The organism is Methanovulcanius yangii, from assembly GCF_018687785.1.
GTDB classification, from domain to species: Archaea; Halobacteriota; Methanomicrobia; order Methanomicrobiales; family Methanomicrobiaceae; genus Methanovulcanius; species Methanovulcanius yangii.
In genome coordinates this window covers 57277-172619 of sequence record NZ_LTBL01000001.1, presented here as the reverse complement: position 1 = coordinate 172619, position 115343 = coordinate 57277, and the positions used below count along the sequence as shown (strand labels likewise).

Annotated in this window: 116 protein-coding genes and 1 tRNA gene (2 of these 117 only partly in view); 70 read left to right on the top strand and 47 right to left on the bottom strand. The window is 56.0% G+C overall.

The features are described 5' to 3' along the window. Together AZH53_RS00885 and AZH53_RS00880 are read right to left on the bottom strand one after the other, a co-directional pair. Window positions 1–1060 carry the 5' portion of a phenylacetate--CoA ligase family protein gene (locus tag AZH53_RS00885; RefSeq protein ID WP_319641673.1) on the bottom strand. 242 nt of this gene lie to the left of the window's left edge, so only the first 1060 of its 1302 coding nucleotides appear in the window; the start codon lies at window positions 1058–1060; the stop codon falls past the left edge of the window. Window positions 1061–1262: 202 nt separating this feature from the next. After that, the gene (locus AZH53_RS00880; RefSeq protein WP_319641672.1) at window positions 1263–1853 is read right to left on the bottom strand and encodes an HdeD family acid-resistance protein; all 591 of its coding nucleotides are present in this window, start codon (window positions 1851–1853) and stop codon (window positions 1263–1265) included. 206 nt (window positions 1854–2059) lie between these two features. On the opposite strand from AZH53_RS00880, the gene cas1 reads away from it, so the two are divergent. Next, window positions 2060–2992, top strand: a complete 933-nt coding sequence (gene cas1 / locus AZH53_RS00875; RefSeq protein ID WP_319641671.1) for a CRISPR-associated endonuclease Cas1 — start codon at window positions 2060–2062, stop codon at window positions 2990–2992. 1 nt (window position 2993) lies between these two features. Here cas1 and AZH53_RS00870 read toward each other — a convergent pair whose 3' ends face one another. Then, entirely contained in the window at window positions 2994–3311 is a 318-nt protein-coding gene (locus AZH53_RS00870; protein WP_319641670.1) for an acylphosphatase, read from the bottom strand. A 68-nt stretch (window positions 3312–3379) separates the two neighbouring features. Next, entirely contained in the window at window positions 3380–3565 is a 186-nt protein-coding gene (locus AZH53_RS00865) for a hypothetical protein (protein WP_319641669.1), read from the bottom strand. A gap of 182 nt (window positions 3566–3747) precedes the next feature. Here AZH53_RS00865 and AZH53_RS00860 point away from each other — a divergent pair, with 182 nt between their 5' ends. Then, window positions 3748–4254, top strand: coding sequence for a HEAT repeat domain-containing protein (locus AZH53_RS00860; protein ID WP_319641668.1), 507 nt, complete (start codon window positions 3748–3750; stop codon window positions 4252–4254). A gap of 6 nt (window positions 4255–4260) precedes the next feature. On the opposite strand, the gene AZH53_RS00855 is transcribed toward AZH53_RS00860, so the two are convergent. After that, window positions 4261–4989 carry a thymidylate synthase gene (locus AZH53_RS00855; RefSeq protein ID WP_319641667.1) on the bottom strand — a complete coding sequence of 243 codons (729 nt, stop codon included), beginning with the start codon at window positions 4987–4989 and terminating at the stop codon, window positions 4261–4263. A gap of 165 nt (window positions 4990–5154) precedes the next feature. Here AZH53_RS00855 and AZH53_RS00850 point away from each other — a divergent pair, with 165 nt between their 5' ends. Beyond that, window positions 5155–9030, top strand: coding sequence for a DNA-directed DNA polymerase II large subunit (locus tag AZH53_RS00850; RefSeq protein WP_319641666.1), 3876 nt, complete (start codon window positions 5155–5157; stop codon window positions 9028–9030). 37 nt (window positions 9031–9067) lie between these two features. On the opposite strand, the gene AZH53_RS00845 is transcribed toward AZH53_RS00850, so the two are convergent. Continuing rightward, window positions 9068–10291, bottom strand: coding sequence for a hypothetical protein (locus AZH53_RS00845; RefSeq protein ID WP_319641665.1), 1224 nt, complete (start codon window positions 10289–10291; stop codon window positions 9068–9070). A gap of 62 nt (window positions 10292–10353) precedes the next feature. Then, window positions 10354–11256 (bottom strand): hypothetical protein, encoded by a 903-nt coding sequence (locus tag AZH53_RS00840; RefSeq protein ID WP_319641664.1) that lies wholly within the window; start codon window positions 11254–11256, stop codon window positions 10354–10356. Window positions 11257–11352: 96 nt separating this feature from the next. On the opposite strand from AZH53_RS00840, the gene AZH53_RS00835 reads away from it, so the two are divergent. The 3 genes from AZH53_RS00835 (at window position 11353) to AZH53_RS00825 (ending at window position 13745) form a co-directional block, all read left to right on the top strand. Continuing rightward, entirely contained in the window at window positions 11353–12642 is a 1290-nt protein-coding gene (locus AZH53_RS00835) for an APC family permease (protein WP_319641663.1), read from the top strand. 155 nt (window positions 12643–12797) lie between these two features. Then, window positions 12798–13550, top strand: a complete 753-nt coding sequence (locus AZH53_RS00830) for a class I SAM-dependent methyltransferase (RefSeq protein WP_319641662.1) — start codon at window positions 12798–12800, stop codon at window positions 13548–13550. Between the two features lie 112 nt (window positions 13551–13662). After that, window positions 13663–13745, top strand: a tRNA-Leu gene (locus AZH53_RS00825). A gap of 89 nt (window positions 13746–13834) precedes the next feature. Here AZH53_RS00825 and AZH53_RS00820 read toward each other — a convergent pair. Continuing rightward, entirely contained in the window at window positions 13835–15037 is a 1203-nt protein-coding gene (locus AZH53_RS00820) for an NYN domain-containing protein (protein ID WP_319641661.1), read from the bottom strand. 215 nt (window positions 15038–15252) lie between these two features. Here AZH53_RS00820 and AZH53_RS00815 point away from each other — a divergent pair, with 215 nt between their 5' ends. From AZH53_RS00815 to AZH53_RS00800, 4 genes are all read left to right on the top strand, one after another. Next, on the top strand, window positions 15253–16863 hold the full coding sequence (locus AZH53_RS00815) for a class I SAM-dependent DNA methyltransferase (RefSeq protein WP_319641660.1): 1611 nt from the start codon (window positions 15253–15255) through the stop codon (window positions 16861–16863). Between the two features lie 85 nt (window positions 16864–16948). Then, on the top strand, window positions 16949–18226 hold the full coding sequence (locus AZH53_RS00810; RefSeq protein WP_319641659.1) for a restriction endonuclease subunit S: 1278 nt from the start codon (window positions 16949–16951) through the stop codon (window positions 18224–18226). A 26-nt stretch (window positions 18227–18252) separates the two neighbouring features. Further along, window positions 18253–19344 carry a DUF6236 family protein gene (locus AZH53_RS00805; RefSeq protein ID WP_319641658.1) on the top strand — a complete coding sequence of 364 codons (1092 nt, stop codon included), beginning with the start codon at window positions 18253–18255 and terminating at the stop codon, window positions 19342–19344. 3 nt (window positions 19345–19347) lie between these two features. Then, a complete protein-coding gene (locus AZH53_RS00800) occupies window positions 19348–22458 on the top strand; it encodes a type I restriction endonuclease subunit R (protein ID WP_319641657.1) in 3111 nt (1036 codons plus the stop codon). A gap of 58 nt (window positions 22459–22516) precedes the next feature. Here the strand turns inward: AZH53_RS00800 and AZH53_RS00795 are convergent, their stop codons facing one another. Continuing rightward, complete coding sequence (locus AZH53_RS00795; RefSeq protein ID WP_319641656.1) at window positions 22517–24802, bottom strand: hypothetical protein; 2286 nt, start codon at window positions 24800–24802, stop codon at window positions 22517–22519. A gap of 1256 nt (window positions 24803–26058) precedes the next feature. On the opposite strand from AZH53_RS00795, the gene AZH53_RS00790 reads away from it, so the two are divergent. Then, window positions 26059–26490, top strand: coding sequence for an Ig-like domain-containing protein (locus AZH53_RS00790; RefSeq protein ID WP_319641655.1), 432 nt, complete (start codon window positions 26059–26061; stop codon window positions 26488–26490). 203 nt (window positions 26491–26693) lie between these two features. On the opposite strand, the gene AZH53_RS00785 is transcribed toward AZH53_RS00790, so the two are convergent. Next, window positions 26694–27137, bottom strand: a complete 444-nt coding sequence (locus AZH53_RS00785) for a carboxypeptidase-like regulatory domain-containing protein (RefSeq protein WP_319641654.1) — start codon at window positions 27135–27137, stop codon at window positions 26694–26696. A gap of 109 nt (window positions 27138–27246) precedes the next feature. Between AZH53_RS00785 and AZH53_RS00780 the strand changes: the two genes are divergently transcribed. Both AZH53_RS00780 and AZH53_RS00775 read left to right on the top strand, forming a co-directional pair. Further along, the gene (locus tag AZH53_RS00780) at window positions 27247–27981 is read left to right on the top strand and encodes a hypothetical protein (RefSeq protein WP_319641653.1); all 735 of its coding nucleotides are present in this window, start codon (window positions 27247–27249) and stop codon (window positions 27979–27981) included. Continuing rightward, on the top strand, window positions 27978–28637 hold the full coding sequence (locus AZH53_RS00775; protein WP_319641652.1) for a PrsW family glutamic-type intramembrane protease: 660 nt from the start codon (window positions 27978–27980) through the stop codon (window positions 28635–28637). Before AZH53_RS00780 ends, AZH53_RS00775 begins: the two co-directional genes overlap by 4 nt. A gap of 325 nt (window positions 28638–28962) precedes the next feature. Here the strand turns inward: AZH53_RS00775 and AZH53_RS00770 are convergent, their stop codons facing one another. Continuing rightward, window positions 28963–31707, bottom strand: a complete 2745-nt coding sequence (locus AZH53_RS00770) for an NHL repeat-containing protein (protein WP_319641651.1) — start codon at window positions 31705–31707, stop codon at window positions 28963–28965. Window positions 31708–32131: 424 nt separating this feature from the next. On the opposite strand from AZH53_RS00770, the gene AZH53_RS00765 reads away from it, so the two are divergent. Together AZH53_RS00765 and AZH53_RS00760 are read left to right on the top strand one after the other, a co-directional pair. Then, window positions 32132–32458: a hypothetical protein gene (locus AZH53_RS00765; protein ID WP_319641650.1), complete on the top strand. Its 327-nt coding sequence runs from the start codon at window positions 32132–32134 to the stop codon at window positions 32456–32458. 213 nt (window positions 32459–32671) lie between these two features. Further along, on the top strand, window positions 32672–33454 hold the full coding sequence (locus tag AZH53_RS00760) for an HD domain-containing protein (protein ID WP_406600363.1): 783 nt from the start codon (window positions 32672–32674) through the stop codon (window positions 33452–33454). Between the two features lie 75 nt (window positions 33455–33529). On the opposite strand, the gene AZH53_RS00755 is transcribed toward AZH53_RS00760, so the two are convergent. After that, complete coding sequence (locus AZH53_RS00755) at window positions 33530–34843, bottom strand: ATP-binding protein (RefSeq protein ID WP_319641649.1); 1314 nt, start codon at window positions 34841–34843, stop codon at window positions 33530–33532. A 272-nt stretch (window positions 34844–35115) separates the two neighbouring features. On the opposite strand from AZH53_RS00755, the gene AZH53_RS00750 reads away from it, so the two are divergent. Continuing rightward, on the top strand, window positions 35116–35715 hold the full coding sequence (locus AZH53_RS00750; RefSeq protein ID WP_319641648.1) for a hypothetical protein: 600 nt from the start codon (window positions 35116–35118) through the stop codon (window positions 35713–35715). Window positions 35716–35806: 91 nt separating this feature from the next. Here the strand turns inward: AZH53_RS00750 and AZH53_RS00745 are convergent, their stop codons facing one another. After that, entirely contained in the window at window positions 35807–36388 is a 582-nt protein-coding gene (locus AZH53_RS00745) for a pentapeptide repeat-containing protein (protein WP_319641647.1), read from the bottom strand. A 27-nt stretch (window positions 36389–36415) separates the two neighbouring features. Next, window positions 36416–36598 carry a hypothetical protein gene (locus tag AZH53_RS00740; protein WP_319641646.1) on the bottom strand — a complete coding sequence of 61 codons (183 nt, stop codon included), beginning with the start codon at window positions 36596–36598 and terminating at the stop codon, window positions 36416–36418. A 122-nt stretch (window positions 36599–36720) separates the two neighbouring features. On the opposite strand from AZH53_RS00740, the gene AZH53_RS00735 reads away from it, so the two are divergent. Next, window positions 36721–37047, top strand: a complete 327-nt coding sequence (locus tag AZH53_RS00735; RefSeq protein ID WP_319641645.1) for a TfoX/Sxy family protein — start codon at window positions 36721–36723, stop codon at window positions 37045–37047. 117 nt (window positions 37048–37164) lie between these two features. Further along, a complete protein-coding gene (locus AZH53_RS00730; protein WP_319641644.1) occupies window positions 37165–37296 on the top strand; it encodes a hypothetical protein in 132 nt (43 codons plus the stop codon). Between the two features lie 100 nt (window positions 37297–37396). On the opposite strand, the gene AZH53_RS00725 is transcribed toward AZH53_RS00730, so the two are convergent. The 3 genes from AZH53_RS00725 to AZH53_RS00715 form a co-directional block, all read right to left on the bottom strand. Next, on the bottom strand, window positions 37397–37807 hold the full coding sequence (locus tag AZH53_RS00725; protein ID WP_319641643.1) for a cupin domain-containing protein: 411 nt from the start codon (window positions 37805–37807) through the stop codon (window positions 37397–37399). 286 nt (window positions 37808–38093) lie between these two features. Next, window positions 38094–39068 carry an alpha/beta hydrolase gene (locus AZH53_RS00720; protein WP_319641642.1) on the bottom strand — a complete coding sequence of 325 codons (975 nt, stop codon included), beginning with the start codon at window positions 39066–39068 and terminating at the stop codon, window positions 38094–38096. Window positions 39069–39070: 2 nt separating this feature from the next. Continuing rightward, window positions 39071–39616 (bottom strand): flavodoxin, encoded by a 546-nt coding sequence (locus AZH53_RS00715; RefSeq protein WP_319641641.1) that lies wholly within the window; start codon window positions 39614–39616, stop codon window positions 39071–39073. A gap of 117 nt (window positions 39617–39733) precedes the next feature. Between AZH53_RS00715 and AZH53_RS00710 the strand changes: the two genes are divergently transcribed. The 3 genes from AZH53_RS00710 to AZH53_RS00700 all read left to right on the top strand — a co-directional run bounded on the left by AZH53_RS00710 (window position 39734) and on the right by AZH53_RS00700 (window position 41597). Further along, complete coding sequence (locus AZH53_RS00710; RefSeq protein WP_319641640.1) at window positions 39734–40087, top strand: winged helix-turn-helix transcriptional regulator; 354 nt, start codon at window positions 39734–39736, stop codon at window positions 40085–40087. 434 nt (window positions 40088–40521) lie between these two features. Continuing rightward, entirely contained in the window at window positions 40522–41106 is a 585-nt protein-coding gene (locus AZH53_RS00705) for a nucleotidyltransferase domain-containing protein (protein WP_319641639.1), read from the top strand. Further along, window positions 41103–41597: a HEPN domain-containing protein gene (locus AZH53_RS00700; protein ID WP_319641638.1), complete on the top strand. Its 495-nt coding sequence runs from the start codon at window positions 41103–41105 to the stop codon at window positions 41595–41597. Before AZH53_RS00705 ends, AZH53_RS00700 begins: the two co-directional genes overlap by 4 nt. A 128-nt stretch (window positions 41598–41725) precedes the next feature. Here the strand turns inward: AZH53_RS00700 and AZH53_RS00695 are convergent, their stop codons facing one another. The 3 genes from AZH53_RS00695 to ligD (AZH53_RS00685) all read right to left on the bottom strand — a co-directional run bounded on the left by AZH53_RS00695 (window position 41726) and on the right by ligD (AZH53_RS00685) (window position 43981). Continuing rightward, window positions 41726–42187 carry a DNA polymerase ligase N-terminal domain-containing protein gene (locus AZH53_RS00695; RefSeq protein WP_319641637.1) on the bottom strand — a complete coding sequence of 154 codons (462 nt, stop codon included), beginning with the start codon at window positions 42185–42187 and terminating at the stop codon, window positions 41726–41728. A gap of 113 nt (window positions 42188–42300) precedes the next feature. Further along, window positions 42301–43110, bottom strand: coding sequence for a non-homologous end joining protein Ku (gene ku, locus AZH53_RS00690; RefSeq protein WP_319641636.1), 810 nt, complete (start codon window positions 43108–43110; stop codon window positions 42301–42303). Continuing rightward, on the bottom strand, window positions 43103–43981 hold the full coding sequence (gene ligD / locus AZH53_RS00685; RefSeq protein ID WP_319641635.1) for a non-homologous end-joining DNA ligase: 879 nt from the start codon (window positions 43979–43981) through the stop codon (window positions 43103–43105). Before ligD (AZH53_RS00685) ends, ku begins: the two co-directional genes overlap by 8 nt. A 123-nt stretch (window positions 43982–44104) precedes the next feature. Between ligD (AZH53_RS00685) and AZH53_RS00680 the strand changes: the two genes are divergently transcribed. From AZH53_RS00680 to AZH53_RS00665, 4 genes are all read left to right on the top strand, one after another. Beyond that, on the top strand, window positions 44105–44488 hold the full coding sequence (locus AZH53_RS00680; protein ID WP_319641634.1) for a hypothetical protein: 384 nt from the start codon (window positions 44105–44107) through the stop codon (window positions 44486–44488). Window positions 44489–44629: 141 nt separating this feature from the next. After that, window positions 44630–45634 carry a non-homologous end-joining DNA ligase gene (gene ligD, locus AZH53_RS00675; protein WP_319641633.1) on the top strand — a complete coding sequence of 335 codons (1005 nt, stop codon included), beginning with the start codon at window positions 44630–44632 and terminating at the stop codon, window positions 45632–45634. Window positions 45635–45702: 68 nt separating this feature from the next. Next, window positions 45703–46059 (top strand): Rieske (2Fe-2S) protein, encoded by a 357-nt coding sequence (locus AZH53_RS00670; RefSeq protein ID WP_319641632.1) that lies wholly within the window; start codon window positions 45703–45705, stop codon window positions 46057–46059. A gap of 204 nt (window positions 46060–46263) precedes the next feature. Further along, on the top strand, window positions 46264–47322 hold the full coding sequence (locus tag AZH53_RS00665; RefSeq protein ID WP_319641631.1) for an NAD(P)/FAD-dependent oxidoreductase: 1059 nt from the start codon (window positions 46264–46266) through the stop codon (window positions 47320–47322). A gap of 131 nt (window positions 47323–47453) precedes the next feature. Here AZH53_RS00665 and AZH53_RS00660 read toward each other — a convergent pair whose 3' ends face one another. Next, complete coding sequence (locus AZH53_RS00660; protein ID WP_319641630.1) at window positions 47454–48197, bottom strand: class I SAM-dependent methyltransferase; 744 nt, start codon at window positions 48195–48197, stop codon at window positions 47454–47456. A gap of 390 nt (window positions 48198–48587) precedes the next feature. On the opposite strand from AZH53_RS00660, the gene AZH53_RS00655 reads away from it, so the two are divergent. The 3 genes from AZH53_RS00655 (at window position 48588) to AZH53_RS00645 (ending at window position 52609) form a co-directional block, all read left to right on the top strand. Beyond that, window positions 48588–51569 carry a carboxypeptidase-like regulatory domain-containing protein gene (locus AZH53_RS00655; protein ID WP_319641629.1) on the top strand — a complete coding sequence of 994 codons (2982 nt, stop codon included), beginning with the start codon at window positions 48588–48590 and terminating at the stop codon, window positions 51567–51569. Between the two features lie 167 nt (window positions 51570–51736). Next, complete coding sequence (locus AZH53_RS00650) at window positions 51737–52012, top strand: hypothetical protein (RefSeq protein ID WP_319641628.1); 276 nt, start codon at window positions 51737–51739, stop codon at window positions 52010–52012. Between the two features lie 204 nt (window positions 52013–52216). Continuing rightward, window positions 52217–52609 carry a hypothetical protein gene (locus tag AZH53_RS00645; RefSeq protein WP_319641627.1) on the top strand — a complete coding sequence of 131 codons (393 nt, stop codon included), beginning with the start codon at window positions 52217–52219 and terminating at the stop codon, window positions 52607–52609. Between the two features lie 127 nt (window positions 52610–52736). Here AZH53_RS00645 and AZH53_RS00640 read toward each other — a convergent pair whose 3' ends face one another. Together AZH53_RS00640 and AZH53_RS00635 are read right to left on the bottom strand one after the other, a co-directional pair. After that, window positions 52737–53255, bottom strand: a complete 519-nt coding sequence (locus tag AZH53_RS00640; RefSeq protein WP_319641626.1) for an SOUL family heme-binding protein — start codon at window positions 53253–53255, stop codon at window positions 52737–52739. A 126-nt stretch (window positions 53256–53381) separates the two neighbouring features. Next, window positions 53382–54980, bottom strand: a complete 1599-nt coding sequence (locus AZH53_RS00635; protein ID WP_319641625.1) for a DUF7507 domain-containing protein — start codon at window positions 54978–54980, stop codon at window positions 53382–53384. Window positions 54981–55864: 884 nt separating this feature from the next. Here AZH53_RS00635 and mcrB point away from each other — a divergent pair. The 5 genes from mcrB to AZH53_RS00610 all read left to right on the top strand — a co-directional run bounded on the left by mcrB (window position 55865) and on the right by AZH53_RS00610 (window position 60724). Beyond that, the gene (gene mcrB / locus AZH53_RS00630) at window positions 55865–57169 is read left to right on the top strand and encodes a coenzyme-B sulfoethylthiotransferase subunit beta (protein WP_319641624.1); all 1305 of its coding nucleotides are present in this window, start codon (window positions 55865–55867) and stop codon (window positions 57167–57169) included. Window positions 57170–57189: 20 nt separating this feature from the next. Next, on the top strand, window positions 57190–57660 hold the full coding sequence (gene mcrD / locus AZH53_RS00625) for a methyl-coenzyme M reductase operon protein D (protein ID WP_319641623.1): 471 nt from the start codon (window positions 57190–57192) through the stop codon (window positions 57658–57660). A 67-nt stretch (window positions 57661–57727) separates the two neighbouring features. Further along, on the top strand, window positions 57728–58492 hold the full coding sequence (gene mcrG / locus AZH53_RS00620; protein WP_319641622.1) for a coenzyme-B sulfoethylthiotransferase subunit gamma: 765 nt from the start codon (window positions 57728–57730) through the stop codon (window positions 58490–58492). Window positions 58493–58497: 5 nt separating this feature from the next. Continuing rightward, on the top strand, window positions 58498–60204 hold the full coding sequence (gene mcrA, locus AZH53_RS00615) for a coenzyme-B sulfoethylthiotransferase subunit alpha (protein ID WP_319641621.1): 1707 nt from the start codon (window positions 58498–58500) through the stop codon (window positions 60202–60204). A 340-nt stretch (window positions 60205–60544) separates the two neighbouring features. Beyond that, window positions 60545–60724, top strand: coding sequence for a hypothetical protein (locus AZH53_RS00610; RefSeq protein ID WP_319641620.1), 180 nt, complete (start codon window positions 60545–60547; stop codon window positions 60722–60724). 457 nt (window positions 60725–61181) lie between these two features. Here AZH53_RS00610 and AZH53_RS00605 read toward each other — a convergent pair whose 3' ends face one another. Then, window positions 61182–61532, bottom strand: coding sequence for a hypothetical protein (locus tag AZH53_RS00605; protein ID WP_319641619.1), 351 nt, complete (start codon window positions 61530–61532; stop codon window positions 61182–61184). Window positions 61533–61792: 260 nt separating this feature from the next. On the opposite strand from AZH53_RS00605, the gene AZH53_RS00600 reads away from it, so the two are divergent. Next, window positions 61793–62563 carry a DUF169 domain-containing protein gene (locus AZH53_RS00600; protein WP_319641618.1) on the top strand — a complete coding sequence of 257 codons (771 nt, stop codon included), beginning with the start codon at window positions 61793–61795 and terminating at the stop codon, window positions 62561–62563. Between the two features lie 142 nt (window positions 62564–62705). Here the strand turns inward: AZH53_RS00600 and AZH53_RS00595 are convergent, their stop codons facing one another. From AZH53_RS00595 to AZH53_RS00580, 4 genes are all read right to left on the bottom strand, one after another. Further along, entirely contained in the window at window positions 62706–63890 is a 1185-nt protein-coding gene (locus tag AZH53_RS00595; RefSeq protein WP_319641617.1) for a cation:proton antiporter, read from the bottom strand. A gap of 99 nt (window positions 63891–63989) precedes the next feature. Next, entirely contained in the window at window positions 63990–64268 is a 279-nt protein-coding gene (locus AZH53_RS00590) for a DUF5661 family protein (RefSeq protein WP_319641616.1), read from the bottom strand. Window positions 64269–64512: 244 nt separating this feature from the next. Next, window positions 64513–64824, bottom strand: a complete 312-nt coding sequence (locus AZH53_RS00585; protein ID WP_319641615.1) for a heavy metal-binding domain-containing protein — start codon at window positions 64822–64824, stop codon at window positions 64513–64515. Between the two features lie 11 nt (window positions 64825–64835). Continuing rightward, window positions 64836–65015 (bottom strand): hypothetical protein, encoded by a 180-nt coding sequence (locus AZH53_RS00580; protein ID WP_319641614.1) that lies wholly within the window; start codon window positions 65013–65015, stop codon window positions 64836–64838. A gap of 105 nt (window positions 65016–65120) precedes the next feature. Here AZH53_RS00580 and AZH53_RS00575 point away from each other — a divergent pair, with 105 nt between their 5' ends. After that, the gene (locus tag AZH53_RS00575; protein WP_319641613.1) at window positions 65121–65600 is read left to right on the top strand and encodes a redoxin domain-containing protein; all 480 of its coding nucleotides are present in this window, start codon (window positions 65121–65123) and stop codon (window positions 65598–65600) included. A gap of 183 nt (window positions 65601–65783) precedes the next feature. Here AZH53_RS00575 and AZH53_RS00570 read toward each other — a convergent pair whose 3' ends face one another. After that, window positions 65784–66947: a hypothetical protein gene (locus tag AZH53_RS00570; RefSeq protein WP_319641612.1), complete on the bottom strand. Its 1164-nt coding sequence runs from the start codon at window positions 66945–66947 to the stop codon at window positions 65784–65786. 269 nt (window positions 66948–67216) lie between these two features. Here AZH53_RS00570 and AZH53_RS00565 point away from each other — a divergent pair, with 269 nt between their 5' ends. Further along, a complete protein-coding gene (locus AZH53_RS00565) occupies window positions 67217–67819 on the top strand; it encodes a hypothetical protein (RefSeq protein ID WP_319641611.1) in 603 nt (200 codons plus the stop codon). A 247-nt stretch (window positions 67820–68066) separates the two neighbouring features. Here the strand turns inward: AZH53_RS00565 and AZH53_RS00560 are convergent, their stop codons facing one another. The 4 genes from AZH53_RS00560 to AZH53_RS00545 form a co-directional block, all read right to left on the bottom strand. Beyond that, entirely contained in the window at window positions 68067–68765 is a 699-nt protein-coding gene (locus AZH53_RS00560; RefSeq protein WP_319641610.1) for a mechanosensitive ion channel family protein, read from the bottom strand. 189 nt (window positions 68766–68954) lie between these two features. Then, a complete protein-coding gene (locus AZH53_RS00555) occupies window positions 68955–69176 on the bottom strand; it encodes a hypothetical protein (RefSeq protein WP_319641609.1) in 222 nt (73 codons plus the stop codon). A gap of 90 nt (window positions 69177–69266) precedes the next feature. Continuing rightward, window positions 69267–69668, bottom strand: a complete 402-nt coding sequence (locus AZH53_RS00550) for a PaaI family thioesterase (RefSeq protein WP_319641608.1) — start codon at window positions 69666–69668, stop codon at window positions 69267–69269. A gap of 101 nt (window positions 69669–69769) precedes the next feature. Continuing rightward, window positions 69770–72040: a HEAT repeat domain-containing protein gene (locus tag AZH53_RS00545; RefSeq protein WP_319641607.1), complete on the bottom strand. Its 2271-nt coding sequence runs from the start codon at window positions 72038–72040 to the stop codon at window positions 69770–69772. A 253-nt stretch (window positions 72041–72293) separates the two neighbouring features. Between AZH53_RS00545 and AZH53_RS00540 the strand changes: the two genes are divergently transcribed. The 3 genes from AZH53_RS00540 (at window position 72294) to AZH53_RS00530 (ending at window position 75058) form a co-directional block, all read left to right on the top strand. Continuing rightward, on the top strand, window positions 72294–72491 hold the full coding sequence (locus AZH53_RS00540) for a hypothetical protein (RefSeq protein ID WP_319641606.1): 198 nt from the start codon (window positions 72294–72296) through the stop codon (window positions 72489–72491). A 587-nt stretch (window positions 72492–73078) separates the two neighbouring features. After that, window positions 73079–74296, top strand: a complete 1218-nt coding sequence (locus AZH53_RS00535; protein WP_319641605.1) for a transcriptional regulator FilR1 domain-containing protein — start codon at window positions 73079–73081, stop codon at window positions 74294–74296. Window positions 74297–74395: 99 nt separating this feature from the next. Then, window positions 74396–75058 (top strand): RibD family protein, encoded by a 663-nt coding sequence (locus AZH53_RS00530; protein ID WP_319641604.1) that lies wholly within the window; start codon window positions 74396–74398, stop codon window positions 75056–75058. Window positions 75059–75085: 27 nt separating this feature from the next. Here the strand turns inward: AZH53_RS00530 and AZH53_RS00525 are convergent, their stop codons facing one another. Further along, entirely contained in the window at window positions 75086–75457 is a 372-nt protein-coding gene (locus AZH53_RS00525; protein WP_319641603.1) for a DUF2769 domain-containing protein, read from the bottom strand. A gap of 213 nt (window positions 75458–75670) precedes the next feature. Between AZH53_RS00525 and AZH53_RS00520 the strand changes: the two genes are divergently transcribed. The 4 genes from AZH53_RS00520 to AZH53_RS00505 all read left to right on the top strand — a co-directional run bounded on the left by AZH53_RS00520 (window position 75671) and on the right by AZH53_RS00505 (window position 78893). Beyond that, window positions 75671–76975: an SLC13 family permease gene (locus AZH53_RS00520; protein WP_319641602.1), complete on the top strand. Its 1305-nt coding sequence runs from the start codon at window positions 75671–75673 to the stop codon at window positions 76973–76975. Between the two features lie 22 nt (window positions 76976–76997). After that, window positions 76998–77183 carry a hypothetical protein gene (locus tag AZH53_RS00515; RefSeq protein ID WP_319641601.1) on the top strand — a complete coding sequence of 62 codons (186 nt, stop codon included), beginning with the start codon at window positions 76998–77000 and terminating at the stop codon, window positions 77181–77183. Window positions 77184–77273: 90 nt separating this feature from the next. Next, a complete protein-coding gene (locus AZH53_RS00510; RefSeq protein WP_319641600.1) occupies window positions 77274–78518 on the top strand; it encodes a PAS domain-containing response regulator in 1245 nt (414 codons plus the stop codon). Between the two features lie 105 nt (window positions 78519–78623). Further along, window positions 78624–78893, top strand: coding sequence for a hypothetical protein (locus tag AZH53_RS00505; RefSeq protein WP_319641599.1), 270 nt, complete (start codon window positions 78624–78626; stop codon window positions 78891–78893). Window positions 78894–78954: 61 nt separating this feature from the next. On the opposite strand, the gene AZH53_RS00500 is transcribed toward AZH53_RS00505, so the two are convergent. The 3 genes from AZH53_RS00500 to AZH53_RS00490 form a co-directional block, all read right to left on the bottom strand. After that, a complete protein-coding gene (locus AZH53_RS00500) occupies window positions 78955–79530 on the bottom strand; it encodes a flavodoxin family protein (protein ID WP_319643610.1) in 576 nt (191 codons plus the stop codon). 8 nt (window positions 79531–79538) lie between these two features. Further along, window positions 79539–80141: a uracil-DNA glycosylase gene (locus tag AZH53_RS00495; RefSeq protein ID WP_319641598.1), complete on the bottom strand. Its 603-nt coding sequence runs from the start codon at window positions 80139–80141 to the stop codon at window positions 79539–79541. Between the two features lie 68 nt (window positions 80142–80209). After that, window positions 80210–82882: a UPF0182 family membrane protein gene (locus AZH53_RS00490; protein ID WP_319641597.1), complete on the bottom strand. Its 2673-nt coding sequence runs from the start codon at window positions 82880–82882 to the stop codon at window positions 80210–80212. Between the two features lie 450 nt (window positions 82883–83332). On the opposite strand from AZH53_RS00490, the gene AZH53_RS00485 reads away from it, so the two are divergent. The 4 genes from AZH53_RS00485 to AZH53_RS00470 all read left to right on the top strand — a co-directional run bounded on the left by AZH53_RS00485 (window position 83333) and on the right by AZH53_RS00470 (window position 90130). Next, window positions 83333–87127, top strand: a complete 3795-nt coding sequence (locus AZH53_RS00485) for a PEGA domain-containing protein (RefSeq protein ID WP_319641596.1) — start codon at window positions 83333–83335, stop codon at window positions 87125–87127. 208 nt (window positions 87128–87335) lie between these two features. After that, complete coding sequence (locus AZH53_RS00480) at window positions 87336–89000, top strand: ABC1 kinase family protein (protein ID WP_319641595.1); 1665 nt, start codon at window positions 87336–87338, stop codon at window positions 88998–89000. Beyond that, on the top strand, window positions 88954–89919 hold the full coding sequence (locus AZH53_RS00475) for a prenyltransferase (protein WP_319641594.1): 966 nt from the start codon (window positions 88954–88956) through the stop codon (window positions 89917–89919). The genes AZH53_RS00480 and AZH53_RS00475 overlap by 47 nt, the downstream gene beginning before the upstream one ends. A gap of 52 nt (window positions 89920–89971) precedes the next feature. Beyond that, entirely contained in the window at window positions 89972–90130 is a 159-nt protein-coding gene (locus tag AZH53_RS00470) for a hypothetical protein (protein ID WP_319641593.1), read from the top strand. A gap of 125 nt (window positions 90131–90255) precedes the next feature. Here AZH53_RS00470 and AZH53_RS00465 read toward each other — a convergent pair whose 3' ends face one another. After that, a complete protein-coding gene (locus tag AZH53_RS00465; RefSeq protein WP_319641592.1) occupies window positions 90256–90951 on the bottom strand; it encodes a class I SAM-dependent methyltransferase in 696 nt (231 codons plus the stop codon). A 228-nt stretch (window positions 90952–91179) separates the two neighbouring features. Between AZH53_RS00465 and AZH53_RS00460 the strand changes: the two genes are divergently transcribed. The 5 genes from AZH53_RS00460 to dnaJ all read left to right on the top strand — a co-directional run bounded on the left by AZH53_RS00460 (window position 91180) and on the right by dnaJ (window position 95642). Further along, window positions 91180–91725, top strand: coding sequence for a GNAT family N-acetyltransferase (locus tag AZH53_RS00460; protein ID WP_319641591.1), 546 nt, complete (start codon window positions 91180–91182; stop codon window positions 91723–91725). A 51-nt stretch (window positions 91726–91776) separates the two neighbouring features. After that, entirely contained in the window at window positions 91777–91935 is a 159-nt protein-coding gene (locus AZH53_RS00455) for a hypothetical protein (RefSeq protein ID WP_319641590.1), read from the top strand. Between the two features lie 242 nt (window positions 91936–92177). Then, window positions 92178–92726: a nucleotide exchange factor GrpE gene (locus AZH53_RS00450; protein WP_319641589.1), complete on the top strand. Its 549-nt coding sequence runs from the start codon at window positions 92178–92180 to the stop codon at window positions 92724–92726. Continuing rightward, window positions 92698–94563 (top strand): molecular chaperone DnaK, encoded by a 1866-nt coding sequence (gene dnaK / locus AZH53_RS00445; protein WP_319641588.1) that lies wholly within the window; start codon window positions 92698–92700, stop codon window positions 94561–94563. The genes AZH53_RS00450 and dnaK overlap by 29 nt, the downstream gene beginning before the upstream one ends. 17 nt (window positions 94564–94580) lie before the next feature. Further along, complete coding sequence (dnaJ, locus tag AZH53_RS00440; protein WP_319641587.1) at window positions 94581–95642, top strand: molecular chaperone DnaJ; 1062 nt, start codon at window positions 94581–94583, stop codon at window positions 95640–95642. A gap of 224 nt (window positions 95643–95866) precedes the next feature. On the opposite strand, the gene AZH53_RS00435 is transcribed toward dnaJ, so the two are convergent. Then, complete coding sequence (locus AZH53_RS00435) at window positions 95867–97642, bottom strand: SLC13 family permease (RefSeq protein ID WP_319641586.1); 1776 nt, start codon at window positions 97640–97642, stop codon at window positions 95867–95869. A 318-nt stretch (window positions 97643–97960) separates the two neighbouring features. Then, the gene (locus tag AZH53_RS00430; protein WP_319641585.1) at window positions 97961–98779 is read right to left on the bottom strand and encodes an ABC transporter ATP-binding protein; all 819 of its coding nucleotides are present in this window, start codon (window positions 98777–98779) and stop codon (window positions 97961–97963) included. 125 nt (window positions 98780–98904) lie between these two features. On the opposite strand from AZH53_RS00430, the gene AZH53_RS00425 reads away from it, so the two are divergent. The 14 genes from AZH53_RS00425 to AZH53_RS00360 all read left to right on the top strand — a co-directional run bounded on the left by AZH53_RS00425 (window position 98905) and on the right by AZH53_RS00360 (window position 105983). After that, window positions 98905–99594, top strand: coding sequence for an aspartate/glutamate racemase family protein (locus tag AZH53_RS00425; protein ID WP_319641584.1), 690 nt, complete (start codon window positions 98905–98907; stop codon window positions 99592–99594). Between the two features lie 101 nt (window positions 99595–99695). Beyond that, the gene (locus AZH53_RS00420) at window positions 99696–99863 is read left to right on the top strand and encodes a hypothetical protein (protein ID WP_319641583.1); all 168 of its coding nucleotides are present in this window, start codon (window positions 99696–99698) and stop codon (window positions 99861–99863) included. A gap of 124 nt (window positions 99864–99987) precedes the next feature. Further along, a complete protein-coding gene (locus AZH53_RS00415) occupies window positions 99988–100161 on the top strand; it encodes a hypothetical protein (protein ID WP_319641582.1) in 174 nt (57 codons plus the stop codon). Between the two features lie 92 nt (window positions 100162–100253). Next, window positions 100254–100469 carry a hypothetical protein gene (locus AZH53_RS00410; RefSeq protein WP_319641581.1) on the top strand — a complete coding sequence of 72 codons (216 nt, stop codon included), beginning with the start codon at window positions 100254–100256 and terminating at the stop codon, window positions 100467–100469. A 117-nt stretch (window positions 100470–100586) separates the two neighbouring features. Next, window positions 100587–101912: a cation:proton antiporter gene (locus AZH53_RS00405; RefSeq protein ID WP_319641580.1), complete on the top strand. Its 1326-nt coding sequence runs from the start codon at window positions 100587–100589 to the stop codon at window positions 101910–101912. A 130-nt stretch (window positions 101913–102042) separates the two neighbouring features. Next, window positions 102043–102612, top strand: coding sequence for a hypothetical protein (locus tag AZH53_RS00400; protein WP_319641579.1), 570 nt, complete (start codon window positions 102043–102045; stop codon window positions 102610–102612). Window positions 102613–103108: 496 nt separating this feature from the next. Continuing rightward, window positions 103109–103531: a hypothetical protein gene (locus AZH53_RS00395; protein ID WP_319641578.1), complete on the top strand. Its 423-nt coding sequence runs from the start codon at window positions 103109–103111 to the stop codon at window positions 103529–103531. 15 nt (window positions 103532–103546) lie between these two features. Further along, window positions 103547–103948: a hypothetical protein gene (locus AZH53_RS00390; RefSeq protein ID WP_319641577.1), complete on the top strand. Its 402-nt coding sequence runs from the start codon at window positions 103547–103549 to the stop codon at window positions 103946–103948. Window positions 103949–103953: 5 nt separating this feature from the next. After that, window positions 103954–104271 (top strand): hypothetical protein, encoded by a 318-nt coding sequence (locus AZH53_RS00385; RefSeq protein ID WP_319641576.1) that lies wholly within the window; start codon window positions 103954–103956, stop codon window positions 104269–104271. After that, window positions 104268–104492 carry a hypothetical protein gene (locus AZH53_RS00380; protein ID WP_319641575.1) on the top strand — a complete coding sequence of 75 codons (225 nt, stop codon included), beginning with the start codon at window positions 104268–104270 and terminating at the stop codon, window positions 104490–104492. The genes AZH53_RS00385 and AZH53_RS00380 overlap by 4 nt, the downstream gene beginning before the upstream one ends. Next, window positions 104489–104830 carry a hypothetical protein gene (locus AZH53_RS00375; RefSeq protein ID WP_319641574.1) on the top strand — a complete coding sequence of 114 codons (342 nt, stop codon included), beginning with the start codon at window positions 104489–104491 and terminating at the stop codon, window positions 104828–104830. Before AZH53_RS00380 ends, AZH53_RS00375 begins: the two co-directional genes overlap by 4 nt. Before the next feature lie 55 nt (window positions 104831–104885). Then, window positions 104886–105140 (top strand): hypothetical protein, encoded by a 255-nt coding sequence (locus tag AZH53_RS00370; RefSeq protein WP_319643609.1) that lies wholly within the window; start codon window positions 104886–104888, stop codon window positions 105138–105140. A gap of 176 nt (window positions 105141–105316) precedes the next feature. After that, window positions 105317–105568 (top strand): DUF504 domain-containing protein, encoded by a 252-nt coding sequence (locus AZH53_RS00365; RefSeq protein ID WP_319641573.1) that lies wholly within the window; start codon window positions 105317–105319, stop codon window positions 105566–105568. A 145-nt stretch (window positions 105569–105713) separates the two neighbouring features. Further along, on the top strand, window positions 105714–105983 hold the full coding sequence (locus tag AZH53_RS00360; protein WP_319641572.1) for an RNA recognition motif domain-containing protein: 270 nt from the start codon (window positions 105714–105716) through the stop codon (window positions 105981–105983). 152 nt (window positions 105984–106135) lie between these two features. Here AZH53_RS00360 and AZH53_RS00355 read toward each other — a convergent pair whose 3' ends face one another. The 7 genes from AZH53_RS00355 to AZH53_RS00325 all read right to left on the bottom strand — a co-directional run bounded on the left by AZH53_RS00355 (window position 106136) and on the right by AZH53_RS00325 (window position 112332). After that, a complete protein-coding gene (locus tag AZH53_RS00355; protein ID WP_319641571.1) occupies window positions 106136–106654 on the bottom strand; it encodes a flavodoxin domain-containing protein in 519 nt (172 codons plus the stop codon). A 274-nt stretch (window positions 106655–106928) separates the two neighbouring features. Further along, complete coding sequence (locus tag AZH53_RS00350) at window positions 106929–107690, bottom strand: hypothetical protein (RefSeq protein WP_319641570.1); 762 nt, start codon at window positions 107688–107690, stop codon at window positions 106929–106931. A 383-nt stretch (window positions 107691–108073) separates the two neighbouring features. After that, complete coding sequence (nifU, locus tag AZH53_RS00345; RefSeq protein ID WP_319641569.1) at window positions 108074–108499, bottom strand: Fe-S cluster assembly scaffold protein NifU; 426 nt, start codon at window positions 108497–108499, stop codon at window positions 108074–108076. 13 nt (window positions 108500–108512) lie between these two features. Further along, window positions 108513–109661, bottom strand: a complete 1149-nt coding sequence (locus tag AZH53_RS00340) for a cysteine desulfurase family protein (RefSeq protein WP_319641568.1) — start codon at window positions 109659–109661, stop codon at window positions 108513–108515. A 13-nt stretch (window positions 109662–109674) separates the two neighbouring features. Continuing rightward, a complete protein-coding gene (locus AZH53_RS00335) occupies window positions 109675–110034 on the bottom strand; it encodes a DsrE family protein (RefSeq protein ID WP_319641567.1) in 360 nt (119 codons plus the stop codon). Then, window positions 110035–110277 (bottom strand): sulfurtransferase TusA family protein, encoded by a 243-nt coding sequence (locus AZH53_RS00330; protein ID WP_319641566.1) that lies wholly within the window; start codon window positions 110275–110277, stop codon window positions 110035–110037. 339 nt (window positions 110278–110616) lie between these two features. Then, window positions 110617–112332: a PAS domain S-box protein gene (locus AZH53_RS00325; RefSeq protein ID WP_319641565.1), complete on the bottom strand. Its 1716-nt coding sequence runs from the start codon at window positions 112330–112332 to the stop codon at window positions 110617–110619. A 274-nt stretch (window positions 112333–112606) separates the two neighbouring features. Between AZH53_RS00325 and AZH53_RS00320 the strand changes: the two genes are divergently transcribed. From AZH53_RS00320 to AZH53_RS00305, 4 genes are all read left to right on the top strand, one after another. Beyond that, window positions 112607–113191, top strand: a complete 585-nt coding sequence (locus AZH53_RS00320; protein WP_319641564.1) for a TetR/AcrR family transcriptional regulator — start codon at window positions 112607–112609, stop codon at window positions 113189–113191. A 137-nt stretch (window positions 113192–113328) separates the two neighbouring features. After that, on the top strand, window positions 113329–114168 hold the full coding sequence (locus tag AZH53_RS00315) for a UbiA prenyltransferase family protein (protein ID WP_319641563.1): 840 nt from the start codon (window positions 113329–113331) through the stop codon (window positions 114166–114168). Window positions 114169–114173: 5 nt separating this feature from the next. Further along, complete coding sequence (locus tag AZH53_RS00310) at window positions 114174–114995, top strand: glycosyltransferase (protein WP_319641562.1); 822 nt, start codon at window positions 114174–114176, stop codon at window positions 114993–114995. A 176-nt stretch (window positions 114996–115171) separates the two neighbouring features. Continuing rightward, window positions 115172–115343, top strand: the beginning of a protein-coding gene (locus AZH53_RS00305) for a KamA family radical SAM protein (protein WP_319641561.1). Its footprint extends 953 nt past the window's final position; the window shows 172 of its 1125 coding nt (coding positions 1–172); the start codon lies at window positions 115172–115174; the stop codon falls past the right edge of the window.

Here is a 115343-nt window from a genome sequence, read left to right as displayed (position 1 = left end):
CGTCGCCCACCTCGGGGATGGAGCGCAGCACGTGTTCGATCTGGGACGGGAAGACGTTGATGCCGCGGATGACGAGCATGTCGTCGCTTCTCCCGGTGAGCCGGGCGAGCTTCGGGCCGCGACCGCAGGGGCACTCGTCCTCCATGATCATCGTGATATCGCCGGTCCGGTACCGGAGAAGCGGCATCGCCTCTTTCACAAGCGGGGTGACGACGAGTTCGCCGCGCTCCCCCGGCCCCAGCACTTCGCCGGTCTCGGGGTCGATGATCTCGACATAATACATGTCGTGCCAGATGTGCAGTCCGTTTCGCTCCGGGCACTCGAAGGCCGCACCGGGGCCGTACATCTCGCTCATCCCGTACGAGTCGTAGGCGGTGACACCCAGTTTCTCCTCGAGGATGGCCCGCATATTGTCCGACCACGGCTCGGCACCGAACATCCCGGTCTTCAGGCTCGGGAGGGTGGTCCCCTCCTTCTCGGCAACTTCTGCAATGTGCATCGCGTAGGACGGGGTGCAGTGCAGGGCGGTGACGCCGAAGTCGTCGATCATCTCGATCTGGCGTTTCGTGTTGCCGGTCGCCGACGGGATGACCGTCATGCCGCACTTCTCCGCCCCGTAATGGAAACCGAGGCCCCCGGTGAAGAGCCCGTAGTTGACGGCGTTCTGGAAGATGTCCTCGTCGGTGAGGCCCACCATCGTCAGGTTGCGGGCGATGAGCTCCGACCAGTTGTCGAGGTCGCGGCGGGTGTACCCGACGACGGTCGGCTTTCCCGTGGTCCCGGAGGTGGTGTGGATGCGGACCACCTTTTTGAGAGGGACCGCGAGAAACCCGAACGGATAGCCCTGCTGGAGGTCTTTTTTGGTCGTAAACGGGATTTTTTCGATGTCCCGCACCGACTGAATGTCGCCGGGGGCAATACCCGCTTTTTTAAAGAGATCACGGTAGAACGGCACCTCCGCCGCCTGCCGTACCGTCCATTTCAGTCGTTTGCTCTGGAGCGTCTCCAGTGCGTCGCCCGTAAGGGTCTCCTTCTCCCTGTCCCAGTATGCCGTCTCCATATTGTCTCCGACCCGTCCTGTCCGATAGAGCGCCGCGGCCTGACAGCACTGCTGTCATCTGCAGGGACGGCACCCTCCGTACAATCGTAGCACTATTTATGCACCGGAGACCGGAAAAAACATTGCTATGTGTTAGCATGGCACAGCCGTGAACTCCTCTTTCGGGGACAAACGGAGGATGGAGAGTAAAAAAAAAGAGGGGTTATTTGTCGTCTGCCAGTTTTTTGATCTGGGCCTGCATTATCAGCCCGAGGATGATCAGCACGACCCCAAAGGCCACGCCGAAGATACCGAGCGTCCAGATGAGGGCCGCGGTTGCCATCAGGGGCGTCATCACGAGGAAGAACCCAAGGATGATGAAGATGATGCCCGAGAGGAAGAGGAGGATCCGGTACCACTTGAACTCCGTTGCCGTCAGCGCCAGCCAGAGGTGACTGAACCCCGTGACAAAGGCCCAGAGTGCAAGGAGAATGGCGATGGTCAGCCCCAACACCTCGATGTTCATCAGGGCGAGAATCCCGATGATGATCCCGATACTACCGAGAATCACCATCAGTGCCTTCGTCGACCCCTTGTCGTTGCCGACAAATCCCTGGATTACCACCGACAGACTGTAGAGGATAATGATGCCTCCAAGGAAGAATGCCAGAAACCCGAGGACGAACCCCGGGAAGAAAACCGCAATCAGCCCGAAGATGATGCCCAACAGCCCCTGCAGGACGAAGACCCACCAGGCGGCATGAATCAGCTCATCTTCCGTGACCACGATTAAATCGTCATCAATAGATTCCATGGCGCCAATTATAGACATCAAGATATATAAATCCCCCTACAATTTTCTGAATTACTGGATGATACTGCCCGATATTCCCTATTATTCCATATTTTTGCCCCTATGAGTTTTCCAACGACATATCAGGGAAATGAAGTATTCCGGGCGGCAAACGATGAATTAATGTACTCATGAAGGGAGAACTTAATCAGGAGAGTTTTTTAAGCGTGCAGGAGGAGGTTTCATGGCATATGGTCGCCGGATTCGGCGGCCACATCAAGGCAACGGGAACGACGCTCTCGGTGCTCCTGAAGGGTGAATACCAGGAGTATCCTCTCGAGAGTGTACGGCACCTCCTCCTCGTAGGGGGGCACAATATCCATACCGCCGCCATCACCCGCCTGCTCCGGCAGGGCTCGTCCATATCGTTCTTCGACATGGACGGGACCCCGGTGGGCATCCTGAATCCCTTCGGGGAGGACCCCATTTCCCACGTGAGAAAACTGCAGCATGAACGGCCGCCGCACGGCTTCGCCCGTGACATTGCGGTTGCCACGCTGCGTTCACGGCTCCTCATGATCGAGCGGACGAGCGAAGCACTGGGGACAGACCTCTTTTACGAGGGCGAACAGGCGCTTCTCATCGGCATCCTTGAGGACCTCGACTACCTGATCAAGATGGACGAACTGCGCCGTATCCACCGGCTCGCGGGTGACATGTACTACGAGATCATGTCCCGGAGTCTGCGGCCGGAACTTGGATTCCGTCGTCGGACATCCCGGCCCCACCAGGACCCGGTCAATGCGATGCTCTCGCTGGGGTATGCGATGCTCTTCGGCAACACGATCATTCCGCTCATCGGCGCCCGGCTCGACCCGGACCACGGGTTCCTCCGCGAGGGGGAGCGGTCGCTTGTCATTGACATGATCGACCCCCTGAAGGCCGGGATGATCGATGAAGTCGTCTTCTCGATTGCCCGGGAGGGGCTCATCGACGGGCGGTTCGAGGTGAGCACCCGTCGCTGCCACCTGAACGATGAGGTGATCCGTGCATTGGGCAGTGCAATCAAGGAGTCCATCGAACAGGAACTCATCGACCAGAACGTGCTTGCCCTCTGCCGTGCCATCCGGGGAGAACAGAACCTCAGAATTCTCTATTAATTTATATTCCGCCCCGCTCGACGGAGAATGTGGCATACTCGACATACTCCCGGGGAGTGACCACCACATCGCGGACGACGGCGCGTGGACAGCCGTACAGGGACGAGATGAATTTTTCCAGAATAATGTCTTCGCCGGAGGCCACGATCCGGACCCTGCCGTCCGGAAGGTTCATCACCTCCCCTCCGACCGTCAGCGAGACGGCAAGTTTCCTGACGCATGCCCGAAACCCGACTCTCTGCACCTGTCCGGATACAATGACTTCGACGGTCTTCATGACGGGCTCTTCGGGTGACTTGTCGGGTGCAGGCGCCTCCATATAACCAAACGTTGTGTGATCGCTTCTATAAATATGCCATGATTTTCATGGCGGAAAAAAAGTGGCCCTTACCGGTAGGCAATGAGAATTACGCCGAGTTCCTTTTCAAGGGCCTGGATCTTTGCAATCGATGCATCCGTCAGCTCTGCAATGGGGTGATCCTTTGCATAGGCCACCATGATCACGCCAAGATTCTGCTCGCAGTCCTTTACCTGCCGAAGCTGGGTATCCGTCAGATGTGCTATCTCCGTCATTTCGTCACCTTCAGCGCCCTATTGGAAACAGGGATATTTAATGGTAATCGCCCCGGACCATCGGGGAGGAGGAAAACCGGTTGCCTGATGATCGGCAGGAAAAGCCGCCGGGCGGCCTCTTCCCTCCCCGAACCCCAAACGAACAACTAATCACGTTGGGTACCCTACCTCCTGATAGTACCATGGCTGAACGTGAGGAGACAGACCGTCTGTTACAGGTCATACAAACCGGCAATGTCCACGAACGCCGCAGTGCCTCGGACGCACTTGCGGCAATGGGGAAGGATGCCGTCGAACCGATCGTCCGTGCGCTCCTGCGGGAGACGAACAACGATATCCGCTGGTACCTCTCCCGGGCACTCGCGAAAATCGGCGAACCGGCGGTCGACGACCTCGTCGCGGTCCTGACTGCAGAGGATGATCGCGACACCAGGCGATACGTGGCGGCGGCCCTCGGCGCCATCGGGGAGCCGGCAATGGATCCGCTGATTGGTCTTCTCGCCGATGACGACCCGGAATTGCGGGGATATGCGGCCCTTGCCATCGGGCGCATCGGCGAACCGGCAATCCCGAAACTCCTTGAGCTGATCAAAAACTCGGAGGGGATCGTCAACCGCTGTGCGGTAATGACCCTCTACAAAATGGGCGAAGTCGGCCCCGAGGCCCTCGCCGAATACCTGAACGAATAATTTTTTTTAGAGGCCGATGAGGGCTCCGGCCGGATATTTTTTCACCACATCCGCAATCCCGAGGCCCCCCACATACTTCATCAGCTCCTCGTGATCGCGTTCGTAGTACATGTGCGCCGAGACGGAGGTGTGCGAATACCACCCGACGGGAAGGCCGAGGGCGTCTGCGATGTGTTTCTGGAGGTGCACGAGGGCATACATGTTCGCCCCCAGTGCGGAGAGCATGTCGTTGGAGCGGAACTCGACGTGCATGTTGAGGCCGCCGTCGCGGACGAAGCACTGCAGGCGCTGGAGGCAGGGGGGATTTGCCGAGGGCTCGTCGAGTTCAGGGTGCCAGGTGATCGCAAGGGCACGCCTTGAGGAGGGTTCGTCCCGGAGCTTTTCCACGATCCATGCGATCTGATCGAGGCCCTTCCCGTCGCCGTTCCCCCGCAGGACCCCGTCGTCGCCCCGTACGGGATAGTCGAAGAGGCGGTCGTGGTAGGTGTAGACGAACTCATTCTCCGTGCCGAAAAGGAGGTCGTGGACATACTGCCCCATCATCTTCTCCCCGAACATGTTGCAGGGGCTGATCATGTAGTCGGCAAAGGGCTCGTTCACCTGGATGGAGAAGGGTTCGGGGAGTTCGAGCGTCTTCTCCCCGTCCTCGGTCACCACTTCGACACCATATCTGAGAATTGCCTTAATCACTTCCTCATGCGCCTTACCCAGGCAGTATGCACGGACATTCAACATCGCTTTTCACCTCTCCGGTCGCTTCCCGGGCAGTGCATCCGGCCATTGCTGGCGGTCGCATCCCCGGGCGTCATACCAAAGTTCTCACCCTGAAGAATGATTAATGATGTGATGTGGGTGCACTCCTGACAAGGGTTAATGCCTCGTACGCGAGATTATTGAACCATGCAGGCGTCACCGGAGATGGAGGCCTATTTTGCCTCACTGAATGAGGAGCTGGAACGCGCCATCAGGGTCGCCGGGGCCGCCCGCACGAAGGGGGTCGACCCGCGGTGCGAGGTGGAGATCCCGGTCGCATCCGACCTTGCCGACCGCGTGGAGGCGCTCCTCGGTTACGAGGGGGTGGCCGCCCGGCTGCGTGAGCTGGGGGAGCAGATGTCCCGGGAAGAGGTGGCACTGCGCATCGGTGACGACTTTATCGCGAAGATGTTCGGGGAGGAGACGCGGGAGGAGATCCTCGATCATGCCATCCGCACCTCGATGGCGCTCCTGACCGAAGGGGTGGTGGCGGCGCCGACCGAGGGCATCGGGCGCGTCGGCGTCGGGAGAAACGACGACGGCACGGAGTACCTGAAGATCTACTATGCAGGGCCCATCCGGAGTGCGGGCGGAACGGCGCAGGCGCTCTCCGTTCTCGTGGGCGACTACGTGAGAAAGGGACTGGGGATGAACCGGTACATCCCCCGCGACGACGAGGTCGAACGCTACGTGGAGGAGGTCAAGAAATACAACAATATCATGAGCCTCCAGTACCTCCCGAGCGATGCCGAACTCCGGACGATCATCCGGGAGTGCCCGGTCTGTATCGAGGGGGAGCCGACCGAGCAGGTGGAGGTGTCGGCCTACCGGAACCTCGAGCGGATCGAGACGAACACGGTCCGGGGCGGCATGGCCCTCGTCGTCGCGGAGGGTCTCGCCCTCAAGGCCCCGAAGATCCAGAAGAACGTGCGCAAGGTGGGCATCGAGGGCTGGGACTGGCTCGATGACCTCATCGCAGGGGTCTCATCCAAGTCCTCCGACGACGACGAGGAGGAGGAGAAGGAGAAGAAGCCCGGCGTCAAGCCGAAGGACAAGTACATCCGTGACCTCATCGGCGGGCGTCCGGTCTTCTCGTACCCGATGCGGCCGGGGGGCTTTCGGCTCCGCTACGGCCGCTCCCGGAACACAGGATTTGCATCCGCAGGGTTCAACCCCGCGACGCTGCACCTGCTGGGGGACTTTCTCGCCGTCGGAACCCAGATGAAGGTGGAGCGGCCCGGAAAGGCCGCAGGCGTCGTGCCGGTCGACACGATCGAGGGGCCGACGGTGAAGCTCCTGAATGGCGACGTCCTCCGGGCGGACACGATCGAAGAGGCCCTGCCTCTCATGGGGAAGGTGGACGAGATCCTCGACGTCGGCGAGATGCTCGTTTCGTACGGCGAATTTCTCGAGAACAACCACGTGCTGATGCCCGGCTCCTACTGCGAAGAGTGGTGGCTCCTCGAAGGGGGCACCCATACGCCCGCGGACGAGATGGAGGCGATCGCGATGGCGCTTGACGGCGCCTACCTCCACCCGCAGTACATGTACATGTGGGACGACCTGCCGGTGGCGGACATAAAGGAGCTCGCCAAGTTCGTGGCCAAGCACGGGACCTTTGCGGACGGGGCCCTCACCATACCTGCCGAGGGACGGGGCAAGGAGATCCTCGAGACCCTCCTCGTCCCGCATACGGTCAGGGATGGCAGGGTGGCGGTGGCAACACCCCGCGTCGTCCTCGCCTGTCTCGGACTCACGCAGGATTTGTCCTTCTCGAGCCGGTGGGAGGATGCGCCGAAGGATGATGCGTTCGCCCTTGTCCAGTACCTCGCCGGGATGAAGATGCGCTCGAAGGGCGGCATCCGCATCGGCGGGCGGATGGGTCGGCCGGGCAAGTCGAAGGCACGGGAGATGCGGCCCCCGCCCCACGCCCTCTTTCCGGTCGGTGATGAGGGGGGCTCCCGGCGGTCGTTCCAGGAGGTCGCCAAGGCGAAGGGGAATTCCGCGGGAGGCACGATCACGGCGGATATCGGGCGCCGCCGGTGCCCCTCATGCGGCGAGGAGACCTACAAGAACGCCTGTCCGGCCTGCGGGACGCACACGACGGCCGTCTTTACCTGCCCGCGGTGCAACCGGACGCTTGAGACCGACACCTGCCCGGCCTGCGGGGCGGAGGGGGTCTGCCTCCAGACGATCACAATCCCGGTCAAGGAGGAGTATGCGGCCGCCTGCGCCTCCATCGGGATGCGGGAGAACGAGCTCAAGCTGGTGAAGGGCGTCAAGGGCCTCATCTCGAAGGAGCGGACGATAGAGCCGCTGGAGAAGGGCCTCCTCCGGGCGAAAAACGAACTCTACGTCTTCAAGGACGGGACCATCCGGTACGACATGATCGATCTCCCGCTCACCCACTTCCGCCCCCGTGAGGTGGGCACCCCGGTCGAACGGCTCCTCGAGCTCGGGTATCTCCGCGACGTCTACGGGGCGCCGCTGGAGTCCGCGGATCAGGTACTCGAACTGAAGGCACAGGACATCCTCGTCTCGGAAGACTGCGGCAACTGGCTCGTCCGGGTGGCGAAGTTCGTCGACGAGTCATTGGAGAAGATCTACGGCCTTCCGCCATATTATCAGGTGGAGCGCCCGTCTGACCTCGTGGGGCAATTGTTGATGGGCCTTGCCCCGCACACCTCGGCGGGGGTCTTGGCCCGGCTGATCGGGTATTCGAAGGCCCATGTGGGCTACGCCCATCCCTTCTTCCACGCAGCAAAACGGCGCAACTGCTTTGCGGCCGACACGATGATTCAGGTCTACGACGGCTCGGAGTGGCGGGAGCTTCCCATCGGCCACTTCGTCGTCGAGAACTTCGACCTCGACCGGCCGGAACTCGACCGGGTGGGGACCTACTACTCGGACCCGAAGGCGCCCTTCTGGGTGCACGCGATCGACACGACGGGGCGGGTGCGGCTGCGCCGGGTGACGTCGGTCTCGGTTCACCGGGCGCCCGCGACCCTCATCCGGTTCGAGACGACGCGGGGGAAGTCGTTGACGGTGACGGCGGACCACGCGATGGTGGTGACCGAGCTTGCGTACCTGAGAAAGATCACGGCGATGGAGGTGAAGGAGGGCGACTGCGTCCCGACCTTCGACGGCCGGATGGTGATCAACGATACGATAGCGAAGCGTGAGGTGGTAGAGAACCTCGGGGAGTATGTCTACTGCCTGACGGTGGACGAGGACCATACGCTTGCGGCGAACGGGATCTTCACCGGCCAGTGCGACGGGGACGAGGACTGCGTGATGCTCCTGATGGACGGCCTTCTGAACTTCTCGAAGTCCTTCCTGCCGGAGACCCGCGGCGGGTCGATGGACGCCCCGCTGGTCTTGACCTCCACCCTCGACCCGTCGGAGGTCGACAAGGAGTCGCACAACGTGGATGCCTGCCCCTCGTACCCGCTGGAGTTCTACCTCGCAACGCTCACCTACACCCACCCCAAAGATCTCGACAAGCTCATCGACCACGTGGAAAACCGCCTCGGGACGCCGGCGCAGTACGAGGGGATCATGTTCACGCACGACACCTCCGACATCTCGGCGGGGCCGCTGGAGTCGACCTACACGAAACTCACCACGATGCTCGAGAAGCTCGACGCGGAGCTCGACCTCGCAAAGTCCATCCGGGCGGTCGACGAGTCGGACGTGGCCGAGCGGGTGCTCAATACGCACTTCATCCGCGACCTGCAGGGCAACCTGAACGCGTTTTCCAAACAGAAGATGCGGTGCACGAAGTGCAACACGAAGTACCGCCGCATGACGATGTCGGGCAAGTGCAACAAGTGCGGCGGCAACATCATCCAGACCGTCCACGAGGGGTCGGTGAAGAAGTATCTCGAGATGTCGCTGAATATCTGCGAGGAGTACGACATCTCCGAGTATACCCGGCAGCGGGTGGAGATGCTCGACATGTACATCCTCTCGACCTTCGGCAAGGAGAAGGAAACCCAGCTGGGGCTCGCGGACTTTATGTGAATGGTGCCGGGTTTCCCCACCCGTTCACCAAAAAAATTTATTCTGTTTTTCCTCTTCGAAGGGCGAGTGCCGCAAGGGCACCGAGTGCCGCGATCCCAAAGCCGGGCGTGGGGGTCGGTTCGGGGGTGTCGGTCATGGTGACGGTATTCTCCTCTGTTGCGAGGACGACGTGGGAGTTTTGGAAGAGTTTGGATTCGACCCAGACGACGCGGTTTCCGTCAACTGCCGGGAAGGCGACATCGCCGTCGATGGCAAGAAGGGTCGGGTCGTCACCTCCGGGCGTCGTGATGATGACATCCGAGGTGGAGATGCCGGTTGCGAGCACCCAGCCGATGGTGGTGCCGTCGGTGAAGGGGGAGTCGAAGGTCGCGGCAAGCTCGGTTTTTGTTTCTGTCTCTTCGACGAGGCCCTTCGTCGGGCTGAGAAGTTCGGTGGTGTTCGTCGATATGGTGTAGAGGGAGAGGGTGGTGGTTTCATCTCTCTTCTTTCCGTCTTCGGTCAGGGTGCGGGTGGTATAGAGGACATAGTCGCCGCCCATCGCGAAGTCGTCGACCATCGCGTGGGCGGTGTTCGTCTGGACAGCCGGTGCGATGACCGTCGTTACGTTTGCGATGATGTCGTAGAGGGTGAGGTCGCCGGTGTCCGCGTCCTGGTAGGCGATGGTGTCGCCGTCGAGGACGACCGCGGCGGCGTCGAGGACGCGGAGATGGAGGAGGTCCTTTGCGGCCCCTTCGCTGATGTCATAGAGGACGAGGGAAGCGGTCCAGGAGTCTTCCGGGTATTCGCCCCAGACGATGGTGTCCCCGGAGACCTTGGGCCACTCGGCGGTGGGTGACGAGTAGACCTCTTTCGTGGTGCCTTCGCTCACGGAGGAGAGGTAGATGGTGTTGAGGAGGTTTGCTGTCTCGTTCTCATCGAGGAGGAGCTGCGGTTCGTCGAACCAGACGACGTGGTCGCCGTCGAGGTTTGCGCCGGTGAGGGTCATCTTCTCGGTCGAATTCGCGATGACGGTGGTCTTTCCGGTATAGGCATCGCAGAGGAGGATGCCCCGCGGCGTGGAGGAGTTGATTGCGTCGCCCCATGCGACGGAATAGACGATGGTCCTCTCGGAGACGTCCGCCGCGATGGGTTCCGGCGTGGTGCCGGAGATGGTTTCGACGGTCCAGTTCCCCGCTGCCGCCGCAGGGGCGCAGAGGAGAAGGCAGACGGCGAGGATGAGCCATCCGCTTCTACGGGATATTTTGGGTATGGTGACCTGCATGGTGAAGTATCGCCGTAGCCTCCTTTAAAGGAAGCGATAAATTCGAACTATTTCGCAGTTATTTACGGAAATGCGGAGGAGGGAGGTGCGAGCCGTTCGCGGCAGAAGGCGATGATGTCAGCGACGCCGTCGCCTGCGCCCGTGTCGGGATAGATGCAGGCGTCATGCGGGAGGATGGCGATGCCGCCGAAGAGGAGGCCCCACGGGATGGGATCGTCCGGCGTGGAGGCGGAGGGGGCGACCGCAAATCCCTGCAGGGCGTGTGCCGGGAGCTGGGCGAGGTGGGACTCGACGGGGTCGGACCGGCGCTTTGCGGCCGTCGCAAGGGCGCCCATGTTGAGGAGGACGCCGCAGGTGTCGCAGATCCCGGGGGCCTGCTCCTGCATCGTCTGCCAGAACTGGCGGATGTCGGTGCCGGTCTCCAACAGGGAGGGAACGGCGTTTTCGATGACGACCGAGGGGAGGACGCCGCAGGCATCGGCGTAATAGTCCCGGATGAACCGCATGGAGCGGGCGATGGCCGAATACGTGACGCCGTGGGCCTTGCCGGGGTGGATGCGGATGATGTCGGCCGGGCGGCCGAGCTGGTCGGAGATGTAGACGAGCATCTGGACGAACTCGGTGACCCAGACCCGGTCGTCCCACCGGAGCTGGGCGGCGGCGTGGCGACGGCCGTTGCGGTCGGTGTGGGGGAAGGAGCGGTCGGTTTCGAGGACGTAGCGGCAGTCGTCGGGGAGGGACGATTCTTCTTCGTAGAGCATCCGGACCGCCGACGGGGTGAGCATCGCGTGCATGGGAAGGCCCGTCGCCTCCTCCTCGTCCGGGGTTGAGATGAAGCCCGCCGGGACGGAGGCATAGGAACAGCCGCATGCCTGCGCCTCTTCCCACCGGCGCGAGAGGGAGCCCCGCGGGGGGGAGTTCCCGGGGACGGTTGCGGCCGGGCAGACGTAGGAGATGTGTGGCATACCAAATAGAAGGTTGTCGCAGGAGATCAAAAATGAAACGGGTGCCCACGGGGCGGTGGCAGGCTTATTAGGCGGGATGCCCAATAGCAGATCAGTATGGCATCCGGTTCTCCATCGCTTCGGCGCACGCTGAGTCTTCCGGCCGTTACGATCTCGGGAGTCGGCGTGATCCTCGGGGCGGGGATATATGCGTTGATCGGCGAGGCGGCGGTGACGGCGGGCAATGCGCTCTGGGCGTCGTTTATCATGTCGGCCCTGATTGCGTCCTTTACAGGCCTTTCGTACATGGAGCTCTCGTCGCTCTTTCCGGAAGCGAGTGCGGAGTTCGAGTACACTCGCAGCTCGTTCGGGGACCTGCCCGCGTTTGTGATAGGTGTGATGGTCATTCTGTCGGGGATCGTGGGGGCCTCGACGGTGGCGCTCGGCTTTGCCGGGTACCTGAACGGGGCGACGGGGGTGCACCTCCTCGCAGGGGCGCTGCTGCTGATCGTGGGCATCATGGCGGTGCTCCTTGCAGGGATCAAACAGTCGGCGGCCGTTACGATCATCTTCACCCTCATCGAGGCGGGCGGTCTCGTGGGGATCATCGCGATCGGCCTGCCGTACGTAGGCTCGGTCGATTATTTCGAGGCGCCGGGCGGCCTCTCGGGGATATTCGTCGCGGCGGCGCTCATCTTCTTTGCGTACCAGGGCTTCGAGGAGATCGTCAAGCTCTCGGACGAGACGGTCGAGCCGGAGCATACGATACCGAAGGCCCTCATCCTTGCGCTCATCATCACGATCACCCTCTACATCCTCGTCTCCGTCTGCATCGTCTCCATCGGCGGCTGGGAGGCGATCGCCGGCTCCCCCAACCCCTTCGCGGAGGTCGCGGCAGGCGTCTTCCCCGGCGGGTACGCCCTCTTCACGGTAATCGCGCTCTTTGCGACCGCGAACACGGCACTCCTCATGCTCCTTGCCTCCTCCCGCATCCTCTACGGCATGGCCGCGAAGGGCCGCATCCCCGCCCGCATCGGCTGGGTCCACCCCGGCCGCCGGACCCCGTGGGCCGCAATCATCCTCTCCTGCGCCGCCGCAATGCTCTTCCTCCTCCCGGGGAACATCAGAGACGTCGCCCTCATCGCCAACTTCACCCTCTTCATCACGTTTACCGTCATCAACGCAGCGGTGATCGTGCTCCGGTTCACGCGGCCCGACGCGAGAAGGCTCTACCGCGTCCCCATCAATGTGGGCAAAGTCCCCGTCCCCGCCGTCCTCGGCATCGTGACGTGCCTTTTCTTCCTCTTCCAGATCGGGACGACGATCCTCCTCATCGGGGCGGGGCTCGTGGTCGTGGCGCTCGTCATCGGGTGGGTAACAAGGGAGCGGCATTTGGGGCCAGCGTGAGGATCGGATGACAGGGGGAGGCGGGGATGGGAGGCGATAGTTCCCTCATTTTTCGCGGGTCCTCAACTCCGATCAGAATACCTCAAACCAGACCGGTACACCGCGCAACCGGGGACGACCACAAACTACATCCAATCCTGAAATTGAAATGATATATGGAAAACAATCCAGTTTTTACGATTTTTGAATCGCTTCCCAGGCTGGGGGCGGGGGATGATGAGCACACGGCAAAGGCATTTTCATTCATCGCAGAACTGCCGAAAGGAGGTGGTGAGATCCTTGATGTCGGGTGCGGGAAGGGCGTCCAGACGATGGCCCTTGCCCGCCTGTGCCCGTCCTGCAGGATACTCGCAACAGATATTCACCAGCCGTATCTCGATGTGGTGGAGGAAAAAATAGGAGCCGAAGGGTGTTCCGGGAGAGTCACAACGGTCCGTGCATCCATGGACGATCTTCCCTTTGAAGAGGACTCGTTCGACATTATATGGGCTGAAGGATGTGCATCCATCATCGGCATCGAAAACGCCGTCAGGTACTGGAAGACGCTCCTGAAGCAGGGCGGACACATAATGATCTCGGATATACTCTGGTTTACCCGGACTCCCTCGGATGAGGCCCGCGAATTCTTCGCCGAATTCCACCCCGGCATGATGACCGAAGATGAAGTATTTGAGGTCATCCGGGATGCCGGGCTGGAGCTGGTCGGATCCTTCCGGCTCCCGTCACGCGTATGGGAAGAGAGTTTCTACGGGGAACTGAGGAAGAGGTTCGGGGCACTCGAAGAGGAATATGCAGATGATGAGGGCGCCCTGATGGTCATCAATGGGCTGAAGAGGCAGACCGAAATCTTTGACAAATACCACGACGAGTTCGGAAATACCTACTGCATCATGAGAAAACCGGAGTGAAGACTGTCAGATCAGGGAACTTCTCATTTTTTTTTATTTTTGCGTCGTCCCCGTGTCCCGCAGGGAGTGACTCAAGGAATTAAAATACCTAAACACCCTATACTAAAGACGAGCGAGGGTAGCCAAGTGGTCAACGGCGGTGGACTCAAGATCCACTCACGCAGGTGTTCGCGGGTTCGACTCCCTCCCCTCGCATATTCGTTTTTTATTATCAGGCAGACGGGGACTACATAAATGAGTAAATAAATCCAAATTGTGATTGGTAATATTATAAAGTTATAAAATTATTTTAAAAATTCATTGATTACTGAGGCGTCTGTCTCTGGAAACCTCTTGGATACTAATTCAAATATTCTTTTTTGATAGATTCTTTCAATTTCAAATTTATCGGGGACGTCTTCGTTTAGTTTTTGAGGCCGATTGAATAGTGAAAAATCGCCATCTTGATTTTCATAATGAATTGCCCTTCCCTGTCCTAATGCATATACAAATTTTTTAATTCCAATTTTTGGATAATCAAATTCGATATTGTCTGCAATATAATCAATTATCTCTTTCATAGAGGCAGAATTTTCCTTCTTATAAATATCAATAATTTTTTGCGAAAAATCAAGTCGGATCTCATTATTCTGTGGATAACGCAAATGTCGGATGATATAATCTTTTATTTCTAATTCATTCACATCATCCTCCGATATCTTCTCATTCTCTTCAATTTTTGAGATATCCTTAAAAACCGCGAGAGGATGTCCTGTTTTATCATCATCATATAGTTTTTCGATGACATCACCAACGTAGGAATCAATGAATGATTTAAAAGACGAAAATCCGAGATTTTTTTCTGTAAAGGACGGGTCCATCCTTCTCAAACGTTCCTTTAATTGAGATAATAAAATTGGTTCTCCTCCAGGATGGGTTTTACTGAATCGGACCAATAAATTCCGACCAATGAATTTGCTCAAATCTTCTGAGTTTTCAATATCATCCAAATCAATATTTTCTTCCTCATTTAATCCAAGCAAATCCTCCATAGATTTATACTTCGTACAATTCCTTTTGATAGCATTACCAACCGAACTTTCAAACCCAACAATATGCACCTTTTTTCCTTTTTCAATAATACTCCGTACTAAAGGGATGAAATCAGTATCACCAGATCCCAAAATGAATGTATCAACAGGCAAATTTTGTAAGTCACTTAGAACATCTATTGTCATTTGGAGATCCGAGCCATTTTTTCCAATCATACTAGTTTGAGGGAGATGCCGCATTTCAAATCCATGAGTTACAAGCATCCGTTCGTATTTACGAACAATTTGCTGTGACCAGTCGGCATAGGCCCTTTTTACTGTTATATTTCCTCTTCCTGCCGCGTAATCTAATAAAGGCTCAATTTTGAGAGGTTTTTCTAGATCAGGATAGGAATTTTCAGCAGATATTGATAGATTTTCAAAATCGAGATATATTGCAATATTTGGGTCAGACAATTTACCACCAAATTTACCATTTCCATTTATTGTATTTAATTATTTTTAATACAAATATTGGCAATTTAATAGATTTACATTTCTGATACCAATCTCCAGGGATTTACAAAAAATCAATTCCAGCAGCAACTGCTCAGTAACCAGCGCCAGATCAAATCCACAAAACCTTTCACGGTCTTTCCCATCATACTATTATTCAGCACGCAGGGGACCGCATGGCACGAAAAAAATCGAACGGTGATAAAAAATCGAATAGCGGCGCAATAATCGGATTCGAGGCGAAACTCTGGGAAGCTGCGGACAAACTCCGGTCCAACATGGATGCAGCGGAGTACAAGCACGTCGTCCTTGGCCTGATCTTCCTAAAATACATCTCCGATTCGTTCGAGGAACGCTATACACACATCAAGCGGGAAGTATCCAACCCGAAGAGCGAGTGGTACGTCGCAGAACCCGACCAGCAGTATGCAGTCCTCGAAGACCCCGATGAATACCTTGCCGAAAATGTCTTCTGGGTTCCCAGGGTCTCACGATGGTCCTACCTTCAGGCACATGCAAAGTCCCCCAAGATCGGTGTCCTCATCGACGATGCGATGGTCGAGATCGAAAAGTGCAACCCTATCCTGAAAGGTGTGCTCCCAAAGGACTTCGGGCGGGCGAGCCTCGATAAACAGCGGCTCGGCGAGCTGGTGGACCTCGTCGGGGGCATCACCGTCGGGGATAAGGAAAGCCGTTCCAAGGATGTCCTCGGCCGTGTATACGAATATTTCCTCTCCCAGTTTGCCAGTGCGGAAGGCAAGAAGGGCGGTCAGTTCTACACCCCGCGATGTGTTGTCAGGATTCTTGTTGCGATGCTTGCCCCTTACCACGGCCGGGTCTATGATCCCGCCTGTGGGTCCGGCGGTATGTTTGTCCAGAGCGAGGAGTTCGTGGAGGCCCATGGCGGACGCAAAAACGATATCAGCGTCTACGGGCAGGAGTCCAATTCGACGACCTGGCGGCTTGCGAAGATGAACCTCGCCATCCGGGGCATCGAAGGCAACCTCGGCGACCATGCAGCAGACAGTTTCGCAAATGATCTCCACAAGGATCTGAAAGCGGACTATATCCTCGTCAATCCCCCCTTCAACATGAAGGACTGGGGGAGCGAGAAGCTCCGGCAGGACGTCCGGTGGAAATACGGCATTCCCCCCAAGAACAACGCCAACTTCGCCTGGATGCAGCACTTCATCCACCATCTCGCCCCCACCGGGCAGGCAGGGGTGGTCCTCGCAAACGGCAGCATGTCCTCAAACACTTCCGGCGAAGGCGACATCCGCAGGAACATCGTCGAGGATGATCTGGTGGACTGCATGGTGGCACTGCCGGGCCAGCTCTTCTACTCGACCCAGATCCCCGCCTGCCTCTGGTTCCTCTCCCGCGACAAGAAGAACAACCGGTTCCGCAACAGACGACGCGAAATTCTCTTCATCGATGCCCGGACGATGGGCGTAATGGTGGACCGCACCCACCGGGAACTGACCGATGAGGACATCGACCGCATCGCCGGGACCTACCATGCCTGGCGGGGCGATGATGGCGCCGGCGAGTATGAGGACGTACCCGGCTTCTGCAAGAGCGAGACGCTCGAAGAAGTGGCAAAGCACGGGTACGTACTCACGCCGGGTCGGTATGTCGGAGCGGAGATCGTCGAGGATGATGATGCCGAGCCGTTTGCGGAGAAGATGGAACGCTTGACGGCGGAGTTACGCAATCAAATTCTCAAGAGTCATGAGTTGGAAACAATTATTGAATCAAATTTGGGGGATTTAAATTACGACAAATAATTCTAATATTCTTGGAACTGGCCGAACTGGGGGCAGAATTGCGACAAAGGGTGTAATAGCAGGAAAGTATGCTTTATCTGTTGGATTGCCCGATCTTCCAACCCCACAAGGTTGGGAATGGACGGCATTAAGTGATATTGCTCAACTAGAAAGTGGGCATACTCCTAGCCGGAAGCATCCTGAATACTGGGATGGTGACATTCCTTGGATAGGTCTCAAGGATGCAATTGAACATCATGGAAAAGTAATATTCGATACATATCAACACGTTAGTGATCTTGGTTTAGCCAATTCCTCCGCACGTCTTCTCCCCCCAGATACGGTTTGTTTATCAAGAACGGCTTCTGTCGGTTATGTTGTCGTCATGGGGCGATCGATGGCTACAAGCCAAGATTTTGTGAATTGGGTTTGTGGCAAGAAAATTAATCCACACTTTTTAAAATATGTCTTGTTAGCAGAAAATGATGCACTCTTGCGCTTTGCAAGTGGCACAACCCATCAAACGATCTACTATCCTGAAGCAAAAGCCTTCCATGTTTGTCTCCCGCCACTCCCTCAGCAAAAATCTATTGTTCATATTCTAAAAGCCCTCGATGACAAGATAGAGCTAAACTGTCGGATGAACGAGACCCTCGAAGCAATAGCGCAGGCCATCTTCACATCATGGTTCGTGGACTTCGATCCGGTGCGGGCGAAGGCTGAAGGACGGCAGCCGGAGGGCATGGACGAGGAGACGGCGGCGCTGTTTCCGGATGGGTTTGAGGTAGTTGATGGGAGAGAGGTGCCAAAGGGGTGGACAGTAGAATCTTTGGATTGTAATATTGAATTTATGAATGGTTTGGCCTGTCAAAAGTATCCCCCTATAGATGAACTGGATTCATTGCCGGTGATAAAAATTCGTGAGCTTAATAACGGAATTACCTCAAATACGGATAAAGCATCAAAATCGGTGCCATTAAAATATTTGATCAAAAATGGTGACATTCTATTTTCATGGTCTGGGAGTCTTCAAATATGCATTTGGTCCTATGGTGAAGGTATACTCAATCAACATTTGTTCAAAGTTTCATCAGAACTATATCCAAAATGGTTCTGCTATCTCTGGACTCATCATTTTTTGGAAGATTTCAGATCCATTGCTGCAGATAAAGCTACGACTATGGGCCATATAAAAAGACACAATCTTAGAGACGCAAAAATCATCGTTCCACCAATGGAGCTCTTCAGTGAAATTGACCAAATATTATCGCCATTAATCGAAATGCAAATTAACAATGCTATCCATTCCCGCACCCTCGCCGAAATTCGCGATCAAATCCTCCCAAAGCTTATCTCTGGAGAAATCAGAGTGAAAGTAGCGTAAGATGAGGATTATTCGGTGATGGCAACATGACAGGGAGGCGGACTGCACTTTATTATCCAAATTCAATTATTACAAATAAAAGTTGGATCAGACAATCAATACTATTTTGGGATGAGATTGGTTCAATTATTCCTGAAAACGTCTGGGAGGAACATATCTATTTTGAACTTGAAAATGAGGACATTAATATATTACATGAAGAGAAAGCATTCCGTCCATTTCATCCAGAAAAATTGCGATCAAGAGGTGGCTCTGTTCTCCAAGATAAATTTTATTCGGAATTCTTTGATAGGTTGGATTGCTACAACGAGCTCTTTGATCTCTCAGCAAATGGCTCATATGTCCCAGTATATGAATCAAAGGAGATGCATGGAAAGATATTCCCCGAATTAGAAAAGAGAAACCTTTTGCAAAAAAAATTAGGGGGAAATATTTCGGTATCTGAGAGTGGGAAACCAGTGATTTTCATTGAAGAGAATACCGCAGATATCTACATGTCATTGCTTGCGGAATATTTAGCAACTAATGATTCGAAAATCACCATACCTCTTACTGATAATGAAACCAGTCTGAATCATGCTTATGCGAAAATTGATGAATCAGATAAACAGACCCGAGCAAAAATTATTTATGAAAATATTCTGCCCATTCCAAAAGATGAGGTAGACATCCATCAAATCCTTGATTTTAAAAAAGGATATCAATCTGACCTAATTAAATTCCGTCAATACCTTGACACTATTGCCATAGAAGCAACATCATTCAGCACTCCAAAAGAGGTAATTGACTTTTCAATCAGACAGGAAGAAAAAATTGCTGAGGAAGTAAATTATCTTGAAGAATCAATGAAAGAATTAAAAATAGAGACCATATACGGATCAGCCCAAGCGATTTTAGATGTCAAACAAACTGAATGGTTGGGGATAATTGCGGGGTCTGGGGCATTTGCTACAGGTTCAGAAGAATATGCCCTTTTAGCTGGTATAGGCCTTTTAATTAGTGCTACTGTCAAAGTTGGCAATTATTTGTCAAAAAGGGATATTCAACGAAATGAGAAACTAAGAGATTCTCCTTATTCCTATCTCTATCAGATGAAACAACACGGCATTACATGTTGACTTATGACCCCCTACAAATTCACCGAATCCGAAGTCGAAGACGCGGCCCTCCAGTGGTTCTCGGACCTCGGGTACGATGTCGTCTCCGGGCCTGAGATTGCTCCGGGGGAGCCTGCGGCGGAGCGGGACGATTATCATCAGCCATTTCTTCTCCGGCGGGTCCGGGACTCGCTCTATGCCATCAATCCCATGCTTACAGACGATGCCATCGATGAGGCGGTTCGAAAGCTCACCATTCCTCCGTCTCCGGCGCTCATCGAGAACAACCATGTCTTTCACCAATACCTGACCGACGGCATCCCCGTGGAGTACCGGGAGAACGGGGACGTCCGCCATGGGCTCGTCAGGGTGATCGATACTTCCGAGCCGGAGAGAAACGACTGGCTCGTCGTCAACCAGTATACGATGGTCGAGGGGGACCACAACCGGCGGCCCGATATCGTCGTCTTCGTAAACGGCATCCCCGTCGCCGTCCTCGAACTCAAAAACCCGGCCGACGAGAACGCCACCATATGGTCGGCCTATACCCAGTTGCAGACCTACAAGCAGCAGATATCATCGCTCTTCAACACCAACGAAGTGCTCGTCATCTCCGACGGCGTCCAGGCACGGGCCGGTTCCCTGACCGCCGACGAAGACCGGTTCATGGTCTGGCGGACCATCGACGGCGACGAGACCGCATCCTCCGTCATCCCCCAGCTCGAAGTTCTCCTCAAGGGCCTCTTTGCCAAAGACCGGTTCCTCGAGTACATGAGCGACTTCATCCTCTTCGAGAACACCGGGTCGACGCTCATCAAGAAGATCGCCGCGTACCACCAGTTCCACGCCGTCAAGGCGGCGGTCGAGAGCACCATCACGGCCTCCGCACCCGAAGGCGACAAGAAGGGCGGCGTCATCTGGCACACGCAGGGTTCCGGCAAGAGCCTCTCGATGGTCTTCTACGCCCGCCAGATCATCCTGCGCCGGGAGATGGAGAACCCCACCCTCGTCTTCCTCACCGACCAGAACGACCTCGACGGCCAGCTCTTCGAGACGTTCGGCCGCTGCCACGAACATATCCGCCAGACGCCCATTCAGGCAGAGAGCCGGGCGGACCTCCGCGAACTCCTCACGCGTGAATCCGGCGGCGTGATCTTCTCCACCATCCAGAAATTCTTCCCCGAAAAGGAGGAAGAAGATCATCCCCTCCTCTCCGACCGGCACAACATCGTCTTCATCGCCGACGAGGCACACCGGAGCCACTACGGCTTCACCCCGCACGTCAGCGAGACGACCGGATTCATCCGCTACGGGTTTGCCGAATACATCCGGCAGGCACTTCCGAATGCCTCCTCAATCGGGTTTACGGGCACACCTATCTCCCTCAAGGACCGCGACACCAAGGCGGTCTTCGGGGACTATATCAGCATCTACGATGTTATCCAGGCAAACGAGGACGGCGTGACGGTTCCCATCTACTACGAAGGCCGCCATGCCAAACTCGAACTCCCCGATGAGGAAAAGCCCCTCCTCGACAGCACCTTCGAAGAGGTGACGGAGAACGAAGAGGAGGACGTCAGAAACAAACTCAAGACAAAATGGGGCCAGCTCGAAGCGGTGGTCGGGGCAGAACACCGGATCGACATCATCGCGGAGGACATCGTCAACCACTTTGAAAAGCGCCTCGAAACTCTCGACGGCAAGGCGATGATCGTCTGCATGAGCAGGCGCATCTGCGTCGAGATGTATGATGCCATCACCCGCCTCCGGCCCGACTGGGACAGCGACGACGACATGACAGGGGCCATCAAGGTCGTCATGTCCGGTTCGGCCTCCGACAAGGAGGAGTGGCAGAGGCACTTCCGGTCGAAACGTCAACGGGACAAAGTACGAGCTCGATATGTCGATGTTGCGGACCCGTTGAAGATCGTCATCGTCCGCGACATGTGGATCACCGGGTTCGACGCTCCCTGCATGCACACGATGTACGTCGACAAACCGATGCAGGGCCACACCCTCATGCAGACCATTGCACGGGTCAACCGGGTCTTCCGTGACAAGCCAGGTGGCCTCATCGTCGATTACCTCGGCATTGCGCCAAAACTCAAGGAAGCCATCGCAGAATACACCGACGAGAACAAGAAGCACAAGGGACTGAGTGTCGAGGAGCAGGAAGAGGCCGTCTCGCTCATGCTGGAAAAATACGAGATTTGCTGCGACATGCTGCACGGCTTCGACTGGTCGGCATGGCACACCGGCGATCCCGGCAGACGCCTGTCGCTCATCCCCGCCGCAATGGAGCACGTCCTCTCCCAAAAGGATGGAAAGTCGCGGTACCTCGATGCGGTAACGCAACTCTCCACCGCATTCTCGCTCTGCGTCCCCCATGAAGAGACCGAACGAATACGGACCGATGTGGCTTTTTTGCAGACGGTCAAGGCATCGATTGCAAAGACCACATCTAAGACGAGAAAGTCACAGGGAGAACTCGACCATGCTGTCCAGCAGCTCGTCTCGGAAGCCATCACGCCCGAAGGGATCGTTGATATCTTCCAGGCGGCGGGACTGAAAAAACCGGACATCTCCGTTCTTTCGGATGACTTCCTCGCGGAAGTGCGAGAGCTTCCGCAGAAGAATCTCGCCGTCGAACTCCTGCGTAAGCTGATCGATGACGAGATCAAAAACCGCCTGAGACGCAATGTAGTCCAGTCCAGAAAGTTTTCTGAGATGCTTGAGGAATCGGTGAGAAAATACCAGAACCGTTCGGTTGAAACAGCCATCATCATTGAAGAGCTGATCAAGACGGCACAGGATGTTCGCGACACCGTCAAGCGGGGAGAAGATCTCGGCCTCTCCGATGCAGAGATCGCCTTCTATGACGCACTTGCAGAGAACGAAAGTGCACGCCAGGTCATGGAGGACGAAATCCTGAGAATGATTGCCTCAGAACTTGTCGTGACCATACGAAACAACGTCACTATCGATTGGGCTGCCAAGGAGAGCGTCCGGGCAAAGATGCGGGTGATGGTCAAGAGGATTCTGAGAAAATATGGCTATCCACCCGACATGCAGGAACAGGCCACCAAGACCGTTCTGGAACAGGCCGAAAAGATCTGTGGTGCTGTTGCGATATGATTAATCTGAAAATTCATTGCCGGAAAATGACATCGAAATTAGAGAGATAAGGAGAAGGTTAGGATTCATGAACATCGAATAATTGCATTTGCATATATTTGCTAGCTTTCCATGGCCCCTTACGATATTGATCCACCAATTTTACGAATTTATCATCAGCAACTATTTCCAATTCTTTCCGGGAAATATTATCAACATATTCAATAATATTAAAATCATACTTATCTTTTGTACGATCTACTTCCCTATTGATAAATATCATAATCTTATTCCGAGCTTCGCTCAAATTATTCGAGGAAGAGTTCTCCCAAATCTCTTTCAGACCATTAACGGATTTAGTTGAGATTTTATCAAATTCCTTTTTATCAATGGATTTATCATGCCATCTATCCGTTGCAAAACTTAGAATTTTAATAATGTCCTCAATAACTTGGACTGTACCTTTCTCTATACCATTTTTTGCCGCTGACTTGCCTAAATCTTTCAGGCACCAAACTACTCTAACCGATGGATATTCTCGTTCAACTTTAGAGAATGCGTCGCCTCTTGAAAAATAGTGGATATTTTTCTTTACACATTCAATCCCAACATGTGACAAATACAGTGAATTACGAATTATTGCGCTTTCAAGTTTATTTTCACCTGCAATCTGACCGATTTCCCGGAGAGCTTTAGCAATGTCAACAGGATAGTGGGATAGTTTGTTTTCATCCGCATGGATGATATCAATCGGATATTGATCAGGTCGATATGCATCTCTCTTCTTTGTATTAGACTCTTCTATAGCACATAATGCAATTTTATTTAGGATTTTTTCAAAGTAAATTGTGGCACCTTCTAATTGGCAACTAGCCGCAGTTATCCCGGCATCCTTCATTTTCCAAATAATTCTTCCAGGTAAATCTTTTGTGTATCCTTTCTTGGAATCAAGTTTCATTTTACATGATGACCAACCAATTTTTCCGATACAGTCAACAGAATTAATCGCAATTTGTTCATAATTTCGGTGTGAGGCAATTTGACTAATTGCACTTATTGACTGAGTGGCGTTTATTGAGGCATTCAAGAAATTTTTTCTTACCTCTTCCGAGTCCATCTCAGCGGTGTCAACCTTCTGTGAAATGCAAATGTTTTCCTCAATTGCCACATCGATTTCTTTTTTCAAGAGTGTAAATTTGTATTCACCATATTCCGTATGATCCAAACGAGCTGTACTTGTATCAGATTCTGATAAATTTCCAACGGCTATACATCCACAGAAATAGAGGCCTTTTAAGGCTTCGAGTGTAGCTCTGCCCAGCCCGGCTTCAACAGAAGCTATCCCGATATCAGATATTGAATTAATAACTGGATCTATTTGGTAAGACTGAATTAATGACCGTTCGGACCGAGGTTGGTTAATATGTAATTTTAAAAAATTCAAATGCTGATTAATTATCCTAATAGCAATATCTTCGTCTTTCTGTCCAATTGCATCACGTCCAAACCTGGAGAGGCGAGTTGTATACAATTTAGAAATTTGTTCCCAATCACAGGGATTTATATTCTGATTTTCTTTTAATTCATCAATTGTTTGAGAAATGCATTGTAATCCAGTGTTTACTGCATGAAAATCTGATTTTTGGATCGACGGGTGAATTACATCGGCAAACTGTTGCAACAAAGAACCTAATTCTTCAAAAATCCTCTTTTTATTAGATATTAGATTATTCGCTTTTTTTATCGAACAAATAATATTTTCAGGTTTTGATTCGTTGAAAATATAATATATTGATAATGCCACCATTCCAATAGAAAATATCGCCATTATTATCAAAAAATAAATCAAGAGTGTCCCGGTAAAAATAGAATACAAAGATTCATAAAAATGATTTTTGTCTAATATTGCACTGGAAATTGTTTCATTATATAATGCAATACTACTATCTCCGGGAAATAAGGTACCTATAGCTATAGCATTGCATACGGAAGAAATCAGTAGTATAACAATTGGGCCCATTAAAAATGGTGATTTGAAAAAAAAGCCAATCTTTCTCAAAGAATAGTTCGATGCAGTTAATTTTACGACAAGGACAGTAAGGGATAAAAATATTGTTACAATACATAATTGAAAGCCGAATATACTTTTCAGTATCTCAAGAGTTAGAGGTGTCAAAGGAAGTAAGAGATATGAGATGACAAGTGATGTTGGAAATAATATTATCATCATTAATAATATTATGGAATAATTGTTTTGGAGATCTATCTCTTTACAAAAATTCCTTTTATTTCTTTCTGGATCCGAGGAAATTTCTTTCGAAATATCCTTTTCTCCAGAAGATGAATTATTAATTGAAGTTGTCATATGAACCCACCCATCAAAGTAAAATAATTAACATGAGTATTTATGCCTTTTTAAAACGCGCAAAAAATTAACTAATTATATCTAAATACTAAAAAAACAGCTCGAATTTTAAATTGAAGGTGTATAATAAATTAATTAGGAAATAAAATAATAAGTAGAAAATAATTAATCCGTTTTCAGCCGAGGCCCGAGTCCTTTGATCTGTCAACCTTAATCCTGAAGAGGGTGCCCTCGAGCTTCATTCGCGTACTGGTCACCCATGAACAGCACATGTGCTGCAACGGTGTACATGAAGGTCAATTTCCAGCCACACTCATCACCCCGCTTACAGCGTTCGCCCGCGACGTGGTTCTCGCTGCCCTAGAGTTCCCGGAGACCCGGACGGCGGTGGGCAGAACTCCGGAATTTCTTCTTCCCCGTTTATGGCAGGCAGCCCCGTCCCGGGCATGGTACTCCCGGAAAAAGCCCGAAGAAAAGAATGAGGGGCGTTCCTTATGTATTGCACCCCAGGTGCGGCTTAATTATCATTGGATGATAAGGAAATCATATCAATAGGTGTGGTGACAACATAAACCAGAAGAATCTCTATATTGCGATCGTCGTGGTGGTGGCGATCGCCGTTGTTATTGGTCTGTGGCTCTCCGGGGCCGGACAAACCGGGCCGCTATCCGGAGATGTAAGTTATTATTGCTGCAGCGAGTTTCCGGAACTGAAGGCATATTGCTACATCGGGGTGATTCCGACGGATATCTGGGGCACTCTCAAGACGTCCAGCGGAGCACCACTCCCAAACCAGGTCTTAGAGGTCTGGTACTATGAGAAGTCGAGTGAGACGTGGCATTACTGGTTTTCCACGACAACTGGTGCCGATGGCTCATTTAAGGCAAATAAGGCCACCGTTTCCTTCTATGACCCCATGGTAGTCTATAAAGGATGTGAATATAATGGAATCCCGTATTGTGACAAATCGGTCATCTGCACCCACCAATCAGGGACTAAGTTGTGACAATAATTGCATAATCTCCTCAGGGATGGGCATAGAGGAAAGCGCTCACGCTTCCTTTTTCCCTTCTTTTTCGTTGCACATATGCCGCGATGCACTCCATGTATGAAACCAGCACATCCCTTTGCACCATATCCCATCCGATATCCCCCGATTCTTTTTCGATGGGAAATGAGTCGGTTCCCTTCTCCCCGGGTGCGGCTTTATTATCGTTGGATGATAAGGAAATCATATCAATTGGTGTGGTGACAACTTGAACCAGAAGAATCTCTACATTGTGATCATTATGGTGGCGGCGATCGCCGTTGTGATCGGCCTGTGGCTCTCCGGGGCCGGGCAAACCGGGCCGCTCGCAGGCTGTACCGACTGCGCCGTCGGCCCACAATACACCACCCTGACACTGGAGGTGTGGGTGAACAATGAGTATGTGAGCAGTGGGCCTGAGCGCGAAATTATCTTTCGGGGAACTCTTCTCGCGGGTGACTCTCCCGTTTCTGATCGGACGGTGACCATCAGCACCGAAGGAAGTACCGTAGCAACGGTCACGACTTTTGCGGGGAGATTCGAAGCCAGTTATGCAGAAACCGGCGGCAGCCATCCCTATGTCGCGACCTTCGCAGGTGATAGTCAGTACCTGCCATCAGAGTCCGGCACAGTATCATCGCCGGTGCAACCATTCGTCTGATGGAATGGATGCTCCCCCGTTGCATACCACCGATGTAGTACAGTTACGAGACTCCGTTCCGGTAGCCGCCATCGTAGACTACCATGGGACAATAGGAGAGAGCCTCCCCCTCCACTTTTCCAAACCTGCCACCTGAAACGAGAGGTTATTGGTGCTGGTACGGGCCCCGCCCTCTGTCCAGCACCCCGCCCATCAGAGCAGGCTCACGAAGAAATAATACTTGATTGGGAGGCTTGATACTTCTCGTCACCCGCAAAGACCGCGTAATATGCGCTTGGGCTATACTCGCCATATATGACATCGAATGCGCCATTGGTCCCTGTCGTTACCGTTTTTACGCTATACGGGGGATTGGCATTTTTCATGATGGTCACGGTTCGACCCGGGACAGGGGCCCCGCTCGAATCGGTCAGTGTTCCGGAGAACTGAATGGCACGTTCCATCATACCATCCTCTTTTTCCTGAAGCACCGTCACCCCCAGCGTGACAAAGGTCCTGACAGGGGTTGGTGGTGTCGGCCCCGCCGTGGGGATTGCCACATCACCCGAAAGGGACCCCGTCTGCCCGGCCCCGGAGAGCCACAGACCAATCACGATGACGAAGGCCGCCACCACAACGATCGCAATAGAGAGATTCTTCTGGTTCATGGTGTCACCAAACTAAATGCATTACGGTAGTGCGTCCTTCAAATAAGCATATCCCCTGACCTGAAATGATGGGGCACTATTTTTATCCGGCTATGCTCTACAGATTATCATGCAACTCCCCGTGGATCGGCGATACCCTGAGACAGTCTTCCGTGGCATTCTCGTGGTGCTGCTTGTGGTCTCGCTCGGCCTGCTCGGAGGCGTGGCGGTGGTGGGCGGGGATCTGACCGGATTCTTCAACGAGATCAGCAACGCGACCCAGCTCGTGGCCAGTATGGCCGCGGCGGGTGTGGCCGCCTGGACCTACCTCCGCCGTACCCCGAACCTGCTTCTCGCACACGGGGCTTTTGCCGGGGCGACATGGACCCTCGGCAATGCGTTCTGGTATGCCTATTTCATCCTGATCGGGGGAGGCCTGAACTACCCGACCGTCGCGGATCTCGGGTTTGTCGGGGCCTTTCTCTTCCTGATCGCCGGGTACCTGGAAGGGATGCCACGCAGTTCCCTCCCATGGTGGCATGCAGCACTGATCGCGGTGCCCCTCTTCGTTTTCGGTCTTGGGTTCGTGTATCTGCTCGGGGTGAACGCGAAGACCCTGACTACGCTCGTCATCCTTGTCCTCGCTGTTATCCTCCTGTCAGAGGCGATTCTCCGTTCGGCTCACCGGTTCCCGGTGCTGTTCGGCGGCACCATCGTCTTCTCTCTCGCACATATACTCTACGCACTCCGTTCCACCCTGCCGGACCCCCCGTGGCCCCTGAACGCGGCCGGCTCAATGGCCGCGATCGCGTTCTCGCTCCTTGCCCTCGCGTACCTCGGGTATGGAAAGGAGGAGGAGCCATGATCCTCGAGTTCTACCTGGCGGCCTCGCTGCCGCTGTTCTTCCTCCTGATCTTCCTTGAGGGCGGGCAGCGGAGGATCCTCGCGTTCCTGATCTGGGGTCTGTCGGCGGCGGTGATCTCCTATTACGTCATTCATGCGCTCTCCCTTACCCTTGCGGCAGGCACGGTTCTCACCGACGTATCGATTGCTCCGGTGGTCGAGGAGTTCGTCAAAGCCCTGCCGCTATTCGTCCTTCTGCTGGCCTTCGGGCAACGGTACTCCAAGGAGCTGCTCGTGCTCGCAATGGCGTCAGGATTCGGATTCGCAATCCTGGAGAACTACGTATATATCTCGACCTTCATGCTCGGCGGCGTGGGGGCAGTTGCATATGCGGTGGTCCGGGGGATCACGACCTCGGTCATGCACGGGTGCATGACGGCGATCATCGGGTACGGGATCTTCCTGACCTATGGCTTCTCGAGACGGTCACTGCCATCGATCCTCTTCGGGCTGTACACGGTCGCGGTGATAATCCACGCCCTCTACAACCTGATGGTCGGGCATACAGAGTCCGGCAGGATATTTGCGATCGGCCTTCCGCTCCTCCTCTTTGTGCTTCTGCTCATCGCCTACAACCGGGATTCCATCTGGCCGAAACAGACCCGGTCAGAGGACTGAATCGGACGGGGATCCGTAAGAAGGATGAGTTCGAAGAGCCTGCTTTCCAAGTAATCAGGTGGAGAGGCGGCCATGAAATATGGGGCCGGTGCTCACATCTCCATTGTCTGGAGTACGGCCCTGCTCCCTCCCTCGCTTCCGCTCGCTTCGGGACAGGGGGCCTGCCGTGGCACTCCATGTCCGGGATCTCTGTCGCTCCCGACCACCTCATCCTGCGGATTCGGCGTCCGGCAGCTCGAACGGGGGGTTGACCCCTCCGTGTCACTACTCTGCAGTCACGCTCCGGCGGCGGGCCTCTGTAGGAATACTTGAAAAAAGTGAATAATTATTTGGCGCGGATTGCGTCCACACCGCTGTAATACATCCCGTCGCTGAGCGTTCCAAGGACGGAGATTTCATTCTCTCCTTCTGTCAGGAACTCTTCGAGGATCTGCCGATCGAACTTGACCATCAGGTCGGGGATGGCATCCTCATCGTAATCGCCCACCGTGTTCGGCTCGATGGCGGGGAGATCGACATACTGGCCATTTACTGTAACGAGCCGGACGGGCCCCTCGCCGAAGTCATCCGCACCATATTCGGGAGGCAGCTCTATATAGGCGGTGACAACATTGCCCTTGCTTCCCAGTTTGATCACATCGGGGTCAAGATCCACGGTCGCAACGAGTTCGGTCGCGATCTCGGTCTCGTCGATGATGCCGTCGTTGCCGATGTCATGCTCCACTTTTAGATAGGTGTTTTCTAGGTCGTCCCAGTTGTCGGGAATAATCTTCGCCGATGAGTCGGGGCCAAGGGTGGTGAGGAAGGGGTTTTCGAAGGTTCCGGCATTGGAGCCGACCTGTTCGAGAATGAGGGTGTATTCCCTCTCAGTCCCGGTGTTGGTGAGAGTTATGTTCTGGAGATCTTCTTCGAAGGCGAGCCCGGCAGCGTCCCCAGTTTTCAAGGAAAATCCATTTATTGCTGCCATTCTGCCAAACTCATCAGTTTCTTTCACAAAATTTAGTTCGAGCGAATCAGTTCCCTGACCTGAAATAAATTCAGCATATGAACCGTCCGGAGGAACCACAAGTTCATCAACAGAGATAGGTGTAACCGATATGTTAGCCGTGACCAATGTGTTTGGTCGAATTATCGACACACTCCCGACACCATAATCTGTTCCAACAATTTCCCTTTTTAGGTCTAAATCACCGATGTAATAGGTTTCAGGGTATTGAGAACTATCTCCTGTAATGGTGACTTTGTACGCTCCCGGAATTTCGCTCACCCACTCGCCGTTGTAGTATCCAAGGTGATCACCGTCACTGCTTGTAAAAAATAATCTTATCATCGATGATACACTATCCCAAAATGGAATATCCGAGTCCTGTTTGATAGTAGAAAGACGAACCAAGGTAACAACATCGATATTAATTAATGAAAATTCGTATTTCTGTCCGTTAAAATAGTAATCATAGCCAGTTTGTAACGAATTCGTATTTTGATCAAATTCTACCCAAAATTCATAATCAGCATAGTCTTTTAAAGGATAATTGCTGTCATAAACATAGACTTTAGCAACATTGTTATCTTCAATTATTTTATATGGAACAATTGTGTGCCCATGTAAATCTTGACCATCAATCCACCAAATATCAAGAACAACGGGATCAGCAATCCAGGCATTTTTATTCCCCATCCTTGATTTTAATTCATTATAGACAGTAATACTCCCTTGATAGTAATCCCTATCATTTTGGCAGGCGCGATCCATTTGTTGAGGGTGGTAATATTCGATGAAATCCTCCACGGTTGATAGCGAGGTTGGAATTTTCTCATTTGCGAAAAATGACCATGATCTATCAAGATTAAGGGTTTCTGCTATCCCGGTATTCCATGCATACTCACCATCTTGAGAATTCTGGAACAAATCAAGTGAACTTGCCGATATACCGAAACAAGACCCACCGGTTGCACTATTTTTAAAATTTAAAGAATAGAATGCATTTGCTGTAATTGTTGGATTGCCATTCGAATAGGTGACCTCATCCTTTCCGTAGACTGCTTCAAATAAATTCCATGAAAGAGGGGATTTATCGAAATTATAGAATTGGTAGCCATGTTTTCCTAGAATGAACCCGGTGTCCAATTGCTGTGGATTCACTCCATTTATGGGTTTAAAGACCTGTATGCGATTATTTTCTGTATCACAAATATAGATATTACCACCATCATCAACAGCGATGCCTTTGGCACCCCAGAAATCACCATACTTTAATTTACTAACGAATGTCCCGTCAGAAGTAAATTTCTGGACACGTTGCTCAGAATGGTCAAGCACATAGACATAACCAGAACTGTCTACCGCAATGGCATTCGGAAACTTGAACTGCCCGTCATTGTACCCTTCTGTGCCCCATCTGGTCAATAAAGCCCCATTGGGGGCGAATTTCTGTATGCGATTATTTTCGGTATCGCAAATATAGATATTTCCATCATCGTCAACAGCGATGCCTTTGGCACCCCAGAAATCACCATACTTTAATTTACTAACGAATGTCCCGTCAGAAGTAAATTTCTGGACACGTTGCTCAGAATGGTCAAGCACATAGACATAACCAGAACTGTCTACCGCAATGGCATTCGGAAACTTGAACTGCCCGTCATTGTACCCTTCTGTGCCCCATCTGGTCAATAAAGCCCCATTGGGGGCGAATTTCTGTATGCGATTATTTTCGGTATCGCAAATATAGATATTTCCATCATCGTCAACAGCGATGCCTTTGGCACCCCAGAAATCACCATACTTTAATTTACTAACGAATGTCCCGTCAGAAGTAAATTTCTGGACACGTTGCTCAGAATGGTCAAGCACATAGACATAACCAGAACTGTCTACCGCAATGGCATTCGGAAACTTGAACTGCCCGTCATTGTACCCTTCTGTGCCCCACTTGGTGACAAATTCATAAGAACTTCCGGGATAGGTTCCGAAGTCGACAGCTATTGCTTGTCCACAAAGCATGCTCGGTATTAACAAAAATAAGCCTAGACTTACCCATACTATTTTTCCCCTTCTTCTAAATTTCATACCCATCAACCTCAATTGCACTCTTGAAAATTCACCACCCTCCGGTCACCTACGGATATGCCTGCGCACAAAAAACGACGAGACTATGTAGGGCAAGCCCCCCTTGACCCTGCGCTTCGAAAAGCTCTCGTATAAGTGTAGATGCTGTCGTTTGGTGGATATTATCCGACTTTTTGGTTAACACTGACTGGGATGAACTCCATCAATGCAATGTAAGTGATCCTGATTGACTTCGTATTTAAGAAAATCGATTCATCCCTCAATGTCCGCGAAGGCATTATATGGCAGATTCCGTCGGTAAGAATCCATGAACCTCATACCATCAGTCGTCACCCCCATCTTCCAGATCAGTACCTGAAAAAACAGTAAGGTAATATATACCACAGCACCCCACCCCTCCTATCGACCCAGGGAGTGTCAAAAGATGAACATATGGAACAGTGTGGTGGCGGTTGCATTTCTGTGTGCCGTGATCGGGAGCGCCGTATGTCCGTGTGCCGGAGCCGTAGCCGGAACCGGAGCAGCACCAGCCCCCGATGCATCATCATCACCATCATCACCACCCACCGTACAGAGTGACAAGTTAAACGGCCTTCCGATGGCGGACCTCATCGGGGGTCCGCTCTCGGCGGTGGTCAGGGCGCAGGAGAGAATGGCTGCCACGACGACCGCGTTTCTGGAGAGTGCCGATCTCGAAGAGTTCGCGGACGGCCCGCTGGACATGAGTATGACGCTGCAGCAGACGCTGTAGGGCCATAAGAAGAGAAGTCCGGGGCAGGCCGCAGGCGCCGTAGGACGGGGTACTGGTGACGGTTGTGTCGATCGTCATGAACACCTATCCCAATCCTGATTCAATAGCTGCTGGCATGCCCGGATTTCATGCCACGGCAACCTGCATGGGGGCAATAGCGGTTGAATTATTTTATCATGGCATTCCTGCTGGTCAGGGGAACCAACATCACTGATGTCTGAATTCCGGCACAACCATTCTCAGATAGCAGAAACCGTGGACCTGCATATGACAACCGCCTTATTTCTGCCCGGCAATTCTCTTACCATGGACAACACCGGGATTGAGAGGATGCTGGCCTTTGTTGAAACCTTCTTCAGACAGTCAGGATCACATGGTCTTGATCACACGCTCCGTGTCACCCGCCTCTGCGCAGAGATTGGAAAAGCAGAAGGGGCAGATATGCAGATCCTCATTCCTGCCGCTCTCTTTCACGATGTTGCCCGTCCGCTGGAAAAGGAAACCGGCATTCCACACGAACAGGAAGGCGCACGGATTGCAGCAGAATATCTCAGGTCACATGGCTGCGATGAACGCCGCATCCGGGCAATCGTCCATGCAATACGCGCCCACCGGTACAGCACCGGCACCACACCGCAAACCACGGAGGCAAAGGTCCTCTCCGACGCCGACAAACTCGATGCCATGGGGGCGGTCGGGATTGCACGGACCTTTATGCAGGCCGGAGAACACGGTGACGGTATTGAAGATGCCACGTCGCATATCCATGAAAAACTGCTCAAACTCAGAGAACTGATGTACACAGACACCGCAAAAGAGATCGCCGAAGAACGGCATGCCCTGCTGCAACGGTTTGCCGACGCACTTAGGACAGAATTGAACGATGGGCCTCTCAGTTCTGTAAACGAAACGCTTTCATGTGCATATTCAGCGGAGAAGACTCTTAAAAAAGACTGGGATTCAAAAGAAGAAGATGAGGCCTGGAAGAATTTGTAAAAGGTGATGTCTTCGTCGTTCCTTTCCCTTTTTCAGACCAGGATATCCAATAAATAAACATCTCTTGAAAAATCCTCAGAGATAGGCCTTCAGTCTCCAGATAAGGTAGAGCGGAATCTCCAGAACCTCGCCGTATCCATCCGAATGTCTTGCAATAGTATTGAGACTGGACCTGACAGCAATACGCGGGCGGTATTTTTTTCTGTACTCCGTAAGGCTTCTTGAACGAGTCCTTCTTGCTGATTTGACTTCGATCGGAACGACATCAACACCTTCCTGTATGATATAATCAACCTCGGCAGTCCCGCCGGATTTCCAGAAAAAGGGTCTTTGGAAATCGTTTGCAATCAGTTCTGTCAACACGAAATTTTCCGTTAGAATCCCCCGCATGTCGGCGGTCAGTGAAGAGGTGTCAAAAACGACATCTGCCGGAAATTTGCTCATCCTGCGTAACAGTCCTACATCCGAGAAATAGATCTTGAAGTAGGTAATGTCCGCATAGGTCGTCACCGGAATATAGGGCCGCTCGATCTTTTCGACCTTGTAGATGAGCCCTGCCGAGATAAGCCATTGGAGGGAATCTTCCAAATCGCGGGCACGCATTCCCTTCTTTACATGGGAGAATATGAATTTCTGATTGTCCTTTGCAAGCTGTGCAGGGATTGCATTCCAAATAAGGGTAAGTTTTGGAAATTCGGAAACAGACGCATATTTCACGAAATCCTTTTCATAATTGCCAAGAATCTCGCTTTGTATTGTTTCTACAAGCCCGATGTCGCGATTTTGTATCCATGAGCTGACAACCTCCGGCATCCCTCCCGTAATCAGGTATTCACGATATGCTTCTTCCAGTTTGGCGGTAAATGCAGCGGATATCTCTTCATCCGGGGATAGATTATTCAGGTACTCGTACAGGAGTTCTTCATCCTTTGCCAGGAGAAATTCCGGAAAATTTAGGGGATGCATCTTTAGCATCTGCACCTTGCCGACCGGAAATGAGACATTCTTTCCCATCTGTGCAATAGCCACTCCCAACAGGGAACCGGCGGCAGCAACGTGGAGTTCGGGCAGGTTTTCGCAGAAATATTTGAGAGAGGTTATCGCACGAGGGCAGATCTGAATTTCATCTAATACGAGGAAGGTTGTTCCGGGCCGGATGGATGTATTCCTCAGAATGCCAAGGTCTTTGATAATTCTTGATACATTCAGGTCGCCTTCAAATATCTTTTGCAATCGGTCATCATATTCGAAGTTGAAATAAGCGATATCCTTGAATTCTGACTCGCCAAAATGCTTTAATATCCAGGTTTTCCCGCATTGGCGAATTCCTTCAATAATCACCGGTTTACGATCTCCACTCTCTTTCCATTTGAGTAAAGTATCGTACATGAACCGTTTCATAAAATGACATTTGCTCATTTAAGTATATATTATGTGTGCCCAGTACACATTTTTACAACTTATTTTGTGGGAAATGTACACATTTTCCTAACTTAATATCGGAAGGACGTGCGATCATGAGATGTCATCTCCGCATGCAGCAGAAATTCCAGCAGGCAGCGGAGACGACAACGTACCCCCTCTGTTTCTTTTCCCAAGTACATTACAGGATTATCTTAGCATCAACAGTTATATCCGAAACTTCACAATCATCACATTACATGAAAATAATTCAGTTCCTCCCGGTTGGTATCATACTAGCTGCATTGCTCCTGAGTGCCGGGTGCACCGGTCCGTCTTCCCCCGACGCCGGTACCGACAACGGGACGGCGCTCCCTTCGGTCACTCCAACAGATACCTCTACGGATGCCTCTGCGAATACGCCTGTGGATACGCCTGCGAATATCTCTGCGGCTGCATGCTCATTCGAGCACCTGACCGGGAGAACCGACACACACCTCTCCATGGGGGATTCGTGCTATTTTGAGACCCATACTCCGGTTGAATTTCTCAATGACCTGCGCATGCACCCCAATGAACCGGTCATGGTGCTTGATGTACCGGAGGGCTGGATAACGCATGAGGATGCAGAGCTCCTGATGCATGAGATCGATTCCGAAGAGCCCGCCGCTCCCGTCGTATCGCCGATAAGTTCGTACTGCCCGGAGAACCAGACCTCCACGGTAGGAAATGAAGCGCTATTCCTGCTGGAAGGATACCGGGCCGGGAAATATCCGCCCGCGCTCTGTTCCCTGTATTATTTCAATCCGAACAGGACCGGGATGGCACTATGGTGGAATACCACGGGACAATGGGAATGAGGGACCACCCCCCCTGACAACAGCTTCGATATCCCGGGGATCACTGAATCCCAACCTTTTTTCCCTCGCACAGGAGAAACAACGGCCCCAGTCATTTCAAAATGATACGGTATTTGTCCAGAAGTCCCAGCACACCGGGATAGGTGAAGACGGCCCCGCCGACGGAGTTTCCTTCGGGGTCGATCGAGTAATTTTCCGAGGTGGCAAAATCAGCACCGGTGAGGTTGTTCCGGACAAAAACGGCACGGGACAGATCACAGCCGGAGAACACTGCTCCGCTCATATCCGACTCGCTAACACTCGCGTCCTGTATGCTGCATTCTTCAAACCTGCTCTTCCTGGGATCGTTTTTGAAAAATACCGCATACTCCAGCCGGCACCGGGTGAAGGTCACGGAAAACAGAAAATCATTGCAGACGCCGAAGTCGATGCCCGTCATCTTGCAGCCGATGAATGCAACATTCTTCAAGCCGGTGCCAGTCAGGACGGCCGTGCTCAGGTTGCAGTCGATGAACCGGCAGTCGGTGAAGACAGTGCCCGACAGATCACTGCCCGAAAACGTACAGTCCCGGAAGGTGCATGACTCAAATTCCATGCCGCGAAATTCCGCATCCGCATAGTCCAGTGATTCGAATGTCCGGTCAACGTAGGATGATTCGTCCATCGGTTTCATGGCAGTGCCCCTATGTTGAAACCGTGGTCACTTCTTACTCTTATACACGTTCAGCCCGACCTTGACCTCCTCGGCACCGGGTACGGCGATGTTGCCCTCCGTCGAGGCGATGGTGATGGACTTGCCGGACTTCGACGGGCCGAAATCCTTCGATATATCAATCTTCATCGTGAGGATGGTGCCCTCAAGCTTCATTTCGATGTTTTTCATGCCAGAAGAGTGGTGTGCCATGGGGATGAGGGTTTCTATTGGGTGACGCCGTCAAAAAAGCCGATACAGACTGATCATTAGGCGGCATCCTCTTGTTCTTTGGAAACTCAGGGAACTATCATATGGCGGTATCGGACGAATTTCTTGATTATATTCTTGATCAGGTGTCAGCGTGGGGCGGCGTCACCGTACGAAAAATGTTCGGCGGTGCCGGGCTCTATCGTGACGGTTTGATGTTTGGCCTTGTAGCTGATGATGTTCTCTATCTGAAGGTTGATGACACAACACGGGACAAATATGTGGCGGCAGGGTCCGCACCATTCAAACCGTACCCAAACAAACCGCCAATGTCGTCCTACTACGAGATACCCCCGGACATCCTGGAAAACCCGGAGGAATTGATCGAATGGGCGCATGAGTCGCTCTCCGTTCAAAAGAAACGGACCTGACTGTCCCGGTACCAAAGTGACAGAGGCACTTGCCAAGGCCGACAACGACACTGCCTTAAATGAATAAAATAATATAAATACAACCAGACCTAGGCCTGGCGAGGTAACTGCATGGCAATGAGTAAAAAACAAATGGAGAAGCAGAACAAAGCGAAGAAGGCCAAGGCAGAAGAGCTTGAGAAGCAGGCGGCCGGAGGTAGTGACGCCGCCAAGAAGAAGCTCAAGAAGCTCAACAAAAAGATCAAGTGAGCTGACGGGAATTTCCAGCTATTTTTTTATTTTTGATCACACGGGGAGTTTACTCACACTTCCAATGATGGGTGATAGTTGAAGCATCACCGGATTACCATTATTCCGGATATTCCTCATCTGTCACGGGTTCCATCCATTCGACATCCCCTTGTTGCACGTTCGTGCTTATGGCAATATGAGAAAACCAGCTGTCAGCCGCTGCACCGTGCCAGTGCCTGACATCCGGCGGGATCTGCACGACATCGCCTTTGTTGAGCAGCCGTGCCGTCTTCCCTTCTTCCTGGTAATAGCCAGTGCCTGCTGTGACAAGCAGGATCTGGCCACCGGGGTGCCTGTGCCAGTTGTTTCGTACACCGGGTTCAAATGTTACGTTGAATATCGGGCAGTTCCATGCGCTGTCGGGGGCCACGAGGACGCCGAGCCATGCCGGTCCCCTGAAATATTCATTCTCAATCTTCTCTCCAACAGGGAATATGATACGCTCTTCGAATTGTTGTGGAATTGTCATTGGTATCGCCTTACCTTCGATCATCAAACGTTCAACTTTTTCTTCCTTTCAAACCGGTTCCCCGGATTTACCCGATTCTTTCAATGGGAACGGGATAATCCGCCCACCATACCAGGGTATCTTTTATCCATGGATGATGGGGGATTCCCGGTGTTTGATTTGTTTCGCCGCGTTGTGATCGACCGATCACTCACAGGGAAACAAAAAAAGTACGTCTTCCGCCTTTCATCCACGGGCAAGTGTTCACATTTCGGTTCGTTGGAACTCCGATATTCCAGTATTCACCCTACATCGTTGCGAAGAATGATGCCAGTTTGTCAAACGGGATCATGTCGGTCCGGTCGTACAGGTCGATATGTCGTGCTCCCGGAACAATGAAGAGTTCCTTGGGTTCTGCAGCCATTTCATACGCATCTTCACTGAAATACCTCGAGTGGGCATTCTCACCGATGATGAACAGGACCTGCCGTGGCGAAATGGTTTCGATGTAGTTCATCAGCGGGAAATTCATGAATGCCATGCTGCTCGTCATGGTGAATACCGCTCCTGCATTCGGATGATGGCCGCGTTTCATGCCATAGTATTCAAAGAATTCACTGGTGATGGGGTCCAGTCCTTCCGGAATGGAACCCGCGGGTTCACTCGGGAATCCATCGGGCAGCGCCGGACTGCCATTTTCAACGTCGTTCCATCTCTGCTCGCCAAGCTGAACCAACGTTTGGGCACGCTCTTCATCAGTCATCGAGTCTTCCCATCCCTTTCGTATCATCCTGCTCATATCATACATGCTTGCAGTGGCAACGGCCTTGATACGCGGGTCGACCTGAGCTGCAGTGATGGAAAATGCTCCGCTTCCGCAGATACCGATCGCTCCGATCTTTTCTCTGTCTACGAACGGGCGCGTACCCAGAAAGTCCACTCCTGCGCTGAAGTCTTCGACGAATATATCCGGAGAGGAGACGTGCCGTGGTTCTCCACCGCTTTCTCCGTTATACGATTCGTCGAACGCAATGGCAACGAATCCCCGTTCTGCCATGTTCTGTGCGTAAATACCGGCGCCCTGCTCTTTTACCCCACCGTATGGTGTTCCGATGACAAGTGCCGGATATTGCTTCGACGTGTCGATATCCTTTGACAGGTACATGTCCGCCGCAACGGTAATTCCGTACCTGTTCGTATAGGATACTTGTTCAACCGTTACCTTTTCACTGAGCTCAAAGGTTTTTTTACCCGCTTCTCTTGTATGTTCAATTCCTGACATTTTCATATCTCCACTACATTCGAATGATTTTCACTACCATGGGTGCCGGGGGGTACCGGGTTGCTGTGCCATCCCCTCTCCCGGAGCCAGAGGCGTACCAGTTCATCGGCATCATGTACCCTGCTGCCCCGGATGGCGAGGCCCTCCGGAACGGTGGACCGCGGGCAAAGGCCCTGTATATCCGCTTCACTTCGCCCGAGACCGCTTCCCTCGTGCGTACAGAACGGAACAATGGTTTTGCCCGAAAGATCATACGCAGACAAAAACGATGCAACCGGGCGGGGAATCGTACCCCACCAGTTGGGATACCCGATGAACATTACATCGTAGGAGTCCATGTCTGCAACTTTCGTCTTCAGTTCAGGCAGGAACTCCCGGTCAAGCTCCAAGCGTGCCTGCCCAACGACTGCATTATACTCACGGGGGTACTGATCGACCGGATCAATCTCAAAGACATCCCCGTCGGCAATATCGTGTATCTGGTGTGCAAGTACACGCGTGTTGCCGGAATGCGAGAAGTATGCCACAAGTGTCGATCTGTCTGTCATTAATCTCATTCTCCAGGGGGTCTTTCGACACCCGAATTCGTTAAGTATATATTTGGAACAAACAAATTATATAGTATATACTAACATGTTTGTTGCATACTTACAGGATGTATACTAATGGACGATACGCCGAAAAAATACAAATACAGCTGGGGAATCGATGCCGCAATCGATGTGATTGGAGGCAAATGGAAACCATTGATCCTCTATGAGTTACGAGACGGGACACTCCGGTTTAGTCAGCTAATGGGCGGTGTGCAGCCGAAGATCACCCAGAGAATGCTTACCAAACAGCTTCGCGAACTTGAGAAGGATGGTCTCATCACCAGAAAGGTGTACCCTCAGGTCCCGCCGAAGGTGGAGTATTCGCTCACGGAAAAAGGACTCAGCCTGATGCCAATCCTCGACCTGCTCTGTGAATGGGGATATGAGCACATGGATGACGATATCGAGTTCAAATGTGAAGAATAACTCTTCCCTGTTTATCAGCCCAATTCTCAATTCCAGTCGGCATCATTTTCAGTCCGAAACCGACTCAAAGCGAGATCCACAGCCCCCCATACCCCCCTAAAATATCCCCGATTTACCCTTATTTTCGGCAATTTTCAGGCCTTCAAAAAAGAGTCGCTCTCCTCGCTCCCCATGCCAAACGGGACCATTTCCAAGGACTATATTCGCTCATTACCGGCAGCCGTTTTTCCAGGGTGCAGATGGTAGGGAGACCTCACGATCCGCCCGCATTTCGCGTCTGTGTCGATCGTCTTTATGGCCCTTTTTGGCCAAAAGGGGACATATTTAAGCGTTTCTTATATGAAGGTACTCCGGAACCCGTCCGCAGGGTCTGCCACCCGATGCCGTCCGAACGATACAAACCATTAAGCCACATCGTATAGTAAATAAGACATATGTCTAATAAATTAGACATAAATGAAAACGGGCTCTTGGTCCTTACCCTCTTCACCAACGGGTATGACCGCGAATACTACATCCGGGAGATCTGTACCTATCTCCCCCTCAGTCACGGGACTGCGCAGACCCTCCTCGTACGATTTGAGGAAAAACAAGTGCTTGAATCGTCTCAACGCGGGAAAATCCGGCTGTTCCGGATTAAACCGGGTGAAATTTCCACCCAGTATTTCGTCCTCGCCGAGATCTATAAAAAAATCCGCTTCATGCAAAATCATCTCTTTGTTGCAGAGATTTTAACCAAAATCTCCTCTGTCTCAGAAGGGATTGTCGTTCTTTTTGGGAGTTATGCGAAAGGAACTGCTACAGAGGATTCTGATATCGATATCTTCATCGCCGGGGCCACGGATGAGCAGGCCGTCAAAAAAATTGAGAAAATGTACGGTGTCGAGATTAATACCATCGTGTACCCGGAAGATGCATTCACTTCACGGGGAGAGTTCGATCCTCTTCTTACTGAAGTGAAAAAGAACCATATTGTCTGGAAGAACGCGGAATCGTTTGTCAGGGAGGTCATGGCATGAAAGACCGATTAACGTGGTGCGCCGGAATTAAAAACGGTATCATGCTCGTCGAACCGAATGACAATCTTTCATCTGCATACCTGAAAAAGGCCGAAGAGGCGATGGAGGCCATGCATTCCGTTTCATCATTCGACTGGAAGATCTCGACCGGATATTATTCCATGTATTTTTCCCTGTATTCCGTTCTCATGAAGATTGGAATCAAGTCGGAAAACCACACCTGCACCATTGAAATTATGCAACAACTTCTTACCGAATATTTTATCCCCGACGAGTGTGAGATGATCGAAAAAGCACGCCAGGCACGGGTGGAAACACAGTATTATGTCACCAGAACTGTTTCCGAGACCTTTTCCGTCACCCTTTCACAGCGGGTGCCCCGGTTTCTGGTAACATGCAGGTCAACTGTCGCCAGGCTTGATGAAAAACAGGTGAAGACATTACGGAGCCGGTTGACCAAATTAATTGATGAGAGCAGAGACAGTCTCTGAACGAGGGAACAGAGGGCATGCCCCCACAATAGTATGGAAGTGGTGTGGCCCAGGGCCATATACAGGCATTTCCCCGGAGAATGTTCACTCTAAAAACCTGACCACTGGAGACCCACAAGGGTACGCCCTCACCCCTCCTTCGCCTTCAGTAAAAGCCAGTCGTTCTTCCCCGCCTTCCTGAACCGGACCAACGCATATTTCCCCTCGAGGCGATTCCCGTGCAGCACCACCTCGATCTTCTCTTCGTCATTCCACTCGACAAGCTCGTAGGAACCGCGGTCCCAGAGGACCACCTCCCCCGCCCCGTACTCCCCTTCCGGGATGGTCCCCTCGAACTCCGCATAGGCGAGGGGATGATCATCGGTCCGGACGGCAAGCCGCTTTTCGCCGGGCTCCAGAGGGACGTTCTTCGGGACAGCGAAGGAGACCAAAACGCCGTCGTGTTCCAGCCGGAAGTCGAAATGGTGACGCCGGGCCGCATGCTCCTGCACCACGAAGAGGCTCCCCTCCCCTCCGTCCGGTGCCGCCTCTCCTTCTGGCTCGCCGGTCGCATCGAAATCCCGCTTCTTATGGTATTCTTTCAGGCTCATGGCAGCCTCCGTTCGGCAGAAGGCCCACCCTCATACCCCACCGGCAGACAAATCCTTCCCGCGCCGGATCGCATATCCTCTCTTCTCCTCCTGCACTTCCTCTCCAGCCCTGCTCATCCCTTCGCTTCACCGATCCGGGCAAGGGTCTCCTCGAGGGCGGAGACAAGCTCCATCGCCTCCGCCGCCTCCGGCTCCTCGACATGGACCGTCCCCCCCTTCATCTTCTTCTCGATGAGATCCATGATCCGCTCATGGTAGGTGTCATGGTACTCCGTAAGATCAAGCTCGCCGGTCAGGTCGTCGATGATACGCTCCGCGAGAGCGAGTTCCTTCTTCCCCGGTGCGGGGATGTACGCGAGCTCTTCGACGAGGGCGGTGTCCGTGATCTCGTCGGGATAATGGAGGGTGCGGAGGATCAGGGCGTCCCGGTACTCCTGCACGAGCGCCGGGTACTCCCGCATCCGCAGGGTGATCCGGCCGATACCCGCCCGCCCCTTGCGGCGGAGCGCCTCCCTGAGGAGGGCATAGGCGTCGGGGTGTTCGTCCGGAATGAGCAGATAGGTGCGGTCGAAGGAGACGGGGTCCACCCCGGCGAGGTTGATGAAGCGGTCGATGCGGATGCGCCGGTCGGACTCCGGCCGGATGGCATCGAGCTCGCCTTTCTCGATCATCAGGTATTCGCCTTTCCTCACCTCGTACCCCTTGACGATCTCCTCCCACGCCACCTCCGTCTCCTCGGCGCCGCAGACCCGCTTGTAATGGATGGGCTGGCCGTCCTTTCTATGCAGCTGCCTGAAGGCGACCTTGTGCTCATGGACCATCACCATGAGGCGGACCGGCACGTTCACGAGGCCGATGCTGATGCTCCCCGTCCAGAACGCCTTGTGCGGGACCGGCCCCGTCTCCTGCTCTTCCTCACTCATGTTGCACCTCCGGCAGTCGTTCTGCCTGGTCGAAGAACCCCTCCCAGGGATCGTTCGTTCTGGAGATGTCCTCATGTATAGTAAAATCTTCGGGCGACACCCCCCTCTCGAGGGCATCCCACGAGACCGGCATCGAGACCGTCGCCTGAGGCGTGGCCCGCAGGCTCCACGGCGCAACCATCGTCTTCCCGGCGGCGTTCTGGAGATAATCCACGAAGACGGTCCCCGGCGTATGGGTGCCGGAGAGCTCGGATACCACCCCTGCCATCCGGTGGGCGAGGAGGATCCCCACGCCGTGGACGAAGGTGCGCGTCCGCTCGAACGAGTACCGGCGTTCCAGCGGAAGGGCGACGTGCAGGCCCTTTCTCCCGGAGGTCTTCACAAACGGGGACAGGCCGAGGTCCCGGAGCACTTCACGAACGGTAAGGGCCACCGTCACCGCCTCCGCAAACCCCGCCGGGGGTTCCGGGTCGAGGTCGAAGAAGAGCATGTCGGGTGACGCCGGGTCTTCGGTGCGGGCAAGGGGCATATGCAGTTCCAGCGCCGCGAGGTTTGCGAGCCAGACGAGGGTGTCCGGGCTGTCACAGACGACGGAGCGGATCTCCCGTCCCGCCGAGGTGGAATAATGAGCAAAGAGGGTCACCCACGACGGAGTGCCCGCCGGGGCGTCCTTTGCGTAGAACCCCGGCGAGCCGACGCCGTCCGGGAACCGCTGCATGACGAGCGCCCGCCCGGCAAGGAACGGGAGGAGACGGGGGGCGGCCCGGATGTAATAGAGGATCACCGCCTCCTTGGATATCCCCTGCGAGGGGTAGAGAATACGGTCGAGGTGATTGACCGTCACCCTCCCGACCCTTTGAGCAGCTTTCATGGCATGCACCAACCGGGTGAGGATGTAACGTCATCGGTGAAAAATCTTGGCGGAGCCGATCACGTCACGATGATGTGATGCACCGCAGAACCTTTATGGCATCAAAATCGGATCTCTGTGTAAATGACCATGGGGGATTTTTTCAGACCAGATCGGTGGAAGGTTGCCATCCCGCTTGCGATCTGGCTGTTTTTGATGAATCTCATCTATTGGGCACCGTATATCAAGTACGATATGGGTATCGATGACTCCCTGTATTTCATCCCGTTCATTCTCTTCTATGAGGTCTATCTGGCTGTCTGGGCCATCATCCTGTATCCCTTCGGGTGTTCGTTGATGGAGATCTACCGGGCACGAAAAGCCGGAAGACCGATTGAACATAAGATTCTCACCACACTTGGGATTCTTCTGTTTTTGGCGGTTGCCTATCTCCTGATTCTGGTGATAAGGATTTCTTATTCGGATGTAACACCAGTGCCGGTACCCTCCAAATATACCTATTATTGAGTGTTCATCGGACGGCACAGCCGGTGCGTCTGCGTGGAGGTGGGCCAGAGAATGGCTTGTTATCGGACACTACGATGTAAGGGAGATGACAACGGCCGAAACACCTTTGCCCATTGCCGTGTCCCATGGACGTAACAAACCATGCATCCCCTGCTCGACGACCTCGACAAGGACGAGCGGGAGGCCCTCGTCCCCCGCCGGCAACCCGACTTCATGACGCCGATGCTCGCCACCCTCACCGACCGGCCCGTCCCCGGCGACGGATGGTTCTACGAGCGCAAATTCGACGGCGAACGTTGCATCGTCGTGAGCGACGGAACCACCGTCCGGCTGCTCTCCCGCCACAGGAAACGGGTCAACAACACCTACCCGGACCTCGAGGACGCGTTTGCCGGGATGCACGATGCCCATTTCATCGCCGACGGCGAGATCGTCGCGTTCGAGGATGACGTAACCAGCTTCTCCCGCCTGCAGGAGCGGATGCAGATCCATGACCGCCGCAGGGCCAGGCGAAGCACCATCCCCGTGTTCCTCTATCTCTTCGACCTGATGTACCTCGACGGATACGACCTCTGTGCCCTCCCCCTCTCCACCCGCAAACGGCTCCTCCGCCGTCTCATCCCCTTCAAAGATCCCCTGCGCTCCACGGAGCACCGGAGCGGCGACGGGGCGGACTGCTACCGCGAGGCCTGCGAACAGGGGTGGGAGGGGATCATCGCCAAGCGGGCGGCGGGCCGCTACCTGCACAGGCGGTCCACCGACTGGCTCAAGTTCAAGTGCATCGTCCGGCAGGAGTTCGTCATTGGCGGCTACACCGACCCGCAGGGAAGCAGGAGCGGGTTCGGCGCCCTGCTCATCGGTTACTACGAGAAAGAGCGCCTCGTCTACGCCGGCAAGGTGGGCACCGGCTTCGACGAGCGGATGCTTGCCGATCTCCACGAGCGCCTCGCCGCCCGCGAGCAGACGGCCTCGCCCTTTGCAGGAAAGTCACGGCAGGAGACGGGGGAGCATTTCATCACGCCGGACCTCGTCTGCGAGGTCGCATTCACCGAATGGACGCCGGACGGAAAGCTCCGCCACCCCAGGTTCCTCGGGCTGCGGGATGACAAACCGGCCGGTGAGGTGGTGCGGGAGGGGCGGAAATGACGGCGCAAGGGACCGGGATTCCCGGACAGGGACAAGGTTTATCACCACCTTTCAGTATTGAAGAATCTGTGAGTGAATTTATCGAAGTATGCACCACCGCTGACCTCCGGGACGGTGCCATGAAAAAAGCTGCAGTCGGGAACCGTGAGATTCTCATCGCTCAGGTCGGGGAACGCTATTATGCAGCTGATAACCGCTGCCCCCATATGGGTGGAGATCTCTCTTCCGGTACACTCAAAGGCACCGTCGTGACCTGCCCGCTCCATCACTCGCAGTTTGATCTGGGAAATGGGACGGCGATTCGGTGGACCGACTGGTCGGGCATCAAATTATCCGTTGCAACATTGGTGAAATCTCCCCGGCCGCTGAAAACGCACGAGGTGAAGGTCGAAGGGGAACAGATCCTTGTGAAACTCGGCGAATGAGGAGACATTCGTGTGAATGGCGGGAGAATTGCATCGTACACCACGGTCCGGAAATGACGGCAGCGATTCATTGGCATGACGCCGGTGGGACGAATTCCCCCGGAGAGGGCGAAACGCTTCGGACCATGGGGTGTATCCTTATGAGTGAGGGAGGCATTCCTGCAGCGCCGATTATCACGATTCTCCTGACGCTTGGGTGATTCCATGGACGTTGCGATTGTTGGTGCGGGAATCGCCGGAGGATATCTGGCGGGGCTCCTTGAAAAGAGGGGCATCGTGCCGGATGTCTATGACGGTATGGCCCATGCGACCACCTGCGGGTGCCGCTCGTGCGGATGGGGGGTACCGGTGGGTATCAAAACCTACCTCGATGCGGTCGGCCTCGACCTGCAGGACTATATCATCGAATCCATGTCCCCCATGCATTTCGATGCCCTCGTGGCAGGGACACCGCTTTGCACCATCAATAAACCGCGGATGCTTCAGGATTTTAGAAAAAACGGTACATTGAAGCGACAGAATGCATCTCCGGAGGAGCTGGAGGACTACGACATCGTGGTGGATGCAACCGGCATCCGGCGGGCCCTCCTTCCTCCCTGCCGGTCGGAACTGACGATGCCGACGCTGCAGCACCGGGTCGCCGTGACGTCCGAAGGGGACAGGCACCTCGGAGCGGGGGTGTACGGGAACCGGATACCGGGCCTCGGGTACCTGTGGATCTTTCCCGTCGGTCACAGTCAGTATCACATCGGCGTCGGCGGTGTCGGCCCGATCCGGCACGAGAGTATATTGGAACGCTTTTACCGGGAGACGTCAGAAAAGTTCTCGTTCACCGTCAAATGCAGTTGCCGGGGTTCCATACGGGTCGCTTCCCCGTACCATTCGAGGCCATTGTACCTCAGACGGGAGCGCAGTGACGGTACATCCCAGTTGGTCGTCGGAGTTGGTGAATCGATCGGGACGGTTTCCCCCTTCACCGGAGAAGGGATCGTGCATTCCCTCGAATGTGCAAAAATACTGGCAGACACCTGGCCGGGTCCCGAGAGGTATGCCGGGGCGGTGCTTTCCCGGTTCGCCTGGATGAAACGGGAGCGGGAAACGCTCGATTACCTTCTCTCCTCAGAAGGGACGGGCGGGCCGAGGCTGCGGGATCGATGGAGGTTTTTCCTGAGCGCTCGTCGTTCCGGGATCAAACTCCCCATGATGGAAGCGTTCAGGCAGATGGGCGCTCTTTCGGTGTGGGTGGCAAATACGGATGAATAGAGATCCCCTTCCCGGATTTCCACAGCGTACCGAAGAGCTCATCATGAAGAGGGCCCCCCGTGAGTACAGAGAAGGATTCGGGAAGAGGGATCATTCAGCTGAAATCCACCTCCTGACCTCCCCCGGACGGTTCACCTCCTCCTCAGAACAAAGAACGCGTACCCATACTCATCCCCGTGCTCCCGGTACACTGCCATCTCCCCCTCCGAGAACGCGACGAACGATTCTGCGACGGGGTCGCCCACGGCCGCCTTCTTCAGCTCGGGGAGCCTTTTTTCGAGCGGCGTATAGTAGTCCCACCAGACGGAGCCGGGGAGGCGGAAGGTCGCAACCACCTCGTACCCGGCATCTTCGGCCTTCGCACACGTCTCCTCGACCGAGGTGATCGCAGGGTAGCAGTCGTTCCAGAACCCGACAGCCGCAGGCGAGGGTTCGTCGGTGAACCAGACCGCCTCCGTGATGCAGGCGTAGCCGCCCGGCCGGAGCAGCCGCTTCCACAGGGAAAGGCCCTCCCCGAACCCCACAATGAAGATGGAGCTCTCCGCCCAGAGGACGTCGAAGGAGCCGTCCCCGAACGGCAGGTCGTCCATGGACGCCCGCACCGTCGTAATCCGCTCCCCCACGCCTGCCGCTTCCGCCCTTCGGGCGAGATCATCGAGGAACGGCGGGTGGATGTCGACCGCAGTCACATGCCCTTCCGGGCAGATACGGGCCAGCTCGACCGTCTGCATCCCCGACCCGCACCCGATATCGAGGATCTCCGGGTGTTCGGGGAGATTTTTCAGCATCGAGAAGGCTTTTCGGGTGCACTCGTTGCTTCCCGGCCCCTGGCGGGGAAGACCCTCGTGCATTTTTAAGAGAAATGAAATATCCATTACCGGTATCATGGGATGTCTGATCGGATAATAAGGAAGGTTCCCTAAATTGCAAAAAAAAGACCATGCAGACCGGAGCGGCTCATGCAGTACCTCATGCCTTTCGGATGAAAGTGTACCCGGCAACAACAATCAGCGCAGTTGCTGGACGAACAATATATTGTATCCCTCCGGAACAACTCCGCCATAGTTGACGTAACGTATTTATAGCATGCTTGGGATCGTATCCACACCTGCCCCTATTGAATCAGAGCTCTGACGTGCCGATTGGGACACCCTACTAACCAGATACTGCGTGGGCGGAAGAAGGGATCCTAACCGTCCCGGAGTTGCAGGACGATGGAACAACGCCGGAACGGTCCCTCAACAGGATCCTCATGAGGTGAGTCTATGAAACGCAATTCTTACATGAGAGATCGGAGAGTACACAAACCCTGTACACCCCTTGCAATCCTGCTGTTGATCGCTCTTGGCATCAGTTCGGTATCGGCAATCAATACCTGGCAGATCGAAACGGTCGATGCCGATGGCTGGACCGGCCAGTTTTCGTCCCTTGCGCTGGACCCAATCAGCAGGTATCCCCGAATCAGCTACTGGGATGATGCTCCGACAAGAAGTGACCTGAAGTATGCCGCATGGGACGGGGCCGCATGGCAGATCGAAACCGTGGATTCTGCGGGAGACACCGGCCTTCATACGTCCCTTGCACTCGATCCCACCACCGGGTATCCCCGGATCAGTTACTGGGATCAGACAACGAATGCGGTGAAGTATGCCGCATGGGACGGGGCCGCATGGCAGATCGAGACCGTGGAATCTGAGAGTGGCTATACTACGTATTACTACATGTCCCTCGCACTCGACAGTGCCGGAAACCCCCGGATCAGCTATCAATATGTACATTCCCCGGCTCATGAACTCAGGTATGCCGCATGGGACGGGGCCGCATGGCAGATCGAGACCGTCGATTCCGGAGACGGTGCAGGCCGGGATTGTTCCCTCGCACTGGACCCCGGTACCGGCTATCCGCGGATCAGTTACTGCGAATGGCCAACTGACATTACATTGAAGTATGCCGCATGGGACGGGGCCGCATGGCAGATCGAGACCGTGGATGATGCAGGAGACGTCGGTGAACACACGTCCCTCGCACTCGACAGTGCCGGGTACCCCCGGATCAGCTACTGGGATGCTACAGGAGATAACCTGAAATTTGCCGCATGGGACGGGGCCGCATGGCAGATCGAGACCGTGGATGGTGTGGGAAACGTCGGTAAATACACGTCCCTCGCACTGGACCCGGCAACCGGGTATCCCCGGATCAGCTACTTTGATCAGACCAATTATTACCTGAAGTATGCCGCATGGGACGGGGCCGCATGGCAGATCGAGACCGCGGATGATGCGGAAAACGTCGGTGAAGACACGTCGCTGGCGGTGGACCCGATCACGGGCGACCCCCGGATCAGCTACTTTGCCTTCGGGTCGAATGGGGACCTGAAGTTTGCCAAGGGAATACGTGCAAACCCCCTCCACGTGGAAAAGGAGGGTCCTGTCTGGGCAGAGAAAGGAGACGCCCTCACGTACACCTATCTGGTGACCAACACCGGAAGTATCGGCATTACCGATGTGAGTGTCGAGGATGACACCTGTTGCCCGGTCGGGTATGTGGCAGGAGATGCCGTGGACGACACGCTGGACCCGGGCGAGGAATGGACGTACGAATGCACCTTTACCCCCAACCCCGCCGACTTCAACCCTGCGGCGTATATCAACAACACAGTGACGGCAACGGGACAGTATGATTCGTCTCAGGTGAGCGCCAGCGACAGTTACTACTTACGGGCAGCTATCGTACGCAAGAACGTCTATCTCTATCAGACCAAAGATCCGAAATGCAACTGCTACCACTGCTATTACGGTGTGCAATATACCCCTCCCGCAGAAAATCCCCTCCCGTACTTCCCGGTGTACCTCCAGAAGGGAGGAATGGACGTCGGCACCACTTCGATTTATGGCTGGAACACGAATCCCTCCTGGTTAAACGACCCGGCCGAGCTCTGGCTGAGCGAGGGCTCCTGGAGAGCGGAGGAGCGGGCAACCGATCTGCCGGACGGCTTTGAGATCCTGTGTGCAGGAAAAACCTGGACCATCGACCCGGAAAATACGGGTGGCTGGAACGACATCACATTCACCAACATCATCCACTACGATCTGGCGGTGGAAAAGAGCGGCCCCGACTATGCCCATCCCGGAGAGACCATCACCTACTCGTATCTGGTAACGAATGCCGGACCCGCCAGTGTTTCGCCCGAGGTGACGGACGATACCTGTAGTCCCGTGACATATGTCGACGGGGATGCGAATGGCAATTGCCGGATCGATCCCGGAGAGGAGTGGACCTTCGAATGCGAGTATACGGTTCCCGCCGACACCCCGGTGGACACCGAGCTGGTGAACGAAGCCTGCGTGGCCGATGCGAATGAACCCGCCGAATACCGGATGGGAGGCGACGCCAATCTCTGCAACAACTGCGATGACTGGTCGGTGACCGTCCTCCCCTGGAGCAAGGTGACGACCAGCGACCTCTGTGAGTTTGACACGGACACGGGAACCGAAGGACAGCAGTTCCGCCTGATCTTTACGCCGGATTACCCCTCGGGGAACGGAATCTACAAACTCTCGGCAAGTAACCCCGGCCAATTCTATTACAACGTCTTCTTTACCGGAGAGGCCGGGGATGAGGAGACCTTCACCATCGAATTGCCGACACCGTTTATCACCAAGGGAGCACGCCCGATCCATGCCTACAGCGATGTGATCGTCGCCGGAGACTGCTATACAGCGGTGAACGAAATTCCGTCCGCCTCCACCATCGCAGGGAATACAATCACGGTCGATGCGACGGTACCCGAGGGAGGCCTCATCTACCTCACAGTTCACCTGGACTTCGGATGGAAGAAGGAGACCATGTACAGGAAGAGCGGGAACGATGCCATCTACCATGGTGACATTCCAGGGGTCGGCACAATTCTGGATCTCCAATGGTATGACTTCACGGTGACCGACACCGATGAGTCCGATACCCGGACCATCCAGAACGAGAACGTCTTCAAGAGGGATCCGGGCTTTGCCGGGTTCGTCTTTGATGCAGACGGAGAACCGGTGGCGGGGGCGACACTAACCATCACGGACCCGAACGGAGAGGTGTTTGCGACCGTGCAGACCAACGAGGACGGGTTCTACTTCTACTACTACAAGCACACCGGAAAAGAGCAGACATGGACCCTCTCGACCGGAGGAGAGGGGGCGTCTGTCGCACTCAAGGCAAATAAGTTGGTCCAGACGGATTTCTGGATCCAAGATCCATAACTTTTTTCCCATCGACCTCAGATTTTTGCACCACGTCACCGATTCCATTATCATCAGTCACGCATTTCATGTGACATGACAGCGTGGAACATCTAAGAACAGCGGGGAGCGGTGATATCAATATGAAGGCAGAGACAAAACCAATTATCAGACTGTATTTCGCCAAAATGAAGGACGCATTTTACGACCTTTCTGATGAAGAAAAGGCCGCGTTCATGCAAAAGGACCGCAGGCAGATGGACGAATGCGGGATGAAACTCATCATGACGATTGACTGCCGGTGGTCGAATGAAGAGTGGGATTATATCGGGCTTGAGGAATGGCCGACCCTGGAATCTCTTGAGGCGCGGGCGATATTTGAAAAGGAAGAGCTGGCGACGTTCAGATATGTGGAATCGAGAACGTATCTGGGGACGAGGGTTACGGGGGAGTACGGGATATGACAGGAGTGAAAATACCGCCATATCCCTGACGTGCACATTCACCGTGCCCGGCCGGATCAACCCAGCCTATCCGGCGAACAAAACTGCACCATCAGCCCCGGATGACAGAGAATCGTATCATAATGCCCCCATTGTACGTCGCAATCCTCTTCCCACAGCAATCACGCGAGATAGATTAATATACATAATTGACGATTTCCCCCCATGCCTGAATTATCAAGACCCCTTGGGGTTACTATCATTGGCGCTTTGTATTTCATCATAGGGATACTCGCGCTCATCGGGGGCATTGGAGCGATCGGGGCAGGTTCCCTGATCGGCGTTGCCGGGCTGGGAGCTCTCGCAGGCGTCCCGCTCATTATCATCGGAATAATTGATCTCCTGCTCGGATGGGGATGCTTCAAAGGCTGGGGCTGGGTCTGGACCGTTGCCGTCGTCTTCGGAGTTCTCAATATCCTTCTCGCCCTCTACAACTGGTGGGTTGCAGGACACACGATGGGAGGCCTGCTGGGCACGGCCGTGGGACTCATCATTCCGCTGATCATCCTGTGGTACCTGTTCAAGGAGAATGTGAAGCAGTGGTTCGGGAAGGCGTAAAGAAGCGTTCCTCAAATACCCACCCTCCTCTTTCATCAAAATTTACGGGGACGCAGGTGAGAACCGGCGAACATCGACGGTCGCCGTCGTCATCCGCGAACGGCGGTTGATCCATCGCAACCCATCATCACCGCCGGATCTCCACCCCCACCTCGTTTCGCCGCAGGAACCCCGGAGTCCACGGCGGATTGTACCGCATGAGAAACGGCTCCCCTCCCAGGTGGACGCCGGCCTTTCGGAGACCTTCTTTCAGCCGCACCTCCACCGCCGCCACCTCGTCACGCCGGGCATATCCCCTGAAGCGGATGACGGCCACCTCCCGTTCCGGCACCGGAACGATCCGCACCCGGCCGTCCACCGGGGCCGGGATCTCGTCCCGCCTCTTCCCCGGCGGCATCACGAACGACATCGATGCCGTATCGGACACGACCGGCGCCGTCATCGGGATCTTCTCGGAGGTGATGACCGGAGAGGTCATCGAGATGGTATCCCTTGTGGAATTGTGCCCCGAGATATAGGCAAAGAGCAGGTTAAACCCGGAGTCATCCCCGGGACTCTCGACGGTTGCCAGCACCAGCGGAGGGTACTTCCGAAACTCGATCTCTCCCGCCGTGCCGGTGATCTCATAGGGGACGGTCTCCGTCATCTCCGTTCATCTCCTGTACGGGGTATACTATCCCTCCCCCCACATGGATGTTTCGCCTGACCATCCATGCGTTCCTCAAGGGCAGAGTGAGAAAAAGAAGAAAAATCGAGAAGAAGGGAGGTATCCCTACTTCCGCCGGACATACGCCGCGAGCAGGAAGACCGCCCCGATCACCATCAACGGCACATAGAGTGCCGGGAACTCGGGCACCGGCGGTGCTCCTTCCACCGTGACCGTCACCTCGTTGCTGGTTGCATCAAGCGGGGCACCGGCAGGATCGGCTCCGGTCGCCTCTGCGGTGTTGGTCGTGGTTTCAAGCACGGTGGTCGTTGCCGTGTACACCCAGGTCTCGCCCGGATCCAGCTCTCCGTCACCGTCGGTATCACCACTGTCCGGCCCTGCAATGACGCCGAGCTGGTCATCGGTGAGGACGACGTCTACGATCGGCAGATCACCGTTGTTCTCGACGTAGTAGGAATAGGTCACGGATTCGCCGGCACTGACTACCGTATCGGACGCGGACTTGACCACATTGAAGTCGGCCTCAGGCGGCGGGGGAGCAAACCGTTCGAGGGTCAGGAGCGCCCACGCGGTGGAAAGCTCCTTACTGACCCAGTGGGATGTCCCTCCGGTGGTCTGGATGTATGCAGGTGTCGACGGCCAGGACCCATCAGCGTTCTGTTCGCCGATGATTTCAGTTGCCATGTCATCGTACCAGTCCGCAACGCCCGGCACACCGTCCAGGGAAGTGCCCATGCTCTCAAATCCCTTCATCAGACAGTATGTTGCCTGATACTGGACAGAGCCGGTCATTCCCCACCCCTGGACCCAGTCCTCGTCCCAGTGGCGACCGATGTAGTTGAGGGCTTCCTGAACCCGCTCGTCCGAAGAGTCATCACCGACGAACGCCATCTGGGTGAGCAGATTGCCCGTCTTCAGCGAGTTGACCCAGTTGTCGGGGACAGTATAGCCGGAGCCACCGTCCCAGTCCTCATTTACTCCTGCGGGGATCCAGTCGCTCTGGATGTAATCAATCCAGTAATCCAGCTCATCCTCAACGAAGGCCGGGAGATCGCACTCATACCCATAGAACGGGTTGACGGCATACAGTATGCCCAGCATTGCATACCCGGCATTCGATTGATCCGCTGACGACCCACCGCTTACCGCATTATAATACCAGCCGCCACGGCCATTCCCGGCATCCGTCTGGGCGTATGCCATATAATCCGTCAGATCCTGCAGGACTTCACCATAGGTCCATCCCGCCAGCGGACCGGACGCCACGACCTGATCGGGGTCCCTGCCGGCAGCAATCGCCATCATCAGGATGCCGGTATCATATATCCGGTTGTTGACGCTGACACCGAGGCCATTGCCATTGGTATCCGCATTTCCTGCCGCCTGTACTGAAATGGCCATTGTATTGGCATATGGCAGGAGATACCCCAGACCATCCTCGACATTGTCCTTCAGCGGATAATCGGGATCGAACGGGCCGTCGTATCCCAGCTCAAACGCCCGATCCTCCAGTTTCACGAGAATTAGACCGGTTGTACCATATCGATCCGAGCCGGCCGGCCCCCACGAGCCGTCGGCATTCTGGACTGACACCAGCCAGTCGATTCCATCATCGATCGAATCTCCAATCTCCCCGGGGGTTGCCGCAGCACCCGCTCCGGTGCAGAGGAGGACGAGACCAATGACGAAACATACCCATAGCATTATTCTCTTCACATAGATTCCTCCATCATCTGTGGTTCATCAGGGAAGCCCCGCTCCCCTCTCCGAATCCGACGGAAAATCCGTCCAGGTCTTATTAGTAGTATGTCAGGCACAACTGAACAGCAAACACCCACGTCATACCTGCTCAAACCCGTGCGGTCTGCCCAACCAACCAACCAACCAACCAACCAACCAACCAACCAACCATACAATCAATCTTACATCCAATCAAAATCAATCAATCAAACAACCAACTACCACAACCCGGAGGGGATAATCGAACCCCCCACAATAAAGCATCACATATCGCCCACCAAAAATTCCAGTACAACTCCACGCGCCGCATATAAACCCATAAAAAGCCTTTAAATACCAATCAAGAACCTTCAATTCGTAATTTTTATATATAATGCTCATTTTGACTCGGTTTTGCTATATCAGACACAAAAATCAGGCGGAATCTAAAAAAAGCTATATACCATCGAGTTTAACAGGTGTAAGCACATAACCAAATATAATACTATATTCAAATTTATTAGCATTATATCATAATAAAATTACCATTTAACTTACATAGTATGAATTATAACTTTCAAAAAGTTCATATTGTATTACGAGGATACCATTCCGACAAAATTCATATTGGGCACCAATTTCAATTCTGATCACAAATTGATCAATAAATGCCTTTTCCAACCATGGCCGAAAAATATTATTTTACAAAAATATTCACACGATTTAAGAAAACTTATATTCTATTCTAGAAAATTCGTATAGTCTACCTGCGGGAACCTGCAGTAGATATCTTCGAAAAGGGCTGGGAGTAGTGTACCGGTTTCTTTCTCCAAAATCCAATTTGCACAAACTGAAAAGGACAGAATAACATGGCAAGATATTCAGAAACAATCGACCTCTACTCAGACGACGGCAAGTTGCTGAAGAGTGATGTCTCACTTGACAAGGTTAGCCCCATGGTCAACCCTGCAACAAGCAAGATCATCGACCTGACCAAGAGAACGATTAATGTCAACCTTGCGGGCATCGAAGCTGCCCTCAAGTCAGGTAACCTTGGCAAAGGAAAGATCAAGGGCCGTGAGCTCAATCTCCCCATCATGGAGAACAAGGACGCCATCATCGCACAGATCAAGGAAATGGTCCAGATCGAAGAAGGCGACGACACAGAGATCCTCCAGTTCAACGATGGAAAGCTCCTTCTCGTCCAGGTACCGCGCAAGCGTCTGGACAATGCCGCAACCTACGATGCAGCAATCACCGCAGTCGCATCTGCAGTCACCTATGCAATCGTCGACCAGTTCGACATCAACGCATTCCACGCATCCACAGTCAAGGCAGCCTGCTGGGGCGGATACCCGCACACCCAGGACATGAACGGTGCACTCGTCACCTCCATCCTGAACATCCCTCAGAACAACGAAGGTATCGGGTACGCACTCCGCAACATCCCGGTCAACCACTACGTGATGATGACCGGCAAGAATGCACTCCAGGGCGCAGCACTCGCAGCAACCCTCGAGACCGCCGGTGAGTTCGAGATGGGTATGGCAATCGGCCAGTTCGAGCGCAACCAGCTCCTCAGCTACGCATACCAGGGCCTCAACGCCAACAACATGGTCTACGACCTCGTGAAGGCAAACGGCGAGACCGGAACCGTCGGTACCGTCGTTCAGTCGCTCGTCGAGCGTGCCATCGAGGACAAGGTCATCCTGCCGGGCAAGAAGGGAGAGTACTTCCAGTTCTACGACACGAAGGACCCGATGATGTGGAACGCATACGCAGCAGCCGGTTCCATGGCAGCAACCATCGTCAACTGTGGTGCAGGCCGTTTCGCACAGGCAGTCTCCTCGACCCTTCTGTACTTCAACGACCTTCTCGAACACGAGACCGGACTTCCCAGTGCAGACTTCGGTCGTATGATGGGAACCGCAGTCGGATTCTCCTTCTTCAGCCACTCCATCTACGGTGGCGGTGGCCCCGGTATCTTCAACGGAAACCACGTCGTGACCCGTCACGCAAACGGAATCGCAATTCCGTGTGTGGTTGCAGCCTGTGCACTTGACGCAGGAACCCAGATGTTCTCGCCGGAGAGCACTTCCAAGATCATGGGAGAGACCTACGGTCAGATCGACGTGTTCAACAAACCGATCCACCAGATCGCAAACGGAGTCTGAACAAACACCCGTTGATTCGAATGACAGACGCCAGATATCCACAGTGCAGAATCGTGCCTCTTCGCATATTAGGACCCGAAACGGCCGAGCGCCTCCTCAACGCAGTCGCCGGCATTTCAGGCATCCGCCGGCTGATGATCAGCGGCCCGAGTCTGCCGGCAACCGTGCCCTATGGTCCCGCACGCGGCAAGCCCAACCCCAACACCAACCGACGAACAATTACGGTCGGCGATACGGATGTGGAGCTCCGGGTGCAGGTGGGCATGGTCACCGCAGAAGTCACCGATGCATCCGTCATTGCAGAGATCGAGCAAACATGCGACGACATCTTCACGAAATTTCCCTACCAGCTTCAGAAAGGGCAGTTCATGAAGACGCAGGCCACGCTCACGGATTACGCAAAATACGGACCGGATGCAGACGATACCATCATCGGGCTGACCGACCCGCGACGAAAGGAAGCCCCCATCATCATACAGGGGCTGCGCTGACGGACGCACACTGGCAGACATCATTCCACTGAAAATAGGTTAACCAAACAATTGAGGTGAAAAATAAATGGCATATACACCACAGTATGGCCCCGGTACATCGGTTGTCGCTGAAAACAGGCGTAACCAGATGAACCCCAACTACGAACTCGAAAAGATCCGCGACGTCACCGACGAAGATGTCGTCATGGTACTCGGCCACCGTGCACCGGGTTCTGCATACCCGACCGCCCACCCGCCACTCGCGGAGCAGCAGGAACCAGACTGCCCGATGCGCAAGCTCGTCACACCGACCGAGGGTGCAAAGGCAGGAGACCGCGTCCGCTACGTACAGTTTGCAGACTCGATGTTCAACGCACCGTCCCAGCCGTACCAGCGTACCTACGCAGAGATGTACCGCTTCCGCGGTATCGACCCCGGTACCCTCTCCGGTCGTCAGATCGTCGAGTGCCGCGAGCGTGACCTCGAGCAGTACTCCAAGCTCCTCATCGAGACCGAGATGTTCGACCCCGCCCTCGTCAGCATGCGTGGTGCAACCGTCCACGGACACTCCCTGCGTCTCTCTGAAGACGGCATGCAGTTCGACATGCTCCAGCGCTGCGTTCTTTCCGATGACGGCGTCGTCAAATACGTGAAGGACCAGATCGGTGTCCCCCTCGACCGCGAGGTTGCCGTCGGCAAGCCCATGGACGAGGAATGGCTCAAGGCACACTCCACCATCTTCCACTCACTCGTCGGAACAGCATACCGCGATGACAAGGAATATGTCGAGTACATCGTGCGTGTCCACACGCTCAGGACAAAATACGGCTTCATGCCGAAAGAGGAGTGATTTAAATGGCAAAAATCGAGAGAGCACAGAAACTTTTCCTTGATTCACTCAACGAGAAATTTAAGGGACAGGATATTGAATCCGAGAAAACCACTTTCTACAACTTCAATGGTGTCCGCCAGTCTCCGCGTAAGCGCGAGTTCATGAAGGCAACCGAGGCAATCGAGAAGGAACGTGGCATCTCCATGTACGACCCCGAGCGCTGCCACCTTGGCGGTATCCCGATGGGTCAGAGACAGCTCATGACCTACCAGGTCTCCCAGTCCGGCATCTACTGTGAGGGTGACGACCTTCACTTCGTCAACAACGCTGCAATGCAGCAGTTCTGGGACGACATCCGCCGTACCGTCATCGTCGGCATGGACATGGCACACGCCACCCTCCAGAAGCGTCTCGGCAAGGAAGTTACCCCCGAGACCATCAACGAATACCTCCACATCCTCAACCACGCCATGCCCGGTGCAGCAGTGGTTCAGGAACACATGGTCGAGACCCACCCCGGCCTCGTCGATGACTGTTACGTGAAGGTCTTCACCGGTGACGACGAGATGGCCGATGACATCGAGCCCCAGTTCCTCATCGACATCAACAAGCTCTTCTCCGAAGACGCAGCCGAGGAACTCAAGAAGGAAGTCGGCAAGTCGATGTACCAGGCAATCCACATCCCGACCATCGTCTCCCGTACGTGTGATGGTGGAACCACCTCCAGGTGGTCTGCAATGCAGATCGGTATGTCCTTCATCGCAGCATACAGGATGTGCGCCGGTGAAGCAGCAGTCGCTGACCTTTCCTACGCAGCAAAGCACGCCGGCGTTGTCCAGATGGGATCACTCCTGCCTGCCCGCCGTGCCCGTGGCCCGAACGAGCCCGGTGGTATCAAGTTCGGTCTGTTCGGAGATATCATTCAGGCAGACCGCAAGCACCCCAATGACCCCGCCCGTGCCTCCCTCGAGGTTGTCGGTGCCGGTGTCATGCTCTTCGACCAGATCTGGCTCGGTTCCTACATGTCCGGTGGTGTCGGGTTCACCCAGTACGCCACCGCAGCATACACCGACAACATCCTCGATGAGTTCACCTACTACGGTATGGACTACCTGAAGGACAAGTACAACTTCGACTACACCGCACCGTCACCCGACCAGGTCATCGAGCCTACCCAGGACATCGTCAACGACCTTGCAACCGAGGTCAACCTCAATGCAATGGAGCAGTACGAACAGTTCCCCACCATGATGGAGGACCACTTCGGAGGTTCCCAGCGTGCTGGTGTTATGGCAGCAGCCTGTGGTCTGACCTGTTCCATCGGTACCGGCAACTCCAACGCCGGTCTGAACGGATGGTACCTTTCCATGCTCATGCACAAGGAAGGCTGGTCACGTCTCGGCTTCTTCGGATACGACCTGCAGGACCAGTGTGGTTCAGCAAACTCTCTTGCCATGGACGGCGACCGCGGTCTGATGGGCGAGCTTCGTGGACCGAACTACCCGAACTATGCAATGAACGTCGGTCACCAGGGAGAATACGCAGCTATTGTCTCCGGTGCACACTACGGCCGTGGCGACGAGTTCTGTTACAGTCCGCTCGTGAAGATCACCTTTGCAGACCCGTCACTCAGTTTCGACTTCTCCGACCCGCGTCGCGAGTTCGCACGTGGTGCAATCCGCGAGTTCATGCCCGCCGGAGAGCGCTCACTCGTCATACCTGCACGGTAAGACACCCAATATTCCAATTTTTTTACCCGTTCCCGCATAAACAAAAAAAATTGGGCTTTTCCATCCGAATAGAGATCGGGGTAATTCATTTTACACCCCGATTTAGTGGGAAGATACTGTTTTGTGCCATTGCGTATGCATCGAGTGGCATTTGATCCTCTGATGATACCTGCCATTTCCCATCAGGTGAAGGGACCTGCCTGACCGTCAGCGCATTCCGGCCGGAAGGGTGGTTTTTGCGCGGAGGTTTGTTGGAGGCCCGTGATGTTAATCAGGTACATTTCACTGCAGATAGATTCATGAAATATGATTAAATATTCCAATATGTAAACTATAATAGATGAACAATCCACTGCTGAATACCAGATGTGATTTTTGCGGAAAGAAGGCGATCGGCATCCAGATTCTCGGATGCGTCAAGCAGAATGTCTGTGAAGACCATGCCGAAGATATGCTGGTTGGGATGAAGCCCGGTGAGCGGAAGGACTGGGGGGAGTGTTATTTTATCCGGCACAAGTGACCGAACCATATTCGGGTGAAGGAATTCCCTGCACCGACCTCTCACACACCCATAGCCCATACACCTTTCCATGCCGGTTTGGGGACACCCCTCCACAGGAACTCCTTCACGAACGGCAGACCAGTCGACCCCCGCAGAACACCAGATTCACAGGACCGTGAGTACTGTTTCCGGCTGAAAGAAAGCCGATTCTACCCTCGTTTCCGGGGTTTTCTGGTGCACAAAAAAAGAACCACCTCTATCCTTTTTCACGCGTAACGGACGATATTGCGGGGAGTATCATGGCCCTGTACAGACCGTCGGTTTTCAGAGGGGCCGAGGGGCGGCGAAGAGCGTGATCAGGCTGTATTTCGCATCTGTGTCAATCGTTGATTCCCTGTCATTCCGGTCAAAATAGAGTTATTTAAGCGTTTCTTGTGCACACCACGACGATGCGATCGTCTACACTCCCCCGATTTCAGATCCCAGAAATTGGATGCTCCTGAGAATCCAAAAGAGACAGTTCATGGAGGTGGACGGTATTGGCCTTGAGGTCATCAAAGGATACATTGTCGATCTTCAGGGGATTTCGCGACTCGACCTCTCCGGCATCCATCCAGTTTCCCAGATCCTCCCTGGTGAGCCCGGCTGGATCGAAATCCAGTGAATCCCAGTTATACGGAATTGCCCAGTCATCGTTCTCCGATTGTGCCACAACGGCAATCCTGTAGGCGTCCCTTCCTTCATCATACTCCACGATATATACTGCCGTTGATGCCGGGCCCACACCATCGACAATATCCCCGGATGCATATTTCGGACTGCTCACGCAACCACAGGCGCATACCACCGCAATGACAAAAATAACGGATATTTGCCATTTCAATTCCATTCCTAAGAATCCCGATCAACAGCCCTAAATCTTTCGAAGTGAATGAACGTGACCGGATCCGGCGACGGACCTTGCAGGTAGTTCTTCCCTTCCCACTTCATTTCCTTATCCCATCCCTTTCTCGCAGGGCCGTCCATCTCATAGCCCCCTTCGCCCAACCCCAACCTTCATCACCCCGTCCCGAATATAGACCATCCATGGACACCGGACTGCGTGACACCTTCATACACCGCTGGAACAGGTATTTCCCCGGCGCCGAGCTGCCCATCACCTTCGAGCTGGGCGGGAAGGCCAGAGGGGTGGAGCGGGCTTTCGCCCCGACGGGATGGCGCTGCTTCGTCTGTGACCTTGCGAAGGTGCGAAGGGGGCAGGACCTGGTCTTTGGGGAGGAGTCCGTCGGGTGCCGGGGGGCGAGGTTCTATCTCGGCTACGAGGGCGAACGGTTCGAGGACTTCCGCTACTTTCTCTCGTATGGAAAGCCCGGAGGTGTCGAGGGTGAGCGCTACAAGCAGACGCCGGAGATCGTTGACGCTCTCGATGCCGGGACCGCTCGTATCCCCGCAGGAGGAAAGAACTACCTCTTCAAACGCTGGGACCGCCTGACGGAGACCGACCACCCGGACGCCGTCGTCTTCTTCGCACGCGGAGAAGTTCTCTCAGGGCTCTTTACGCTCGCAAACTTCGATCAGTCCGACCCGTACGGCGTCGTCTGTCCGTTCGGCGCCGGGTGCAGCTCCGTCGTCCACTATCCCTGGCTCGAACAGCAGAAAGAAAACCCCAAGGCGGTCTTCGGGATGTTCGACCCCTCGGCCCGGCCCTGCGTCCCGATAGACGTTCTCACCTTTGCCGTCCCCATGAAGACGTTCGAGCGAATGGTCGGGTTCATGGAAGAGAGTTTTCTTACGACAGGGTCGTGGGGGAAGGTGAAGAGGAAGATCGCTAAGAGCAACGCTCTGCATGTGCGCTGATACGCACCGAAAAAATTCGTTAAAAACCGGCATTCTTACAATTGCATCCAAGGAGTGGCTTATTCCTGCTCCCTTCAGCAGTCACCTTCCAGCAGGTGCCGGCGGCCGCCCTGATAAAAAAAAAGGAGTTCGTGGTTACCGTTCACTCATACGTGCAGTAGGCTCCTTTGAAGAACCAGTTCCGGTAGACGATGGGGGTGATAACAGTCGTCAGAAGGCTCATCAGGACGATGGCAACGAAGATTCCCTGACCGATGAGGCCCTGTTCCAGCCCAATGAGGGCGACGATCATCGCCACCTCCCCCCGCGGGGCCATCCCGAACCCGATGATGAGCGAATCCTCCCGGCACATGCCCATCGCCCGGGCGGGAAGGCCGCACCCGACCACCTTGGTGATGATGGCCACCACCGTCAGCACCACGAGGAAGATCAGGATCTCCGTCGTCACCGCCGTAAAGTCGGCAAGGATGCCGAGCGATATGAAGAAGATCGAGGCGAAGATGATCTGCAGGTATTCCGCCCCCTCTTTTACGTCCTTGCTGTTCTTCAGCCCGACCCCTTCGAACGCAACCCCCGCGATGAAGGCGCCGACGATCCCGGAGAGCCCCATCAGGTCGGCGAACATCGCGTAGAGAAAGGCGATCATCATCGCGAATATGAAGACGAATTCAGGGTACTTCACGGCAAGATTCGATTTGTCCACCCGCTCGATGAGCCGGCTGACCCCGAAGATCCCGAGGGCCCCGCCGATGATGATGAACCCGAGGGCCTTGACGAACACCAGACCGATGGAGGCGGCGGAGATGCTCCCTGCGACCAGATCCCCGGTGAGCGATAGTGCCAGCAGGGAGAGGATGTCATCGATGATCGCCACCCCGACGATGGCACGTGCCGCTTCGGTCTGAAGCATCCCTATCTCCTTGAGGACGTTGGCGGTGATGGCGATGCTCGTTGCCGTCAGCGCCGTTCCGACAAAGACCGCGCTTGCTGTGTCAAACCCGAAGAGGACGGTGATGCCATATCCCCCTATCCATGGGATGATCACCCCGATGATCCCGATGACTCCATAGCGGACTTTCAGGATATCCCGGACGTTGAACTCGAAGCCTATCACAAAGAGAAGGATGATCGCACCGAGGTGCGCAATGCTCTTCACAAAGTCCGTATAGGTGATGAGGCCCAGCATGCTCGGCCCCACCAGAAGCCCGATCAGAATTGCTCCGATGACGGCCGACTGGTTTATCCTCGATGCCAGAAGGTAGCCGGCAAGTGCGAGGAAGAGGAGCAGGCTCATCTGAAATTCAATCGATGTAACAATGCTCTCCATGCACTGAAAGGGAAGTATGCGCTTAAATAAGCAGCGCATTTGCCCCAAGGCGGTTTATGAACAGAAAACCCTAGTCAATTAAAAAAAAAGATGCCATCCTTACTCAGAACGCTTCTCCCAGAATTCCTCGGCCTCGGCTTCCATTTTTTCGAGCCGTTCGTAATAGTCGGGGAATTCGTTCAGGTGGGCGAGGGCGATCTTCCCGGTCATCAGGGGATCGTCATTCGTCACGTTTGTTGCGGGATCCCGCTGCCCGTGTTCGAGCTCCACGTTCATTCCCGCGGTAAAATCCTCAACGGTAAACCTGTCCCACCGAATTCCAAGTTGTTCCCCAATTTCCTTCCCTTCGGTATTGGTGAATGTCTTTTTCCCGCTCATAGGTCTGATCAGTTTTCAAGATGTGCATAGTGGATGATATACCTATTGTCCCACCCTCACCCGAGAAACGATTGGAATTTACGTGGACTTCAAATCAGAGGAACGCACCGTCCCGGGTATTCTGTTGAGTTCCGGCTTTGAAAAGTGGAACAATCGTCCCTCTCTGCGCGAATGGAGAAAGGGAAGGGAACTCTCCTCTCCCATGGCCCGGGGCTGAAATTAAAAAAAAATCGACGTCCGGCTGTCACACCAGCTTCACCGCAGTCCCGAACGCGAGGAGCTCCGCTGCTCCTGCGGTCGTCTGCGACGTGGTGAAGCGGACGTTGACGACGGCGTCGGCACCCACCTGTTTCGCGTCGTTTACCATCCGGTTGAGCGACTCCTTGCGGGCATCGGAGAGCATGTCGGTGTACTCCTGCAATTCCCCGCCGACGACGCTTTTTAGGCCCGACATGATGTCCTTGCCGAGGTGTTTTGCCCGGACGGTGTTGCCGGAGACGATGCCGATGATTTCGTATTCATGTCCCGGTATTCGTTCTGTTGTCGTGATGATCATTTCTATGTACCTCAGTCGCGAGCCTCTTCGATGACGTCCTCCCTCTTCCGGAAGATGAAAAGCGCCGCTCCGATCGCAATGAGCGGAAGGCCGTAGAAGAGAGCTAAGAACGGGACGAATATAAGCGAGATGACCGTGATGGCAAGTCCCGCCGCCATCAGCAGGATCCCCCACGCAATTTGGCTCTGCATTGATCAGATATCTGATGCTTGAGCCCATAAATCCTTATACTATCCATCACCGGTGGCTGCCACAGGACTGATATATCAGCACGGAGTAGTGAACAGATGGTTACCATGCAACAGCCACGGCTCATTCGTCCGGGAGATGCGGCAAAAAATTTCTCCCTGAAGGACCAGCGGGATAAAACCGTCGATCTCTACGAGCTGATGGGAAAACGGGTGCTCCTCTCGTTTCACCCGCTCGCCTGGACGGAGTACTGCAACGCCCAGATGATGTCCCTCGAAGAGAACCGGGAACGGTTCGAGCGGATGAACACTGTCGCGCTCGGCATCAGCGTCGACTCCCTCCCCTGCAAACGGGCATGGGCAGGGACCCTCAATATTGAACACACGCCGCTTTTGTGTGATTTCTGGCCCCATGGTGAGGTGGCCCGGCAGTACGGCCTCTTCCGGGAGGCAAACGGATTTTCCGAACGGGCCAACGTCATCATCGACGAGGAGGGGACGGTTGTCCGGGTGAAGATATACCCCGTGCACTCGGTGCCGGATATCGATGAGGTGAACGGCTGGCTGGAGGAGATGGCCGGGAGCTGATGACGGCGCTTCCGCGGGTGCGCCGATAATTCGGACTCGGTGTCTTGAAGATGAGGCAGTCCATTGAGAGAGCAGGCGTTCCCGGCACTGATACTGGTGCACGGGACACCCTGAGTTCCGGTTGAGCTCGGGTGTTTCATCCAGTCGACACGATGGAGGAGATCAGATCTATTTCGCCCTCCCTCACAAGACACTTACAATCAGGTACCCGCCGTCTCTCGTTGCAATCACTTCGGGCTGCCGGTCATACTCTCCCTCGATCGTGATCTCCGGCGAGACCTGCTCCAGATCGCTATCGTACCTGCGAAGCGTGAGGGCGTCGTCTGCGATCGCGAATGAATCCACCGACCCGTCGGGAGCGAGGAGGGCACATTCCCACGAACCGTGACCGCCGGATGATCTCTCCGAGACTATGTCACCGGACGCTCCGTCGAAGGCGCGTACGGTATACACCACCGAGGTGCGGTCCCCGAAGAGGCCGGACTTCGTCTTCTCTTCGGTCGTCAGAAGGAGCAGGTTCCCGTCCGCATCCTCCTGAAGCGACCATTCGATCCCCGTCCGCCAGATTTGGCTCTCATCGCCGGGGAATGAACTGTCCCAGAGAATCGTGCCCGCCGCATCGAGCCGAAGAAGGTGTAGGATATCGGACGTGAGCCGGGCGTCAGGATTCGTATTTTTTGCCGCAAGGATCGCGACATCGCCGTTTCTGAGTCCGAGCACCGGATGGCGCGAGGCAAGTTCGGGGTCGCCGTACGCCTCCTGCCATACCACCTCGCCGGTCTCTTCAATGACGGCGTAGTACTCTCCCCATCCGACAACCGTGCGATCCCCCGGTCCGGGTGAGGCGGCGACGATGGGCCACACAGGAGGGGCCGTATTCCTGACATTGATCTCCGTTGCCACCGTCCCGTCGAGGTCGATAACGACAAAATCGCTCTCGCCGTCGAAAACGGAGACGCTCCCTCCGGCAAGGGCGGACACCTCGGAATCCCATGAACCCCCCGGATTCTCGTCAAAGACCGTCACCGTGCCCACGGTCCCGTCGCCCTCCACGAAGGCGAGCCTCTGGATGCGGTCATGACCGTATTCGATGCAGACGATGGCAAATCTCCCGTCCGTCGTTTCCGTGGCATCCTCGAACCCTTCAAATTCAGCGGTATCGAGGACGGTGACCCAAAGGGTGGCACCGTTCCCGTCCGTCTTCGTGACCATGATGTCGTTGGGCGATGGCAGGGGAGGGGTATCATCTCCATCAATATTGATGCACCCACCGGCAAAGCAGCTGCAAAGTATAACAAAAACCATTCCGATGACCGATACCACTGCAATGGTTCCATCTCCCCGCATACCCGGAACACCTCTCCGATGGAGATCTCACCAGTGTGGTGTGAAACATCCATCCTCAGGCAACAGTGAGTGGTATTGAACGTTATAGATACTCCTTTTCCACCCAGCCTAATGGTGATGGAGAAGGAGTCATCCGGCAGATTGCCGGAACAATGCATGTTCCAATCGGGAATCCACAACAGGATAATGAAGTCATGTACATCCTGTCAGGCACCGATCATTGACACCGGGGAAAAGAATGTAAACAAGGGCTGAGAATACACTGCACCATGGACAAAAAGTCGAGGAAAATCCTGGGCATCCTCGCCATCTGTGCCCTCGTCGTCCTCCTCATCGCCTTTGCCGCCACCACCGGTCTGTCCCGGACGAACCTGAAGGACTACCGGGAAGTGGTCGACGACAACGAACGGCAGGTCACCTTCCTCCACCACGGCGAGGAGATCCTCACGGTTCTGGTGCGGGCGATGCCCGGCGCCTTCACGGGCAACTCCACCTTTCCCATGATGGTGGTGCTGACCCACCCCGACGATGTCCGCATCGACAGCCTGACCGTCAGTATCCACCCGCCCGGAACCGGGACGGCATTACCCTACGGGGACATCTTTTTGAAGACCCTGGAAGGGAATCCCACCCCCATGATCTCGTATCATACCGATACCGAAGCAGGAAAGACGATCAGTGTCCTCGACATTCCCGATGTGGGCCCACAGGGGAGGGGCTCCCTCCGGTTCGATTACCTGATTCACCCGTTCATGGAGGCGGAGCACCCTGATGTATTTATCATCTCCATCTCCGCAAAGCTCTCCGGGACCGGGGATCGCTGGAACAAATATGTCGTATTCCATCCGGTCGCTGTCGAAGTTACCCGATGAGGAGATGCACCCGGAATCGGCGGACGCAAGGGAGGCCGGACAGTCCGAAACACCCGGCCATGTATCGCGTCGCGTGGTGACAAACGCTCTCGACCACAATCGTGGGAGGCGTCAGGCAGGATGCCCTCCTGCATCATCACCAGAGAACACACACGCCACGGGGTTTTCTATTCCCTCGCGACAGGACGGTCGCGGTGGACCACCGGCCCCATCAATCGTTTCATTCGAAAAAAAAATGTGAAAGGGGTTACTTTTCGAACTTCTCAAGCATCCTGTCCATCAGTTCCGGAGCCCTGTCCTTCAGGCCGTACGCGAAGAAGGCTGCAATGCCGACGCCGATGCCGAGCCCCACGCCCCATGCAATCGGGACGAGGAAGGTGTAGATGATGGTAAGATCGATGAGCAGCTGCGAGAGGGCAAGGATGAGAACGACAAAGTAGAAGAATACCCGGAGCAGGAGGACGATCGCACCAAAGAACTCAATCTCCCTCGTCTTTCCCCAGCCCTGGATGAGGTCGGCGAAGTAATCGACGAGGATGAATCCGGCAATCAGGATGATGAGGAACATCACTATCCGGGGCAGATAGAGAATGAAGTCCTGGAAGAGATCGCTGAGGAACGCAAACTGGAGAACGTCAATTGCAGCAAGGATTGCTATCAGGTAGACGAACCATCTGACGATGAGGTCGAAGAGATGCACGATATTGGTGCCGGAATCTTCAATCGCCTTTCCCAGTGAAGTTTTGCGCAGGGCATCGTCGACCCCGATTTTATCGAGGACTTTTGATATGACGCTTCCCAGAACACGCCCGATAATCCATCCGATGATCAGTATGATGACTGCGGCGATGATGTTCGGAAGAAACGCAATCACCGAATAGAGGGCCTGCATGAGGGCATCCCCAATCGAGCCCACGGTTTGTACGGCTACATCTGTTATTGCCATAATGACCACACGCCTCCCTATAGAGTCAGACTATATAAAATATGCCCGGGACTGCCATCCGAATACGCCACGAATAAACCCCATATCTCAAAAAAAGCCACATGCAAGCCGTATCAATTATTTTATTTTCTTGTTGAAACCAAACAAAATGCCCTTATAATTCTGTATATACATAAAAGTCAAATAAAATCAGCAATTCAGAATTTTCCTTTCAATTGTGATTTTGAATACCACCCGTTCTTTCTTCATGCAGTAGAATAACATCAGACAAGATAACGCCATCCGCCCCACAATGGATGCACTCATTTTCCGGGTAACGCCCCCGAAGCCCGGAAAAATGGCGCTTTCTTCGCCCGGTTCCATCATGCTGCAATTCATGATGCCCGCCAATACCTCAAAACGGCCTACCATCCATAATCTCATTCTCAAGCTCAATCCCAATCCCGATCTCGTTCAGGCGGGTGCAAATGCCAGGCCGCATCGCGGCAGATGGTCCTCCCCTTACCGCCGCGGCGTCTTCCTGTACACCATCCCCTGAAAGATCGCAATGGGCCCACCCTGCCCGTCCGTGATATGGACAGTATAGGAGGCGAGTTTCGGGGTGAGGGCGAACTCTTCCGCCTCGGCAAAGAGCGTCCCCTCGCGGGCGGCGTTCAGGTAGGAGATATGGGCGTTGATCGCCGCCGCCGGGATGCCGTGGGAGTTGGAGGCAAGCGCGAACGCGACGTCCGCAAGCGTAAAGAGCGCTCCGCCATGGACGGTACCGTGACTGTTGCGGTGCCGGTCTTGGATGTTCATCTTCACCCGTGCCCGGCCCGGCGAAGCATCCACCAGTTCAATGCCGTTTTCCCGGGCGAAGGTGTCGGCTGCGAAGAATGTTTCGGGGTTGGTGGTGGGTTCCATATGGGGTGGTTGCGGGAGGAGGGCGAAAAAGGTATCCAAATACCCCCATGAGATTGATTTCCCTACAGTGTGCTGTACCGAGGTGTTCAATCCACAATCCTTCACCCGCCAAGCGCCTCCACGGCCTCCATCGCCGCCCTGCTCACCTCGATATCCTCGTCCCACGCCATCCGGCTGATCTGCGGAAGAACAGACGCGTCCCCGATTCTTCCCAAGGCTTCGACCGCCCACCTCCTCGTCAAACGGTCCTCGTGGTCGAGGGCACCGATAAGAGCGGGGACGGCGATGGCACCGAGCCCTTCCAGCGCGAGCGGCGCTTCCCACCGGATCAGGGAGTAATCGTCACGGAGGGCATGGGTGAAGACTGCGAGTGCCCGGGGATCGCCACGTCTGCGCAGGATGTCGAGCGCATGCTTGCGGATGGTTTTCTTCCTGTCATGCTCCAGGGTATGGATCAGGAGCTCCACGGCGGCATCCCCCATGCCGGAAAGCTTTTCCCACTCCTGCCGGGCAAAGTACAGGAGGGCCCGATCCTCTTCGGACCCGGCATCCCAACCGAGGGTGCCGAGCGCCTCCGCCGCACGGGCCCGGACGCCGGCATCCTCATCGCGGAGGCAGGCCACGAGCGGAGCCATGCCGGGGAGATGAGGGGGCACCCACGGGTCCGCGCCCTCCCCGGACAATCGTGCGGTCTCGGCACGGACATCAGGGATGCTCCCCGCTACCACATGGCCCTTGCCGCTCACCCGCACCCGGATGCCTTCTTCCGGGCACCCGCTCTCGCCGGGGTGGTCGGCTGCTTCCCGCCGGGCCGCAGCATCGGCATCCCCACGAACACGGATGAGCGACGGGGCCGCATCATCGCCGCCGATCCGTCCGATGGCATTCAGGGCGGCAGCACGGACCACGTTCTCCGGTTCCCGTTCGTAGAGACGGGAGAGCGGACCGAGCGCATCCGTACAGCGGAATTCACCAAGGGCATCGGCGGCCTGTCTCCTCATATCCGGATCGTCGTGATGCAGGAACCGGAGAAGCAGCGGAATCGCCGGGTCCAGCCATGCACCGAGCCCTTCGCGTGCCATGGAGCGGATCCTCTTTCGCACGCGTACCGGCCCCTCCCAGACGCATACCAAAGGTGGCCTCCTCTCCCGCGCTTCAATTTTCGTCAACGCCGCCACTGCGGTCAGCTGCACGGTCGGGTCCGGACTGTCAAGGGCGAGGCAGAGCCGGTCCACCGCACGTCTGCCGATAGCGACGAGCACACCCTCGATGAGAGAGGGTGGCATCTCCTGATTCGCCAGATGTGCGAGAAGCGCCGGTACCGCTGCATCCCCCATCCGAACCAGCGCACAGAACGCCCGCTCATCGTCATGCCGCTCCAAAGCCCGGAGGAGGGGGAAGACGGCAGCAACCTCTCCCAATTCCCCGAGCGCATCGGCCGCGGCCGCCCGAACGCCCGGATTGGGATGGGACAGGGCATCCATGAGCGACGAAACGGCGGGACGGCCGATACGCGAGAGGCCCCGGGCCGCTTCCGCCTGGATCTCCGGGACAGGATCGCTGAGTGCACCCGCGAGTGCTCCGACGGACGACGGTGCGGCAATGTGCTTCAGTCCCCGAACAGCCGAGAGGCGCACGAGATCGTGTTCATCGGCAAGAGTACCTTCGAGGATCCCTGCTGCCTGAGGACCGCATCGGTGCAGTGCCAAGACGGCCGCATGCCGCAGGGTGCAGTCCGGCGACGAGAGGAGCGTCTTCAGGAAAGGACACCATGCCGGGTCGCCCGACACTCCAATCGCCCGGAGTCCCCCCTTCCTCATCCGTGCGTCCGGGGAGGCGATGGCGAACCACAGGAGCACGGGACATTCCGTCGACCGGGCCATCGCCCCCAGCGCGTCGGCGGCGGCCTGTCTGACAGACATGACCGGGTCGCGCAACAGTGCCATGAGGGCAGCTGATGCCGCCAATACCTGCATCTCACCAAGGGTTGTTGCCGCCGCCTTGCGGATGGACGGATGCGACGAACGAAGGGCCTCCACGAGCGGGTTCGTTGCCCCCGGCCCGATCTTCCGGAGTATCCGGCGAATGTCCAATTCCCCTCCCCGGTTGCACCGGCAAAACCCGTCGATGAGGAACGGAACTGCCGGTGCTCCGACGCCGACCAGCAGCCAGTGGGCGACATCCTTCACCACACCCCGGCGGTCCTCCAGCAGATCGACGACGGTTGCTATCCACGGCCCTGTTTCGTCCTCCCGGAGATGCCGGAACGCTTGGATCGTCTCAGTGTCTTCAGCTGCATCCAGCACGCGAAGAAGTGTCGCGACATCCTCACGAACCGGCATCGTAAACCACCCCATAGATACCCCGCTCATCACACTATTCCGGGGTTCTTTTAGACCCGCCCGTTGTTGATATGATCGGATCCACACTCCCTGCAAATGGCACCGGGGGTGGCTGAGTGAATAGAGCCTGTTGCGGTAACCGCGAGGGCAACATCCGCCCTCATTACCCGGAAAACGCAGGAAAACCCTCAGCCGGTTATGTTCTCGTTCATATCCTCCAGCCTCTCGTCCGATCATCTCCGCGGAGAAGTTCATTCCCCAGTACGCGGTGACCACCAGCCCGGTGACCTGCCGGTCGTCGCCGCGGGTGAAGGTGACCTATGTCCCCGGCGTCCGGCGAGATGAAGACGGCGTCCTCCGCTTCCGGGAACAGCTCAAGGGCACGGCGGCACCCTGCCTCGCGGTAGAAGAGGCGGTCGTCTTCGCGGGATATGATGCGATCATTGCGGCGTCGATCGCAAACCGGTACCCGGCCGCGTAGTCGTCATGGACGTCCGGGTTCACCTCGATGGCATTTCCGATCTAGGATCTCCGGGACCGTATACGGCTCACCGAACACGATCGTCTCCAGGTCATGTTCGATCCGGACCGGCGAAATCGTCCCGGGATTGCTCATGACGATGAGGGTCACGTCATCGCCCTCCGGGTATTCTCCGGAGCGCGCTGACCCGGGCCCTGTTCTGCACCATCCGGACCACTGAAAGCGGCACCAGCGCAGGGATCAGAACCAGAAAGACCAGTATGACAGCCCCAAACAGGATGCCTACACCCGGTTTTTTTCAATTTCGGCCCCTGATTGTATAGAATACGAGCTGCTGAGGGTGCTGTTCAAGGAAATGTGAACGCACAATAAACCACAATTTAGGCTCATTAATCCCATAAATTTGTAATTGTCAATCTATTTTTGAATCATAGGTTAATTAATATTTAAATACAAATTCTAAACTAAAATTAAACGTTAAATTGATAATCGGCGGCACAATTTCGAATTATTCCACCACCCCCAATAGGAAAATTTCATGTAATGTCACATGCCCAATGCTACTATAAGTACATCAACGATTATCGATGTCAGTTGTATCCCTCTACGACCGGTTCGGCTCAGGCATTCGTGACCTCTTCTCTTCAGCGGTAAGCATCAAAATCCTCCTGCTCCTCCTAGAGAGTGACTATTCCATCCCCAGTATTTGTGCCAGGACGGGCCATGTCCATGCTGCTGTGCTAACAAGGATCCGGCGGCTTGAAGAACATGGAATATTATCGCATCAAACTGAAACATACACCCTTACAACTCTCGGAACGGTGCTCGCAACGAAGGTTTTGCCCCTCTACACAGACAGAGTTGCAGCAGTGAACAGAGAAGAGGAGAAGATACACGACACACCTCCGGCGCCGGGTTCCCCCATCCACGGGAATATCGCCAAAATGCCATCGTTCGCCCCACCCCCCGACCTGAAGGACCACTATCAACAGCGGATGAAGGAGATCAACCTCGTTTGTCGATCAGCTATCCGGACACGGATGCTCCTTCTTCTTCTCGAGGGCACAACGGACCGTGATGATCTGCGCCGGGCAACCGGCTGCGGAGCGTCACATTTCCGGACCAACATCCGTAAACTGATCGATGCAGAACTTCTCAATGAGTCCATGGACGGGATATTCCTCACGCCCCGCGGAGAGGAACTCACCTCCCTCCTCAGTGAAATCGTCCCCGTTACGGCACTGATCCTCAGGCACCAGAAATTCTGGCAAAACCATGAACTGAAAAATCTCCCATGGTTCGCCCTTGCAGCCATCGGGGATCTCGCCGAATCCGAGATCATCCATGATGACGGGAAAGAATACTTCACAACCTATGAGCATTACCTCGGTATCATCGCATCGGCACGCCATATCCACGGCATCACCGGCATGGCAAATCCCGGTATTGCAGACGCCATCACCCGCCGGGTGATCGAAGGATTCCCCGGAGAGATCATCGTCACCCCCGAGCTTGCATGCTACCTGTTTGAGGATCACTACCGGGATAAGGTCCAGTATATTTCCACCATCCCGCACTTTCGGTTTCTCGTCACGGAACTTCCCATCCCCCCGTGCATGACGGTCACGGACGCATATCTCTCCATGAAACTGTTCCTCAAAGGTTCGGATACGTATGATTTCATGAACGGATTCGTGAGCACCGCACCGGGGGCGCTCGCATGGGCCGAACGGACATTCGAGTATTACCGGAAGAGCGCCGTGCCGATTGAGGAGTATATCCGACAACACAGGGATGTACTATGAGTCATTCGCGGGCACCGGAGGACAGGCGGGGGATGAATCCAGGAATAATTTGCACCCTCCACCGGTAGAACATAAATAGAACCGAATCTCCCAATTGTTATGATTCCCGAGGTCATCATCCACAACACCGTCAGCCTCGACAATGCCGTCCTCGGGTTCGACATTGACCTCGGGCTCCATTACTCGACACTCCTCGCATTCGAACCCGATGCCATCCTCGTCGGGTCGGCGACGGCCCGGTACGGGATCGACATGTTCCTGGATTCCGTGCCGCCGGAAGAGGGGAGCGACCTTGTCCGACCGGAGCCGGAGCCGGACGATACCCGGCCGGTGACCGTCATCGTGGACAGCCGGGGCGTGCTTCATGGACTCCTGCACATCTACCGTCGCATGGAATACACCAAAGACGTCATCGTTCTCGTCTCCGATGCAACGCCGGAGGAATATCTGGAGTACCTCCGTGAGCGGGCGTATCCGTTCATCCGGTGCGGGACGGATCACGTGGCACTCCGGGAGGCACTGGAACGGCTTGGTGAAGAGTACGGCATCGCCCGCGTCGTATCGGACAGCGGCGGCGGGTTAAACGGCGTCCTCCTCAACGAGCATCTGGCGGATCAGCTGAGCCTGCTCGTCGTTCCCGTCCTTGCGGGGGCAGGGGAGAAGAAGCTCTTCGGGTCCGTTCCTGCACCGATACGCCTCGCCCTTGCAGACGCTCAGCGGCTGGACGGGGGTGTCGTTCATCTCCGCTATACCCTCGGATAGTATTCCGGAACGGGCAAAACCGGGGGGTCACCCCACCCCGATGACATCCCGGATCTTCTGCTGCGTCTCGGACCCGCGGGTGCAGTAGAACGAGTACCGGAGCCCCATCTCCCGCGAGAGTGGACAGGTCGAACAGAGGCATTCGATCTCCTCGTCGATACAACTGCTGCCCCCGACCGTGCAGAAGGCACATTCCCCCTCCAATTTCCATTCACTCTCCCCTTCAGCCGGCCCTCCGCCGGCCGCCGCTTCCGTCCCCTTCTGTTTCAGGACGCAGGCCTTGTAGGTTGGACACATATCGCAGATGCACTGCTTCTTCCTCTTCTCAAGGATGAGCTCGCGCTCCTCCGCTGTCAGATGCAGCGTCCGGAGCATCAGTTCGAAATAGTCACTCGGCATAGTTTTTCACAAACTGCACAGAAGCAAGCCTCCTATAAAAATGTGAGCCCTCCATAAGAGAAAACACTCCTTCATGGAACGGGAAGAGAAAACGTCGGCGCTCTTCTTCCGGGGGGAATTGCGTCCCTTCCCGATGCCAACGTGCAAATGTTGTCGGCATCAGCCAGGCTCCCTCTCCCCGGTGTTTCGTCTCTTAAGGCGTCCGATGGGCAGATGCCTCCACCGACCCCCTGCAACAGCACGCTCAAATACCACAACGGAGCACTCTTCTCCACGATACTTCCGCTCATCATTCTGGCTCTCGTCCTCGTCCTGATTGCCCTGCGCAACACCGGCGGCATCAGGCCTGCCATCTGGCAGATCATGCTGGGAGGAGCCCTTGCCGTCCTCCTTTTCGGGCAGATCTCCCCAACAGACGCCCTCCTTGCCATCAACATCGATGTGATGGTCTTTCTCTTCGGGATGTTCATCGTCGGGGAGGCGATTGTCCGAAGCGGTATTCTGACTGAAATCACCGACCGGCTGGTCCGGCGCGAGATGAGCATGGATGTCCTCATCCTCATGCTCATCGCGGCCACGGGGTTCTTCTCGGCCGTCCTGATGAACGATACCGTGGCAATCATCGGCACCCCCTTCGTCCTCTTCCTCGCGAGAAAATACACCATCCCGCCGGTGATGCTCCTCCTCGTCCTCGCCTTCTCGGTCACCACGGGGAGCGTCGCAAGCCCGATCGGAAACCCGCAAAATCTCCTCATCGCCCTCGAAGGGGGGCTTCCCAACCCCTTCCTCACCTTCTGTATCTATCTCGCCGTCCCCACCCTTGCAGGGCTTGCCCTCATCTACGGGGCAATGAAGGTATTCTATCCCCGGGAATTTGAGAAGTGCATCCTCCCCCATGACGATATGCCCGTCAGGGATGCAGCCCTCAGGAGACCCGCCCTGATCTCGGCGGCCCTCATCTTCGCAACCATCGCCCTCAAAGTGCTCCTCGTCCTCCTTGGAACCGGCATCACCATCCCTCTCACCGCCATCGCCGTCGTCGCTGCGCTCCCGGTGGTGATCCTCTCACCGCAGCGGGTGCAGATTGTCCGGAGCATCGACTGGACCACGCTCATCTTCTTTGCCGCTCTCTTCGTCCTCATGCAGAGCGTGTGGGACACCGGCATCTTCCAGCAAGGGGTGGCGTCCGCCGCCTATCCCGTCACCAGTGTGACGGTAATCTTCATCCTCGGCATCGTCGTCAGCCAGTTCATCTCCAATGTCCCCTTCGTGGCCCTTGCCCTCCCGCTGGTGACGGCGACGGGAGCATCGGATGCCACCCTGATGGCACTCGCCGCCGGGAGTACCCTTGCAGGCAATCTGCTGGTCCTCGGCGCCGCAAGCAACGTCATCATCATCCAGAATGCCGAGAAGGAGGGCACAACCATCGGATTTTTGGAATTCGCCCGTATCGGGGCACCCCTCACGGCGGCACAGGCCCTCGTCTACTGGCTCTGGTTCATGGTCCTTCCGTTGTAACAAAGGATCGAACAAAAGCAGAATGGAGGCGAACCCAGGGAATATCTTCAATCCGGACGTCGGGGGTGGCCGAAAGAGCCTTCCCGGAATGGAAGCGATGAGACGCACCGGAGAGAACGGACGGGGTCAGGCGGAGGGAGCGGGCATGGGAGACGGGGGGGCCACCATTCCCGCCGGAACTCCCGCGTTTTATCCCTTATTGGCATAATTTTCCGCCGCCATTAATACGTTTTTTGCGTATTCATCGTGCGTCGTGCAATACTGTTATCACAATTGAACAGCGACCTTTTCTATAACAATGGTAGTCACCGGGCAAGACGTATCGAACATATCTCTTCTTTACGTCGATGACGAACCCGCCCTTCTCGATCTCTGTAAAATATTTCTGGAGCGGTCGGGAGATATTTCCGTTACGATAGCACAGGGTGCACCGGAAGGGCTCCGTCTTCTCTCGGAACATCACTTCGATGCCATCCTCTCCGACTACCAGATGCCTGAGATGGACGGGATCGCGTTTCTCAAGCACCTCAGGGAGAAGAAGGACGCGACACCGTTTCTGATCTTCACCGGCAAGGGCCGGGAAGAGGTGGTCATCGAGGCGCTCAACAACGGTGCCGATTTCTATATCCAGAAGGGCGGCGACCCGAAATCCCAATTTGCCGAGCTCATCAACAAGATCCGCTACGCCGTCTCCCGCCGCAGAGCCGAGGAGGCCCTGCGGGAGAGCGAGGAGCGCTACCGGCTCATCGCTGACAATACCGCAGACAATATCTGGATCTTCGACATGAGCTTCAAACTCACCTATGTCAGTCCTGCGGTGAAGAAGATGCGGGGCTTCACGGTCGAGGAGGACCTTGCCCAGTCCCTCGACCAGAAGATGACCCCCGAATCATGTGCAATTGTGATGCAGCGCTTCCAGGAGGAGATGGCACTGGAAGCGACCGGCACTGCCGACCCGGACCGCGTCATCCTCTTCGAGACCGAGGAGTACTGCAAGGATGGCTCGACCATCTGGGTGGAAAACGCCGTCCGGGCAATGCGGGACGATGCGGGGCGCCATATCGGGGTCCTCGGGATTTCCCGCAATATTTCCTGGCGCAAAGAGGCCGAGCGGGCACTTCGCCAAAGCGAGGAGCGCTACCGCTCGCTTGCCGAGCACTCGCCGATTGGCATCGTCACCTGCGACGAAGACGGCCTCATTGACTACATCAACCCGACGATGCGGGCGATGCTGGGCCTTGCCTCCGAAGAAAAGGCAGCCGACATCAACCTCCTCACTTTCCCGCCACTGGAGATGATCGGCATCGCGGAGATCCTCCGGCGGACGCTCGTCATGGGAGAGACGGAAGAGCCGCTGGAGATCGAATGCCGGGCAAAAGACGGGGAGAACATCCGGTACTGGTGTCATGTCTCGCCGTTTATGACGGATGACCGGATAACCGGAGGACAGGTCATCCTTACCGATATCACCGGACGCAGATCCGTTGAACCCATTCGGCAGATCTTCGACTGCAGGACGGACCTGTACTCGGGCATCCTCTGATACGGACCTGAATATCAGCCCTGCCCATCGGGGCACACATCTCTTTTTTTTCCACCCGTTGTCCACCCACAAGGTATTTCGGACACACCTACGTACATCTGGACAATGACCTCTCCCGATCACCGGCATGCACGCCGTCTCCTGTATACCACCCTCGGGGTCGCCGTCGTGCTGGGCATTTTTATTTTCCAGGCACTCCTCCCGGTCGCGACCGGCGACTATCCCTATACCTTCGAAGAGGCGCCGGACATGGAGGGGCCGCCGGTCAGCGACCCCGGCATACTGCCGCCGGGACTCCTCGTCCTCCTGCTCCTCATCGACGCCACGGCGGCGCTTGCCCTCTTTCTCTACCTCAAGGTGAAAGAGGCCGAATAAAAATAAAAAAAAAGTTGAACGAGAAGGAGGTTCTTTCATTCGAACCCCAGCCCATTTCTGTTCACTGGAGAGCGAACCGCGTGCCGGCTTCGCGGGCCCGATCCAGAATGGCGGGGTCGGCGGCGACCGCCCCCTTCGCGAAGTATCCCTCTGCGGGGAAGACGGACGTCACCGCAATCCCCAGTGCCTCGAGCGGCCGCTGCATCGCTGGAATAGCAAAGCCCCGCTCGGCAGGATCCTTCTGTTCGGCAACGGAGAAGACGAGCGCCGCCTTCCCCAGCCCGGCAAAGGCGCTCGAGTAGGGACCGGGACGCTCTGCCGAAAACCGGTAGTACGGGTAGAGCCGGTCGATGAAGGCCTTCATCTCCGGGGTGATGTTGTAGTTGTAGGTCGGCGAGCCGAGGATGAGGGCGTCGGCCGCCTCTACCTTCGGGTAGAGGAGGTGCATCCCGTCGAGGACCCGGGTGCAGGTCAGGTCCCGGCGGCACCGCTCGCAGCCCGTGCAGGGGGCGATCGCATAATCTCGCAGGTACACCGCCTCCGTCTGTGCCCCCGCCGACGCCGCTCCGTCGAGGAGGGCGGCGAGCAGGGTGTCGGTGTTACCGCCCGCACGGGGGCTTCCGGATATGCCAAGCACCTTCAACCTCAATCACCTCCACCTGCACAGCAGTCCCCGATGACCTCGCGTATCGTCCCGAAATCGGCCGCCAGCACCTCACGGAACGCGGGCCGGTAGATCGTCGCCGCCGGGTGGTAGACGGGGACGACCGTCCGCTCGCCGCCCGACCACTGAATTGTCACGACCTTTCCGTGCATCTCCGAGATGGGGCCGGGTTTGACCCCGTGCGACTCGAGCACCCAGTGCATCGCAAACCGTCCCAGCGTGACGATCACCTCCGGGCGGATGAGCGCAATCTGGCGCTCGAGGTAGGGGCGGCAGGCCTCGATCTCCGCCGGGGTCGGGTCCCGGTTGCCCGGCGGACGGCACTTGACGATATTGGTGATGAAGACCTCCCCGCGGGCGACCCCGATGCCCGCGAGGAGATCGTCGAGGATCTTCCCCGCACGGCCGACGAAGGGGCGACCCTGTGCATCCTCGTTTCTCCCCGGCGCCTCGCCGATGAAGAGGATGCGGGCGGGTATAGGGCCCTCCCCCGGGACGGCGGTGGTCCGTGTCTCTGCAAGGGGGCAGCGCGTACAGGTCCGCACGGCGTCGTCAATGTTCCCTCGTTCATGCGAATGTGTCATCTCGTATGCTCCTGTGAAAAAAAATGGGAGAGCGGGAAGGATAGAAGAACCGGTTTCTCCCGGACCTCTCAGGACTCCACGATTCGTCCAATCTCGTCCACATACTCCTGGTAGAGCCCCAGGTCGCCCTCGGCAAGGGCACGGTTGGCCTTATCATAGAGGTCGGCGATGCGCAGGAGCTTCTCCCGGTCCGTCTCGTCGATAGGCGGGACGACGCCATCCGTGCCGTCCTCGAAGATCACGGCGAGCGCCTCCGCAAGGGTCTCCTCCATCGTCAGGCGGTCATTGTAGGCGACGATCACCCGCTGGAGCTGCGGAAGCGTCCCCCGCTCGGTCGCCTCGAGGTAGAGCGGTTCGACGTAGATGATCGAGTCCTCTATGGGAATCACAAGCGTGTTGCCCCGCAGGACGGAGGAGCCCGACTGCGACCAGAGGGTGATATCCTGTGAGATCTCCGTGTCCTGGTCGATACGCGCCTCGATCTGCATCGGGCCGTAGGTCAGCTCCTGTTTGGAGAACTGGTAGACGATGAGCGATCCATAGTTCTCCCCGTCGGAGCGGGCCGCCATCCACCCGATCATGTTCTCCTTGTTTCTCGGGGTGAACGGGAGCATCAAAATGAACTCCTCGGACGCCTCGCCGGGCAGCTTCATGATCACGTAGTAGGGCTCCATCTGCTGCCGGGAACCCCGGTAGATCTCATCGGGGATCACCCAGGCGTCCTCGCGGTTGTAGAAGACCCGCGGGTCCTTCATATGGTAGGTCGCATACAGGTATGCCTGGACCTCGAAGAGTCCCTGGGGGTAGCGGACATGGGACTGCAGGGAGGCGGGCATCTCGTCAAAATCCTTCAGAAGGCCGGGGAACATCTCGCCGTAGGTCCGGATGAGCGGGTCTTCCGGTTCGATGACATAATAGTCGATGTTGCCGTTATAAGCATCGATGACCACTTTCACACTGTTTCTGATGTAGTTGAGCCGTTTGCCCTCGAGCGACGGAACCCGGACCGGCTCGGAATAGGGGAAACGTTCGGCGGTGGTGTAGGCATCAATAATCCAGTAGAGCCTTCCGTCCGCCACGACGAGGTAGGGGTCGGAGTCGTAGGAGAGGAACGGGGCGACCGTCCGGGCCCGCTCCCCTATGCTCCGGTAGAAGAGGATCCTGCTCTCGTCGGTCAGCGATCCCGAGACGAGGATCTCGACCGAGCCGAATTTGAGGGCGTAGATGAGCCGCTTGACAAATCCGTCCAGAGCGACCCCGCCCCGGCCGCCATAGTTCTGGTAGACATTGCGATCACCGGCCGGGTAGTCGAATTCGTCGGTGGTGGTCATCGTCACGACATAGTTGCCGGTATCCTCGCCGTAGTAGATCCGGGACTCATCAAGGGTGAGATACGGTGAGACAGGCGGAATGTCCTTCATGTAGAAAACCGGGAGCCCTTCGGCCGTCACCTCGTCGACCGGGTTCATCACCGCCCCAAACCCGTGGGTGTAGACGAGGTGGCGGTTCACCCACGTCCGGGCCTGCGAGGGGAGGCCGTCGATGTTCATCTCACGGGCTGATATCAGCACTTCCTGGTAGGTGTCGTCGAAGGTGTACCGGTCCACATCCACGTCGTTGAAGTGGTAATAGGTCCGAAAGAGCTGGAGCTGTTCATAGGTGGTCTTCAGCGGGCGCCAGTCCCACAAACGGATATTTTCTATCGTTGCATTGTTCTCGAGGATGTCGCGGCGGGTGAGGTTGTACGAGACCGGGAAGACCTCCTCCTCGGCGGAATCGAGGTCGTAGGCGGCAAGCGTGAATTTGATGTTGTGGTCGAGGTACGGCTCCTCGAGTGTCAGTTCGTCTGGTTCCACGATGAGCCCCTGCATGACGGCACCCGCGACGATGCCGACGAAGGCGATGGCAAAGAACGCCGCAACACCGTACGTGATCACCTTCAGCTGTTTGAACTTCTCGTTCACCAGAAACCCGACGCCGATGACAACCGCTACCACCGTCAGGATGGCAAGCACGGGAAGTGTTACGTGGACATCCGTGTATCCGGCCCCGATCACCGCCCCGCCGGTGGAGAAGAGGACATTGTACCGGGCGAGCCAGAGACGTGCCGCGATGGTGAGGAAGGTGAGGAAGAGAAGGAAACTCAGCTGCGGAACATAGCCCCGCAGGGAATCACGCAGCGAAGTGGTGGCACCCTCCTCGACAACGACCGTCGGACGTGCCCCGCCGGAGATGCGGACGCCGATACCGCCGGAGAGGTACGGCAGGGCGCAGAGGATGATGGTCACGATGAAGAGGATGACAAGGAAGTTGAGGACGAGACCGTAGAGCGGAAGCGCAAAGACGTAGAAGCCGATGTCCAGGCCGAAGATCGGGTCGGTGAACCCGAACGGCGTCTGATTGAGATATTTGAGAACCGTCTCCCACGCGCCGGCGACCGATAGGCCCGCAAATATTGCGGCGACCCCCGCAAAGAATCCGGCGGCAGGGATGGCGTCCGGCTTCTCGCCCCGCAGGCGGGCGGCCTTGCGATATGCATACCGGATATTCAGGTAGGCAAAGCCGAAGAAGACCAGAAAGCCTGCAACAAAGAGCACGACCCTCGTCACAAGGATCGAGTAGTAGATCTCTTCGTACCCGACGGTGAGAAACCAGTACCAGTTGCCGAGGATGCCGAAGACGACCAGCACGAGTGCAAGGGCGACGGCAAGGGTGACGAGGATGGTTCGAGGGAGATTCATGGGATCACATCAATGTAAGGCAATGGGGGCGGTCATGATACAAAAGGGTTGTTGGGAGAGGGGTGAGCACGGGGGAGAAACGTGACGATGGGATACGGGAAGGAGGAAGAGAAAAGGTGGGGCTCTGATGCAGAGTGGGGGGAGGTGAGGTGGAAAAGGAGAAGAGGAAGAAGAGGCGGCGAACGGCCCCGGAAGAGTCCCCATCACTTCCCGCAGGAAAGGACAGCATCCCAGGCAAAAGCATCCGCCCCCAAACCCCGTCCCCAAAGGATGGCAATCGTCAACACCAGAACAAATACCTCCATTTATGGATGCTTTTTAAGAATAATTTCCAATTTAAAATGAATGAACATTTTTGTGCATTAAAATTCGAATTTGTTCATTTTAAATGGCAAATATTATCGCAATTCGGACAAAAAATTTTATCTATTGATTTTTATCGGAGGACACATGCAGAAAATATCCCCACAACTACTCGGTGCCATCCTGGTTATCGCAGCGATGGCACTCGTCATGCCGGTTGCGGCCGACCTGGTGTGGCAGACACAGACCATAAATGATGTCGGCAGTGCCGGCCAGTTCAATGCACTCGCTTATGATTCCGGCAACCATCCCGGCATCAGCTACTACGATGATGAAAACACGGCCCTGATATATGCATATTACGACGGGACCACGTGGAATAAAGAAACGGTTGACAACACCGGCGTTGCAGGGATGTATACCTCACTTGCCTTCGATGGCAGTGACAATCCTGTGATCAGTTACTATGACCAAGGGAACACGGCCCTGAAATGTGCCTGGTACGACGGTGCCTCGTGGCACAACACCACTGTCGACGCCACCGGCGATGTCGGCTCATTCTCCTCGCTTGCCATCGACACGACCGGTATTATCGGTATCAGTTACGTGAATTCATCCGCCGGTTCCCTGAAATATGCGGAGAAGAGCGGCGATGAATGGCAAAATGTCACCGTTGACGCCACGTGTGACGGCGTTGCTAAGACCTCGATGGCCTTCGACGGCATGGATACTCCGGCAATCAGCTACTATGATTCAGGCTCACACGGGAACCTGAAATATGCATCCTGCGATGCCGGAACGTGGTCGAATGAGACCGTAACGTCTGTTGCAAGTGTCGGTTCCTGGAATTCCCTTGCATTCGATGGCAGCGACCATCCCTGTATAAGTTATGTCTATTCCTCGACACTAAAATCGGTTAGGTATGCCAGCTATGACGGGAGTGTCTGGCAATTCGACACCGTCGAAGAATCAAGCTCCAGCTACGGTTCCACCTCGCTTGACTTTGATGCCGGTGGCGACCCCGTTATCGCTTATTCGCGACACAGCGACACAGTACGGTTCGCCTCATACAACGGAACAGGATGGGAGCTTGCGACCATCGCCACGCCTGATTATGGGGTCGGGACAGTATCCCTTGCCACCGATTCCAACGGCAACCCTGGTATCAGTTATGATAATCTTGATAACTGGTTTGGACTCTCAATCGACCTCCTCTACGCCTACGGAAGCCCCGTCGGCAACCTGAACGTCACCTCCGTTCCCTCGGGCGCGACGATCGTCCTTGACGGTACGCCCCGCGGAGAGGTGACCAATACCACGCTCACGAACCTTCCCGTCGGGACCTATGCGGTCACGGTACAAAAGGACGGGTTCGTCACCCCTGCGGCCCAGAACGTCGCGGTGACGGAGGGCAATACCACACCGGTGTCCTTTGCACTGACGCCGCAGACGGGCAACCTGACCGTCACCTCCGACCCGGCTGGGGCATGGATCTGGATCGAGGGAGGAAACATCTCCCAGCAGACCCCCTTTACCATTCCAAATATGCTGGTGGGAACCCGCAACGTCACGGTCCAGAAAGAGGGATACGAAATCCCCCTGAACGAGACGGTCACCATCACCAACGCCACCACGACAACGGTGGACTTCACTCTTGCACCGCTCACCGGCAATGTGACCGTCACCTCCGTTCCGACCGGCGCATGGGTCTGGATCGACGGCGCGAACACCACCGAACAGACAGGGCATGAATTCTCCCTCCCCATTGGCGATCACAACGTCTCCGTCCGGCTCGACTACTACGTCACCCCCGCAAACAGGACCGTCACCATCACCGACGGCTGTACGCTTGCAGAAGAGTTCACCCTCGCACACGAGTACGGCAACATCTCCGTCAACTCCACTCCCTCGGACGCATGGATATGGCTCGACGGGGCAAACACGACCCGACAGACCAACAGCACCCTTCTCAATGTCGAGGCGGGCCCCCACAACGTGACCGTCCGGATGACCGATTACATCACCCCAATTCCCCAGGATGTCACCGTCACCAACGGCACGACGGCGGAGATGACCTTTGCCCTGACACCCGAGATGGGTAATATCACCGTCACCTCCGACCCGGCAGGCGCGTGGATATGGCTCGACGGGATGAATATCACCCGGACGACTCCCTTCACCCTCACCGATATGCTCGTCGGCGAGTACAATGTCACGGTGACGAAGACCGATTATCAGGTCCCGGCAAACCGGACCGTCACGGTGACCAACGCCACGACGACCACGGCGGACTTCTCCCTCGAACTGCTCACCGGCAACGTCACCGTCACCTCCACCCCATCGGACGCATGGGTCTGGATTGACGGCGCAAATACCACGCAGACAACCGAACACGAATTCACCCTGCCGATCGGCGACCACAACGTGACCGTCCGCCTCGACTACTACGTCACCCCGGCCAACAGCACGGTGACGATCACCGACGGGTGCTCGCTCACGCAGGATTTCCTTCTCGCACACGAGTACGGCAACCTCTCGGTCAACTCCACCCCCGCTGATGCATGGATATGGCTCGACGGGGCCAACACCACCCGGCAGACCAATACCACCCTCACCAACGTCATTGCAGGGCCCCACAACGTCACCATCGCAAAGACCGGGTATGCAGCCCCCGTCGTCCAGGACGTGACCATCACCAACGGCACGACCACGGAGGCGGCCTTCACCCTCACACCGCTCCCGCCGGTTGCGGATTTCACCGTCGACCAGGTATCCGGCCCTGCGAACCTGACCGTCAACTTCACCGATGCATCCACCGGCGTCGAGATCGCCTGCTGGAACTGGTCGTTCGGCGATGACACATGGTTCAACACGACCAATTCGGCCCTGAAGAACCCCTCACACACGTACGATACCGCCGGTGCCTACACGGCAACGCTCTTCGTGACCTCGCCGGGCGGCACCGACTCGGCAACGACCGGAATCACCGTTGCGATGCTCGCAAACTTCACCGCAACACCGCTGGAAGGGCTTACCGGCATGACCGTCCAGTTCAATGACACCTCGCTCGGTGCCCCGGACACCTGGGCATGGGACTTCGGCGACGGTGCCACTGCAACGGAGCAGAACCCGTCGCATGCCTACACCACTGCGGGGACCTACAGTGTCACCCTCACGGCCGGCCTCGGAGCGGTCAACGACACCGAGACGAAGACAGGTCTCATCACCGTCACCAACCCCGCACCCACCCCTACGCCGACCCCGGTGCGCCACGGCTCCGGCAGCGGCAGCAGCACCACCCCGTTCGTCTATGACGGCGGCACGGGCACGATCCTCACCTCCTTCGAGGGCAAGGTTCTCAAGAAGACCCTCATCCATGCCGATGACGGTCTTGCCACGCTCACGCTTGCACAGGGCGTCGTTGCGCACAATGCGGACGGCACCTCCGTCGGGGAGATCGCCATCGTGGCGATCAATGCATCAGAACTGCCCGACAACCTGAACAGCGCCTTCACCTTCGCCGGCCATGCCTACCGGTGCACGCCCACCGGTGCCACCTTCGCACCGTCGATCCTGCTCACGTTTGCCATCCCCGCCGACGAATGGGACGACCTTGACGCAGACGAACTGAACATCCGGTTCTATGACGAAAAGACCGGCGTTTGGGTCGAACTCCCGGCAACGGTGAACACGGCGACCCGCACGATCACCGCAGAGATCACCCACTTCAGCATCTACGGTCTCTTCGCCGGTGATGCTTCCGCAACGACAGTCTCGACGACCCAACCCACCGTGGTCCCCGACACCACCGCACCCGGCCTGACGGAGACAACCGCAGCGGCCGACACCACCCCTGCACCCGGACCGACCCGGTCGGCACCGCTCGGCTGCATCCCCCTGATTGCCCTCGGCGCCTTCGCCCTCCTCTGGAAGCGGCGCTGAACCGGCAGTCGATTTGCATCACCCACTTTTTTTTTGAAACACGCTCTTGCGTGAAACCGCGTTGGCCACAGGCCAAACGGCGCAGTTCACCCGTTTCTCCCCATATTCTCACCATTCAAACGAGACTTACAGCGTAACGAATGTTCCAACAGTTCCCTTTCCCCGAGCGGCGACAACCTATTAATATACCGGCACCATTCCCTTACCCATGGTGCGGCTTCTCCGGCGGTATCGTGAGATGGTGCAGATCCTCGTTCGGCACGGGTTCGGCGTCGTGGTCAATGAGATCTATCCAGGATCGGCACCGCTGGAGAAGCTGAAGAAACATCCCGACACGGAGCATGCGGCGACCTATGTCTCCATCCGCGAGGCGATCGTCGAGTTGGGCCCGGTCTTCATCAAATTCGGCCAGATCCTGAGCACGAGAAGCGACCTCCTCCCGCCGGGGCTCGTCGCCGAACTCAAAACGCTCACCGACGACGTCCCCCCCGTCCCGTTTTCGGAGATCCGTCCCGCCCTCGAGGAGGCGTTCGGGCCCCTTGATGAAGCGGAGGTCGTCTTTGATGAGGAGCCCGTTGCAGCGGCGTCGCTCTCGCAGGTTCATCTGGCGACGCTCGCCGGCGGCAGGCGGGTCGCCGTCAAGGTCCGCCGGCCGGGGATCGCGGAGACGATCGAAAACGACCTCGTCATCCTCGAAAACCTCGCCCGCCGCATCGAGGAGCGGTACCCCCACCTGCGGGTCTACAACCCGACCGGACTCGTTGGCGAATTCGCCCGGCAAATCAGAAGCGAGATCGACTTCATCCTCGACGGGAAGAACGCCGACCAGCTCCGCCGGAATATGAGAACCGTGGACGGCGTCGTCGTCCCCCGCATCTACTGGGAGACGACGACCCACGAGGTGCTCACGATGGAGTACCGCGAGGGGGTGCGCATCGATGACGTCGATGCCCTCCGGGCCCTGCACCACGACACCCGTGCCATCTGCACGGCGGTCTTCACGGCGTACATCAAACAGATCTTCGAGGACGGGTTCTTTCACGCCGACCCGCACCCCGGCAACCTGCTGGTCGGCCCGGACGGCAGGGTGGTCTTCCTCGACTTCGGGATGGTGGGCGTCCTGCGCCCCCAGCGCCGCGAGACCTATACCCGCCTTCTGCTTGCGATCGCCGACGACGACATCGAGGAGGTTGCCGCGTGCTACCGGCGCCTCGGGGTGGCGATCACCGACGTCGATGCGGACGCCTTCATGGACGACACCTATGCGGTCTTCCAGCAGTACCGCAACGTCGAGGCGAACCAGTTCGACATGGCCCTCGTGCTCACGCAGATCCCGGAGATCCTGCGCAAGTACCGCCTCACCGTCCCGACGACGATGATGCTCGTCATCAAGGTGATCGTGATGATGCTCTCCGTGGCCGAACGGCTCGACGCGTCGTTCAATTTCACCCGGAGCGTCTCCCCGTTTCTGGCCGGGCTTGCCACCCCCCGCCTCTACCAGAGAGGCGACATCCACCGGGCCGCCCGCCACGCCTCCGATGTGGCGGCGAGCGTCCGCGACTTTCCTCTCACGCTCAACCGGGCCCTCCACCGGCTTGCGGGCGGCGACTTCGCCATCGAACTGAAGGACACGAGCACCCGCGAGATGGCGCTTGCGATGAAGTATGCATCCTCGATGCTCCTCATCGGCCTCGTCATCTCCTCGCTTGTCATCGGCTCCTCCCTCATCATCCTCGCCGCGGGCCTCCCGTTCGACACCGCCGCCTGCACCACGATCGTCGACCTTACGCTCATCGGCTACATCGTCGCCGTGATCATCGGAATCTATGCCGTCTATACCGTCCTCCGCCACCACGCACGCGAAGAGAAGTGAGCTCCTCGCGGGCACACTCCGCGACATCATCGCCCTCGGGAGGTTCCCCTTTCTTTTGGCAGGCGCCATTCTCTTTCTCCTTGGGGCGGCGGCGGGAGCCCTCCACGCCGGGTGGCCACCGGCAGGACAACTCGTGCTCGGCTACGCGGTTTTCGGGTGCGCCCACCTCGCGCTCTCCTACAGCAACGAGTACTACGACCGCTTCTCCGACTGCCCGGAGGAAAGCCCCGTCTCGGGGGGAAGCGGCGTCCTGCAGCGAAAGGGCCATCTCGCCCCGGCGGCGCTCGCCTGCGCCGTCCTCCTCACCGCCGCTTCAATTCTCCTTCTCATCCTGTACAGTGGACGGTATGGGTGGTCGCCCCTCCTCTGGGCATGGGTCGTCGCCGGCAACGTCATCGGCTGGGCCTACTCCGCCCCGCCGGTTCGCCTTGCCGCCCGCGGCCTCGGGGAGGGGGCGACCGCCGCCGCATTCGGCATTCTGATGCCGGGGATGGGGTATCTCATCGCAACAGGTACGCTCGATGCAGCCTTCCTGCCGTTCGCCCTCCCCCTCACTTCCCTCGGCGTGGTCTTCATCCTCGCCGTCGAACTCCCCGACTGCGAATGCGACCGGGCACACGGCAAAAAAACGGCCGTGGTGCGGTTGGGTCGGCGACGCTCCGCCACCCTGATCCTTGCCGCGGCGGGGACGGCGACCCTCCTCTTCGTCCTTGCCACCACTCCGTCGGCGGGCATCCTCCCGGCGGTCTCCTCGCTTCCCGTCCTCGGCGTCGCGGCCGTGGGGTGGCGGGAGTGCGACGGGTCGCGGACGGCGGGGAGGCGGTCGGCGGCACGGACGGTCGCAGCCCTCGTCCTCTGCATCACGATCATCACCGCCGTGCTCATCTGGTCGTATCTGACGGGAAACGGCATTCCATAGCATTGTGAGCGTCCATACTCTTATCATCCAGAACCGGGATATTGCCGCGTACATGACCGACATACCCTACGGCAGGGGGCGGCAGCGCCGCGGCAACCCGCCGACGAAGTGCGTCTGCCCCCAGTGCGGACACACGGCGGAGAAGACCCCCGGCGTCCCCTGCCGGAGCATGAAGTGCCCGAAGTGCGGCGTGCCGCTGATGGGAGAATAGGACAGGAAGGACTTTTCCCGCTTCAGCCAGCGATATTGCAGTTAACAGCAGAGAGGCGTATCACCTTCCATCAGCCTGCGCCATACCGGCCATGCATCACCAGGTAATCGCAACAGCCTGCATCATCAGGGGAGTCGTCCGGCCGCAGATTTGGAGATGACAATCCAGAACCCCCCGTCGCCCACGATGATCTCGTAGTGCGGAACACCGATCTCCTCGAGCATCGTACGGTACCGCGCCACGTTCTCGGGGGACATGTGCCGCTTGTTCTTCTCCTCCCACTCGGGGAATTTTTTGATCATCGCGGCGGAGACCGAGGCAAAGAGCTCCGCATTTCCAAACCCGCCGCCGATGCAGGTCTTCCCGCCGGGCTTCAGGATCCGGTAGATTTCCCTGAAGGCAGTGTGGATGTCGTCCCAGAAGAACATCGAGCCGCGGCTGATGATGAGGTCGGCAGAGTCATCGGGGAGCGGGATCGCGTGCACGTCGCCGCAGAGGAGCTCGATGCGATCGGCGAGTCCTGCATCGGCGATATTGCGCCGGGCGGCCTCGTGCATCTCGTCCGAGTAGTCGAGGGCGATGACCGCAAGGTCCGTGAGTCCCGCGATGGCGATCGCAAGGGATGCAGGCCCGCTCCCGATATCGACGCAGACCCCGCTTACAATCCCGAATCGATCGACGATATTCCGGGCGATGACCGGGTAGATCGGTGCGAAGATCGTCTTTGCTATCTCATCCATGTTGCCGGCGCCTTTTTTGCCGCCCTTCCGGTCCGGGTGCGTTCCCTTCTCTGCCATTTCGATGATTGCCTCCTGATACATGCACGAACGCCCCCTCTATGGCGAAGCTCCGTTTAGAATAGTTCAATTAAACAATCCCTGAAAAGAAGAATGATTCGATGTACCAGGAGGAGGCATGTGTGGTGAACCTATCCACCCCCCGAATTTTTTTACTCTCTCCCTGCGGGGGGTCACGGATAGCGGCGCGTCTCTGAAAGGAAGGTTCAATCGCTTCTGCGCCCCAACCCATTGGATGACACAGGACGAGTTATGGACACCTTATTATCCATCACCACGGACCGTCTGGAACTGATTCCCGCCACCCATGCAATGCTGGCGGCGGATCTCAATGGACACGACGCCCTTCGCCGTCTTCTCCACGCAGACGTCCCCACGAAATGGCCCCCCACTCTCCTCGACGAGACCGTCCGCAAAGCCTTCTGCCAAATGGCGGAGGAACCATCCGACCCCCATTTTGCCTTCTGGTACTGGATACTGCGGGGCGCCGACACAGGGGAGCGCACCCTCATCGGGAGCGGAGGCATCACTGCTATTCGGGGAGAGCCCGGCACCGTCGGCATCGGCTATTCCGTTCTGGACGCCTTTCAGGGCAGGGGGTACGCGACGGAGGCCGTCGGGGCCCTTCTTCCCGTCATCTTTGAGCTCCCGGGGGTCGTCCGCATCCAGGCCACCACCTCGCCCGACCTTCCCTCATCTATCCGGGTGCTGGAAAAAACCGGTTTCATCTACGCCGGCACGAAGGAAGAGGGCGAAGGCATCGAGGAAGGAACGTTGTCGTATCTCCTCGACGGCTGATTCCCGCAAATACTTATCTTTCATCGGCCCTATACTCGGGCGGTAAACGATATGCCCGATACTCATCATGGGGCAGGCCAGCAGCGGCGGGGCAACCCACCTTCGAAGTGCATCTGCCCCCAGTGCGGCTACAAGGCCGACAAGAGCCCGGCGGTGCCCTGCTGGAGCATGAGATGCCCGAAATGTGAAACGACGATGGTCGGGGGCTGAACCTTCCCGCACTTTCGATGCAACCGGCAGGGCGGGTTCGATCCGCCCGGATGGTCTTCATCCCAAGCATCAGCTTTTGATCCCTTAATGCCGATATTTGAATAATCACCATTTTCGTCGATGTCAACGAGGGGACAGTGGTCAATGGCTACTTGCAGTATATCAAGGAGCCCTTCCCCGGCATGTGGATGGCCTCTCCGCAACAAACCTTAAATACCTCCTGAAGAGGTAAGCACTCCATAATGGCGGCAGAACCCGGCACGGCGGCAGGGACCGAACCGGCCGACGAGAGAGAACGGCTGAAAACCGAGCTTGCTGAGATGACGCATCTTGCAGAGGAGCGGCTGGAACAGCTCAAGTACCTTCAGGCAGAGTTCGACAACTACCGGAAATGGTCTGAAAAGGAGAAGGGGGCGATGGCGTCCCGTGCAAACGAGCGCCTGATCACCGATCTCCTCGTCATACTCGACGATTTCGAGCAGGCGCTCCCGTCACTAAAGGACGAAGAGAACCGGGAAGGGGTCGGCATGGTCTACCGGAAGATGGTGAAGATCCTCGCGGCATACGGGCTCGAACCAATCGTTTGCATGGGAAAGAAGGCCGACCCCGCCCTCCATGAGGTCCTCTGCAAAGAGCACTGTGCCGAAGAGCCCGGCACCATCGTCGGCGAGATCGGGAAGGGCTACCGCCTGAAATCAAAAGTGATCCGGCCATCGAAGGTGATGGTCGCGGAGAAGACATCCGGAGAAGAAGGTGAGGAGAATGGGCAAAGAGAAGATAATCGGAATTGATCTGGGAACATCGAACAGCGAGGCGGCGGTGATGATGGGCGGCAAACCCACCATCATCCCCTCGGCGGAGGGGGCGACGGTCGCAGGGAAGATGTTTCCCTCGTATATCGCATTTGCGGCCGACGGCCAGCTCCTCGTGGGAGAACCGGCACGGCGGCAGGCGGTGAGCAACCCCGAAGGGACGGTCACGGCGGCAAAACGAAAGATCGGCACGAGCCATGTCTACCATATTCGCGGCAAGGACTATACGCCGCAGCAGATCTCGGCGTTTCTCCTCAAAAAGATCAAACGGGATGCGGAGGCGTTTCTGGGTGAGACGGTGACGAAGGCCGTGATCACGGTCCCGGCCTACTTCAATGACAACCAGAGGACGGCAACGAAGGATGCCGGGAAGATCGCCGGTCTCGATGTCGTCCGGCTCGTCAACGAACCCACCGCCGCATCGATGGCCTACGGGCTCGACCGGGGCGGGGAGTACAAGATCCTCGTCTTCGATTTGGGCGGCGGCACGCTGGATGTGACAATCATGGAGTTCGGTGGCGGGACGTTCACGGTGCTTGCAACGGCCGGCGACACCCATCTCGGCGGAACGGATATGGATGACGCCGTCTTCGAATGGATCGCCGCCGAGTACCAGAAACAGGAGGGCATCGATATCCGCAAGGATAAGATGGCGGTTAACCGGGTCAGGGAGGCGGCGGAGAAGGCGAAGATCGAACTCTCGACCGTGCTCGAGACCGAGATCAACCTGCCCTATGTCTCCGCCACCCAGGAAGGGCCAAAACATCTCTCGATGAAGCTCTCCCGGGCAAAGCTCGAACAGCTCGTCGAACCGACGATCAAACGCTGCATCACCCCGTTCGAACAGGCGCTCAAGGATGCCGGACTGACCAGGGACGATATCGAGAAGGTCATCCTCGTCGGGGGTCCGACCCGGATGCCGGTCGTCCAGAAATTCATCGAAGACCATATCGGAAGAAAGGCGGAACGCGGCATCGACCCGATGGAGTGTGTTGCAATCGGCGCCGCCATTCAGGGCGGCATCCTCGCAGGCGAGATCACCGACATGGTGCTCCTCGACGTCACCCCGCTCACCCTCGGCATCGAGACGCTCGGGGGGGTGCGGACCCAGCTCATCGAACGAAACACCACCATCCCCACCAAAAAGAGCCAGATCTTCACCACCGCGGCAGACCTCCAGACCTCCGTTACGGTGCATGTGCTTCAGGGCGAACGGCCGATGGCGGCGGACAATGTCAGCCTCGGCCAGTTCAATCTCGTCGGCATCCCTCCCGCCCCGCGGGGTGTCCCCCAGATTGAGGTGACCTTTGATATCGACTCGTCCGGCATCCTCAATGTCTCCGCCAAAGACCTCGGGACAGGGAAGGAGCAGAAGATGACGATCACCGCCTCGACGAAGCTTGCGGAGTCCGATGTCGAGAAGATGGTGCATGAGGCGGAGGAATACGAAGAGGAGGACCGGCGGCGAAAAGAGGAGGTCGAGGTCCGCAACAACGCCGATTCCCTTGTCTATACGGCGGAAAAGACCATTGCCGAACTTGCCGGGAAACTCACCACCGAGCAGACGGACAAGGTGAACACGGCGATAGCAGCCGTGAAGGCGGCCCTCGCGGAGAATGACATGGACACGATCCGAAGCGAGACCGACCGTCTCAGGACCGCCCTGAGTGAGGCGGGCAGCGCCGTCTACCAGCAGACGGCCGGGCAGCAGGCGGCGGGCCCGCAGCCGGGGTATACCGGCAGCGGGGAGAGAGGGGAAGGGAAGGGCGGCGAGGACGTCGTCGATGCCGATTTCGAGGTCCATGACGAGAAATAATTCCTTTTTACCGACGGATGGACAAAAGAGACTACTACGAGACCCTCGGCGTCGGGCGCGATGCGTCGCAGGATGAGATTAAAAAGGCATTCCGGCAGCTCGCCCGCAAATACCACCCGGACCTCAACAAAGGCAGCAAGGAAGCGGAAGCCAGATTCAAGGAGGTCAATGAAGCCTACCAGGTGCTCGGCGACCCGCAGAAAAGGACCGAGTACGACCAGGCCGGGCATGCGGCCTTCTCGCCGGAGGACTTTGCCGGGTATACACCCCCCCGGTATGACGACCTCTTCCGCGACTTCGGGCTGGGGGACATATTCAATGTTTTTTCCGGCAGGACCGGACGGCCCCGCAGCCGTGCGGGGGCGGATCTCAGGTATGATATCGCAATCTCTTTGATGGACGCGTTCTCCGGCATCAAAACAACCGTGGATGTCCCCCATGACTACGAATGCACGACCTGCCACGGCACCGGCGGGCAGCCGGGGTTTATGCGGGACTGCCCCACATGCCATGGCACCGGTGAGGTCCGCCAGGTGCAGCAGAGCGGTCAGCAGCAGGTGGTGATGATCCGTCCGTGCCCGGACTGCGGCGGTCGGGGAACGATCATCGGAAAGCCGTGCGAGACCTGCGGGGGACGGGGGACGATACGAAAAACACGCCACATCGAGGTCTCCATCCCCAGCGGTGTCGGCGACGGACAATTTCTGCGCATCGCAGGCGAGGGCGAACCCGGCATGGATACGGGCCCGCCGGGCGACCTCTACGTCGTCGTCCATGTGCACCCGCATCCGTCCTTCGAGCGGCACGGCGCCGACCTCCACAGCACGGCGGAGGTGGGGCTTCGCACCGCCCTTCTCGGCGGAGAGATCACGGTTGCGACCCTCACCGGCACCGCACGGCTGACCATCCCGGCGGGGACCCAGAGCCATACGCTCTTTCGGCTGCGGGGACAGGGGATGCCGCATATCGGCTCGAAGAGCAGGGGCGACCTTTTGGTAAAGGTCGTTGTGACGATTCCAAAGCACCTGACCGAAAAACAGAGGGAGATGGTTCGTGAGGCCTTCCCCTCCCTTGCCTGACAGCTGATGCACCGCTGTCGCACCGCAGGGTATGATCCGCCCTGAAGACCGGGACGGGTTGTTCGCCGCCGCCCTTGTCCTGCCATCCCCGCAGTCGCAGCCTTTTGCACCGATTCAAAAAAAAGAGGGAATGGCGGTTTGGAGAGGGAGGACCAAACAGGTGAAGATCCCCATGATCTTCATGCCCATATGGATCATGACGGCGATGAAGACATATTTCAAGATCAGTACATCGGCCAGAAATGGAGAAGGAGCGGGATAGCGACAATGACGATGATCACCTCGAGCACCAGCCCCATCCTCCAGTAATCGGTGAAGCGGTAGCCCCCCGGCCCCATGACGAGGGTATTCGACTGGTGCCCGATGGGGGTCAGAAAGGCGCAGGACGCTCCGATGGCAACGGCCATAAGAAACGGGTCGATGGAGGCCCCGAGATCGACCGCGATCCCCATGGCAATCGGTGCCATCAGCACCGTGGACGCGGCATTGTTCACGAGGTCCGAGAGGAACATGGTGATGATCAGCAGCAGGACGAGCGTTGCCTCCGGCGGGAAGGTGGATGCAGCGGTCACGATGCTCCCGGCGATGAGAGCCGCTCCGCCGCTCACCTCAAGCGCCTGCCCGACCGGGATCATCGCGCCGAGGAGAATAATGATCGGCCATTCCACGCTGTCATACGCGTCACGAAGGGAGACGATCGAGGTCAGAATCATCAGGACGACCGCCGCAGTGAAGGTAATCTGGACCGGCAGGAGGCCGAGCGCGGAGACGGCGAGGGCCGAGCCGAAAATGGCGACGGCGAGCAGTGCCTGTTTCGGCCCCCCGATCCGGATGCCCCGCTCGGCAAGGGGAAGGCACCCGATATTCGGCAGGGCTGCCTGAACGTCGTCCTTCTTCCCCTGGAGAAGGAGGATGTCGCCCGGCTGGAACCTTATCTGCTTCAGCCGGCTCTGGATACGCCCCCCTTCCCGTGCGACCGCAAGGAGATTGAGGCCGTGAAGCCAGCGGAGATTTGCGGTATACGCGGTGCGGTTCAGGATTGGGGAGTCCGGTTTTATGATCGCCTCGATGATCCCGATTGTATCGGAGCCGATCATCTCCTCCGTGATCTCCTCCTTTCCCGCCAGTTCGAGGCGTGTGGCATCAAGGAGGGTCTGAAGGTCGCCCGAATCCGCCCTGATGACCAGGATGTCCTTTTCCCGGATCGTCTCGTAGACAGACGGAGCGACGATATTTCTGCCATTTCGTATCAGCCCCACCACCACCACCTCGGCCTCGGTGGCGGCCCCGATATCGTAGATCATCCTCCCTGCAAGTTTCGAACCTTCCGGGACCCTGACCTCGGTCAGGTAATCCCTGATGGCAAAGAGCTCTTCACTGGATGCAGGGCTCTTGCGGGACGGGATCAGCCTCCACCCCAGGAAGGCGATAAAGAGAATCCCGCATATGGCAACCCCGGCCCCCACATAGGTAAAGTCGAAGATCATGAATGGTTCCCCGCCGTTCTGGGCACGATAGGTGGCGATGATGATATTCGGCGGGGTACCGATGAGGGTGGTCATCCCACCGAGCAGTGAACCGAATGCGATCGGCATCAGGAGGTAGGAGGGAGCCCGTCCGCTCTTTCTGGCCGTCCTGATGGCGACGGGCATCATAAGAGCCAGCGCCCCGACATTGTTCATGAAGGCAGAGAGGACTGCAACGATACCCGTAAGCGAGAAGACCTGGCGCACTCGTCCGTCCCCGATCCGCGCAACCCACCGGGTCAGCATATCGATCAGCCCCGAGTTCTGGAGTCCCCTGCTGAGGATCAGGACGGCGGCAACGGTCACCACCGCCGGGTGGCCAAATCCAAGAAAGGCATCCACCGGATCGATGATGCCCGTGATTGTGACAATAAGAAGCGCAATTACCGCGACGATGTCGTAGCGGACCTTGCCGGTCGCAAAGAGAATCAGCGCAAGGAGGAGCGTCCCAAAGACGATTGCCATATCGAACATCGCGACCAGATATTCCTAAAATACAGAGGAGGGTGGAGAAAAGAAATACCTTCCCCAGTGGTTCGCATGATGACCATCCACGGTCGGACCTCTGTCCGTCAGTGCAAAACCTGATTTTCGCTTCCACGGCAGGACATGCACAGGAGGCGGCATGCGGCCATTCCCGCATACGCAATCGAGAGAGAAGTCGCTACCGGAATCCGGAATGTGCGCATTCTCCGGCTGAAACATCCAAAACCCCCTCACCGCCATGCCCACCCGTTGACGCCCTCTCCACCGCATCCCGCATCCCCGGAGTCCGCATCTCCATCACCCCGGTCAGTACCCCGTCGCATAATACCAGCCGCCCTCTTCGCGGATGTGCACCGGGACCCCGAAGAGCCCGCCGATCCGCTCGTCGGTGAGGATCTCCTCCTTCGGGCCGTCGGCAACGAACCGACCGTCCTTCATGAGAATGACGCGGGAGATCTCCGGGATGATGTCATGAAGGTTGTGGGTGACCATGATGATGCCCGTCCCGGTGCCCGCTATCCTTCGCAGCGTCGCCCGGAAGGTGTGGAGGGCACTGAGGTCGAGGCTCGTCGTCGGTTCATCGAGGATGAGCGCCTTGGGGTCGTGCACGAGCGCCCGTCCGATGAGTATCCGGCGTGCCTCTCCGGTGGACATCGCCGTCATCGGCCGGTCCCGCAGGTGCTCACACTCGAGGAACCGAAGAATCTCGTCCGCCTTCTTTTCCATCGCAGGCGTCACGGTGTAGGTGAAGAGCCCGATGGAGGAGAAGAACCCCGAGAGGACAGCCTCCCTGCCCGTGATATCGCGGGCAAAGCGGAACTGGAGGTCGCCGGAGACGATGCCCAGAAGCGAGCGCAGGTCGGCAATTCGCCACACGTCCTTTCCCCAGATGCGAAACGTCACCCCGCCCTCGCGGTAGGCGGGGTAGTACTCGCGGGTGACGGTCTTGATGAAGGTCGACTTGCCCGCACCGTTCGGGCCGAGGATGGCGATGTGTTCGCCCTCGCAGATTCGCACCGTAAGGGAATCGAGGACCGGTTTTCCGCCCACTATCACGGTGACGTCGTCGAATTCGAGGAGCGGCGGGGCCGTCCGGCCGGAAAGATCAGGAGATGTGGTTTTCATGGCGGGCACGAACCGTTGATCACTCTTCTCGTACCGGAGGCATCAATGTTTCCGTCCCGTTCTCCCGTTGTTTGCATCAATGCCGCAAAAGAATGAAGATGGTTCATCCACAACAATAGGACACTATGCCAAAGCATGTCGGAATCGTTGCGTGCAGCGCCGAGGGAGCCGCGCTCTGTTACCGCACCCTCTGCGGCGAGGCGCCCGCGGTCATGGGGGAGCACATGCATCCCGAAGTATCGATGCACACCTACCCGCTGGGAGAGTATATGCCATACATCCGCTCCGGCGACTGGGACGGCGTTGCATCCCTTATGACGGGAACCGCGGAGAAACTGGTCGCTATCGGGGCCGAGATTCTCATCTGCCCGGACAACACCATCCATGAGGCATTCGACAAGGTCACGGAGACGTCACCCGTTCCGTGGATTCACATTGCAGACGCCGTCGGCCATGAGGCGAAACTGCAAGGGTACACGAAACTCGGGATCACCGGGACGAAGTACCTGATGACCGGCCCGGTCTATCCCCGGCGGCTCGCCGAGGTCGGCATCGCCTGCGAAATTCCGGACGAAGCGGACCGGGAACGCATCGACACCATCATCTTCACGCAACTCGTCAACGGCATCTTCACCGAGGAGTCCCGGCTCTACTTCAACGACGTTATCCGGAAGCTCAAAGACAGCGGGTGCGATGCCGTCGTCCTCGGGTGCACGGAGATCCCGCTCCTCGTCAACCCGGACGACTGCCCGCTCCCGGTGCTCGATTCCACCCGTCTCCTCGCCCGGGCGGCACTGAAAAAGGCACTCGAATAACGTTCCCTCTTTACATGAGGGCCGAATTTTTTTAGCCCGCAAACGGCCCCCCACGACCGGGTTGCATAAACGCTATCGTGCCTTCCCATCAAGGGATTGCTATGGCAGCACTCTCCGGAGCGGTACGACAGAAATATCTCGTCGATGTGGCACTCGCCATCTCCTTTCTCGTCTGTTTTGTGACCGGTGTGATCCAGCAGGCAGGGTGCTGGACGATCGACGAGGAGATCGACGCATGTCTCCGGTGCCATCGGACGGACGACATGTGAGCTTCCTGAAGGCAGAAGGAGGACGGCTTTTCGAACAGGAACCTGCCGGCCACGCCGCTATTATTGTCAGCTCCGGTGCTTTCATGCCCCACTCGGCTCAACAATTTTTCAGAGGTATCATGGCATGAAGACGTTCCACGCAGAATTTTCCGGTTTTATCGAGCTTGCCACCGACCAGCAGTGCGACGCTGAGATCCTTTGTGAGCGGGTCTGCAGGGAGATCCGCGAAGTCTTTGCAAGCCACGGCTGTATCAGCGAGTGCCACATCGCACTCTCCTCAATCAACCAAAAAGGATAGTCCTCTCTCTTTTTCCCGGAGATCGCGTTTGTTCCCAGGTCTTCCGCCACGGTTCATGGAGGGTGACCGGGCACCGGGCACGATAGGGGGCAATGACCGCCCCCGGATGGGTGGGGCACCCGCAGACCGCGGCACAGGCGGCGGTGAGGGCTGCCGCCGGGTCGTTCCCGTACACCGGCGCGAGACGGGCGGCGACGGCGGCAGGCGCCGTATTCGTCCATACCCACTGGTGGTCCATCCGGCACCAGGTAGATATGGGGCGGCGGCCGGGACGGGACGGGCGGACTGAAGATCTGAAGATATATTAGGGAAGATACCCTCCTGTCACTACCGAGAGCCATTCCAATACCCTTCATTTCCTCGTATCGACACTCTGTCGATGGTGGAGAGGAGGATGGGGGGCGGTGCCTGAAGGTGATCAAGCAATGATAGAGGGAATAATTATTTATCTGGCTCTGTTTACCGTGATTCTCTTCCTCTTCAGCTGTATATCCCGGCGGATAGAGGCAACGCCGATCACCGCACCCATGGTGTTTCTCACCGCAGGTCTCCTTCTGGGGCCGGCAGGTGCAGATATCATCTCCTTTCAGACAGAGAGCGGTTTCATCCTCCTCATCGCCGAGATTGCACTCGTCTTCACCCTCTTCTCCGATGCCTCACGTATCGGGATGCGGGGGGTAAAGGACAGCGGCACGCTCCCCCCGAGGCTCCTTGGAATTGGACTTCCCCTCACAATCCTCACAGGACTCATCGCAGCAATCGTTGTTTTTCCCAGGCTTGGCTTCGTCGGGGCAGGAATTCTGGCCACCCTTCTTGCTCCTACCGATGCAGCACTCGGGGAGGCCATCGTCACCAACAGGAAGGTGCCCCTGAGAATTCGTCAGGCCCTGAATGTGGAGGCGGGGCTGAATGACGGTGCGGTGATCCCCGTGCTTACCATTCTTGTCACCATCACCATCGTCGGTGCAGAGGCCTATTCAGCGGGGTACTGGATCGTCTCAGCTGCCGTTCAGATCATCCTCGCCGTGTGCGTGGGGATCGCCGTCGGGCTTGCGGGAGGATGGATCATCGACCGGGCCGAGGAGAAACGGTGGATGGAAGGCACGTACACATGGATCTCCCTGATGGCACTCGCCATCACCGCCTGGATTCTCGCGGATATCCTCGGGTCTTCCGGGTTTATCGCTGCATTCATTGCCGGACTTGCGATCGGAACCCGCCATCAGCGCCTCATCACCACACTCGTTGATTTTACCACGGCACAGGGGAGGATCCTCGGCCACCTGGTATTTTTTACTCTCGGCGTCGGGTCTTCCCTGCTGGTGGACCACTTCAGCATGAGGATTGCCGCCTATGCTGTGCTGAGTCTGACGATCATTCGTTTTCTGCCGGTCGCCATTGCCATGATCGGCACGGGTCTGAAGAGAAACACCGTTCTCTTCCTTGGATGGTTCGGCCCCCGGGGACTTGCTTCCATTGTCCTGCTGTTTACGGTGATGGAGGAGATGGAGGGATATCCCGGGATGGAGACCATCACCGCGGCCGCCATTACCACCGTCATCCTGAGCGTCTTTGCCCACGGAATGTCCACCGGTCCGGGTATCGCCCGCTATTCGCGGCATGCGGAGACATTTCGGGAGGACTCCCCTGAATATGAGGCCGTCCTTGAGCTGCCCGCGAAGCTGGGGAGGGACCTCTCGGAGATATTTGCGGATGTGGGCCGGCTGGGAAACAGACGAGAGAAGGACTGAGGACAGCCGGAAGAAAATGACTGTCCCGGACAGTCGGGAAGGGGACCGGAGTAAACGAAGGACGTCTCATTCCTCCCCCCGCATACACAGACCTATATACTGACAGGATCATCCAGTCATCGGGACATCTGTGAGAGCAATCGCAGTCGAGAGGGGCAATGGCGATGAGGGGGCACTACTTTTATTCACATTCAGAAGCATTTCCGTGCTCTTCGACCCGGATGACCCGGCACCGCTGCCCGAAACCGGACTGACCGGGCATGCTGAGGAGACACTTGCCGGGTACCTGAATGAGTTCAGGATACCGGCCCCGGTGGAAATGATCATCTCTCTTCCGGCTGCGGAAATGCCACCCGATGGCAGCACGCTCATTCCGGAAGCCATTCGGCAGCATTTTGCCCTCGGTATCGGGGACATCATCCATGAACAGCGAATTTCCCGCCGGGAAGGAATCTACAGCCTCTGCATCGCAATCGGCAACGCTCTCATCGCCCTGCTTTTTATCTCCATCATCACCGTATACGACATCCCGATTGAATCGCCCCCGATATTTCTCATCGGTGCCTTCATCACCATCATGAACTGGGTAACCATCTGGGATACGTATGAACACTTCCTGTATGATTTCCGCGGCATCGCGAGAAGGAGAAGGCTCTATGAGAAGATATCCCGGATTCCGATATCAATGAAGGGATACTGATGCGGATCTACCGGGGGGTGTTCGATCTTTGGCCCCGACATAGGGAGGTCATCGCCATCCCCCGGCCGTTCTCCTTGGGGGGACCTCTTCGGGCAGTCAGGTAGTGTCGTCGCCTCAGCGCCCCCTTCATCTCCAACATCGATGTTTCCGGCCCCTGAACAGTCGGCTGAAACAGCGTGGAAGATGTACCCTTCCGGGTGTCGCGGCCACCCTTGTCGCGGGGTACACTCCGGAAATTATTCCGGGTGATGCACCGGAGGAGAAAATCCTGATATTCGGGGACAGGAGGGAGGATAATCACCGTTTTGAGCCATCAGCAGTCATAGCACCAGGCTGATTCCTCATCTTTGCCATGAATCCCGGCACCCACCACAGGAATGCGGAAGAGAGGAAGGCAGGGGGTCATACAGATTTTAATAATGAAAAAAAATATTAATTCTACGTCGTTCTTTTCAGCACAATATATAAATACCATGTCACCGATTCCGTCCCTACTATGGAAGGAATATATTTGAAAGTGAAGACACGGGCCGTCCCCAGCCGCGGACGCGCCAGGCTACATGAATCGGTGATAACAAAACTTGGCGTAGAGGTGGGGGAAAATATCGAAATCCAGAGATATCCTCTTGAAGAAGAAGAACACCCCAAACCCCTGGTCCTCTCTGCTTATGCCGACGCAATGGTCGAGGAGGACGTCATACGGATGAGCGCTGAGGATATTGCCAGGCTCGGCATCGCCGAGGGGGATAGCGTCATCGTCCAGAGAAAAATCCCTCTCACCGAGGTGATTACAAAGAAGGCGGGCGCCACCGGAAAGGCCGTCCAGGAAGGGGCGGGCAGGGCAGGAAAGTCCATCGAGGAGGGGGTAAAAGACATCGGCGAGAAGATCAGGCCCGGACCGGGCGAGAAGGAACTCTAAAGGGAGTCATCCATAATGGCCGTAGAGTATGTCTATCCGGCATGGTGGGAGTGGTTTCAGCCGGTTCTTTGGGCGGTTCTCCTCTTTATCGGGCTCATCATCGTCTATTACATCATCCGGGTGATACAGGAGGGGAGAGTGACCCCGCGCCTTGCGGAGATCGAACTGGAAAAGGAGAAACTCAAACTGATGACGCTGGAGTACGCCCACCGGGGGCAGCCGTTTTTCAGGATTCCACCTGAACGGCTGGAAGAGATAAACAAACTTGATGAAGAGAACATCCGGCTGGAAACGGACATCTTTGCCAAGCAGAGTGCCGTTGAGAAGAGAATTCAACGGCTGGAAAATATGGTGAAGAGCACCAAGCTCGACCACATGGTCGAGAAGATAAAAGAAGACGAGAGGAAGATCCGGTGATAGAGATGTATGAGACAGAGATTCCGGAAACGAAACGGAAACATTCATTTTCCGAGACCCTGACCTCGATTCCCGGCACCATCGATTCGAGAATGCCAACGCTTGACAAGCGAATGGACCGCTACTTCGATGAATACATGCCAGGCCTCATTGAGGAATGGGGATTTGTCACCCTCAGCATGCTGGAACAGCTTGAACGTCGACTGGACATGGTCAGCCTGGACATCCAGGTCCTCGAAAAGGGGAGGGCCGCCCTCCAGACCCGGGCCCGGGCAGTGGACGAGGAATTGCGTGGGCTTGAGGAGGAGGTAGAGAAACAATGAGCGGTATTGACAATTACATGAACACCTACTTTGACCGCCGCATGAAAGACATCATCGAGGAGTGGAACCTTGGCACCAGGAGGGATTTCGGGGATTTCACCGAGCGCCTCGGGTTTGTCGAGGGAGAAATACGGGAGCTCAGCGCCTTTGAAAGGGGCGCTGCTGCCCGTCTTACCGTACTGGAGCAGCGGCTTGCCCGGTGCAGGGAGGCGAAGAAATGACGGGGCTAGAGATTGCTCTTCTCATCATTCTCATCATCATTGCCGCATTCATACTGTATTACTACTTCCGGGGGACCGGTGGTCATGTGGCCATCACACGCCCGATGGAGAGCAGGGTGGACGAGTACCTCGACCGGCATTTCGAGATGATGGTCGCCGAATGGTCCCTGATGGACCGGTACCAGGTCAAATCCTTCTGCGCAAACAAGGAGAAGGCCCTTGCGGCGGGCGAAGAGAAGGTGACCGCCCTGAGAACGTTTGAAGAAGAGATGAACACCACCCTTGCCGGACTGGAGGAACGCATCAATGTTCTCGAGAAGCAGATATGCGGCGAATGAGCCATCAGAATCGCCGGAAAATTTCTATGCCCGCCTCAGGGGAAATATTCCGGTGATGCGAAAACAGGGGCAGCCGCCACAGAAGGATCCCTCGACCTTCTCACGGTATTTCTGCGATCTCTGCAATGACTCGTTTCCCCTCACGGATATGAAGCAGTGCAGCCTCTGCGGCAGATGGTCCTGTCCTTCATGCTGGACGGAGCAGTACTATGTCTGCAACTCCTGCCACGGCATCATCCGGCTGCATACCATGGCGACGGCCCCGCCCCGGGCGGGAGTGAAGGAAGAATCAATGCTCAAAGAGGGATAAGAACCTTTTTTTTAGAGAGAGAACCTGGAGGCGGTCCACTGCTTCGAGAAGAAGAGAAGCTTAACTATGGGGGGGCCGTCCCCGGAATCAGGCACTGTGAAAGCCCCTTCGGATGCCGGAGCACAAAGGGACCGACTGCCACAAAAACAAAATAGCATTGCCGCAATCCTTCCTCCATGCGTACCAGCCACGCCCTTCTCCTGCGCATGTGGCATGATGCAGCATTCGATTTCGGACAGGTGACGGTTGAGTATGTCAACCGCGGGGCTCCGGGCGACCGGTCGTCCGTCGCCGGCGGGATCATCGCCGGCCTCGACCGGGACTACTTTACGGTGGCATCCGGGACGGGAGAGGATACCCCCATCCCCTACCACCGCATCCTCAGGATCCTCTACAAGGGCATCCCGGTCTGGGAACGTCCTGCATGATCGGATTGCGGGCATACAGGAGAGTGCTGCGCACCGCGATTTGCTGGCAGGCGGCAGACCCGGACAGGGAAACCTTCCAACCCGCAGTGACCAAAGATTCATTGGGGAGGAGCGGCATCTTACGCAGTATCAGGAGGCGCCAGTAGTGGAGAGTCATAAACTCTATGTCGGAAATCTCAGCCATTCGGTCAGTGAGGATGACCTGAAGGAACTGTTTTCGGAATTTGGCACGATCACGGATATCGAGATGCACGCGGCCGACGGATTCGGATTTGTTACCTACGAAACCCTTGAAGGAGCCGAGCGGGCGCGTGAAGTGATGGCAGGAAAGGAATTCGGGGGGCGGACCCTCAGGGTCGAAGACGCCCGCCCGGTCTTCCTGAGCGGGGAGCGGCATCCCGAGTCCATTATCTGAAGGCCGAAGCCCGGCAATTCAGGCGGCCCGTTTTGCGGGGGGAGACGGACCGGTCGATTCACGTACGGTGCCCCATGCCGAAGTGACCGGAATCCATTTTTTTCAGCGGCACAAGTAAGCGAAGATCATCCTTCCTCTACCAAAACGCCTGCCTACGCCGCAGGCAGAGGCAGGCCTTCGGCCCACTCCCGTATCGCGTCCCAGTTCCGGAAGTCCCCTTCGGGCGACTTCATTGCCTTGATGATCATCCGCATCGGAAGGTTGAGGACCTTGGTGTCCAGTTTTCCCGCAAACATCCCGGTGGCAACGGGTGAAATTATGTCGGTGATACCTTTCGTGGCCTCCGCCATCGTCGCCCGGTTCTCCGGCGTATCCTCCTTCATCGTCAGGCCCACCGAAAAGATGGCAACCGGCACCTCCCGCAGGGCATCGGCATGCTTCTTTACAAAGTCGATTGCATCGCCCAGCCATTTGCCTGCGTAGACGGGGCTCCCGACAACGACCAATCCGTACGACCCAATGTCCACGCCCGAGGTTGTCGCCTCCTTTGCGGCGAGGACGCCGACCTCCACATCGGCCCCCCGGTCACCGAGCATATCCCCGACGGCCTCCGCCACCTCCATCGTCGAGCCGTAGCGGCTCGCGTATACGACCAGTACCCTGGTTGTCATGGGAGAGGATGCGTGTGTGGAGGGATAAAGGGATCGGAGAATTTTGAATTTAAAGAGAACCTTAATTTTTTGAAGACATTCCAGTCACATCAATGCAATTTATTCCGGCACTCATTCCAGAGGATTACATGGCATTAACAACAGGACTCATCCCGTGGTCTCTTCAACAAGTCTGAGGATTGGGTAAAAGATGATCTAAATCCAATAAATCGAGATAGCCATATCCTCAATATGAAACCTAATTTTGAAAAATAAGAAAAATAGGAGTTTCTGATTAAACCGGGTAGAACCTGACTTTCACCAGTTTGTTTCCGCCATTGACGATCTGCCAGAAGTATCCACCATCCGCTTCATACTCATCATACAGATAGTTGAGATAATCAAATACCCATGCTGAGCTTTGTTCATAGAATGGTGAGAATTCGTCAGCAAAAACTCCATAGGTGTCCTGTTTGGGTTCTATATAGAACAGGTCAGTAATTTCATCCCATTCTGTTTTCTTTGTTACACGGACATCGCCAAGATCAAAGAAATAGGTGTCTTCGCCATATTCCTCGGTGTAACCGTCATAATAGACCCAGCCATCGATGTCGGTATAACCACCGGGTTTTCCCCGTGCAACGACAAATACCTTGTATTTACCTTCCGGCAACTGAAGTTCGCAGACTCCGTCACCACCGTTGGCATCAAGGACGGCCCATTCTTCTCCCTGTGAGATCACCATCTTCACACCATCGATGTACATGGGAATACAGGACTCTGTCGCGTCATCATAGTTATCAATGACACCATCACCGTCAAAGTCAATGCAACCATCCAAGTAGATGGATTCTTCAGGCGTGATGTACGGCAGGAAGATGGTGTGTCTGTCTGTGCTACTTGCGCTCCACTCTTCTTTGAGATTCTTCTTGAAGTGGATGTTCAGGTTGTAGTGCTCTCCGTTGATGTCAATTCCTTTCGGAGCCGCACTTACCGCCGTCACCGTCATACCAACGGCAACCAGCAGTACTAATGCTACAACAAATAGTTTTTTCATTCTTCAATCCCCCCCCCAATTTGAGGGACGGTTAAGCGTCGTCTTTCTATTACTTAAGGATGTTGAGAAATAGAAACAAATAAATACCACAATGATATTTTGAAACCAAATCCGGTTTATTCATGGTCTGGAGGAAAGGTCATTTCCTATTCTACACCCATTAGTGTTCAATCCTGACCCTTCCAACGAAAACCCCAAAAAAAACATTTTTCCCGGTGAGGCAGAACCCTGATCCTCAACCCATGTGGTCGCGCGTTGATTGTCAGACAGGGACACCCTTTTCGTCTGAACATCGTCCTGAGTATGATCACTTGAGCGGTTGGCTCACTGTGAACAGGGGTCCGCTCCCTTTCGGCACTTTCGGTACCATTGCAGCGGGGTTTCTACTCCGCCGCCGCTTCCTCTGCCTTCTCCTTCCCCTCGCCATGCCGCTCGCGATAGTCCTCAATCGCCTTGTGCAGGGCATCTGCCGCAAGGTTCGAACAGTGCATCTTTCGCGGCGGGAGCCCTTCGAGTTCGTCGGCCACATCCTGCCTCGTTATTTTATCCGCTTCGTCGAGTGTCTTGCCCTTCGCAAGCTCGGTGACCATGCTGGCCGTCGCAATCGCCGACCCGCAGCCAAACGTTTTGAACTTCACATCCGTCAGGATGCCGTCCTCCACTTTTATGCTCACTTCCATGAGATCCCCGCAGACGGGGTTGCCGACCCTGCCTACGCCGTCGGGGTTTTCGACACTCCCGACATTCCTGGGGTTCATGAAGTGGTCCATCACCTTCTCCGAGTATCCAATCTGGGGAACATCTTCCATTTTTACCCACTCCTTACATCGCGGTTATCATCCGCAGACGTTCAACAGTCTTTCTGACGGCATCAACCACATAGGGAACCTCCTCTGTCGTATTCGACCGCCCCATCATCATGATCATCGAGCCGTGCGCCTCCTCGTGCTTCAGGCCGATGGCAAGGAGGACATGGGACGGTTCCAGCGTCCGGGACGAACATGCCGAGCCCGTCGTCACCTGGATGCCAAAAGCCGTATCGAGGTTGAGGAGGATACTCTCCCCCTCGATCCTGCCAAACCGAAAACTCAGGTGGCCGGGGAGTCGCCCCGTCGCGGGGCCGGTCAGGTGGGCGTCCTCGATCATCAGTATATCCTTCAGGTATGCACCAGCGATTTCATGGAGGCGGCGTCCTTCGGCGCCCATCTCCCGGCCGGCAATCATCGCCGCCTCCCCCATACCGGCGATGGCGAAGAGGTTCTCCGTCCCGGAGCGAATCCCCCGTTCCTGCCCGCCGCCGGGAAGAAGCGTCTGGAGCTTCACCCCTTTTCTGACATACAGGGCGGCGGCGCCCCGCGGGCCGTACATGTCGTTGGAGGACAGTGTCAGAAGATCGATCCCGTCCGCCTGCACATCCACGGGGATTCGTCCCGCTGCCGCCGTCGCATTGACATGGAGATACCGACCCTCTTCATGAACGATGCGACTGACGTCGCGTATCCGTTCGATCGTGCCAATCTCGTCATTCGCATAATTGACCGATGTAACGACCGTATCCTTCGTCACCATCTCTGCCAGCATGTCCAGATCCACATACCCTTCGGGACTGACCGGAACAACATCATACGCATATCCCTGCTTTTGAAGCTCTTTCATCGGGTTTATGACCGAGATATGCTCGACGGCCGACGAGACCACCCTCATCCCCGCTTTATTGTTCCGGAGTGCCGTCCCCCGGATGGCCAGGTTGTTCGACTCGGTGGCACAGCTGGTAAAGAGAATCGTCTCCGGAGACTCCGCATTGATAAGCTTTGCCACCTTCCCCCGTGCCTCCTCCAGCACACGCTTCGCCACCAGCCCCCGCGTGTGCAGGGAGGACGGATTGCCATAGTGCTGCATCAGATAGGGAGAGGCAAAGGCAGCCACCCTCTCGTCGACCGGCATGGCGGAGCTATGGTCCAGATATATCATCCCTCTCCCCCTTTTAGAATGAGATCACCGCGTCCGCCTCAAGGGCGAGGTCATTCAGGGTCGCCGCTCCTGCGATTCGAACTCCCTCAATGAAGTCTCCCCGTTCCATCCCCAGAAGCCGGGTGCTCTGTTCGCAGACATAAAAATCCACCCCGGCTGCCGCCGCCTGATCAATCACTTCACGGAGTGGTGGAAAAGACCCCATACGGATCTTCTCCGCCTCACCTTTTTTCATGACCGTGATGCCCTTGATCATGAAAAAAATACATGCCGAGACGTCCATGGCCACCGCCGTCGCCCCGAGGATGAACGGTCCGTACAACCGCTCCGGCGTATCGGTGCCGCTGGTCTGCACATACAATATCTTCCCCATTTACGTCTTCCTCCTGATATAGAAGGTCATAATTCCCTCCTCCTTCTCAAATTTCACAATCTCATGCCCGGTACGCCGTGCCCACCGGAGGATGTCCTCCTCGGCCGCCGGGTCGTCTGCCTCGACCTTCAGCACCTGCCCGGGGGCAATCTTTTCAATCTCCTCCCTGGTCATGGCAATCGGCATCGGGCAGAACATGCCGATACAGTCTAGTTCGGCGTCGGCCTCTGGTTCAGCAGTCATTGATGAAATGCCCTCCTCTCAAAACACCGGGTATCCGTGACGATATCGGGTGACAGTCCTCCCTATTTCCGGGGGAATATAAAAAGCTAATGACGCCCGCGATGGCGTCGATGGCACAGAAAAATCAATATTTTTCGATCAGCAATACATCGGGCCTCCAGATGGGTTTTACTCCTTTCTGCCGGAGGAGAACAAGTCCTCCGGGTCAATACTGGAGGCCCCGAGGCCCGGAACCACCTGCCGTCTCCCTGAATGGAGCGGTGTATGCCCAAAAAATACGTACAAATTTGGAAAATCCCATTCCCCGGGTGCCGCTCCCGCGGCAGCAGGCAACTGCACTCAGTTATTCGAAGGGGAGTGACCGTCCCCGCGGGCTACATGGCGATAATGATTCAGGGGCACATGCATTTCGAACCGTACACCCTCCCCGGCGAGGCCGGTCTCCACGATGGCAATACCGGTAATCTCCAGAATCTCTCGCACAAGAAAGAGGCTCATCCCCTTCTTCTTCTCATGCCTGCGGTCAAAGATAGTCTCTTTCATCCCGGCGGGGATACCTATGCCGTTGTCCTGGAAGACGATGGTCAGGCCCTCCTCTGTCTCATACGATGTCAGCGTGATCTCCGTTACCGATTCCCCATGCTCAAGTGAATTTTCCACCAGAGTGTAGAACACTGTCTCCAGGAGTGAGTCCGCATACACCTCGAGTCCTTCCACCTCCGAGCTCTGGTGCAGGTGCATGGTATCGAGGTGGGAGATGGCATAGAGATAGGCATTGGTGACATTCTGCCAGGTCGGAGGGACCGCACCAAGGTTCTGGTAGTCCTTTGCAAACCGAATCCAGTGCTCCACCTGCTGGATGAGCGCCTCCTCCTTTTCGAGAAGCACCAAACCCTGGCCATCCTTCATGAACTCCTTTTCCAGTTCTATATATCCGCGAAGGCTGAACATCGCGTTTTTTATGTCGCTGAATGTGATGAGATTGAGGAGATTCTGCTTCTTCGTTGCCAGTTCAAGAATTTTCTCCGTGTGCTTGCGTTCGGAGATATCGCGGTCGATCGCAAGGATCATCTTCTTTGCATCAATCAAGAGGAGACTTCCGTTGATCTCCATAGGAAAGGTTGTCCCGTCCTTGCGTACATGCGTGACCTCTCCACGCACCTCTTCCCCGCCCAATACCCGCTGCATGCGTTCCCCGGCCCCAACCCTTGATTCGGGACTGTCGAGATCGCTGATCCTCATGGTGAGAAGTTCATCCGTGGAGTATCCGTGCATCATCGCCGCCGCCCTGTTTGCAGACACGATCCGCCCTGCATCCTTCCCTTCCGCCTCGAAGATCAAAATGCAGTCCCCCGCCTGTTCGAAGAGCTGCCGGTATTTCTTCTCGCTTACCGCAATCTTCCTTTCGGCGATGACACGCCGCCGTTCGATGAAGAAAAATCCAAGGGCACCGGCAACCATCACCCCAAAGACTGCACCATAAAAGATCGTGTTGAGATAGTCGATCTCCTCCAGGATAACGGAGCTGTCCATGTCGACACCGACGATTCCGACCACATTGCCGCTGCTGTCATGTATGGGGGCGAAACCGGAAAGGACTGTTCCCCACTGGTCGGTCGTAAACTCCTCGTCTGCAGAAAGGCCTTCAAATCCCATGTACATCTCGGGTTCGGCCTCGGGATATGCGTCACCGACGAGGGAGGCGTCATCGGCATAGCCGTAATCCGCATCGACCACGAATTCCAGCAGTCCGTCGTCGTTTTGCATCGTGTAGATGTATAAAATATCAGGCACAGCCATTTTCACCTGGCGGAGCTGATCCCTGATTGCAAGGTACTCCGGCGTGCCTTCACTTCCCACCTGTATCCGGGAGAAGGCATCCCCGTCGATCTGCGATGCGGTGGTACCCGCAACGGACATCAGTTCATCCTGAACCGACTCCATGAGAGCTTCCTGCGACTCCGTGGAGATGGACCAGACTATGCCGATACTTGAGAACAGCATCAGCAGAACCAGCAGAAGGGAGACGGTGCGGGATGCTATCTTACCTGCCATATGCGCTGTACGACGGAAAAATATCGTATAATGGATCTGTTTTCACGGTATGCAATAAGAGTTCTGGATTGAATCGGGCCTTTTCTCATGATTTCCCCTCTAATTTTTTCCGGTCCTTTGCACTTCTGTAACCACAAGGATTCAGACGTTTATTTTGCGTGCTTTGGAGCGAATCAAAGAAGAAGCCATATAATGAGTGATCACTCACTTATTTATGCGCAGATCACCCCGTACCCCGGGGATTCTACCGACGCAATGGAGAGGAGGGATTCGAATGAGCAGGCATTTGTCAGAAGAGAAACGGAAAGCACTGATGGAGGCGGCAATCGATCTCTTCTCGACCCAGGGGTTTCATGCAACCCCGACGAAACAGATATCAGACCGTGCCGGCGTCTCTGCAGGCACCCTTTTCCGGTACTTCAGTACAAAAGAAGAGCTGATCGATTCACTGCATACCTCCATCACTGCCGCACTTGCCGATGCGGTGGATGAGGCGATACGCCCGGGAACACCAGTGGAGGAGCAGATAAAAAATGTGAAGCGTGAGGTGCTCTACTGGATGTTTAAAAATCCGAAAAAGGCCCTCTTCTTCGAACAGTTCTCCTCATCGCCGAATCTCACGGAAAAGACAACGCCGGAGGCGATTTTTGGGATTTCTGCATTGGATGACCTTTATCACAAGGCGGCATCCACCGGACTCCTTGCCGGAATCAACCGCGAGGTCTTCCTGGCACATTTCTGGTATCCGAACTTCATGCTCATCCATCTCCACGCCTTCGGGAGACTCCCCGGCGGTATCGAAGAAACAGTTGAACAGGCGGTCAGGTCGATGTGGTGCGGACTGGCGAAGAACCCATAAGGGTATTTTTCGTCATGGCCCTCCCGCCCCATTCCATCGGACAGTGCACGAAGACGCTCATTGACTTCCACCGGATTTCACCGGACAACAAAATCCAACGACAACACCCAACCGACAGATTACAGGAACGACACAATATGGACAGATTACAGGGATACAGGAAAATGCTTCGTACCGGGGACTGGATCAAATTTTATCCGCTGTTCCCCCTTGCCGGAGCATGCCTCGCCGCCGGCGTCGTCACCGACATGGTAACTGTGGTGGTGCTCTTCTGCTTTGTGACCGCATACGGATTTGTAATAAACAATCTCTATGACGTCGAGATCGACCGGCGCCATGCCGGAAAGACGGCCGGCGGAAAAAATCCGCTGACCGGCAGCGGTGTGACGATGCGGGGAACACAGGTTCTCTGTGCGGCCCTTGCCGTCATTCCCCTTCTCGTCTCATTTGCCATCTCGATTGCCGGATTTCTCTTCACCCTGCTGAGCCTTGCTGCTCTCACCGCCTACTCTGCCCGCCCCCTCCGTCTCAAGGACAGGTTTGCAGCCGACATTCTCTGCCACGGCATCATGTTCGGGGGCCTCCCGTTCCTTGCAGGGTATACCCTCGCGGGGGGGGACCTCACGAGTATCTTTTCCCCGGCAGTTGCCTATGCTGTCCTCTGCACCCTCATCTGCTGTGAAGCACTGATCATCCATGAAATCCTTGATTATCATGAAGACCTGGGAACGACCTATACGACGGTGGTCGGCATCGGGCTCAGGAACGGTGTCGGACTGCTCGCCATTGTTGCAGCACTCTCCGTTGCCGTTCTGGAGGCGACAGCGTGGTGGTTCGGTATCGACACCGTCATCCATGGGATGGCCCTTGCATTCCTCCTTGTCTATCCGGTGTACGGATGCAGGGACATTCTGGTGAAGGAAGCGGAACGCTGGTACGGCTGGTTCCGGAATGACTATGGATTCCGGGTACGGTGAGCGTGATGTTGTCCGTTATCATTCCAACCCTGAATGAAGAAGAGGCATTGGAGGGTTGCCTTAACTCGCTTAACAACCAGACCCTGGACCGCAGTGAGTTCGAGATCATCGTGGTGGACGGAAATTCCACCGACGGCACCCGGACCATCGCCGAAGCACACGCCGACAAGGTGGTCATGCAGGAGAGAAAGGGGATCGGCGGCGCCCGCAAAAACGGGGTTGAAGCATCATGCGGCGACCTCCTCGTCTTTACCGACGCCGATACGCTTCACCCCTCCAACTGGCTGGAACTCATACAGGGCACCCTTGCTGACGGCGGCTACGATGTCTGCACCGGCCCCATCCTCTTCTACGAGCAGACGCTTCGGTCGGAACTTCTCTCCCTCTGGAGAAAACAGTACAACATCTTCCACCTCTTCAACTTCTACTGGCTCATCGGGTCGAATATGGCGATGACGCGTACCAGTTACGACCGTATCAACGGCCATCGGAGCATCTCTCTTCTGGAGGACTATGATCTCTCTGTCCGGATGTTCAAGGAGAAGGATATCCGATGCAGATATGATACCCGGCAGGAGGTGTACACCTCGGCACGGCGCCTCCAGAATCTCTTCACGTACACGCTCGTCTATTTTTACGGGCATTATCACTACCATTTCACCCGCGATTATCAGCGTCTCCTCACCTACCCCCGGTTCGACAAGATGGACCGCGAGGTGATACTGGATGTAACCGGCATACGGGAGCTGAACCACAAACTCGAGGAGATCCAGGAGAAGATCAGCAGGAATATCGACGGGATTGAAGGGAAACTGAGCGGGAAATAACACTATTCCAACATTTTTCATTTTTTTTTGCCATCGAATTCAAGAGCCGTCGCCACGTGCATGGACAGGGAGGAGAGGTGAAAGCCACCTGTTTCGGTCATTCCCATGAAAGGAATGGGCGATCATTCATTCCACAGGAATTGTCAAATACCAAAAGGGAGATTGGTGCCTGTATCATGGGCGGACCAAAATATCTCACAAATATCAGGGACATTCCCCAGTTGTCTGAAGAAGAACATCTCCGCCTCGGAAAGGTGACAGAAAAATTCCCTTTTCGCTCAAACACCTACTATCTCTCCCTTATTAACTGGGAGGACCCGGACGACCCCATCCGAAGGATTGCCATCC

Coding starts and splice junctions, on each gene's coding strand:
- AZH53_RS00880 (WP_319641672.1), bottom strand. CDS start 1,853: ATGGAATCTATTGATGACGATTTAATCGTGGTCACGGAAGATGAGCTG.
- AZH53_RS00870 (WP_319641670.1), bottom strand. CDS start 3,311: ATGGAGGCGCCTGCACCCGACAAGTCACCCGAAGAGCCCGTCATGAAG.
- AZH53_RS00865 (WP_319641669.1), bottom strand. CDS start 3,565: ATGACGGAGATAGCACATCTGACGGATACCCAGCTTCGGCAGGTAAAG.
- AZH53_RS00860 (WP_319641668.1), top strand. CDS start 3,748: ATGGCTGAACGTGAGGAGACAGACCGTCTGTTACAGGTCATACAAACC.
- AZH53_RS00855 (WP_319641667.1), bottom strand. CDS start 4,989: ATGTTGAATGTCCGTGCATACTGCCTGGGTAAGGCGCATGAGGAAGTG.
- AZH53_RS00850 (WP_319641666.1), top strand. CDS start 5,155: ATGCAGGCGTCACCGGAGATGGAGGCCTATTTTGCCTCACTGAATGAG.
- AZH53_RS00845 (WP_319641665.1), bottom strand. CDS start 10,291: ATGCAGGTCACCATACCCAAAATATCCCGTAGAAGCGGATGGCTCATC.
- AZH53_RS00840 (WP_319641664.1), bottom strand. CDS start 11,256: ATGCCACACATCTCCTACGTCTGCCCGGCCGCAACCGTCCCCGGGAAC.
- AZH53_RS00835 (WP_319641663.1), top strand. CDS start 11,353: ATGGCATCCGGTTCTCCATCGCTTCGGCGCACGCTGAGTCTTCCGGCC.
- AZH53_RS00830 (WP_319641662.1), top strand. CDS start 12,798: ATGGAAAACAATCCAGTTTTTACGATTTTTGAATCGCTTCCCAGGCTG.
- AZH53_RS00815 (WP_319641660.1), top strand. CDS start 15,253: ATGGCACGAAAAAAATCGAACGGTGATAAAAAATCGAATAGCGGCGCA.
- AZH53_RS00805 (WP_319641658.1), top strand. CDS start 18,253: ATGACAGGGAGGCGGACTGCACTTTATTATCCAAATTCAATTATTACA.
- AZH53_RS00800 (WP_319641657.1), top strand. CDS start 19,348: ATGACCCCCTACAAATTCACCGAATCCGAAGTCGAAGACGCGGCCCTC.
- AZH53_RS00795 (WP_319641656.1), bottom strand. CDS start 24,802: ATGACAACTTCAATTAATAATTCATCTTCTGGAGAAAAGGATATTTCG.
- AZH53_RS00785 (WP_319641654.1), bottom strand. CDS start 27,137: ATGAACCAGAAGAATCTCTCTATTGCGATCGTTGTGGTGGCGGCCTTC.
- AZH53_RS00780 (WP_319641653.1), top strand. CDS start 27,247: ATGCAACTCCCCGTGGATCGGCGATACCCTGAGACAGTCTTCCGTGGC.
- AZH53_RS00775 (WP_319641652.1), top strand. CDS start 27,978: ATGATCCTCGAGTTCTACCTGGCGGCCTCGCTGCCGCTGTTCTTCCTC.
- AZH53_RS00770 (WP_319641651.1), bottom strand. CDS start 31,707: ATGAAATTTAGAAGAAGGGGAAAAATAGTATGGGTAAGTCTAGGCTTA.
- AZH53_RS00765 (WP_319641650.1), top strand. CDS start 32,132: ATGAACATATGGAACAGTGTGGTGGCGGTTGCATTTCTGTGTGCCGTG.
- AZH53_RS00760 (WP_406600363.1), top strand. CDS start 32,672: ATGTCTGAATTCCGGCACAACCATTCTCAGATAGCAGAAACCGTGGAC.
- AZH53_RS00755 (WP_319641649.1), bottom strand. CDS start 34,843: ATGTACGATACTTTACTCAAATGGAAAGAGAGTGGAGATCGTAAACCG.
- AZH53_RS00750 (WP_319641648.1), top strand. CDS start 35,116: ATGAAAATAATTCAGTTCCTCCCGGTTGGTATCATACTAGCTGCATTG.
- AZH53_RS00745 (WP_319641647.1), bottom strand. CDS start 36,388: ATGAAACCGATGGACGAATCATCCTACGTTGACCGGACATTCGAATCA.
- AZH53_RS00740 (WP_319641646.1), bottom strand. CDS start 36,598: ATGAAAAACATCGAAATGAAGCTTGAGGGCACCATCCTCACGATGAAG.
- AZH53_RS00735 (WP_319641645.1), top strand. CDS start 36,721: ATGGCGGTATCGGACGAATTTCTTGATTATATTCTTGATCAGGTGTCA.
- AZH53_RS00730 (WP_319641644.1), top strand. CDS start 37,165: ATGAGTAAAAAACAAATGGAGAAGCAGAACAAAGCGAAGAAGGCCAAG.
- AZH53_RS00725 (WP_319641643.1), bottom strand. CDS start 37,807: ATGACAATTCCACAACAATTCGAAGAGCGTATCATATTCCCTGTTGGA.
- AZH53_RS00720 (WP_319641642.1), bottom strand. CDS start 39,068: ATGTCAGGAATTGAACATACAAGAGAAGCGGGTAAAAAAACCTTTGAG.
- AZH53_RS00715 (WP_319641641.1), bottom strand. CDS start 39,616: ATGACAGACAGATCGACACTTGTGGCATACTTCTCGCATTCCGGCAAC.
- AZH53_RS00710 (WP_319641640.1), top strand. CDS start 39,734: ATGGACGATACGCCGAAAAAATACAAATACAGCTGGGGAATCGATGCC.
- AZH53_RS00705 (WP_319641639.1), top strand. CDS start 40,522: ATGTCTAATAAATTAGACATAAATGAAAACGGGCTCTTGGTCCTTACC.
- AZH53_RS00700 (WP_319641638.1), top strand. CDS start 41,103: ATGAAAGACCGATTAACGTGGTGCGCCGGAATTAAAAACGGTATCATG.
- AZH53_RS00695 (WP_319641637.1), bottom strand. CDS start 42,187: ATGAGCCTGAAAGAATACCATAAGAAGCGGGATTTCGATGCGACCGGC.
- ku (WP_319641636.1), bottom strand. CDS start 43,110: ATGAGTGAGGAAGAGCAGGAGACGGGGCCGGTCCCGCACAAGGCGTTC.
- ligD (WP_319641635.1), bottom strand. CDS start 43,981: ATGAAAGCTGCTCAAAGGGTCGGGAGGGTGACGGTCAATCACCTCGAC.
- AZH53_RS00680 (WP_319641634.1), top strand. CDS start 44,105: ATGACCATGGGGGATTTTTTCAGACCAGATCGGTGGAAGGTTGCCATC.
- ligD (WP_319641633.1), top strand. CDS start 44,630: ATGCATCCCCTGCTCGACGACCTCGACAAGGACGAGCGGGAGGCCCTC.
- AZH53_RS00665 (WP_319641631.1), top strand. CDS start 46,264: ATGGACGTTGCGATTGTTGGTGCGGGAATCGCCGGAGGATATCTGGCG.
- AZH53_RS00660 (WP_319641630.1), bottom strand. CDS start 48,197: ATGGATATTTCATTTCTCTTAAAAATGCACGAGGGTCTTCCCCGCCAG.
- AZH53_RS00655 (WP_319641629.1), top strand. CDS start 48,588: ATGAAACGCAATTCTTACATGAGAGATCGGAGAGTACACAAACCCTGT.
- AZH53_RS00650 (WP_319641628.1), top strand. CDS start 51,737: ATGAAGGACGCATTTTACGACCTTTCTGATGAAGAAAAGGCCGCGTTC.
- AZH53_RS00645 (WP_319641627.1), top strand. CDS start 52,217: ATGCCTGAATTATCAAGACCCCTTGGGGTTACTATCATTGGCGCTTTG.
- AZH53_RS00640 (WP_319641626.1), bottom strand. CDS start 53,255: ATGACGGAGACCGTCCCCTATGAGATCACCGGCACGGCGGGAGAGATC.
- AZH53_RS00635 (WP_319641625.1), bottom strand. CDS start 54,980: ATGCTATGGGTATGTTTCGTCATTGGTCTCGTCCTCCTCTGCACCGGA.
- mcrB (WP_319641624.1), top strand. CDS start 55,865: ATGGCAAGATATTCAGAAACAATCGACCTCTACTCAGACGACGGCAAG.
- mcrD (WP_319641623.1), top strand. CDS start 57,190: ATGACAGACGCCAGATATCCACAGTGCAGAATCGTGCCTCTTCGCATA.
- mcrG (WP_319641622.1), top strand. CDS start 57,728: ATGGCATATACACCACAGTATGGCCCCGGTACATCGGTTGTCGCTGAA.
- mcrA (WP_319641621.1), top strand. CDS start 58,498: ATGGCAAAAATCGAGAGAGCACAGAAACTTTTCCTTGATTCACTCAAC.
- AZH53_RS00610 (WP_319641620.1), top strand. CDS start 60,545: ATGAACAATCCACTGCTGAATACCAGATGTGATTTTTGCGGAAAGAAG.
- AZH53_RS00600 (WP_319641618.1), top strand. CDS start 61,793: ATGGACACCGGACTGCGTGACACCTTCATACACCGCTGGAACAGGTAT.
- AZH53_RS00595 (WP_319641617.1), bottom strand. CDS start 63,890: ATGGAGAGCATTGTTACATCGATTGAATTTCAGATGAGCCTGCTCCTC.
- AZH53_RS00590 (WP_319641616.1), bottom strand. CDS start 64,268: ATGAGCGGGAAAAAGACATTCACCAATACCGAAGGGAAGGAAATTGGG.
- AZH53_RS00585 (WP_319641615.1), bottom strand. CDS start 64,824: ATGATCATCACGACAACAGAACGAATACCGGGACATGAATACGAAATC.
- AZH53_RS00580 (WP_319641614.1), bottom strand. CDS start 65,015: ATGCAGAGCCAAATTGCGTGGGGGATCCTGCTGATGGCGGCGGGACTT.
- AZH53_RS00575 (WP_319641613.1), top strand. CDS start 65,121: ATGCAACAGCCACGGCTCATTCGTCCGGGAGATGCGGCAAAAAATTTC.
- AZH53_RS00570 (WP_319641612.1), bottom strand. CDS start 66,947: ATGCGGGGAGATGGAACCATTGCAGTGGTATCGGTCATCGGAATGGTT.
- AZH53_RS00565 (WP_319641611.1), top strand. CDS start 67,217: ATGGACAAAAAGTCGAGGAAAATCCTGGGCATCCTCGCCATCTGTGCC.
- AZH53_RS00560 (WP_319641610.1), bottom strand. CDS start 68,765: ATGGCAATAACAGATGTAGCCGTACAAACCGTGGGCTCGATTGGGGAT.
- AZH53_RS00555 (WP_319641609.1), bottom strand. CDS start 69,176: ATGGTAGGCCGTTTTGAGGTATTGGCGGGCATCATGAATTGCAGCATG.
- AZH53_RS00550 (WP_319641608.1), bottom strand. CDS start 69,668: ATGGAACCCACCACCAACCCCGAAACATTCTTCGCAGCCGACACCTTC.
- AZH53_RS00545 (WP_319641607.1), bottom strand. CDS start 72,040: ATGAGCGGGGTATCTATGGGGTGGTTTACGATGCCGGTTCGTGAGGAT.
- AZH53_RS00535 (WP_319641605.1), top strand. CDS start 73,079: ATGTCAGTTGTATCCCTCTACGACCGGTTCGGCTCAGGCATTCGTGAC.
- AZH53_RS00530 (WP_319641604.1), top strand. CDS start 74,396: ATGATTCCCGAGGTCATCATCCACAACACCGTCAGCCTCGACAATGCC.
- AZH53_RS00525 (WP_319641603.1), bottom strand. CDS start 75,457: ATGCCGAGTGACTATTTCGAACTGATGCTCCGGACGCTGCATCTGACA.
- AZH53_RS00520 (WP_319641602.1), top strand. CDS start 75,671: ATGCCTCCACCGACCCCCTGCAACAGCACGCTCAAATACCACAACGGA.
- AZH53_RS00515 (WP_319641601.1), top strand. CDS start 76,998: ATGGAGGCGAACCCAGGGAATATCTTCAATCCGGACGTCGGGGGTGGC.
- AZH53_RS00510 (WP_319641600.1), top strand. CDS start 77,274: ATGGTAGTCACCGGGCAAGACGTATCGAACATATCTCTTCTTTACGTC.
- AZH53_RS00505 (WP_319641599.1), top strand. CDS start 78,624: ATGACCTCTCCCGATCACCGGCATGCACGCCGTCTCCTGTATACCACC.
- AZH53_RS00495 (WP_319641598.1), bottom strand. CDS start 80,141: ATGACACATTCGCATGAACGAGGGAACATTGACGACGCCGTGCGGACC.
- AZH53_RS00490 (WP_319641597.1), bottom strand. CDS start 82,882: ATGAATCTCCCTCGAACCATCCTCGTCACCCTTGCCGTCGCCCTTGCA.
- AZH53_RS00485 (WP_319641596.1), top strand. CDS start 83,333: ATGCAGAAAATATCCCCACAACTACTCGGTGCCATCCTGGTTATCGCA.
- AZH53_RS00480 (WP_319641595.1), top strand. CDS start 87,336: ATGGTGCGGCTTCTCCGGCGGTATCGTGAGATGGTGCAGATCCTCGTT.
- AZH53_RS00475 (WP_319641594.1), top strand. CDS start 88,954: ATGCCGTCTATACCGTCCTCCGCCACCACGCACGCGAAGAGAAGTGAG.
- AZH53_RS00470 (WP_319641593.1), top strand. CDS start 89,972: ATGACCGACATACCCTACGGCAGGGGGCGGCAGCGCCGCGGCAACCCG.
- AZH53_RS00465 (WP_319641592.1), bottom strand. CDS start 90,951: ATGTATCAGGAGGCAATCATCGAAATGGCAGAGAAGGGAACGCACCCG.
- AZH53_RS00460 (WP_319641591.1), top strand. CDS start 91,180: ATGGACACCTTATTATCCATCACCACGGACCGTCTGGAACTGATTCCC.
- AZH53_RS00455 (WP_319641590.1), top strand. CDS start 91,777: ATGCCCGATACTCATCATGGGGCAGGCCAGCAGCGGCGGGGCAACCCA.
- AZH53_RS00450 (WP_319641589.1), top strand. CDS start 92,178: ATGGCGGCAGAACCCGGCACGGCGGCAGGGACCGAACCGGCCGACGAG.
- dnaK (WP_319641588.1), top strand. CDS start 92,698: ATGGGCAAAGAGAAGATAATCGGAATTGATCTGGGAACATCGAACAGC.
- dnaJ (WP_319641587.1), top strand. CDS start 94,581: ATGGACAAAAGAGACTACTACGAGACCCTCGGCGTCGGGCGCGATGCG.
- AZH53_RS00435 (WP_319641586.1), bottom strand. CDS start 97,642: ATGTTCGATATGGCAATCGTCTTTGGGACGCTCCTCCTTGCGCTGATT.
- AZH53_RS00430 (WP_319641585.1), bottom strand. CDS start 98,779: ATGAAAACCACATCTCCTGATCTTTCCGGCCGGACGGCCCCGCCGCTC.
- AZH53_RS00425 (WP_319641584.1), top strand. CDS start 98,905: ATGCCAAAGCATGTCGGAATCGTTGCGTGCAGCGCCGAGGGAGCCGCG.
- AZH53_RS00420 (WP_319641583.1), top strand. CDS start 99,696: ATGGCAGCACTCTCCGGAGCGGTACGACAGAAATATCTCGTCGATGTG.
- AZH53_RS00415 (WP_319641582.1), top strand. CDS start 99,988: ATGAAGACGTTCCACGCAGAATTTTCCGGTTTTATCGAGCTTGCCACC.
- AZH53_RS00410 (WP_319641581.1), top strand. CDS start 100,254: ATGACCGCCCCCGGATGGGTGGGGCACCCGCAGACCGCGGCACAGGCG.
- AZH53_RS00405 (WP_319641580.1), top strand. CDS start 100,587: ATGATAGAGGGAATAATTATTTATCTGGCTCTGTTTACCGTGATTCTC.
- AZH53_RS00395 (WP_319641578.1), top strand. CDS start 103,109: ATGGAAGGAATATATTTGAAAGTGAAGACACGGGCCGTCCCCAGCCGC.
- AZH53_RS00390 (WP_319641577.1), top strand. CDS start 103,547: ATGGCCGTAGAGTATGTCTATCCGGCATGGTGGGAGTGGTTTCAGCCG.
- AZH53_RS00385 (WP_319641576.1), top strand. CDS start 103,954: ATGTATGAGACAGAGATTCCGGAAACGAAACGGAAACATTCATTTTCC.
- AZH53_RS00380 (WP_319641575.1), top strand. CDS start 104,268: ATGAGCGGTATTGACAATTACATGAACACCTACTTTGACCGCCGCATG.
- AZH53_RS00375 (WP_319641574.1), top strand. CDS start 104,489: ATGACGGGGCTAGAGATTGCTCTTCTCATCATTCTCATCATCATTGCC.
- AZH53_RS00370 (WP_319643609.1), top strand. CDS start 104,886: ATGCGAAAACAGGGGCAGCCGCCACAGAAGGATCCCTCGACCTTCTCA.
- AZH53_RS00365 (WP_319641573.1), top strand. CDS start 105,317: ATGCGTACCAGCCACGCCCTTCTCCTGCGCATGTGGCATGATGCAGCA.
- AZH53_RS00355 (WP_319641571.1), bottom strand. CDS start 106,654: ATGACAACCAGGGTACTGGTCGTATACGCGAGCCGCTACGGCTCGACG.
- AZH53_RS00350 (WP_319641570.1), bottom strand. CDS start 107,690: ATGAAAAAACTATTTGTTGTAGCATTAGTACTGCTGGTTGCCGTTGGT.
- nifU (WP_319641569.1), bottom strand. CDS start 108,499: ATGGAAGATGTTCCCCAGATTGGATACTCGGAGAAGGTGATGGACCAC.
- AZH53_RS00340 (WP_319641568.1), bottom strand. CDS start 109,661: ATGATATATCTGGACCATAGCTCCGCCATGCCGGTCGACGAGAGGGTG.
- AZH53_RS00335 (WP_319641567.1), bottom strand. CDS start 110,034: ATGGGGAAGATATTGTATGTGCAGACCAGCGGCACCGATACGCCGGAG.
- AZH53_RS00330 (WP_319641566.1), bottom strand. CDS start 110,277: ATGACTGCTGAACCAGAGGCCGACGCCGAACTAGACTGTATCGGCATG.
- AZH53_RS00325 (WP_319641565.1), bottom strand. CDS start 112,332: ATGGCAGGTAAGATAGCATCCCGCACCGTCTCCCTTCTGCTGGTTCTG.
- AZH53_RS00320 (WP_319641564.1), top strand. CDS start 112,607: ATGAGCAGGCATTTGTCAGAAGAGAAACGGAAAGCACTGATGGAGGCG.
- AZH53_RS00315 (WP_319641563.1), top strand. CDS start 113,329: ATGGACAGATTACAGGGATACAGGAAAATGCTTCGTACCGGGGACTGG.
- AZH53_RS00310 (WP_319641562.1), top strand. CDS start 114,174: ATGTTGTCCGTTATCATTCCAACCCTGAATGAAGAAGAGGCATTGGAG.